Origin of the sequence: Legionella longbeachae, from assembly GCF_004283175.1 — a bacterium.
GTDB classification, from domain to species: Bacteria; Pseudomonadota; Gammaproteobacteria; order Legionellales; family Legionellaceae; genus Legionella; species Legionella longbeachae.
In genome coordinates, this window is the sequence record NZ_RXNW01000005.1 from 1 (window position 1) to 115,343 (window position 115,343).

Consider the following 115,343-nt stretch of genomic DNA (forward strand, 5'->3'; position numbering starts at 1 on the left):
TTTTCCTGGCGACTATAGCGGTTTGGAACCACCTGAATCCATCTCGAACTCAGAAGTGAAACGAACATGCGCCAATGATAGTGTGAGGCTTCCTCATGTGAAAGTAGGTCATCGCCAGGGTCTTTTTTAGTGGCAAATCGAGCATCTTAATGCTGGAAGTCACAATATTGCCTAGAGCATGAGCAAAAAAGTATATGCCGGCGTAGCTCAGTTGGTAGAGCAACTGACTTGTAATCAGTAGGTCCTGGGTTCGATTCCTAGTGCCGGCACCATCTTGTGAGGTTAACCGTTAACAATATGTTGACATTCTATTCATCTTAAAAGACAATAATGTTCTTTTTGGAGGGGTTCCCGAGCGGTCAAAGGGATCAGACTGTAAATCTGACGGCTCAGCCTTCGAAGGTTCGAATCCTTCCCCCTCCACCAATTTTGAGAAGGACAAATACAAGCGGGTGTAGTTCAATGGTAGAACTTCAGCCTTCCAAGCTGATAGCGTGGGTTCGATTCCCATCACCCGCTCCAAATTAATAGTAATATTTGCTTGTGCATATAGTCAGCAAGCGAGTATGTAAGGCCCACATAGCTCAGGCGGTAGAGCACTTCCTTGGTAAGGAAGAGGTCGTTGGTTCGAGTCCAGTTGTGGGCACCATAACGTAAAATAGCAAATGGGGAGACTTTCCAATGGCGAAGGAAAAATTTGAACGTAAAAAGCCACATGTGAATGTGGGAACGATCGGTCACGTAGACCACGGTAAGACCACATTAACAGCGGCGATTACCACGATTATGGCGAAGAAGTTTGGTGGTATAGCAAAAGCATACGATCAGATCGATGCTGCACCAGAAGAAAGAGAGCGAGGCATCACAATCTCAACAGCGCACGTTGAATACGAATCAGCGAACAGACACTATGCGCATGTTGATTGCCCCGGACATGCTGACTATGTGAAGAACATGATTACAGGTGCTGCACAAATGGACGGAGCGATACTTGTAGTATCTGCAGCAGATGGTCCTATGCCTCAAACTAGAGAACATATTCTATTGTCACGACAAGTAGGGGTGCCCTACATAGTAGTGTTTATGAATAAGGCGGACATGGTTGATGATCCAGAGCTCTTAGAGCTTGTAGAAATGGAAGTCCGTGATTTGTTGAGCAGTTATGATTTTCCTGGTGATGATATTCCAATTGTTGTTGGATCTGCATTGAAAGCATTAGAAGGTGATACCAGTGATATTGGGGTGCCAGCAATAGAGAAATTGGTAGAGACTATGGATTCTTATATTCCAGAGCCTGTAAGAAACATTGACAAATCGTTCTTATTACCGATTGAAGATGTATTTTCAATATCTGGCCGAGGAACAGTAGTAACAGGACGTATCGAAAGCGGAATTATCAAAGTTGGCGAAGAGATCGAAATTGTAGGAATTCGTGATACTGCAAAGACTACCTGTACTGGTGTTGAGATGTTCCGTAAGTTATTAGACGAAGGACGTGCAGGTGATAACGTTGGTATATTACTCCGTGGAACAAAACGAGACGAAGTTGAGCGTGGTCAGGTATTAGCCAAACCAGGTACAATTAAGCCTCACACTAAATTTGAAGCGGAAGTATACGTGTTATCTAAAGAAGAAGGTGGACGACATACCCCGTTTTTCAATGGATATAGACCACAGTTTTATTTTAGAACAACAGACGTAACAGGAACTTGTGATTTACCATCTGGAGTTGAAATGGTAATGCCTGGAGATAACGTACAGTTGGTTGTAAATTTACATGCACCCATTGCGATGGATGAAGGTTTACGTTTTGCAATTCGGGAAGGTGGCCGTACTGTTGGCGCCGGTGTTGTCGCTAAAATTATCGAGTAATAAGGTGAATTTTATGGCATGTGCTATGATGGTCCATGCCAAATAAATATAGGCCAGTAGCTCAATTGGCAGAGTGGCGGTCTCCAAAACCGCAGGTTGGGGGTTCGATTCCCTCCTGGCCTGCCAACAAACAAGTGAATATGAAAAGTTCGAACGAAGCTCAAAGTAATACTAAAGATATAGTCTCTTGGGTCGCAATAGTTTTTATAACTTTAGCCTCCTTTTTTTGCACTTATTATTACACTTTATCAGGCCCTATAATTTCCATAATATGGCTTGCATGGTTTTTATTAGCTATGTTTTTGGCATATCTAACCTCTGTAGGTAAAAAAGTGTATCACTTTGCTCAAGAATCAAAAGTTGAGCTATTAAAGGTCGTTTGGCCTACACGTCAAGAAACGGTACAAACAACAACAATCGTTATTGTTATGGTTACATTAACCGGATTTATACTCTGGGGAGTGGATTCAATAATGATGTGGGCTATCGCAAAAATAACGCATTTAGGGTGATTCGGTGGAAGAGCAAAAATCCAAACAATGGTATGTTGTACATGCCTATTCCGGCTATGAAAATTTTGTTATGCGTGAAATTATATCCCGCGCAAAGCACCATAATTTAGAAGATAAAATTGGTGAAGTTGTCGTACCCTCAGAAGAAGTTGTTGAGATGCGTTCAGGTCAAAAGCGCAAGAGTACACGAAAATTTTTCCCAGGCTATGTATTAGTGAACATGGTTATGGATGATCAAACTTGGCATATGATACGAGCGATACCAAGAGTTTTAGGATTCATTGGTGGAACAAGTCAAACTCCTACACCTATCACAGACAAAGAAGCTCGAGCAATTATGCAGCGAGTAGAGGATGGAGTAACTAAGCCAAGACCCAAAATTTTATTTGAGCCTGGAGAGGTTGTACGAGTAAAAGAAGGTCCATTTGTTGACTTCAATGGAGTTGTTGAAGAAGTTAATTATGAGAAAAGCAGATTGAGAGTGGCAGTTCTAATTTTTGGACGCTCAACTCCAGTAGAACTTGAATTTAGTCAAGTAGAGAAGACTTAGTTCGCTAAGGGGTTCTGATTAAATATAGATAATGCAACTAATTTAATCGTGAACTGTTTTATGTTAGGGGAGCTAGAGCTTAAGAAATCACTAAGACTAGCGCTTAACCCGTAAGGAGTAATCATGGCAAAAAAAGTAGAAGCTTATATTAAGTTACAAATTCCAGCTGGTAAAGCAAATCCAAGTCCACCTGTAGGACCTGCATTAGGTCAAAGGGGTGTTAACATTATGGAATTTTGTAAAGCCTTCAATGCAGCGACACAACAAATGGAGCAAGGGTTACCTACTCCTGTTGTAATCACTGTATATAGTGATCGCAGTTTTACTTTCGTTACAAAAACACCTCCTGCTTCAGTTCTCTTGAAAAAAGCAGCAGGTATTCAAAGCGGAAGTGGCACACCCAACACGAAAAAAGTGGCCACACTTAACGTCAAGCAACTCGAAGAAATTGCAAAACTTAAGGAACCTGATTTAACAGCAGCGAGTTTAGCAGCAGCAGTTAGATGTATTGCAGGTACAGCACGCAGTATGGGTATTGACGTTGAAGGTTTAGAATAGGGGGTTGCCATGGCAAAAGTATCTAAGAAACAAAAAAAGATTTTAGACGTAGTTAAGGCGGGTCATTTGTATAGTGCAAATGATGCAATAGGCATTTTAAAACAATTTGCATCAACTAAATTCCGTGAAAGCCTTGATATCAGTGTGAACTTGGGTGTTGATCCTCGGAAATCAGACCAAGTAGTCCGTTCATCAACTAATTTACCCAAAGGTACAGGAAAGGTTGTCCGTGTAGCAGTTTTTGCTCAAGGTGATAATGCAACTAAAGCAAAAGATGCCGGTGCAGATATAGTTGGGTTTGAAGATCTAGCTGAAAAAATTAAAGGTGGAGCCATGGATTTTGATGTTGTCATTGCAACTCCAGATGCAATGCGCATTGTTGGTCAACTTGGTCAAGTGTTAGGTCCAAGAGGTTTAATGCCAAATCCAAAAGTTGGAACCGTTACTACGAATGTTGAAGCTGCAGTGAAAGATGCAAAATCAGGACAAGTACGCTACAGAACTGATAAAAATGGTATTATTCATTGTACTGTTGGAAAAGTTGATTTCGCAGCTGAAGATATTATTGAGAACATCGTTGCCTTAATAAATGACTTGAAAAAGGCAAAGCCTTCTTCATCAAAAGGACAGTATTTAAAGAAAATTTCTTTGTCCACGACAATGGGACCTGGTTTGTCTATTGATATTTCATCAATACCTGTGTAATATATCCACCCATTTTAAGAATTCACGGCATAGATTTGGTTCCATGCCGTCGAAGACCGCAGGTGCAATCGCTTAATTTCCTGCGCAGACGGTGAACCGGCTCCAATTTACAGAGACGGCCACCATAACTGACAAATCCTCGTGATTTGTAACTATTAGGAGGTCAGTAACGTGACATTAAATTTAGCTGCAAAAAAAGCTGTTGTTGAAGAAGTGACTGCGGTCGCCTCAAAGGCTATTTCGGCAGTAGTTGCTGATTATCGAGGTTTAACTGTTAATCAAATGACGCATTTACGTAGTGAAGCACGTAAGTCAGGTGTTTATCTTCGTGTTGTAAGAAATACTTTAACAAGAAGAGCATTTAAAAACACTGAATTTGAGTGCTTAAACGACTTGCTGGTAGGGCCGTTATTTGTTGCTTTGTCATTAGAAGCTCCTAGTGATGCAGCAAGACTACTTAAAGAATTCTCAAAGACATTTGAAAAACTTGAAGTTAAAGCATTATCAGTTGGCGGTAAAGTTTATTCAGCAGATCAAATCGATGCTGTTGCAAGCTTACCTACTCGTGATGAAGCTATAGCCAAGTTAATGTATGTGATGAAAGCGCCAGTTGAAAAATTTGTCCGAACTCTTGCTGAGCCACATGCTAAATTAGTAAGAACCTTAGCAGCAGTAAAAGATAAGAAAGCAGGTTAAATCTCTTTAAATCAATAAATTAATTTTAAATCAGGAGCTAGTAATGGCTGTGTCAAAAAATGATATTTTAGAAACCATAGCAAACATGTCTGTTATGGAAGTTGTTGAACTAATCGAAGCAATGGAAGAGAAATTTAATGTTTCTGCTGCCGCTGCTGCTGTTGCTGTTGCTGCGCCTGCCGCTGCTGCTGCAGCTGTTGAAGAACAAACTGAATTTACAGTTGTTATGACCAGCTTTGGTGCAAACAAAGTAAATGTTATTAAAGCAGTTCGTGGAATTACTGGTCTTGGCTTAAAAGAAGCTAAAGATTTAGTAGAAGGCGCTCCTTCAACAATTAAAGAAGCTGTATCTAAAGATGAAGCTGCTAATATCAAGAAAGAACTTGAAGAAGCCGGTGCTTCAGTAGAAGTTAAATAATAAAGTTATATCAATGAGATAGGAACCCAGCCATGTTTTCATGGCTGGGTTTACGTGTTTGAAGTCATCAATAATTTACAGAGGAAACACCATGGCCGTTGCAGAAGCTAAACCTCAATATTCGCATGCTGAGAAAAAACGATTTCGCAAAAGCTTTGGTAAGCAGGCCGATAAAATGGCAATACCAAATCTGCTTGAAATTCAATTAAAATCTTATAGGGATTTCCTTCAGGCCGATAGCAAAGCAAATGAACACTTTAATACAGGATTACATGCTGCATTTTCTTCAGTGTTCCCAATTGATAGTTTTTCTGGCAATGCAAGACTTGAATATGTTGGCTATAAGCTTGGTGAACCAGCATTTGATGTGCGCGAATGCAAATTAAGAGGCTTAACTTATTCTGCACCATTAAGGGTTAAAATAAGACTTGTTATTCTTGATAAAGATGCAAGCGAAGATCCTAAGCCAATCAAAGATATTAGAGAACAAGATGTATTTATGGGTGAAATACCTTTAATGACCGATGTTGGGACGTTTGTCATAAATGGCACCGAAAGAGTAGTTGTCTCTCAATTACATCGTTCACCTGGTGTCATATTTGAACATGACAAGGGTAAAACCCATTCATCTGGAAAATTACTCTATTCTGCACGAATTATTCCATATAGAGGCTCATGGCTAGATTTTGAGTTCGATCCTAAAGATTGTGTTTATGTCCGAATTGACAGGAGACGTAAACTACCGGTTAGTATTTTGCTACGGGCATTAGGCTATGAAACAGAAGATATTCTGGGCGAGTTTTTTGAAATGACAAGCTGTCATCTTAAAAATGGCGAATATCATATAGATTTAATTCCCCAACGCCTACGAGGCGAAATAGCATCTTTTGATATTCTTGTGCCTGGAACAGGTGAGCTTATTGTTGAGCAAGGACGAAGAATCACTGCGCGTCATATTAAACAAATGGAAAAGGCGCAGATGAAAGATCTCATTGTGCCTCGAGATTATTTAATAGGCAAAACGTTAGCAAAAAATATTATTGATACCTTAACTGGCGAGTTGGTTGCACAAGCAAATGATGAAGTCACAGAAGATTTACTCGATGCAATGATCACAAGTGGTATTCATGAATTTGATATGATTTATACCAATGATTTAGATCATGGTTCTTATATTTCTGATACAGTAAAGATCGATCCAACTTCGAGTCAACTAGAAGCTCTTGTGGAAATATACCGCATGATGCGTCCTGGTGAGCCACCAACAAAGGAAGCTGCAGAGGCGTTATTTAAAAATCTGTTTTTTGTAGAAGAGCGATATGATCTATCAGCAGTAGGTAGGATGAAGTTTAATCGCCGTGTTGGTCGAAAGAATGATGATGGTCCGGGAACATTGACCAAAGAAGACATAATGGCAGTTATCAAGACATTAATTGACATTAGGAACGGTATTGGAATGGTCGATGATATCGATCATCTTGGCAACCGTAGAGTTCGTAGCGTTGGTGAAATGACTGAAAACCAATTTAGAGTTGGTCTTGTACGCGTTGAAAGAGCAGTTAAAGAGCGATTGAGTTTAGTTGAATCTGAAAATTTAATGCCTCAAGATTTAATTAATGCAAAACCGGTTTCTGCTGCGATTAAGGAATTTTTTGGTTCAAGTCAGTTATCTCAATTTATGGATCAAGTAAATCCACTATCAGGTGTAACGCATAAGCGCAGGGTATCAGCTTTGGGCCCAGGTGGATTGACTCGAGAGCGTGCTGGCTTTGAAGTCCGTGACGTACATACCACCCACTATGGACGAGTATGTCCAATTGAAACGCCAGAAGGCCCAAACATTGGTTTGATTAACTCATTATCTGTTTATGCGCGAACAAATGATTATGGTTTTATTGAAACTCCATGCCGAAAAGTAATTGAGGGCCGTGTTACAGATGAAATTGAATATTTATCAGCTATCGAAGAAGTAGACCAATATATCGCTCAATCAAGTGTAGCTCTTGACGAGGATGGAAATATTTTAGCTGATTTGGTTCCTTGTAGACATCAAAATGAGTTCTCACTGACTACTCCAGATAAGATTAACTACATGGACATTTCGCCCAAACAGATTGTATCTGTAGCGGCTTCTTTGATTCCCTTCCTGGAGCATGACGACGCAAACCGTGCTTTAATGGGATCAAACATGCAACGCCAGGCAGTTCCTACATTGCGGTCAGAAAAGCCATTGGTAGGTACTGGTATGGAGCGCATCGTTGCATCAGACTCAGGGGTTTCTGTAGTAGCAAAACGTGGAGGAGTAATCGATCTAGTTGATGCTTCACGTATTGTTGTACGTGTGAATGATGATGAAACAACGGCTGGTGAAACAGGCGTTGATATATATAATTTAACCAAATATTTTCGTTCAAACCAAGATACTTGTATCAATCAACGCCCTATTGTAAAAACAGGCGACATGATTCAAAGAGGCGATGTTTTAGCTGATGGTCCCTGTACCGATATGGGGGAACTTGCTTTAGGGCAAAATTTATTAGTTGCATTTATGCCATGGAATGGATACAACTTCGAAGACTCTATTCTTATTTCTGAGCGTATTGTTCAAGATGATCGTTTTACAACTATTCACATAGAAGAACTGACATGTATTGCTCGAGATACTAAATTGGGAGCAGAGGAAATAACTGCGGATATACCCAATGTAGGTGAATCAGCACTTTCTAGTTTGGATGAATCAGGTGTTGTATATATTGGTGCAGAAGTTAATGCTGGGGATATATTAGTAGGAAAGGTAACACCTAAAGGTGAAACTCAACTTACCCCGGAAGAAAAATTATTAAGGGCTATCTTTGGCGAAAAAGCATCTGATGTTAAAGATTCTTCATTACGAGTCCCATCAGGTATGAATGGTACTGTAATTGACGTACAAGTATTCACGCGTGATGGATTGGAAAAGGATGCACGTGCAAAGAGCATTGAAGAAGAGCATCTTGCTCGAGTACGTAAAGATCTTGTTGATGAGCGTCGTATTCGTGAGGAAGATATTTATCATCGTGTATCAAATATTATTCTTGACAAGGTTGCTACAGGTGGCCCAGGTAATTTGAGACCTGGTTCAAAAGTAACACAAGAATATTTACAAAGTATAACTAGAGACAAATGGTTCGATATTCGTTTAGAAAATGACACAACAAGTCAGCAATTAGAACAGCTTTCCAAGCAGCTGGAAATGCTGACTAAAGAGATGGAAAAGCGCTTTAATGATAGCAGAAAGAAAATTATTCAAGGCGATGATTTAGCTCCTGGCGTATTGAAAATCGTTAAGGTATATCTTGCTGTTAAACGAAGAATCCAACCTGGTGATAAAATGGCTGGACGCCATGGTAACAAAGGGGTTATCTCTATTGTTGTACCAGTAGAAGATATGCCTCATATGGAAGATGGTACAGCTGTAGATATCGTATTAAATCCATTAGGCGTACCTTCGCGTATGAATATTGGACAGGTATTAGAAACACATCTTGGTTTAGCTGCTAAAGGATTAGGAAATAAAATCTCTCAAATGTTGGATTTAAAGCAGAATGCTACTGAAATTCGAACTTTCTTGAATAAAATATATAATCACGATGGCATACAAAGAGTAAATCTCGATTGCCTAAATGATGAAGAGCTGTATCGCTTGGCAGATAATTTGCGTGCTGGCGTGCCAATGGCTACTCCTGTTTTTGATGGGGCCTCTGAAGCAGAAATAAAAAGCATGCTGCAACTGGCCGATCTATCACCTGATGGAAAAACTGTTTTATATGATGGTAGAACAGGTAATCGATTTGATAATCCGGTAACAGTCGGATACATGTATATGCTAAAACTAAACCATCTGGTTGATGATAAAATGCATGCTCGCTCTACTGGTTCCTACAGCCTGGTAACACAACAGCCACTTGGCGGTAAAGCCCAGTTTGGAGGACAACGCTTTGGAGAAATGGAAGTATGGGCACTTGAAGCATATGGCGCAGCTTATACATTACAGGAAATGTTGACTGTAAAATCAGATGACGTTGGAGGTAGAACAAAAATCTACAAAAATATAGTCGATGGAGACCATCGCATGGATCCGGGAATGCCTGAATCTTTCAACGTACTATTGAAAGAAATCCGTGCTTTGGGAATAGATATAGAACTCGAACACGATTAACTTTTCAACGATACATACTGATTAACAAATTTTTGGAGGCATAGACTTGAGTACTCTAAGCGACGACCCAATGAATGAACCAATGAGAAAAGCCCCTGTAATGAGTGACCTGTTAGGTATCCTCAAACAACAGGGACAAAGTGAAGAGTTTGATGCAATTAAAATTGCTTTAGCATCTCCTGAGCTAATTCGTTCATGGTCATATGGTGAGGTAAAAAAACCTGAAACTATTAATTATCGTACGTTTAAACCAGAACGAGATGGTTTATTCTGCGCTAAAACTTTCGGACCTGTAAAAGATTATGAATGTTTGTGCGGCAAATATAAACGATTGAAACATCGTGGTGTTATTTGCGAAAAATGTGGTGTTGAGCTGGCTTTAGCAAAAGTTCGACGTGAGCGTATGGGCCATATTGAACTTGCAAGCCCGGTAGCACATATCTGGTTTCTTAAATCATTACCATCCAGGATTGGTCTGCTTTTAGATATGACTCTCAGAGATATTGAGCGAGTTTTATATTTCGAAGCATTTGTTGTTGTTGATCCAGGAATGACCGAACTTGAACGAGGTCAACTATTAAATGATGAGGCATATCTGGATGCAATGGAACAATATGGTGATGAATTTGATGCACGAATGGGCGCGGAAGCAATTCGTGACTTACTTCGCCAAGTTGATTTAGAAGACGAAATAAGAAGCTTACGTGAAGAATTACCAACTACAAATTCTGAAACGAAAATTAAAAAGATCACTAAACGCTTAAAACTACTTGAAGCATTTTATGATTCAGGCAATAAACCTGAATGGATGATTATGGATGTCTTGCCTGTTCTTCCACCAGATTTAAGGCCATTAGTACCATTAGATGGTGGACGATTCGCTACGTCCGATCTTAATGACTTATACCGTCGTGTTATTAATAGAAACAACCGTTTGAAACGTTTGTTAGATCTTAATGCGCCTGACATTATCGTTCGTAATGAAAAGAGAATGTTGCAAGAATCAGTTGATGCACTTTTGGATAATGGTCGTCGTGGTCGTGCAATCACTGGCACTAATAAACGGCCTCTAAAATCATTAGCCGATATGATTAAAGGGAAACAAGGCCGTTTTCGTCAAAATCTTTTGGGTAAGCGTGTTGATTATTCCGGACGTTCAGTAATTGTTGTAGGACCTACTTTAAAACTCCACCAATGTGGACTGCCAAAAAAAATGGCGCTTGAACTCTTTAAGCCATTTATATTCAGTAAGCTTGAGTTCAGAGGTCTAGCTACAACGATTAAAGCCGCTAAGAAAATGGTTGAGCGCGAGGAATCTGTTGTTTGGGATATTTTAGATGACGTTATCCGAGAGCATCCTATTCTACTTAACAGAGCACCTACACTACACCGACTTGGTATACAGGCGTTTGAACCTGTTTTAATTGAAGGTAAAGCAATTCAACTTCATCCACTGGTATGTACAGCTTATAACGCTGACTTTGACGGTGACCAAATGGCAGTGCATGTGCCGTTAACACTTGAGGCACAGTTGGAAGCACGCTCACTAATGATGTCGACAAACAACATTCTGTCGCCAGCAAGTGGAGAACCAATTATTGTTCCTAGCCAAGACGTTGTTTTAGGTTTGTATTACTTAACTCGAGAAAAAGTTAATGCTTTAGGCGAAGGTAAAATTTTTGTGAGTGCACAAGAAGCGCAGAATTTTTATGAAGCAGGCCATCTTGATATTCATGCAAAAATCAAGATTCGTATGCCTAAAGAAAATGAAGCGGGACATCATCTTGTTGAGACTACAGTTGGCCGAGCTATTCTAGCTCAGATATTGCCAAAAGGGATGTCTTTTGTGCAAATAAACCGTACCATGACTAAAAAAGTAATTACTAAAGTTATTGATACGTGCTATAGGACGTTTGGTCTGAAAGAAACTGTAATTTTTGCAGATAAATTGATGTATACAGGCTTCAAGTACGCGACACGTTCCGGTGCATCTATTGGTATCGATGATATGGAAATACCTGACGATAAAGCGAGTATTATTGATCACGCTTATAATGAAGTTAGGGAAATAGAAGCACAATTCCGTTCTGGTTTAGTCACTAATGGAGAGCGCTACAATAAAGTTATTGATATTTGGTCCCGCACTAATGAGTTAGTTGCCAAATCAATGATGAGTAAGATTGCAACCGAACAAGTTGCTAATGTGAAAGGTGAGCTCATAAGGCAAGAGTCCTTTAACCCCATATTTATGATGGCTGATTCAGGGGCGAGGGGTTCTGCTGCACAGATTAGACAGCTGGCTGGTATGCGTGGATTGATGGCAGCTCCAGATGGTTCAATTATTGAGACTCCTATTACGGCTAATTTCCGTGAAGGATTGAACGTATTTCAATACTTCATTTCAACCCACGGTGCGCGTAAAGGTTTGGCTGATACGGCGTTGAAAACTGCTAACTCTGGATATTTGACGCGGCGTCTTGTTGATGTGGCTCAAGATGTGGTTATTACAGAGGATGATTGCGGTGTTGATACTGGCGTTCTAATGCAACCATTAATTGAAGGTGGTGATATTGTTGAACCACTTCATGAGCGGGTATTGGGACGAGTAGTTGCCGCTGATGTTTACATTCCTAACCACAGTGAACCCGTTGTCACTGCGGGAACCTTATTGGATGAGGCATGGGTTGAGAAGTTAGAAAAACAAGGTGTGGACCAAATTTTAGTTCGTTCACCAATTACATGCCAAACTCGATTTGGATTATGCGCCAAGTGTTATGGACGTGACTTAGCACGAGGACATCTTGTTAACACTGGTGAAGCTGTTGGAATTATCGCTGCCCAATCAATTGGTGAACCTGGAACTCAGTTAACCATGCGTACATTCCACATTGGCGGAGCGGCTTCGAGGGCTACCGCAGCGAATAATATTCAGATCAAGACTAAAGGGGTTATTAGATTACATAATATTAAGACAGTAACTCATGAAAATAAAAACTTGGTTGCAGTATCGCGTTCCGGTGAAGTAACCATTGTAGATGAATTTGGACGTGAACGTGAGCGATATAAAGTTCCTTATGGCGCGGTAATCACTGTCCAAGATAATTCAAATGTTGAAGCCGGTCAGATTATAGCTACATGGGATCCTCATACACACCCTGTTATTTCTGAAGTAGGAGGGTACTTAAAATTTGTTGACCTGTTTGATGGCATTACTATGAATCGACAAACAGATGAGTTAACAGGTTTAAGTAATATTGTCGTGATCGATGCGAAACAAAGAAGTTCTGCAGGACGAGATTTAAGGCCAATGGTTAAATTGGTAACTGAAACTGGGGAGGATATTTATCTTGCAGGAACCAATGTTCCAGCTCAATATTATCTTCCGGTAGATGCTATCGTAAATTTTGAAGATGGTGGTCATGTAGGTATTGGGGATGTTATCGCACGTATCCCTCAAGAACGGTCTAAAACACGTGATATCACCGGGGGTCTACCTCGAGTTGCGGATTTATTCGAAGCCCGTAAACCGAAGGATTCTGCAGTAATGGCTGAAGTTTCGGGAATGGTAAGTTTTGGAAAGGAAACAAAAGGTAAAAGAAGATTAATTATCAACGTTTCTGAAGACCAATGCCATGAAGAGCTCATTCCTAAATGGAGGCATATTTCTGTCTTCGAAGGTGAGCATGTCGAACGGGGAGAAATTATAGCAGAAGGAGCTCTTAATCCCCATGATATATTACGCTTGCTTGGAGTCGGTGCATTAGCTAATTACATCGTAAATGAAGTGCAAGATGTATATCGCTTGCAAGGTGTTAAGATTAATGACAAACATATCGAAGTAATTGTAAGGCAGATGTTACGTAAGCGTGTTATAACTTTTGCTGGGGATTCCAAATTCTTGGTGGGAGAGCAAATCGAAGAAAGTGTCTTGCTGCAAGAGAATGACAAACTTATTGCAGAAGGAAAACAAGTTGCCAGAGGGATACCTATTTTATTAGGAATCACAAAGGCATCTTTGGCTACTGAATCATTTATATCAGCTGCTTCATTCCAAGAAACAACAAGAGTTCTAACAGAAGCTGCTGTAAGTGGTAAAATAGATGATTTACGTGGTCTAAAGGAAAATGTGATGGTTGGACGTCTGATCCCTGCTGGAACAGGTTATGCCTATCATCAAGGTCGTAAAATAAAGAGAGCTAAGGCTGCAGCCGGTGAGTACCCAGTACATACTGTAACTGCAAGTGATGTTGAGCATGCGTTAAGTGAAGCATTAAACGCAGATAATCAAGAGCACTAGTTCGGATCGAAAACGGCAGATTAAAACTTGACAAATCTGCCGTACCTATATAGAATCCGGCCTCCTTATGTATTCGAAATAATCAAAAGAGACAGATCGGAGTTAAGTATAAATGGCTACTATTAATCAGTTAGTAAGAAAGCCTCGTGTGGACGTAAAGAAGAAAAGTAACGTGCCTGCACTGGAATCATGTCCACAACGACGTGGAGTATGTACGCGTGTTTACACTACTACACCTAAAAAACCTAACTCAGCTATGCGTAAGGTTGCTCGTGTGCGTTTAACCAATGGGTTTGAAGTAACATCCTATATTGGTGGTGAAGGCCATAACCTTCAAGAACACTCTGTAGTTCTTATTAGGGGTGGTCGTGTTAAAGATTTGCCTGGTGTGCGTTATCACACAGTTCGAGGTAGCTTAGATACATCAGGTGTTAACGATCGTAAGCAAGGTCGTTCAAAATATGGTACTAAGAAGCCAAAAGATAAAAAATAACTGATTGTAGGAAATAGAAATGCCTAGAAGAAGAGAAGTCCCCAAAAGAGAAATTTTGCCAGATCCAAAGCATCACAGTGAGTTGTTAGCAAAATTCATTAACGTGCTCATGGTTAGTGGAAAAAAATCTGTTGCTGAAAAAATAATCTATGGCGCTTTATCTGTTATGGAAGAGCGTGTTAAAAAGATGAAAAAGACAGATGATGAGAGCGGTGAATCTGGTAGTGCGAGTGGTTCTGCCACAGTTCTTCGTTACTTTGAAGATGCTTTAAACAATGTTCGACCAAGTGTTGAAGTTCGTTCACGCCGAGTAGGTGGTGCTACATATCAAGTGCCAGTTGAAGTTAGAAATGATCGAAGTATTGCGTTAGGCATGAGATGGATCGTTCAAGCTGCACGAACTCGTGGTGAAAAAGGTATGATGTTACGCCTGGCTGGGGAACTGCTGGATGCTTATGAAAGTAAAGGTTCTGCAGTAAAAAAACGTGAAGATACCCATAAAATGGCAAAAGCTAACCAGGCATTTGCTCATTTTAGATGGAACTAAAAGAGAGGTAGTCCGTGTCTACTCCATTAAAACTATATAGAAACATAGGCATTGCAGCGCACGTTGATGCAGGTAAAACAACCACAACTGAACGCGTACTGTATTATACTGGTATGTCTCATAAGATTGGTGAAGTTCATGACGGCGCTGCAACAATGGACTGGATGGTTCAGGAGCAGGAACGCGGTATTACTATTACCTCAGCAGCAACAACATGCTACTGGTCAGGTATGGATAAACAGTTCGAACGACATCGTATTAACATCATCGATACACCAGGACACGTTGACTTTATGATTGAAGTGGAGCGATCTTTACGTGTATTAGATGGTGCAGTCGTAGTGTTCGATTCGGTTGCTGGTGTAGAACCTCAATCAGAAACAGTATGGCGACAAGCGAACAAATATGGTGTTCCACGAATTGTTTTTGTTAATAAGATGGATAGAATGGGTGCAAACTTCCTTAGGGTAGTTAGCCAAATCAAACAAAGACTAGGTTCAAACCCTGTAGTTGTTCAGTTACCAATTGGAGCTGAAGAAGAATTTAAAGGGGTTATTGACCTCATCAAAATGAAGGCAATTCATTGGGATGAAGAAAATAAAGGTATGACTTTCGAGTATAAAGATATACCTGCTGATCTTAAAGATCAGTGTGAAGAATATAGAGCAATGCTTGTAGAGGCAGCTGCAGAAGCTACTGAAGAACTAATGGAAAAATATCTTGAAGGCCAAGAGCTTTCTGAAGAAGAAATTCAACAGGCGTTACGTCAATTAACCATTAGTAATGCGGTTGTTCCAGTTTTCTGTGGTTCTGCATTCAAAAACAAAGGTGTACAAGCTGTACTGGATGGTGTTATTGAATATTTACCATCACCAATTGATATACCAGATGTACAAGGCATTGATGAGCATGGTGATGAAGCTTCTCGTAAAACAAGTTATGATGCACCATTCTCAGCCTTAGCTTTTAAAATTGCTACCGATCCATTTGTTGGAACGTTAACCTATTTCAGAGCCTATTCTGGTGTCCTAAAAAGTGGGGATACAGTATTCAACTCTGTTAAAGGTAAAAAAGAGCGTATTGGTCGCTTATTACAAATGCATGCCAATTCGCGCGAAGAAATTAAAGAAGTTAAAGCAGGTGATATTGCTGCGGCAGTTGGGTTAAAGTCTGTGACTACTGGAGATACATTGTGTGACACTGAGCATGTCGTCATACTAGAACGAATGGACTTTCCAGACCCTGTTATTGCTGTAGCTGTTGAGCCCAAGACAAAAGCCGATCAAGAAAAAATGGGTATCGCGCTTGGAAAGTTAGCTCAAGAAGATCCTTCTTTCCGTGTTCATACTGATGAAGAGTCAGGGCAAACCATTATTGAAGGTATGGGTGAACTTCATTTAGAAATTATTGTAGACCGTATGAAGCGGGAATTTAATGTTGAAGCCAATGTTGGTAAACCTCAGGTTGCGTATCGTGAAACACTTAAGCAACCAATAGAGCAAGAAGGCAAATTCATTCGACAATCAGGGGGTCGTGGTCAATATGGTCATGTCTGGTTGAAGATTGAACCCCAAGAGCCGGGTAAAGGCTATGAATTCGTCAATGCAATTGTTGGTGGTGTTATTCCTAAAGAGTATATACCCGCAGTTGACAAGGGAATTCAAGAGCAAATGCAAAATGGTGTTATCGCTGGTTATCCAGTAGTGGACGTGAAGGTTACATTATTCGACGGTTCATTCCACGAAGTGGATTCTAGTGAAATGGCATTTAAAATTGCTGGTTCTCAATGCTTCAAGCAAGGTGCATTACGAGCTAAACCAGTATTACTTGAGCCGATAATGAGTGTCGAAGTTGTAACCCCAGAGGATTATATGGGGGATGTTATGGGCGACCTTAACAGAAGACGTGGTTTGGTTCAAGGAATGGAAGACTCACCAGCAGGAAAAATTGTTAGAGCAGAAGTTCCACTCGCAGAGATGTTTGGTTACTCGACCGATTTACGTTCTGCTACTCAAGGAAGAGCAACTTATACTATGGAATTTTCTAAGTATGCGGAAGCACCAACTAACATTGCTGAAGCAATTATTAAGAAACAATAAAAAGTTAACGAGGTTATTGAAATGGCGAAGGAAAAATTTGAACGTAAAAAGCCACATGTGAATGTGGGAACGATCGGTCACGTAGACCACGGTAAGACCACATTAACAGCGGCGATTACCACGATTATGGCGAAGAAGTTTGGTGGTATAGCAAAAGCATACGATCAGATCGATGCTGCACCAGAAGAAAGAGAGCGAGGCATCACAATCTCAACAGCGCACGTTGAATACGAATCAGCGAACAGACACTATGCGCATGTTGATTGCCCCGGACATGCTGACTATGTGAAGAACATGATTACAGGTGCTGCACAAATGGACGGAGCGATACTTGTAGTATCTGCAGCAGATGGTCCTATGCCTCAAACTAGAGAACATATTCTATTGTCACGACAAGTAGGGGTGCCCTACATAGTAGTGTTTATGAATAAGGCGGACATGGTTGATGATCCAGAGCTCTTAGAGCTTGTAGAAATGGAAGTCCGTGATTTGTTGAGCAGTTATGATTTTCCTGGTGATGATATTCCAATTGTTGTTGGATCTGCATTGAAAGCATTAGAAGGTGATACCAGTGATATTGGGGTGCCAGCAATAGAGAAATTGGTAGAGACTATGGATTCTTATATTCCAGAGCCTGTAAGAAACATTGACAAATCGTTCTTATTACCGATTGAAGATGTATTTTCAATATCTGGCCGAGGAACAGTAGTAACAGGACGTATCGAAAGCGGAATTATCAAAGTTGGCGAAGAGATCGAAATTGTAGGAATTCGTGATACTGCAAAGACTACCTGTACTGGTGTTGAGATGTTCCGTAAGTTATTAGACGAAGGACGTGCAGGTGATAACGTTGGTATATTACTCCGTGGAACAAAACGAGACGAAGTTGAGCGTGGTCAGGTATTAGCCAAACCAGGTACAATTAAGCCTCACACTAAATTTGAAGCGGAAGTATACGTGTTATCTAAAGAAGAAGGTGGACGACATACCCCGTTTTTCAATGGATATAGACCACAGTTTTATTTTAGAACAACAGACGTAACAGGAACTTGTGATTTACCATCTGGAGTTGAAATGGTAATGCCTGGAGATAACGTACAGTTGGTTGTAAATTTACATGCACCCATTGCGATGGATGAAGGTTTACGTTTTGCAATTCGGGAAGGTGGCCGTACTGTTGGCGCCGGTGTTGTCGCTAAAATTATCGAGTAATTACAATGAGTAGCAATCAAAACATTAAAATAAGATTAAAGTCCTTTGATCATCGGTTGATTGACTTATCAACTCGAGAAATAGTGGAGACTGCAAAGCGTACTGGTGCACAAATTCGTGGACCAATACCATTGCCAATTCGCAAGGAAAAATTTACTGTATTGACTTCACCGCATGTTAATAAAGATGCTCGAGATCAATATGAATTACGTACCCACAAACGCCTGGTCGTTATCGTACATCCAACTGAAAAAACAGTAGATGCATTGATGAAGTTAGATCTGGCTGCAGGGGTTGATGTTCAGATAAGCCTTGACGACTAATTTTAAGGTGAAGGATATTAAAGAGGTGTTACAATGATGATCGGTTTATTAGGCCGTAAAATCGGTATGACTCGAGTCTTCATGGCAGATGGAGTGTCAGTTCCTGTTTCTGTTGTTGAAGTACATCCTAATCGAGTTTCACAGGTTAAGACAATAACCACAGATGGGTATTCTGCTATTCAATTGACAGGCGGTGCAAAAAAGCCAGGAAAGGTTAATAAACCTTTAACAGGTCATTTTGCAAAAGCAGAAATTGAAGCTGGAGATATGCTCGTTGAGTTTCCAGTAGACTCTGAAGATAAATTTACTGCAGGCCAAGTGATTTCTATCACAGATGTTTTTACAGCAGGCCAATTCGTTGATGTGTCAGGTACTACAAAAGGCAAAGGCTTTGCAGGTACCGTTAAACGATACAATTTTAGAACACAAGATGCTACTCATGGTAACTCTAGATCACATCGTGTTCCTGGTTCTATTGGTCAAAACCAAACTCCTGGCCGTGTTTTTAAAGGCAAAAAAATGGCGGGACACATGGGGAATGTTCGTTGTACAGTTCAAAGTCTTGAACTCGTACGTGTAGATGCTGAAAGAAATTTACTTCTAATTAAAGGTGCTATACCTGGTGCACCTGGTACAAGAGTAGAAATTAAGCCTGCAGCTAAAAAGCAAGCACGAGGTGAGTGATGGAAATTACTACGATAGATACAAAATCAACATTAGCACTGAACCAAGATGTATTTGCATATGGTTACAATGAAGGCTTGATTCATCAAGCCGTTGTAGCGTATATGAATAATGCACGTAGTGGTAATAGCGCTCAAAAAACTCGCGCTGAAGTAAGAGGCGGTGGAAAAAAGCCATGGAATCAAAAAGGTACAGGTCGTGCACGTGCTGGTACGATTAGAAGTCCTATTTGGAGAACTGGTGGCGTAACCTTTGCATCTAAAAAGAGAGATTATTCACAAAAACTTAATAAAAAAATGTACAAACGTGCATTACGTAGTATAATCTCCGAACTTTGTCGCACAGGCAACCTGTTAGTCGTCAGTGACTTTCAATGTGAAAGTAAGAAGACTAAAGATTTCATCAACAAAATGAATCAGCTAAATGTAACAAATGCTCTGATTATAATGACCGAAGTTGGTGAAAATGAATATTTTGGATCAAGAAACTTAATTGATTATGATATTTGTGACGTTACAACTGTAGATCCGGTATCCTTATTAAGATTTGAAAAGGTTGTTGTTACAGAAGCTGCAATTAAAAAAATTGAGGAACAGTTACAATGAACGCTGAAAGATTGTTGATGGTTCTACGGGAGCCACATACTTCTGAAAAAGCTACTGTCATAGCGGATAAGCTTAAACAGTTTACTTTCAAAGTATTGAAAAATGCAACTAAGACTGAAATTAAAATGGCGGTAGAAAATATATTTAACGTAAAAGTTAAAAATGTATCTGTTGTTAATGTGAAGGGAAAAACAAAGCGTTTTAAACAAATGAACGGAAAGCGAAGTGATTGGAAAAAAGCTTTTGTAACTCTTCATGCAGATCAAGATATTGACTTTACAGCTACCGAATAAGGCAGATTAAGATGGCACTATTAAAATCTAAACCTACATCGCCAGGTAAGCGTGGCGAGTTACGAGTGGTTCATCACCACATTCACAAGGGTAAACCTCACGCAGCTTTAGTTGAAAAACTAAAGAAAACAGGCGGAAGAAATAACCAAGGTAGAATCACTGTAAGGCATATTGGTGGTGGACAGCGGAATCAGTACCGGATTATTGACTTTAAACGTAATAAAGATGGTGTTGAAGCACGTGTAGAGCGCATTGAATATGATCCCAACAGAACTGCCCTTATTGCTTTGATTGTTTATAAAGATGGTGAACGAAGATATATTATTGCACCAGCCAACTTGAATGTTGGAGATAGTGTTGTCAGTGGTGCTGATTCACCTATAAGCATTGGAAATTGTTTGCCATTGAAAAATATTCCTGTCGGTACTACCATTCACTGTGTTGAAATGAAACCAGGAAAAGGGGCACAAATATTACGAAGTGCTGGTGCCAGTGGTCAAATTGTTGCAAAAGAAGGTGTTTACGCAACATTAAGGCTGCGTTCAGGTGAAATGCGTAAAATCCATGTTTTATGCAAAGCAGTAATTGGGGAAGTTAGTAATAGCGAGCACAGCTTACGCTCATTAGGTAAAGCAGGAGCTAAACGTTGGAGAGGTATTCGTCCAACTGTACGTGGTGTTGCTATGAACCCTGTTGATCACCCACATGGTGGAGGTGAGGGACGTACTTCTGGTGGACGTCATCCTGTATCACCTTGGGGAGTACCAACTAAAGGTTATAAAACCCGAAGTAATAAGCGTACTGATGATTTTATTGTCAGAAGACGCAAGAAGAAATAATTATTGAGAGGATATCAAGTGGCTCGTTCTATAAGAAAAGGTCCTTTTGTTGACCATCATTTGATTAGCAAAGTTGAAGCTGCAATCGAATCTAAATCAAAAAAACCAATTAAAACTTGGTCAAGACGTTCAACAATTGTACCTGAAATGATTGACCTTACAATTGCAGTACATAACGGTAAAGATCATATCCCTGTTTATATTACAGATAATATGGTCGGTCATAAATTAGGTGAGTTTGCCATGACTCGAACATTTAAAGGTCATTCTGGTGACAGAAAGGCTAAAGGCAAATAAGAGGATATGATGGAAGTTACAGCTAAATTGAAAGGTGCTCCCTTATCCGCTCAAAAGGGCAGATTGGTAGCAGACATGATACGAAATATGAAAGTATCTGGTGCGCTTGATGTCCTCAAGTTTACACCAAAAAAAGGTGCTCAATTAATGCTTAAGTTGTTGGAATCAGCTATAGCCAATGCTGAAAATAATAACGGGGCAGATATTGATGATTTAAAAGTGGGTATGGTCTGCGTTGATGAAGCAATGACATTAAAACGCATTAGTCCCAGAGCTAAAGGACGTGCAAACAGAATTTGCAAACGTACCTGCCATATCACGATTAAAGTATCTGACGAGGAATAGCAATGGGACAAAAAGTTAACCCTATAGGCATTCGCCTAGGTATTATTAAAGATTGGAATTCCAAGTGGTTTGCTGGTAAAAAATACGCTGAGTTTTTAATTCAGGACATAAAGTTACGTACTGAGTTAAAAAAGAAACTTATGGCTGCTGCTGTAAGTAAGATTCTTATAGAGCGTCCAGCGAATAATGCTGTTGTAACAATACTCACTGCAAGACCCGGTATCATCATCGGTAAAAAAGGTGGTGGTATTGAAGCCCTACGTGCTGAGATATCCAGCAAATTAGGTGTTCCCGTTCATCTTAATATTGAAGAGATTAAAAAACCTGAGCTGGATGCTACGCTTGTTGCTGAAAGTATTGCACAACAATTAGAACAGCGAGTTATGTTTCGACGAGCTATGAAACGTGCAGTGACTGGAGCACTTAAAGCAGGTGCAAAAGGAATTAAAATTTGTGTTAGTGGACGACTCGGTGGAGCGGAAATTGCGCGCAGTGAGTGGTATCGTGAAGGTCGCGTACCGTTACATACCTTTAGAGCAGATATAGATTATGGTACAGCAGAGTCTAAAACTACCTACGGTATTATTGGCGTAAAAGTCTGGATCTACAAGGGTGAAGTTCTGCCACAGAAGAAAAGATCAACTGACAGTGCGCAGTAAGTGAGGATTAAGAATCATGTTACAACCGAAACGTACAAAATACCGAAAACAGATGAAAGGTCGTAATAGAGGTTTAGCATTACGAGGCAGTAACATCAGTTTTGGTGAATTTGGTTTAAAAGCGTTAGAACGTGGCCGATTGACTGCCAGACAAATTGAAGCAGCTCGTAGAGCAATGACCCGTCATATTAAACGCGGTGGGAAAATTTGGATTAGAGTGTTTCCAGATAAGCCTATTACTCAAAAGCCTTTAGAAGTGAGACAAGGTAAAGGTAAAGGTAGTGTCGAATATTGGGTTGCTCAAATACAACCTGGCAAAGTTTTATTTGAAATGGAAGGCGTATCCAGAGAGCTTGCGATGGAAGCTTTTGACCTGGCTAAAGCCAAACTTCCTTTCAAAGTGATATTCGAAGAAAGGAAGGTGATGTAATGAAAAAAATTAATGAATTACGCAATTTATCAATTGAAGAATTGCAAAATGAATTACTTTTATTACGTAAAGAACAATTAAATTTACGAATGAAAAAAGCAAGTGGCTCACTAGATAAAACTCATCTTATCACTATGGTGCGTAAATCAGTGGCAAGAGTAAAAACAATGTTGACTGAAAAGGCAGGTAAGTGACATGTCTAATAGTGAATCAAATGCCAGAACGTTAGTTGGAAAAGTTGTTAGTGACAAAATGGATAAAACTATAGTCGTGATGATTGAGCGCTCTGTTAAACATCCAAAGTATGGAAAAATAATTAAGCGTAGAGCTAAATTTCATGCCCATGACGAAGAACAAGTATGTCAAATTGGTAATATAGTTAAGATTCGTGAGTCAAGACCACTCTCTAAAACAAAAAGCTGGGTATTAGTTGAAGTAATTTCTTAATCAACAATGTTGATTTACTTTTAAAACCCTAAAAGGCCTGATATAATCAGCAACCTTTTTCTGGTCGTAATCAGAGCTGGAGAATAAAATGATCCAAATGCAGACAGTGCTCGAAGTTGCTGATAATAGCGGAGCACGTAAAGTTATGTGTATTAAAGTGCTTGGTGGCTCACACCGAAGATATGCTCGTGTAGGGGATATCATCAAAGTGAGCATTAAGGACGCGATACCAAGAAGTAAAGTGAAAAAAGGTGCGGTGATGAAAGCTGTAGTAGTTCGAACAGCACAAGGTGTTCGTAGAGATGATGGCTCTTTAATACGCTTTGATGGCAATGCAGCTGTACTTTTAAATAATCAAAACGAGCCAATTGGTACTCGTATTTTTGGCCCTGTTACTCGCGAGCTACGAGAGAGATTTATGAAAATAATATCTCTAGCTGCAGAAGTTTTGTGAGAAGGATTGAGATATGAAACGCATTCAAAAAGGCGATGAAGTAATTATAATCGCTGGTAAAAGCAAAGGTCATAAAGGTAAAGTGTTACGTGTGACTGAAAATGGTGTTGTAGTTGAAGGTGGAAATTTAATTAAGAAACATGTTAAAGCAAATCCACAGAAACCAGAACATAAAGGTGGTATTATCACTCTTGAATCACCTGTACACGTTTCAAATGTTGCTCATTACAATCCAAACACAAAGAAAGCAGATAAAGTAGGATTTAAATTTATTGAGAGTAACGGTACAAATAAGAAGGTCAGATATTTTAAATCTGACAATGAAATAATTGACCGTGTTTGATTAGGTGATAGAAATGACAAGACTTAATGAAATTTACAAAAAAGAAATTGTCCCTATGATGATGAAGCGGTTCAACTATTCCAGTGTGATGGAAGTACCTAAATTACTCAAAGTCACTTTAAATATGGGTGTTGGCGAAGCAGTAGGTGACAAAAAAGTAATGAATCATGCAGTTGAAGATATGACTTTAATTGCAGGGCAAAAGCCGGTTGTTACAAAAGCAAGAAAATCAATTGCTGGTTTTAAAATTAGAGAAGGTTGGCCAATAGGATGCAAGGTAACGCTCCGAAGGCAGCGTATGTATGAATTTTTAGACAGGTTGATTTCAATAACTTTACCTCGTGTAAGAGACTTCCGGGGTTTAAATCCTAAGTCTTTTGATGGAACTGGTAATTACAGTATGGGAATACAAGAACAAATCGTGTTTCCTGAAATTGATTACGATAAAACAGATGGTATTCGTGGTTTAGATATTTGTATAACTACAAGTGCAAAAACTAATGAAGAAGCTAAAGCTTTATTAGAGGCCTTTAACCTTCCATTGAAAGATAGAGATAAAAAATAAGGGTGAAATTGTGGCTAAAAAATCAATGCTTATGAGAGAGCTAAAACGTAGCAAACTCGTAGAAAAATACAAAAAACGCAGAAATGAATTAAAAACGTTAATCAAGTCATCAGACGATTTTCAAGTAATTATGGATAGCCAGGCTAAATTAGCTAAACTTCCTATAAATTCAAATCCTGTTCGTTATAAAACACGGTGCAAACAATGTGGTCGTCCACATGCTGTATATCGTAAATTTAGCCTTTGTAGGATTTGCTTAAGACAACAACTAATGGTTGGTAATATACCAGGCGGAAGAAAATCCAGCTGGTAATTTTTATTGGAGAACGATTGTGAGTATGCATGATCCAGTTGCTGATATGCTGACCAGAATTAGAAATGGTCAACAAGCAAAACATCAGCAAGTAACTTTAACATCTTCAAAATTGAAGGAAGAAATTGTTCGTGTTCTAAAAGAAGAAGGGTATGTCGAAGACTTCTTTGTTGAATCACTTGATAATAATCTTAAATTAATGACGATTAAACTGAAGTACTACCATGGTAGACCTGTTATCGAATTAATAAAAAGAATAAGCAGACCTGGTTTGAGAGTTTATAAATCTTATAAAGAACTAACTTCAATACCTGGTTTTGGTGTGGCCATATTGTCTACATCCCAAGGTATAATGACACATATATCTGCTAAGATGAAAGGCGTTGGTGGTGAAGTCATTTGTGAAGTGGCTTAATACTTGCGAGGAATAATATGTCTAGAGTAGCAAAAGCCCCAGTAGTTCAACCAGCCAATGTAGAAATAACATTAGGTGAAGGTGAAATTACTGTAAAAGGGCCTAAAGGAACATTAACCCAAAAGATAAATCGGTTAGTGAAAGTAAGTAAAAATAATGAGGCTAATCATATTGAATTTGCTCCTGCAGCTAATGACCCTAAAGCTTGGGCACAAGCAGGAACTGCGAGAGCGATTGTAAATAATATGGTTAAAGGCGTTACTGAAGGATTTGTAGTAACACTTGAATTGGTTGGTGTTGGGTATAGAGCACAATCAAAGGATAAATCAATCACTTTATCTTTGGGTTATTCTCATCCTATCGAATATCATTTGCCACAAGGTGTTTTAGTGGAAACTCCAAGTAATACAGTAATATTACTCAAAGGTGTTGATAAACAAATTTTGGGGCAAGTTGCTTCTGAAATACGCGCATTTCGTCCACCTGAGCCATATAAGGGTAAAGGTGTTAAACTTGCTGGTGAGTATATTGTTCGTAAAGAAGCGAAGAAGAAATAAGGTTTAAGCTATGAATAAACAAAACTCACGTATTCGACGTGGATTAAAAGCAAAGGCACTGATTCGCAAATCTGGTAGAGTAAGATTGGTAGTGCATAGAAGTGGACTACATATCTACTCTCAAATTGTTCGAGCTGATGAGCTTGGAGATAAAGTATTAGTTGCTTGTTCAACTAATGATAAAGAAATACGAGCCAGTCTATCCGGTAAATGTAAAGTAGAACAAGCGAACCTTGTTGGTAAGTTACTAGGCAAACGTGCAAGTGAGCATGGAATTACTGAGGTCGCGTTTGATCGAGCTGGTTATAAATATCATGGCCGAGTGAAAGCCCTTGCAGAAGGTGCACGCGAGGCTGGATTAGATTTTTAAGGAACAACTATGGCATTCGATGAATCATCACCTAAATCAGATGGCTACCAAGAGAAATTAGTATCAGTTAATCGTACTGCTAAAGTTGTCAAAGGCGGACGAGTTTTTGGCTTTGCTGTTCTTGTCGTTGTTGGCGATGGTAAAGGTAAAGTTGGATTTGGTAGAGGTAAAGCTCGTGAAGTTCCAATAGCTATTCAGAAAGCAATGGAACAAGCTAAGAAAAACATGGTATATATACCATTAAGTGGTTCAACTATTTATCATGAAATCACTTGGAACTATGGAGCCTCTAAAGTATTTATGAAGCCAGCCAGTGAAGGTACAGGAATTATTGCTGGTGGTGCAATGAGAGCAGTTCTTGAAGTTTTAGGTGTCCAAAATATATTAGCTAAAAATATAGGATCTACAAATCCAAGCAATATTGTACGCGCTACAATTGCTGCTCTAACTAATATTGGTACCCCTGATTATGTTGCGGCCAAGCGTGGTAAAACTGTTGAAGAAGTAATGGCGGGCTAATTATGGAAAACAAAATTAAAATTACTTTAGTAAAAAGCACTATAGGCAGAAAGCCTAAACATATTTCAATTGTAAAGCAATTAGGTTTGAGTAAAACTAATTCAAGTGTAACTCATAACGATACTCCAGCAATACGTGGTCTTATAAATCAAGTTGATTATCTGTTGTTGGTTGAGGAGAGTGTATAATGAATTTAAATTCACTATCACCTGAGCCAGGTTCACGTCGTCCTAAGAAGCGACTCGGTCGTGGCATAGGATCTGGGCTTGGAAAAACGAGTGGTAAAGGGCACAAAGGACAAAAGGCTAGAGCTGGTGGTTACCATAAAATTAACTTTGAAGGCGGTCAAATGCCTATTCAAAGACGTTTACCAAAAATGGGTTTTAAATCACGAGTGGGTAGAACAGTTGATCAAGTATGTTTAAGTGAACTTGAACAGTTATCTGTAGATGTAATTGACTTAAACGTTTTAAAAGATGCAGGTATCGTAAGTCGTTCTATCAAAGATGTAAAAGTTATCTTATCTGGTGAATTAACTACTGCCATAAAACTTAAAGGTCTGAGGGTCACTAAAGGAGCTCGTGCAACCATTGAAGGTTTAGGCGGCAGCGTAGAAGAGTGACTATGAAAAACCAAAAGCATAATACAGGCCAATCACGTGGTGGATTGGCTGAGCTAAAATCAAGATTGTTTTTTGTTGTTTTAGGCATTTTAGTTTATCGACTAGGTGCACATATACCTGTGCCAGGATTAGATCCAGCTCGATTAGCTAATTTCTTTAATGAACAACAAAACACCATTTTTGGCTTGTTCAATATGTTTTCTGGCGGAGCCTTATCACGGGTAACCGTTTTTGCCATAGGAATTATGCCATATATTTCCGCATCGATTATTCTTCAACTTTTTACTGTAGTCTCTCCAAAGCTCGAACAGTTAAAAAAAGAAGGTGAGTCTGGAAGAAGAAAAATAAACCAATATACTCGTTATTTAACGCTACTGTTGTCAATTTTTCAATCTTTAGGGATGGCTCGATGGCTGGCTGGTCAACAAATTGCCCTGCAAGCTGACTTTTCATTTTATTTTACTGCCGTAGTTACATTGGTTACAGGTACAATGTTTTTGATGTGGTTAGGTGAGCAAATTACTGAGAAAGGCGTTGGCAATGGTATTTCTTTGATCATTTTTTCAGGTATTGTCTCAAGTATGCCTACTGCTATTGCATCGGTTCTACAACAGGTTAAAGAAGGCCAAATGCAAGCGCTAACTCTTGTTATCATTGCAGTAGTTGTAGTTGTCGTGACTGGTTTTGTAGTGTTTATGGAACGTGCCCAGCGGCGAATCAGGGTCAATTATGCACAAAGGACACAAGGTAGGAAAGTTTATGCTGCACAAACAAGTCATTTACCTTTAAAAATTAATATGTCGGGTGTTATACCACCAATTTTTGCATCAAGCATTATACTCTTGCCTGCTACTTTAGCGCAGTTCTTTTCGCATACTAAGGGTATGGGTTGGTTAGCTGATGTTGGAATGGCTTTGTCTCCCGGACAACCATTATATTTAATCGTATATGCAGTAGCTATTATATTCTTCGCGTTTTTTTATGCAGCTTTGGTGTTTAACCCCAAAGATACTGCGGATAATTTAAAAAAATCTGGTGCATATATCCCTGGAATCAGACCAGGTGAGCAAACTACAAAATACATTGATGCTGTTATGACTCGTTTAACGTTTGTTGGCTCAATTTATCTGGTTTTAGTTTGTCTTTTACCTCAGATTTTAATGTATACATGGCATGTCCCTTTTTATTTCGGCGGAACGTCATTGCTGATTATCGTAGTTGTTATTATGGATTTTGTAGCTCAGGTACAAGCTCATTTAATGACACAGCAATATGATTCTTTAATGAAAAAGGCTAATTTTAAAGGTACAAAATTACCTGGTCTTTTATGATCTTTATCGGAGTTAGGAATGAAAGTAAGAGCATCTGTAAAGCGAATTTGTCGCAATTGTAAGGTTATTAAAAGAAGTGGCACGATACGAGTTATTTGTAAAGATGCCAGGCATAAGCAAAAACAAGGTTAATAACTTTGCTTGATTTAATTTTATAAAAATAGTATTCTTCTGTCCCTTTCGACAGAACAAATAACGTTCGGAGAAGTTAATGGCTCGTATTGCAGGAGTAAATATACCAGATCACAAACATCTTGTGATTGCTTTGACAGCAATTTATGGTATTGGTAAACCTACATCTATAAAACTATGTTCAGCAGTTGGCATTGATCCTTCCAAAAAGGTTTCAGAATTAACAGATGCTCAACTAGAGTCTTTAAGAACAGAAATTGCTAAAATAACTGTTGAAGGTGATTTACGTCGTGTTGTAACAATGAACATTAAGCGACTTATGGATTTAGGTTGTTACCGGGGTTTGAGACATAGAAGAGGACTGCCTGTACACGGCCAACGTACAAAAACTAATGCACGTACAAGAAAAGGTCGCAGAAAAGGCACCACCGTTTGATATTTCATGTAGGATAGTAAGATGGCAATAACAAAGTCAAAACAACAAAAAGTACGCAAAAAAGCAAAACGTGTTGTATCAGATGGTATAGTACATGTTCATGCATCTTTTAATAATACCATAGTGACTTTCACTGACAGACAAGGTAATGCACTTTGCTGGGCAACATCAGGTGGCTCAGGGTTTAGAGGTTCAAGAAAGAGCACCCCTTACGCTGCACAGGTTGCAACTGAGCGTGCTGCTGCTGTCGCTAAAGAATATGGTATGAAATCTGTAGCTGTATTTGTTCATGGTCCTGGCCCTGGTCGAGAGTCCACTATTCGTGAATTAATATCTCAGGATTTCAAAATTGTTGAAATAACCGATGTTACTGGTATCCCTCATAATGGGTGTAAGCCACCTAAGAAACGTCGTGTATAAGACTCAGGAGTAATTAATGGCTAGATATCTTGGTCCAAAATGTAAATTATCACGTCGCGAGGGCTGTGATTTATTACTGAAAAGTGGTGTGCGTGATCATAAATCAAAATGTAAATCAGAAAAGTTACCTGGACAACATGGTGATAAGAAACCTCGTCTAAATAACTATGGTTTACAGCTTAGAGAGAAACAAAAAATCAGAAGATTTTATGGCGTTCTTGAAAAGCAATTCCGTGGCTATTATAAAATGGCTGCACGTATGAAGGGTGCTACAGGTGAAAACCTGATGACTCTTCTTGAAAGACGTTTGGATAATGTTGTTTATCGTATGGGTTTTGCAAGTACTCGTGCTGAAGCGCGTCAATTAGTAACGCACAAAGCCATATTAGTTAATGATAAAATAGTTAACGTACCATCATATTTAATTAAGCCTGGTGATGTTATATCTGTGAGACAAAGAGCAAAAAATCAAGGTCGCATTCAAGCTGCTTTAGCTTTGTCTGAGCAAAGAGTACCATGTGATTGGCTTACTGTAGATACTTCTTCATTTAAAGGAACTTTTTCTACAGCACCAACGTTAACTGACTTATCTTCAGACTACAACGTAAACCTGGTTGTAGAACTTTACTCTAAGTAAGCTCGGAGAAATAGCTGAATGTATACTGAAATCAATGAAATGTTGACACCTAATGTTCTTAAGGTACAGGCTGAATCGCCTTTTAAAGCTAAAATAGTTTTAGAACCTTTGGAGCGCGGCTTTGGTCATACTCTCGGCAATGCTTTGAGACGTATATTATTGTCTTCTATGCCTGGTAGTGTAATTACAGAAGCTTCAATTGAGGGTGTTCTTCATGAGTACAGTACAATTGAAGGTGTACAAGAAGATGTTGTTGATATACTGCTGAATCTTAAATTGGTTGCAATTAAAATGACAGTAGGTGAAGAGGCTCTAATAACCCTTAATAAGCAAGGTCCTTGTCAAGTTACCGCTGGTGATATTCAATTATCTCATGGACTGGAAGTTGTTAATCCTGATCTTGTTATTGCTAATTTGAACGAAAAGGGCAAATTAAATATGACAATGAAGGTTGAAAGAGGAATTGGTTTTCACAGTACTGACTCATTTATTGGACATTTTGATGATGAAGTAGAGAGAAAATCTGTTGGCAAACTCAAAATTGATAATAGCTTCTCACCTGTCAGAAAAGTAGCATATTATGTTGATAGTGCTCGTGTTGAAAATCGTACCGATTTGGACAAGCTGACCATTGAATTAGAAACTAACGGGACAATTGATTCAGAAGAAGCAATCCGTATTTCAGCTAGCATTTTACAACGGCAGTTACATGCTTTTGTTGATATGAGATTTGAAGAGTCACGATCAGATCAAAAGGAACGTAATGATTTTGATCCTATTCTTTTGCGTTCTGTAGATGATTTGGAATTAACTGTTCGTTCTGCGAACTGTTTGAAAGCAGAAAATATTCATTATATAGGCGATCTGGTACAACGAACTGAAAATGAACTTTTAAAAACTCCTAATCTTGGTAAAAAGTCTTTAACTGAAATTAAGGATGTTTTGGCTTCCCGTTCATTATCGCTTGGTATGAAGCTTGAGAATTGGCCGCCAGCAAATCTTGGCGAATAAAGTTTAGGAGTTTTGTTATGCGTCACCGTAATTCAGGCCGTCGTTTTGGCCGTACAAGTAGCCACAGAAAGGCTATGTTTGCAAATATGTGTTGTTCTTTAATTGAGCATGAATTGATAAAGACTACTTTGCCTAAAGCAAAAGATCTTCGTCGATACATAGAACCATTAATCACTGTTTCTAAAGTTGATTCAGTTGCAACACGTAGACATGCATTTGATATATTAAGATCAAAATCTGCAGTAGGTAAGTTGTTTACTGATTTAGGACCACGTTTTGAGAAACGCCCAGGTGGTTATATACGAATTATAAAATGTGGTTTTAGAGATGGCGATAATGCACCTATGGCAATTGTTGAGTTATTAGACAGACCAGTTTCCAGTGCGGATGCTGAAGAATAATTAAATTGCTAACAAGAACTTAAAAAAACCCGCTTAAGGCGGGTTTTTTATTAAGGTATGTTAACTATTCATCCCCGCTGCCTAAGTATATGGACTCATCGGTTTTTGCAAGTAATGAACTAGTGAAAAGAGAAGTATTTGCATACGTATATCCGACCATTAATGAGCGAGTTATTTCATCCATTCAGGTTTTGATGATATTCGGACTCTGTATCCTTCTCATGTCGTCGGACATTTAATCCATAGTAGGCGAGAGGTATTTTCAGAATAGGTTTTAACCTATTCGCATCAGCTGTTATTTGCAATACCAGGGTAAGTCTTTTATACCTCCACGTTTGTTTATGTGCAGTAATAATCGTGTTTTTTTATAATCAGTTTGTTTTTTGCTGATTGTAAAAAAGGTAGATGCAGCGCTAAATGATGCTGCTTTCTCATGTATCAAGCTTTTCTTGAAGCACAAAGCTTTAAATGGTCAACGTCTTTATCACCATAAATCATAATAGCCCACATATGGTGTGTATTTTTGGCCATCGCGGCAGCTGCTTTATTATATCCATGCTCATTATGGACTCACTTCAGCTAGCAGTTAAAGTAAACTTTTTTTTGCTACATTCTTTACCATGGCTCGCTCACCCGACACCAGACAACTACGAATATATCGGACACCTCGTTTACTTAAGGAATCAGATATTGTTTCCCTCCGCTCGAATGTTCTTTTGGAACTAATCCTAAAAGGCAGAAAAGTGACGTAAATATCCTCGCATTCGATTAGCTAATGCTGTTCTATAATTTACTAAGTTTTCTCGATAACGATGCAGCATGTGCACTTTTTGTTGCTTGATGCTCTTGGTTGATATCGATGGCATATTATCTTGAAGCAGCGCAATAACAATGGCAAGTGCATCATTTTTATCATTCGTATTCCCTTGAACAATCGGTTTCACATGTTGCGGGCTAATATGTGTAACGTTTGTCCGTAGTACATACATTTACACGAACTATAATTTGCACTTCCACCCGCTTCCATCGCAATGTTACAAGATGACAGATTTGCTGGAAAATTAGGTAGCGCAGCTCGATTTCTTTTTTTCCAAGTACCTTCTCCCCATACTCATTATCACCGTGCAATTGAAAAACATGTTTTGTTAAATCTATCTCTAATAAAATAACATTCTTCAAAGACCCCCCTTTCTTTTTTAGTTTCTGTGACGAAACCATTTTGGCGCATCTAAAAGCCGTTTAAAAGGGAGGATGAGTCCATATCATTGTGCCGCGACTTGTTTTGCGTTGTTGCATATCCCTGGTTCTCTGTCAGCCCCCATAGGGGCTACTTACAAAACAGCCACACTTTTAGGTAAACCTGGTTTAATCATTTTATTGATAATCCGATATCGACTTAATCCTGCCTACCCTCCCATTAGATCATACAATTGGCACAGACATTTCAATAAGTATAATAGAATAAATAGCAGCAAATATTCTTTGAGTCCTAATCAATTTGCCTTGTTTTTTTCGGTGGTTTTCATGAGATATTAGTAGGAATTGCTGCCCTATGTATAAGGGCAGAAAATACTTAAAAAGAGTTGCTACTCCGATACGACTTAGAATGGAACATCATCATCTAATTGATCAAAAGCATCTTGTGGGACTTGTTGGGTAGGTTGTTTTTTTGTAAAGTTTTGGTTGCTTGGTGCAAATTGGCCTTGTGGGATATCATCAAAACTTGATGATGCTCCTCCTTTGCTATCTAACATTTGTATGTCGTTGGCAACAATCTCCGTAGTATATCTATCTTGTCCTTGTTGATCTTGCCATTTTCTGGTTCTTAAGCTTCCTTCGACATAAAGTTTTGATCCTTTGCGCACATATTCGCCAGCAATTTCCCCTAAACGATTAAAACAAACCACCCGATGCCATTCGGTTCTTTCTTGTTTTTCACCAGTAGCCTTATCCTTCCATGCTTCACTGGTAGCGATTGAGAGTGTAGTTACTGCATTGCCATTAGGTAAATATCGTACGTCAGGATCAACACCTACGTTACCAATGAGTATCACTTTGTTTATTCCACGTGCCATTCATTTTCTCCTGTATGCGAAAGTTAGGAGGAGAGTATACCTAATTTATATAGGGCTTGCACAGGAATTGAATTAGGCTTTTGCATACCTAACAGGCGTTGATATTAGACTAGGTCATATGATTAGGAGCTCATATGATATCTACATGGATAATTATTTCTCATTATGTCTATTGACTCTCACGCTACGTGATGGTTTAAAATCGGCTTTGAGGTGTTAACTGAATGAAATTTTATCAAATTAAAGAAATAAGTCAGATGACTGCGTTATCAATAAGATCATTGCAATATTATGATGATATTGGTTTATTAAAGCCCGCTAAGCGTTCAGCCAGTGGTTATCGTTTATATTCAGATCAGGATCTTATACGCTTACAACAGATCACTACCTTAAAATTTTTAGGCTTTTCCTTATCAACGACAAAGAAAATTATCGAAAATCCAAATTTTGATTTAATGACTTCTATGCCTATTCAAGCACGTGAGCTGAAAGAAAAGGCAGCACGCATTAATGAGGTTGCGTCCCTCCTAAACTATATTTCCAGCCAAATGGAAATGAATCAACCTGTAAATTGGAAAAGCACCGCCAAAATTATAGAAATATTGGAGTTAAATAATATGAATGATCTTGTTTTAAAAAAATATCAAGATGTAGAAGAAAAATCAGAGTTAGGAAAAAAATCAATATATGATGATTCTTACAATCCTAATCGATTATATCCTATTCCACGCTCTGGGAAACGACAAGAAATAGGAATAGAGCCTACCCAACTTCCTTTCTACGGATTTGATTGTTGGAATCATTACGAAGTTTCCTGGCTTAACGCCAAGGGAAAACCTATGGTTGCAATAGCTGAAATATACTATGACTGTAGTTCACCTAATTTAATTGAATCCAAGTCACTAAAACTTTATTTTAATTCTTTTAATAACACTCGCATTCAAAATGTCAGTGAGTTACAAAATATTGTCAAACGGGATTTACAAGAACGGATAGAGGCGGAAGTGGGGGTAAACATTTATCTTTTAGATAATGTAAATCAATTTGCGATACAACCTTCATTTATTGGTGAATGTATAGATGACCTTGATATAGAGTGTTCTGTCTATCATGTGGAGCCTTCATTTCTTTCAGTAGGCACTGAATCTGTTACAGAAACTTTATACTCCAATTTACTTAAGTCAAATTGTTTAGTAACAAACCAACCTGATTGGGGCAGTATACAAATTAGTTACAAAGGCAAAAAGATAAGCCGTGAAGGTCTATTACGATATCTTGTTTCATTTCGAAATCATAATGAGTTTCATGAACAATGTATTGAGCGCATTTTTGTAGATATTATGAACCGTTGCCAACCCGAATTATTGACAGTTTATGGACGATATACCAGGCGTGGCGGTTTGGATATTAATCCTTATCGTTCTACAGAAAAGAACTTGTTTCCAGGAACAAATGTACGTTTGGTGCGCCAGTAAAGTCATCTTTTAACCGCGATTTGAGTCCACAACTCTCAAATCCTAGATTATGCTTATGAAAAATCTGCAAAGTTAACCATCATTAAATTCATCTGGCTTTAAGGTATTCATATATGAAATAGTTAATATTTTATTAATATTTATTGGTTAAAATAAGGCCACACTGACTAAATATGTATTTTATGAAAATTTTATATATACCGTTTACTTTTGAAGATTCTCTATTTGATTTAGAAGCCAAAGCCAGTAAATGGCGAAAAGATTACGAGTCTAAAGGAAAAGAGGTCGTCGTGATCTATCATGACAGTAATGAAATTGTTCAAAGCGAAAAAGTTCAAACTGCCTTGAAAGAAGGCAATTGTCAGATTTATATTTTAAGCCATGGTATTAATACTCCCAAGTTATTAGTAGGGAATCAAACTAAAGAAGATGAAAACTATAAGGAGTTGACTATAGATGAGGTTGCTGAGAATTTTAAGAGTGATTTAATGATAGAAGGATTTAGTAACGCTAATATTGTAAAGTTATTTTTTTGTGATGAATATGCAAAGAAGAATAAACCACGTCAAATGGCTGAACAATTTCGTACCCAATTAGGTGAATCACACCAATCTATGGAAATAAAGTATTATACTGACGTGAGCATAGGTTTACCCGGTACTGCGACAGATGGTCTATTAAGCTCCAAAGGTGCCGTAAGAGCATTTCAGATGAAGAATGATTTATTTTGTTTTAACTTCTCGGGGTTAGTTGGACGGGCACGCGCTTTTCGTCAAGGCTTGGATGTCGTAGAAGATACGTCACCATATAGTTTTTTTTCAAGTGCCCCCACGCCAGTGAAATACCCTAAATTTTCTCATCCTGTTTTAAATCATTTAGCGCATGAATTAGTAAAAATGATTCAAAATGACAAATTCTTTTCAAAAAATCAATCAATGATTATAGATGAATTGCTAGCGAGTTTGCCGCTTGATATTTCAGATTATTTAGTAGACTCAATTACTATTAGCGGAAAAAACATGAAGTTTGAAATGCTGATCAATAGATCTCTTCTTGAAGCATTTTTAATAAAATCAGGCGTTATTATTGAAGATAAGCCCATCATTTCACCTTCAAAAGGGGCAAATTCGAAACAATCCTGGATTGATGAAAGCGATTATCTTGGGGCGATTGATACTTCATTTACAGCTTTTCATGGAGATAATTCTTTTGCGTTGACTGATTATGAAGAAATGCTTGACAGCGAGGAGCAGATAGAGCATAAATCAACGCTAATATGAGCTGATTATCGGATTGATAATGATTTATTTATACATTCCATTCAAGTTGAATGAAGAAAATAAGAAATTAATCAAACATGCAAATCAATGGTGCAAAACAGCATACGAAGGACATGATGTTTCATGTGCTATTTTAAGTGCTGATGACACATTCCCCATCTCTCAGGACTCTAAAAAGATAAAAATCTATATACTAGCCTATGAAGCCGATGGAAAGTCTGGGATGTTAGCATCTTTACCTAACTCTATATCATGCAAAACTATTAATTCAAAGGAATTAGTAGAACGCTTATTACAATCAAGATTACCTGAGGTTGGTTCTGTAGAAATCAAATTATGTATTAGGCAAAATGTAGATAATGATTGTTCATTGATTTCATCCGAATTAATCAGAAACTATTTGCTAAATGGAAATTATAAAAATCCAAATTTATCAATTCAAGTTCAATCTTCTGCAGATCCTTTCCCAGGAGAAACGAACAAACTGGCCTATCGCACACTAACCGGCACCATTCCTCTGTTTTTTAAGGTAGACAAGGAAGTGATACCTAATGCCGAGTACCCTGTGCTTGATGTGGATGCTGCTCCTGATCCCAAGGAAGAGAATGGTGTTAGGCAGGCAAATTTGCTGCGGGCGTAAGAATATCCTCCGCACTGCCGGCAATATAATGCTTTTTGTCAATACGTAAGTAGATAGCCCCTTCTTCCAGGACAAGTGCAGCTTCAATAATTCCTTGAGTATTTAATAATTGCGCTAGTATATCTTCCCTTTTTTCAGGCCAAGGATAATGAAGAATGAGCGTTGAAATATAGAGATTAGGTTTCATCGCGCAGGCAACAATTAACCATAAAAGACCTAAAACAGCATTGGTGATAAAAATGCCTTGGCTGCCATTCCATTGGAATAAAAGACCAGCAAAAGCTCCCCCTAGAAAAAGTCCGAGAAATTGGCTTGTAGAATAGATTCCCATGGCAGTACCTTTGCTTTGAGGATTTGCCTGTTTCGAGATCAGTGATGGTAAAGCTGCCTCAAGGATATTAAAGGCAATAAAATAAATCAGCATAATGAGACACAAAGCCAGCCAATTTTGGAGCGTATAAATAAACAATAATTGAGTTGCAGCAATGACAAAAACGGAGGAAAGAAACACACCCTTCATTTTCCCCTTTTTTTCAGCAAGCACAATACATGGGATCATGAGGATGAACGATAGCAACATAATCGGTAAATAAAAATGCCACTGCTGAGTTAAATGACCTTGTTCTACTTGTCTTTTTAAGATAAAAGGAATCACAAAAAAAGTAGATGTAAGAATAAAATGTTGGCAAAAAATACCAAAATTAAGGCGTTGCAATTGCGCATTGAAGATAACGTTCTTTAAGAGGGCAGGATTGGTTTCACTGTCAACATGAAAGCGCTCTTTTATTGGTTTGGGTATGACGCAGTGTAGCAGAATAATACCGAATACGGCTAATAATGTAGTAAGATAAAAAATTCCTGCCAAGCCAAAATGATGGGTAAGCGCTGGACTCACCACCATAGCCAGGCTAAATGAAGTACCTATGGACATACCAATAACTGCCATCGCTTTGGTGCGCTGTTCCTCGGGAGTTAAATCTGCAAGTAATGCAATAAGTACACTGCCAATGGCTCCAGTTCCTTGGAGCGCTCGCGCAACTATCATCCCATAAATAGAATGGGTTAATGCTCCGATAAAGCTACCGCAAGCAAACAAAACCAAGCCCACCGTGATTATTGGTTTTCTACCCAATTTATCAGAGAGCATACCAAAGGGTATTTGCAGCAATCCTTGCGCAAGACCATATATCCCAAAGGCAAAACCTACCAAAGCAGGTGTTGACCCCCGCAAATCTTCAGCATAAATACTAAATACAGGAATTAGAAAAAATAAACCTAACATACGAAAGGAAAAGATGGCTGCGATAGGAAATACAGTTTTAGACCAGGAAAGCTTCATTCATTAATATATATGTAATCTAATCATGTGCCGATAGTACAAAGTTAGCACTCTAGAAACAAGATATTTAAAAATTTAATGCGTTAAACATTGCTTTATCAAAGAATACGCACGAAAATGTAGCTTTTTTGAGTTATTCATTTATTGGTGTTATCTTAACCAGTTGTACAAATTTTTGTAAATTAAAAATTGAGGAATGCTATGAGTTTTGTTTTTGCAGATAAAGTAGGATTAATTACTGGCGGTGCTCGAGGCATCGGCAAGGCGACTGCATTAAAGTTAGCTCAAGCAGGGAGTGATATTGCTGTTGTCTATTATAATAGTTCTGATGAAGCTCAAGTTTTGGTTGAAGAAATACAAGCCATGGGTCGTAAAGCAATTGCCCTACAAGCTAATGTAGCGGATCATCAGTCTGTAAAGGAAATGTTTGCTCAGTTTAAAGAGCATTTTAACCAGCTTGATTTTTTAATTAGTAATGCTGCAAGTGGGGTTTTAAAATCAGCCCTTAAGATGTCTACCAAGCATTGGCGCTGGTGTTTGGAGACTAATGCCCTGGCTTTAAATCATCTGGCTGTTGAAGGACGTCCACTGATGCCTAAAGGAGGGCGTATTATTGCTTTATCAAGTCTGGGGGCTCATAGAGCAATCCCTAATTATGCCTTTATTGGAGCCTCTAAAGCTGCTCTTGAATCTTTAGTACGCTCATTAAGTCTTGAGTTAGCAGTTGATGGAATTACGGTTAATACTGTTTCTGCTGGGGTTGTGGATACAGACGCATTGAAACATTTTCCGAATAGGGAGCAATTACTCGATGAGTATCAGGCTCATTCCTTATCAGATAGACCGCTAACAACACAAGATGTGGCTAACGCTATTTATCTTTTGTGTTTACCAGAAGCGGCAATGATAAATGGACATACTTTATTTGTTGATGCAGGATATAGCCGAGTTGGTTAATCCAATCTTTTTTATGCTTTATGCCTTTAAGAAAAAATATGATATAATTTTGGGCTTTGTAAATTAGCTGATTTCTGAGGACAATATATGAATGTAGCAGATGTTTATCCTAAGGTTAGGGAAATAGTTGCTGAGGTGCTAGTAATTGATGAAGAGGAAATATCCCTTAATAGTCGGTTAATAGTAGATCTTGGCGCTGAATCTATTGATTTTCTTGATTTGGTTTTCCAACTGGAAAAAGAGTTTAAAATTAAAATCCCTCGTGGTCAATTGGAAAAAAATGCACGTGGTGATTTGGCAGAAAGTGAGTTTGAAAAGGGTGGTGTCATTACAGCTGAAGGCCTAAAGGCATTACAAAGCTATTTAAGTGAAGTGCCTGTAGAGCAATTCAAACCTAATATGAAAGTGAATGAAATACCTATGCTTTTTACAATAGAAACATTTTGTAAATTAGTTGTTTCTGCGATTAAAGAGCAACAAACTGCTGCAACTGAAGCTTAATCTCAGTTGTGTGTTTTATCTTGGTCAATAGGGTTTAATAGATACTAATGAGATTTTTATTCGTTGATCGTATAGTTGAGTCATGTCCTGGTCAGTTGATTCGAGGAATTAAACACATTACCCAAGATGATACATTTCTTACAGTTGATGAACAGGGACGTCCTTGTTTTATTCCTTCTTTAATTGGAGAAACACTAGGTCAATTGGCGGCATGGAACGTGATGCACTGTTTAGAGTTTTCTCATAGACCTGTTGCGGGCATCGTTGCCAAGGCTGCTCTGCACAGATCTGCATACCTGGGAGAAACTTTATTGCTTGAGTCATTCATTGAGCGTATCGAAGATTCAGTGATGCAATATAATAGTGTGGCGCGAATAGGAAATGAGATTGTTTTTACTCTTGAAGGGGCTTTAGGCCCTTTATTGCCTATGGATGATTTTATAGACCCCGAAGAGGTAAAATTGCAATTTTCTGAAATTGATAGACCAGGTGATTGGTCCATTATTAGTTCAAAAAGCACCCCATTATTGAATAGTGATCTCATGCTAAATGTGGAATTGCCGCTGGTATCAATGACTTTTGATAGAGTTTGTTCTTTTGAGCCAAAAATCAGTTTAATTGCTGAAAAACGAATTACACGTGCAGCCCTTTATTTCGGCGATCATTTTCCTAGAAAGCCAGTATTACCTTTAACGGTTTTATTGGAATGCAAATTAAACTTGGCACGCGAATTTATTGCACGTTCAGGATACGCGTTAAACTATAGGTTTTGTGAATTTCGCAAAATGAAAATGAATGAATTTGTTCATCCTGGTGATGTTCTTGAGTGCTATCTAAGTGTCAAAAAACAAACAGAGGAAGAATTGATTCTTACTTTTCGTAGTGAAGTTTTAGGTAAACGGGTTTGTGTAGTGGATATGGTGCTTATTCCTAGAGGTAACTAAAAGTGAAAAAAAGACGAGTAGCAATTACGGGTTTAGGGGCAATTTCACCTATAGGCCTTGATGTTCAATCCACATGGTCCAATTTGTTAGCAGGGCAGTCCGGAATTGCTGAAATCAAACAATTTGATGCGAGCGCTTTTCCAACTTATATAGCAGCCGAAGTCAAAAATTTTGTTCTTGATCCCAAATTGTCTACAAAACGTACCCGTTTTTCCATGTCATTTACGCAATATGCCCTTGAAGCCGCTCAACAGGCCTTCGATGATGCCGGTATTTTACCCACTGAACAGACAGCATCACGCTGGGGAGTGGTTACAGGTAGCGGCATGATGACAGCTGAGTTTGATTACCTGTCACGATTTCAACAAATGTGTGCTCCTGACGGCGAAGCTGATTGGATGCAATTACTTGCGAATACACAAGAGTTTTATAAATTATCGGATTTTGGTAAAACCACACCAAATTCAGGGTTGTCTTTATTAATCCAGCAATTTGGCATCAAAGGTTATGCTTCTTCTGTCCATACGGCATGTGCTTCAGGAGGACAGGCTTTAGGATTGGCGATGCAAGTCATTCGACGCGGTGAAGCTGATTTTATGCTGGCAGGGGGATTTGACTCAATGATTAATCCCTTAGGATTATCCAGTTTTTGTCTATTGGGTGCATTATCGACCTATAATAGTACCCCAGAGACCGCAAGTCGTCCTTTTGATGCGACACGTAATGGTTTTGTCCTGGGTGAAGGGGCTGCATTTTTAATTTTAGAGGAGTGGAGTAAAGCTAAAGCGCGAGGTGCAACCATCTATGCTGAATTAGCAGGTGAGGGAAATTCCTTAAGTTCGTATCGAATTACAGACTCACATCCTAATGGAGATGGCGCAATTCAATCAATCGAACGCGCGCTCCATGATGCAGGAGTAAAAGCTTCTGATGTGGATTATGTCAATGCACATGGTACATCCACTAAAATGAATGACTTAAGTGAAACCAATGCAATTAAAGCCGTATTTGGTGAGTATATTTCAAGTTTGCCGGTTAGCTCTACTAAAAGCCAAACAGGGCACCTAATCGCTGCGGCAGGCGCGCTTGAAGCTGTTTTAGCTGTTAAATCTATAGAAAAGGCTCAAATACCTAAAACAGCCAACTTAACCACGCCGGATCCTGAGTGTGATTTAGATTATGTAGTAGATGGACCACGAGAGCGTTCCTTAGGTGTGGTTTTATCTAATTCTTTTGGCTTTGGGGGCTCTAATAGTTGCTTGCTATTTAAGCATCCTGAGTTTGAAGGGGCACGCCAATGAGTCAGAATAATAGGGTATTTATTACCGGACGAAGTGCATTAACTGCATCAGGAGCTACTGCCGATGCAACTTGGGATTCGATTATTTCAGGTAAAAGTGGAATTGCAGAAATAACCCAATGGGATCTATCACAATGGCCTCATCATTTGGGCGGCGAGTTAAAAGAATTTAATCCTGCAAAAATGTTGCCGGATCGAAAATTAGCTAAGGTGATTTCACGCCAAGACGTGATGGGGATTAATGCTGCAGTCCAGGCAGTAGAGCATAGCCAGATAATCCCTTATCGTGATACGCTAGAAACTCCCAATGAATTTAATGAGCAAACTGCGGTTTTTGTAGGTTCTCCTGGGAATAAATATTTTCAACAATATGATTTTTTACCCTTGCTGGCAAAGGCTCAGGGTGATATGCAGCATTTTGCGGAACATTTATTTGCAACAGTACATCCTATGTGGTTATTACGTATATTGCCGAATAATGTTCTTGCTTATACAGGCATTACTTATGAATTTAAAGGTCCAAATCATAATGTAACTAATCATGCTGTTGGAGGGACACAGGCCTTATTGGAAGCATATCATGCAATACGTAGCGGACAAGCAGAGCGGGCTATAGTGATCTCTTATGATATGGCTGTAGAGCCCCAATCATTATTTTATTATGAGCAATTAGGCGTGTTAAGTCACCGCCATTTAAAACCATTCGATGAAGAACATGATGGCACCATCCTTGCGGATGGTGCTGCTGCTTTCGTTTTAGAAAGTGAAGCAAGTGTCCGTAAGCGTTCTGCGGTTTGTTATGGGGAAATTCTCGGTGGGTTATCAACGAGTGAAGCACAAGGATTGTTTTCTTTGGACACGAGTGGTCAACAACTTGCGGATTTAATTCAGCACACGCTGGAATCTGTTGCATTAAATCCGGAGGACGTAGGTTTTATTGTTGCTCATGGAAATGGGAATAGTAAATCAGATTATAGTGAATCCCAGGCAATACAAAAAGTTTTTGGTCAGCAACAGTCTGTAACTGGATTTAAATGGTCTACTGGACATACTATATGTGCTTCGGGATTGATTGATGCTGTTCTAGCTACTTATGCACTCGAGTCAAAATGCATCCCCGGAGTGGCTAATTTTCAACGTATTGCATCGAGTTGTGATGGTTTGTCTGTAAGCGCTGATCACCGAGCAGTACTCAGTCCTTATGTAGTGACCATTAATCGAGGATTTGCCAGTATGAATGCATGTTTGGTGATTAAAGCTTGTGACTGATTTAGAACAAAAAATTAACGAATTGCCTGTGAGCTTACTAGGGCGCTTTGTGTATCAATTTTTACCCTACAAGCGGCAAATAATTATGGCGAATATTGATCGCGTCTATGGTGAGCAATTAGATAGAGATCAAAAAAAACGGCTTGCCCTATCTTATTATTCACACTTGTTTAAATCCTTCAAAGAAGCAATCCAATTGCGTTTTATGTCAGAGGAAACTTTACGAAACCAAGTCGAAATTCGTGGCCATGAGAAAATGCTGGAAGTTGTAGCGCAAAAAAAAGGAGTTTTAGTTCTTACTGGCCACTTTGGTAATTGGGAGGTTGCTCCTATAGGCGGGGTTTTAAATTTTAAAGAATTCCAGGGACAGTTTCATTTTATCCGAAGAACTTTATCCATTAAATCTATTGAGCGAAGCTTATTCAAGCAATACTATCAAGTCGGTTTAAATGTGATTCCGAAAAAAAATTCTCTAGATAAAGTGTGCGCCGCGCTGGAAAAAAATCATGCCGTAATTTTTGTTCTTGATCAACATGCCTCATTAGCCAATAGAGATGGTATCGCAGTGGAGTTTTTTGGTACAAAAGCAGGAACTTACCGAAGTTTAGCAACATTATCCCGTTATACAGGGGTTCCTGTTGTTCCTGCTGCTGGTTATAGGTTACCTAATGGGAAGCATGTTTTAGAGTTTTATGACCCTATTCCTTGGAAAGATTATGACACAGTTTCAGATTCTCTTTATTATAATACACTTGCATATAATCAGGCTTTAGAGCGTATTATCTTAGCTCACCCAGAGCAATGGAACTGGATGCACAAGCGTTGGAAGCTCAAGCTTTAACGCACTAAAATGTCCTTAATTACTTACTTGTCGAGGTATGGAATGTAGGAACATGTTCTACTTTAAAGCAGTCATCTTCTTCTTTAGGTGTATTTCCAATTTTTGCTAAAAAACAGCCAGCCCATTGCCATGCATTTTGTGCATATTCTGATGCTTCAGTTGCATACTCAGATAAGACTTTAGTTGTGCTTGCTACAAAATCAGATGGTTGTGTGTTTTTAATGAGTTTTGGAATGGTTGTAACTCCCAATTCTGGCATCGTACAATTTAACTCATCAGAAATATGTTGAAGCTGATCTGAATCTTCGTTGATTTGTTTCAATAAAAAATTCACCTCATCATGAGACTTTTCTTTTATAACCAATTCTAATAAGCGCAATTGATTGATGACAAAAGGATGTTGATTGTCCTTTAGCCAGCGGTAAAGAGTTTGGTTTTCTTCTTTTTTACTGATGACATAATGATATAAATTATGAAGCTTGAGTCGTGTTTCAAGTTCATCTTTCGGTACTGTTTGTAATGTATAAAGATCCAAAGCTTTGATGATGTCTTCAAACTTTTCTTGGGTTAAGGGAAGAGTAATTTTGTTTAATAAAATTTGAAGTTCCATTTCTGGCTCATCAACAGGGATCAATTTTTTCATATATTTACGAGACGACTTTTTAGGAGGGGGTTCAAGAGCCCATGATTCTGGTGCTATATATTCAGGTAGATTAGGTTTGAAAAAACCGGTCCAACCATAAGCCCAACACCGCTTTATCCATGTGATTACGCTCGAAAAAAAACCTTGTTCTTTAGTAAAGCTTAATTCCAGCTTTGCTTCCCTGAATGCTTTTTGGGTAATTTGAATAATTTCCGGATTTTTTTCTGAATTGAGATTTTTTAGCGCCAAGGTACACAAATCAATTACTCTTTGGTAATTTTCCTTTCCGCCGCGTAGACCAAAATAGCGAATAATTCTTTTGGCATCGAATAAAAACAATTGGTAACTAATTTGTTCATCAAAGAACGATGGGTGATTTAAAAAAGTTGTAAAGATGGCTTCTTTAACGGTTGTTTCTAGCTCAGGACGGGTCAACATAAAGCCGAGATGATGTATTGCTTGCGAACGGCTTTTAAAATTATCGGAGTGTTCATAATACTCCATATAATCATTGATTAATTTTCTGATAGATTCAGAATTTCCTTGATAATGTATTAAAAAATACTCAAAACAATTAATGGATTTGTTATGTTTGATTAGGCCATTTATAAATGAACTTTCATCAAGGCCTTCAATTTGTTTCTGTTGATCTTTATAGGATTCAGGAATGACCGGTTTTAAGTTAATATTTTGGATCATTCTTTGCAGATTAAGCCGATTATTTTGATAAAATAATGCAATGGTTCCTTCTTGAGCGGTATTTCTTAAATATCGATTTGTCAGGAATGCGCTTTTGTTGCCCAACTCTTTGAAGGCAAGTTTATCATTTAAGAAAAAAAGTAATTCAATTGCAGAAGTTGAAAAAGTATGGTTTTTTTCTAATAATTTCTTTGTTAACTGATTAATATAAGTGGCAAGTGTCTTGTTATAATGGCCATTAAGGTAGAGACGAATCGCTAAAATCAAATGAGACTCTTTATTTGCATGTTCTAAGAATCTTTGCGGTATGTACTGAAATAACTCAAAATGTTCGATAATATTGACAATGATGGCTTCTTTTTGACATGGCTCTATTTTGCTTAATTCATCCATAATATTTGTCCCTGCCAGCTTCATTAAATGAGCTAATAAATAATGGGCATTAGGCATGGTCGCAAAATGATTCATCCAATACACAATCAGTTCGTGTTTCGCGTATCTACTAATTAGAGCTTCTGTTTGCTCTCGAGTCAGGTGATGAAAATGAGGAACAGAACAAAGAATGCTAACAGCAGCTTCAGGCTCTAGTTCGCCTATCATTGCGTTTGTAAGGACCTTTAAATCGATTTGATGAATTAGTGCGTTAAGGCGAGAGGGTGTATGATTATCGCGAATGGTTAATCGCTGTAATAAAGAAGTGCCTTTTAAAGAGTTCAAATACTCTTTGTTACACAACAAGCATATGATTAATAAAGATTTTACCTTTGAGTTTTTGACAATTTGAATGGAGTCCAGAATTTCTTGGAATGTCAAATTTCCTTCTTTGAGTGTTGCTAAAAATTGTGCTTGGGTTACGGTATTTTTATTGATTGCGGATAAATAATCGGGATTTCCCATAGCCGCTTTGAATAAATCAAAACTCTGTATTTTGCTTCCTGTCATAGCCTTCTCCTATAAGGCTCATATCGGTTTTCAAGTTGAAAGAAACGAATTAAGCCTTCATCCAGCATAACTCTTTGTAAAAAAAATTCAATACTTGTGTTAATTTTGTCTCGATACAGGATATATTTTTTGTCGTGTATTGCGTGGTTTTGTCGTAATTGGCAAATTGATACGAAACGGCTGTTATATCCTGGGCAACGATTTATTGAGACTAAACAGGAAAAGAGTAATCGCTTAAAATAATGTGCCTTCATAAACAAAAATAGCGGGACCTGTTAAGCAAATTGGCTTATTAAATTCAGGCCAATCAATAAGTAAATCACCACCAGGTAATGTTACTTTTATGTGTTTATCCATCTTGTAATATAAACATCCCACTGCTGCGGCCGCAACAGCGCCACTGCCACACGCTTGGGTTTCACCACTACCTCGTTCAAAAACCCGCAATTTAATGTGTTGCGAATTCACAATTTGCATAAATCCGACATTTACTTGTTCTGGAAAAGACGGATGTAGACTAATTTTTTTGCCTAAAGAGAGTACAGGGGCTCTATGTAGCTCTGGAACTAATAAAACAGCATGGGGATTACCAACACTTAGAGCATGTAGGTAAATACTTTCATTGTTTGATAACTCTAAAACGTATTGATCAGATTGTTCCTGGGTCAGGAGTGGAATGTCCCTTGGTGCTAATTTGGGAATGCCCATATCCACCCGCACACTTTGATCCTCATTAATATGTAAATTCATTTTTGTAGTTTTGGTAGCAACAGTTAAATGGCTTTTGTTTGTTAAACCATAGTACTTAACAAATAAGGCAAGACATCGTGCCCCATTTCCACATTGCCCAACTTCCTGGCCATCGGCATTAAAAATTCGATAATTAAAGTCAATTCCTTCTTGCTGACTGGATTCAACAAGCAAGCATTGATCAAAGCCAATACCGGTATTACGCTGGGCCATTATTGCTATTTGTTGAGGACTAAGGTTTATATTTTGATTAATACCATCAATCACTATGAAATCATTGCCTAAGCCATGCATTTTGGTAAATCTAAGGGTCATCTTTTTTCCTGTTGAAATTTACTTACTTGAGGCATTTTGGGCTGGCTCTGGCAAATAAAGTGGCCCTTTTTGCCCACAACCAGATATGATTAAGGTGATGCCAACTATCAATACAAAGTGTAGTCGTTTCATTACAGAGAGTCATTAATTACGTATAGAGATTATTTACCACTTATTAAAGTAAAAGTGCAAGTAATAAATGACATTGATTTGTTTGGTTTTGCTCATACTTGGTAAACTTTCTTACCACGTTGACTCTTTGGCACAGAGTATTTTAAAGAGTATAACTTGCACTGTGCCTATGCATTAGCGATAATTTCTCTTTTTATGTCAGGGGATTGGTTTTGAATGATTTTATAAATGAGTCTGAGGATCAAGCTCAAGCATGTGTTATCTGGATGCATGGATTAGGCGCTGATGCTTCCGATATGATGGGCTTAGTAGATCAATTAACAGTTACTGATATAGTGTTACGCCATATATTTATCAATGCTCCTCAGCGTCCGGTTACACTTAATGCTGGAATGGTTATGCCTGCATGGTATGATATTATTGGTATGAAATTAATTGATAGGGAAGATAAAGAAGGGATTGAGCAGTCTGAATTGTTAATTCGTAAGGTCATCGATGAACAATTAAACGCGGGTTTTTCTTACAATCAGATTTTTTTAGCGGGTTTTTCGCAAGGAGGAGCTATGGCGTTACATACAGCTCTTCATACTCCAGCGCCATTAGCTGGAGTAATTGCTTTGTCCGCCTATTTGCCTTTAGCCGAACATACCAGGCCAAAACTTGATAAAAGTACGCCTTTCTTTATAGGTTCTGGTCAATATGATCCTCTAGTCTTGCCGCAATGGACTGAATTAAGTAAGGACTGGCTATTGGATAAAGGATATAAAAATATTTCATATTATAAATATCCTATGGAACATTCAGTGTGTTTCGAAGAAATTAATGATCTTAGCTTTTGGTTAAAACAAGTCGCGGGAGAAGCATAATGCCCATAGTGAAGAAATCACGTACTGTTAACTATACTTGTGAGCAAATGTTTGCTTTGGTAAATGAAGTAGAGCGTTATGCTGAGTTTTTACCTTATTGTTCAGAAAGCCAGGTACATCATCGTGATGAAGATGAAGTCCAGGCAACTTTAGTGATTGGTGCTGCTGGTATGAGTAAGTCGTTTACTACACGTAACCGGCTCCAACTTAATAAAATGATAGAAATTCGTTTAGTTGATGGTCCTTTTAGTCATTTAGAAGGGTTTTGGCGTTTCGATGAAGTAGAAGACGGTTGTAAAGTTTCCTTTGACTTGGAGTTTGAATTCGCTGGGCGAATGTTTTCCATGCTTCTTGGACCGGTATTTGAGCAAGTAACTGATAAAATGGTAGATTCTTTCTGTGAACGAGCAAAAACAATTTATGATAAAAGTTGAGGTGGTTTATGTGCCTTTAACAAAGAGTGTTGTACATAGGGCACTTGATCTTAATCCAGGAGCAACAGTTTCTGATGCACTTCATGCATCAGGAATATACGAAATTTATCCCGAGGTGCGAACTTTTCCTGTGGGTATCTTTTCAAAACAGGTTTCTTTAGAGCATGTGCTTAAAGAAGGAGATAGGGTAGAAATATACAGGCCATTAGTTTTGGATCCCAAAGAAAGCCGACGGAAAAAAGCGAGTATTCTTACGGAAAAGCACAAATCGTAATTGTAGGATGCAACAGATTTGTGTTTCTGCGCATGATAAGGCAATGAACCGAAAAAATAGACACAGTTACAGGAACTTCGCCCTTTGTGCGTGCAAAATGCCTGCCCTAAGGGGAATATGAGGTCAAGTTTTGTTGTTTTTTAGACCTTCCGCTGTTGCGGAAGGTGCGAGAAATCTTGTATATAGGTTGATAACATATACGCCCTGTATATTTCAGTAGCATAAAGTGAGTTCGCTATCATTTATTCCTGATTGATGTCTGGGTGTGCAATCGCTGTACCCGCACCAGGATTGAGTTTGTCTCGCTCTATACGAGTCAGTCTATCATTATGGAAATACAAGCTCAGGGTTGACATAGTAATAGGTCCATGTCCCCTGCGCCAGGTATAGGCATAATCCCAGCGATCGTGATTAAATACCGGGCTTAATAAACTTGTTCCCAATAATATAGCTACCTCATTTTTGCTCATCCCGATTTTCAAACGATCGAGGGTTGCTTTGGGTAAGAGGTTTCCTTGTTGTACCACACGTCGAGAAAGGTCAAACGAGGTACATTGAGTTAAGGTTAAAGTAAATACAATTCCAAGTAGAAAAATTATTATTCTCATTTTTTTGCCTATCATGAAAAATTTCGCCATAATAACACGTCAGTTAATGAAACACACCTGCAATAGTGAAGACAACTTCATTGCATTGAGGAGCACTAATGGAAGAAAGTAAACAGCTAAAAAATGCTGGATTAAAAATTACTTTACCACGATTAAAAGTATTACAAATCTTAGAGCAATCTCCCAATCATCATTTAAGCGCAGAAGGAGTTTATAAAGCATTGTTAGAGACAGGAGAAGATGTTGGGCTTGCTACCGTTTATCGCGTATTAACGCAATTTGAAGCTGCAGGATTAGTAACTCGTCATAATTTTGAAGGGGGACATTCAGTTTTTGAATTGAGTCAGGGCGAACATCATGACCACTTGGTATGTATTAAATGTGGTTGCGTGGAAGAGTTTGTTGATGAAATTATTGAGCAAAGGCAGAAAACTATCGCGGATAAAGCTCATTTCCAGATGACAGATCATGCTTTAAATATTTATGGAATATGCCCTAAATGCCAACAAATATGAATTCAGCATAAAAATTAAGTTATTTCCCAATTATCAGGCTGATGCACATTTGAAATGCTCTCACTAAGTCCTATATCGTTACTGGCTTGTCCCTGTCATGTAATCCAGTACACTTCTTCACCTCAATTTAACCTGCGGCCTCTCTAAAACTTAGTGGATGAGGCTATACTTCTTTTTTTCCGATCAGGAAAAAAGTTTTCATAGTGCCAATCCCTTTCATTTCTATGGATCCTCTTGGTTCAATAACGAACTCATCCTCAAGCATGAAAGCCATTTTTTCAGAAATATGAATTTTATTAGGTAGGGACGTTTCTTCCAATCGGCTTGCTAAGTTGACTACATTACCCCAGATGTCATAAACAAATTTTTTATGACCAATGACACCTGCAATCACGGTTCCATAAGTTATGCCAATGCGGAATTCGAGTTGCATTTTATTTTCCTGATTAAAGGTCATCATTCTTTCCAGGATAGCAAGAGCGTAGTTTGCCATATTGATTGCATGCCTTGTAGTTTGCTCAGGAACACCTGATACAGCCATATAGTTATCACCTATCGTTTTTACCTTTTCAACATGATATTGTTCAGTGAGGTTATCAAATTCTGCAAAGAGGCGATTTAAGATAATTACAGTTTTTTTTGCACCTAATTGTTCTGTTAGCTGAGTAAAATTGATAATGTCTGCAAACATGACACTGGCCTGGGAAAACTCATCCGCTATATCCACCTCTCCCATTTTCAAACGGGATGCAATGGGTTCTGGCAAAATATTTAAGAGTAATAAATCATTTTCATCATTAGCCCTGGAAATAGATTTTAGTGCATGAATAATAAAGAAAACCATGAGAATGGTTGATAAAAATGTGAAGATAAGTGTTAAAATTATAATTCTTGACATTTTCATATCAATTTTTTCATTGGTGAGTAGCGTTCGATGCTCAACATGAGCAAAAAAAGCCCGGAGTGGCTTCATGATACCCATTTTGGCTTGTGCATATTCATCCCCAAAAACCAGTTTTTGGGCGAGTTTGGGATTAGGTTTGCCAACTATCGTATAATTTCCATCCTTATCTTGATATTTTCCTTCAATCATATTCATCGCTTTAATTTCTAACTTTACCAGCTCATCACTCCTATGTTCCACTTCAGTGAGAATAGCAAATTCTTTCAGGCTGAAATTATACTCTAGCATCATCGCAGTTATAGATTTCTTTTCGCCATAAGGCTGAGGGCGTTTGTTATCCATAACCAAATCCCAATAAATCTCATCATAATTTAATGGTCTAGGTGATTTTCCCTCTCTAATCGATATAATTTCATTATAATAATCACGGTACTTCTTTTCCCCCGTCATCACATAAAGTCTCACCATATCGGTTAGGTCATCGGAACTTTGACGAATGCTATCTGCGATTAGATAGGATTGGTAACGTTGATCGGTGTCAAGAGCTTCTTGTACTGCTATATGTCTTAATGCAAATAAACTAACTATTAGACCCAAAAGCGAGAGAGTCAGAAAAAAGAAGAAACATTTTAAAAGATAGGTATTTTTAAGGTTGAGCTTGGTTATTCGCATTTGTTATTAAAGTTTTATCAACTTACGTTGAAGAATAGCTTATTTATATTAATAGAGCTATTTCTAATAACTTATTTTAAATGCTATTCTAAAATAAGAAGGGTATTGATTAAAATAAAAAGTATATTCATTAAGGAATTTTTAGAACTCAGACTCGAGTTTTAACTTAACTCAGGGATTTATTCATGAAACTATTATTCTTAGGAGCTGGTAGTGGTTTAGGAACGGATTCTAAAAATTTTCAATCAAATATGCTTCTTCTCACTGATACAGGAAAAAAATTATTAATAGACTGTGGCACCGATATTCGATTTTCATTATCCCGAGCCCATTATATCTCTAATGACATTGATACAGTTTACATCAGTCATTTGCATGCCGATCACATTGGCGGTGTAGAGTGGCTTGCATTTCAACGTAAATTTGCGGTAGAGAGTGAGCCACCCCAGCTTATTATACATGAACATTTGGTTCATTTATTATGGAGTCATTCCCTCAGCGGGGGCTTAAAAACATTGGATGAAAAAGAAGCCACTTTGAATGATTATTTTAAGGTGACTACTGTGAGTGATGATCAGGTTTTTGAATGGGAAGGATTACATTTTAATTTAATTCAAACCGTTCATATTCATTCTAATAAGAAATTAATGCCAAGTTATGGTTTATACATAAAGTACCGTGACAAATATTTTTTTATCACTACGGACACACAATTTACACCGGATCGTTTTAAAAAATATTATCAAGAAGCAACATTGATTTTTCACGATTGTGAAACACTCAAAGTACCAAGTGGGGTACATGCTCATTTTAATCAACTGGATACACTTGATCCAGAAATTAAAGCGAAGCTTTGGTTGTACCACTATAATGATGGCAAATTGCCTGATGCTCAATCCCATGGTTTCCTTGGTTTTGTCCAATGTGGCCAGATAATCGAACTTAAGTAAATAAATTATTGCCCTTTTTTAATTATCCCCAAATGTTGTAATGATCCTGAAACCATAAACTCAAAACGAAACAGAGGGCAGAAGGTTTTAGGTTATTATTGAAGAGAACCTTAGGCTCCATTTCTCAAAATGCCACTTTGAAGAGGGGGCGTAATCTGTATTTTTTCTTTGCAAACAAGGGTTCTCCAAACAGTGATTTCAACTGCAGATCGCAGGTTATATCAAACTATAAAAATAGAAAATTGAAAATTTTTATTTCATTTTATTCTTAAATTTTGATCTATTTCATTGTTATAATGCTTCTCTTTTTTTATTTGCGGTACGGATATTTATGTGGATTGTATGGATTGCTCTCTCGCGACCTTACACGTTTATTGTTATGGCTCTCATGCTTCTTATTATTGGGCCTTTAGCAATTATGCGTACCCCCACTGATATTTTTCCTGATATCAATATTCCAGTTGTTAGTGTGGTATGGACTTACACCGGATTGCCTCCTGATGAAATGGGTAATCGTATTACTAGTGTATTCGAGCGTGCAGTCACTACTACTGTTAATGATATTGAACACATCGAATCAGAATCATTGATTGGTGTGAGCGTGGTCAAATTGTATTTTCAAAAAGGCGTGAATGTCGATATGGCTTTAAGCCAGGTTACTGCGATCGCTCAAACCATGTTGCGTAACTTGCCTCCGGGCACTTTGCCTCCTTTAATTTTAAGCTATAAGGCTTCGACTGTCCCTGTGTTACAACTGGTGCTTTCGAGTTCAACGATTCCTGAACAGAAGTTAAATGATATAGGAAATAACTTCATTCGTACTCAGCTTGCAACGGTTCAGGGTGCATCACTACCGTATCCTTATGGCGGTAAAATTCGCCAAATTATGGTCGATCTGGACACACAAGCCATGCAAACCTATGGCATTTCTGCTAAAGAAGTAAATGAGGCGATACTTGCCCAGAATCTCATTATTCCTGCAGGCACGCAAAAAATAGGTGAGTATGAATATATTGTTAAGCTCAATGGAAGTCCCCTTGCTGCAGTGGAATTAAATGATGTGCCGGTAAAAACGACACCTGGCCGTATTTTATATATTCGCGATGTCGGCCATGTACGTGACGGTTTCGCGCCGCAAACGAATATTGTGAGGGTAGATGGACATCGGGCGGTCATGATGTCTGTAGAAAAAACTGGAAATGCATCAACACTGGATATTGTCAGTCGTGTTAAGGGTCTGATCCCTAAAATAAAGGAGATGTTACCTGATGGGCTTCAATTGTCTTATTTTGCAGATCAATCCATTTTTGTCACTGCCGCTATCCGTGGAGTAATCACAGAAGGAGTAATCGCTGCGGCATTAACAGGGTTAATGATTTTGCTTTTTTTGGGGAGCGTGCGCAGTACTTTGATCATTACTTTATCAATTCCTCTATCGATTATCACCTCGATCACTATTCTTTCTGCGCTAGGTGAGACAATAAATATTATGACCTTGGGAGGGTTAGCCCTGGCTGTGGGAATTTTAGTGGATGATGCTACAGTAGCTATTGAAAACATAAACTGGAATTTAGAACAAGGTAAAGAAGTAGAGCAAGCTATTCTAGATGGAGCAAAACAAATTGCTATACCTGCACTAGTATCAACTTTGTGTATTTGTATTGTTTTTGTACCTATGTTTTTTCTTGGTGGGGTTGCACAGTATTTATTTGTGCCTTTAGCTGAGGCGGTAATATTTGCCATGCTGATGTCTTATGTATTATCACGTACTCTAGTTGCTACTTTAGCTAAATATTGGTTACGCAAGCATGAGCTCAGTGCCCAAGAAGAAAAAAAGAAAAGTCTTCTGGACCGCATCCATGGAAAGTTTGAAGAAAAGTTTACACTTTTACGTTCTCGGTATTTTGTTGCGCTTTCCTGGGTATTAAATAATGCTAAATTCTTTATTACCTCTTTTTTAGGGTTTGTTGGCGTTTCAATAGTATTGCTATGGCCATGGCTGGGTTCGAATTTTTTTCCTGATGTGGATGCGGGACAAATTAAGTTACATATTAGTGCGCCAACAGGGACGCGAGTAGAAGAAACCGCACGAACTGTAGATAATATCGATACCCTTATTCGTCAAGTTATTCCTCCTAAAGACTTGGGAAGTATTGTGGATAATATAGGTTTACCTACAAGTGGGATTAATTTATCGTACAGTAATTCGGCGACGAATGGACCAGAAGATGCTGATATTTTAATTTCCCTAAAAGAAGGGCATCGCCCAAGTTCCGAGTATGTGCGCCAACTCAGATCGATTTTACGAGAACATTTTCCATCAGTAACCTTTGCTTTTTTACCTGCAGACATTGTCAATCAAATTATTAATTTTGGTTTGCCTTCACCGATTAATATTCAGGTAATTGGTTTAAAGAAAAAGGAAAATGCTGAATATGCCAATAAGTTATTAAATCAACTAAAATTGATCCCGGGTCTCGTTGATGGACGGATAAGACAAAAAGATAATTATCCTGAGTTCTTTGTCGATGTAGATCGTAGTTTAGCTCGTGAACTAGGATTTACCCAATACGATGTTGCTTCTGATTTATTAGTGACCTTGTCTGGTAGTTTTCAAACCACACCTACATTTTGGCTGGATCCTCGAAATGGAGTTTCTTACCCTATTGTGACCCAGGCACCTCAATATGTAATGACTTCATTGAACGATTTACGAAATATTCCTATTGGAAGTTTAACAGTGCCGAGTCAATTGCAAATATTGGGTGCTTTTGCCACACTGAAACGCACATGGACATCAGTTGTTGAATCACATTACAACGTTCAGCCAGTAATTGATATTTTTGCAACAATACAAGATAGAGATCTAGGGTCAGTAGCAAGTGATATAGAGAAGGTTATTGAGCAAACCAAAAAGGATGTCCCTAAAGGATCGTCTGTGGTTATCCGTGGTCAAATTGATACTAAAGATCATGCATTCAGTGGACTTTATTGGGGATTGGCTTTCTCAATTTTACTCGTTTATTTATTAATTGTGATTAATTTTCAATCATGGACAGATCCTTTTATTATTATCACAGCATTACCCGCTGCAATTGCGGGGATTAGTTGGATGTTATTTTTGACTCATACTCCATTGAGTGTTCCTGCGTTGACAGGTGCAATTATGTGTATGGGGGTTGCAACGGCAAATAGTATTCTTATTATTAGCTTTGCCAGAGATCACTTGGCTACAGAAAATAATCCAATGCAAGCAGCCCTTGAAGCAGGAAAAACACGTTTAAGACCTGTGATGATGACTGCTTTAGCGATGATCATTGGGATGTTTCCCATGGCGTTGGGTTTGGGAGATGGAGGGGAGCAAAACGCTCCATTGGGACGAGCAGTTATTGGTGGTTTATCATTTGCGACCTTGGCTACGCTTTTTTTTGTCCCTTCTGTTTTTTATGTAATTCATGAGCGTAATCTGAAGAAAAAGCAAAGGAAAGAGCATGCTTAAAACAATTCACTCCCATTTACATAAGCATACGCATAAGCGACTCATTATCGCGCTGGCTGTGTTTTTATTGATTTTACTTGTTATCATTTTTATGCGTGTGTACGCATCCATTCGTTTGCGTAATGAGACCAGAGCCAATGCAGTGCCTGTAGTAAGAGTAATGACGGCAAAACAAGAAGCAGGCATGGATCGAATTGTTTTACCGGGTAATGTTCAGGCTTGGCATGAGTCTCCTATCTATGCTCGTACGAATGGGTATGTGAAACAATGGTATGTAGATATAGGCAGTCGTGTTAAAACAGGAGATCTGCTTGCTGTAATAGAAACTCCCGAGCTTGATGCACAGGAACGTCAGGCAAGAGCTGATTTGAAGGTGGCAATTGCTAATAATAAAATCGCACAAATTACTGCAAAACGGTGGCTTCATTTAGTAAAAACGGAGTCTGTATCGCAACAAGAAACCGATGAAAAAGTGAGCACCGCTGCCGCTCAAGCAGCTGCAGTATATGCAGCTCAGGCTAATCTTCAACGTTTGCAAGAGTTAGTTGGTTTTGAGCGCGTCATAGCACCTTTCGATGGGGTGATTACAGATCGTGCAACGGATATAGGTGATCTTATTGATGCCGGAAGTAGTACGACGACACAACCTTTATTTCGCATTGCCCAGACGAGTCCTCTACGGATTTATGTAAAAATTCCACAATATTACTCTGCACGTATTAAACCTGATATGGCAGTAAAATTGAATTTTGCGGAGCATCCAAAGCAAACATTTTCAGCTAAATTATATGAGACAGCTCATGCTATTGATCCTAAAACACGTACTTTATTAGCTCAATTTACAACTGAAAACAAAAATGGAGAGCTATTGCCTGGAGGTTATACTGAAGTATTGTTTCGTTTGGATGTTCCAGCTAATACAGTGATTCTACCAGTGAATACCTTACTTTTTCGAGCCCAGGGGTTACAAGTAGCCGCTTTAGACAAAGACAATAAAGTGGTGCTCAAGTCCATAACGGTTCGCCGTGATTTTGGCTCCAAGATTGAAATCGCAACAGGTGTTATGCCAGGTGATCGCATTATATTGAATCCTCCTGATGGGATTATCAATGGAGAAACGGTACGGGTTGTTTCATGAATAAATTGATTAGTCTGGGCGTATTTGTTTTTGCATTGGCGGGTTGTTCCTTAGCGCCAGATTATCAACGACCTGCGATGCCTATACCAGAGCATTTTAAAGAGCCGGGGCAATGGGTAGAAATTAAATCAACACCTAAAATAGTAGCTCCGGACGCATGGTGGGAAGCATTCCATGATCCAGTTTTAAATGATTTGCAAAAACAGCTCAATGTGGCCAACCAGGATTTAAAGCTGGCTTATGCGCGTTTTCAAGAAGCGATTTCTATCGTTCAAATTGCCCGCTCTAATTTTTATCCTAATGTCCAAGGCTTATTGAATGGAAATAGAGAGCAAACATCAAACACTATAGCAAACCCTGCTAAACAATCTCTCTTCAATAACGTTTTAGTCGGTGGGTATCTTACTTATGAGGTTGATGCATGGGGAAGTATTCGTAACGCAGTTAAAGCTAGCGAAAGCCTTGCCCAGGCTAGCGCATCCGATATGGCTTCAGTCCGTTTGAGTTTGCAGGCAGAGCTTACAAATAATTATTTTGCATTGCGGGGTAGTGATGAGGCACAACGCATCTTGGATAGGACAGTTATTGCATATCAGAAAGCACTTTATTTAACGAAACAACGATATCAAGGAGGCGCTGCCCCTATTGCGAATGTTGATGAGGCAGAAACACAATTGGAAAATGCGAAAACATTGGCTGCTGACATACGGTTACAACGAGCTCAATTAGAACATGCGATAGCGGTTTTAGTAGGGCAAATACCCAGTGAATTTTCGATAGCACCGGGTAAACTGCCAAAGAGGTTACTTGCAATTAGCCCTAATCTGCCTTCAACTCTTCTAGAGCGCAGACCTGATATTGTGGCAGCAGAGGCGCGGGTACAGGCTGCGAATGCTACTATTGGTGTAGCACGGGCTGCTTTTTTTCCTGTGATTAGCTTAACGGGTACAGGTGGTTTTCAAAGCCAGAGCTTTTCCAATCTTTTTTCAAAACCCAGTCTCTTCTGGTCCCTTGGCCCCTTTAGCTTATTCACATTATCCCAACCTGTAGTACAGCAAACCCTCTTTGATGGGGGGCGCTTACGTGGTTTGCTAAAACAAGCTACAGCCCAGTATTTTGAAACAGTGGCCCAGTATCGGCAAACAGTTCTCACGGCGTTCCAAGATGTAGAGGATAGTCTTATAGCAATTCATCAATTAGATAAAGAGATTCATACCCAGGAAGCTGCAACCCGTGCCGCTATAAGAGCCTGGAATCAAGGGATATATCGATATAAAGGTGGGTTGGTTACTTTTCTGCAAGTGGTTGTGGTGGAGAATATAGCACTACAATCAGAACTTTCATTAGTGAACATACGTACGCGTCGCCAAGTTGCTAGTGTGCAATTAATTAAAGCTTTAGGAGGTGGTTGGTCTTTGGATATGGGACAAAGATAAACCGCCCTTTCTTTCGCTCATATCCAAAAAAAGAAATTGAGAGGGGTGAAGACAAAACTTCACCCACACAGAAGAACTTATTCTTCTAGTCAAGATAAATTGTATAAGAGTATGTTTTAAAACCATCATATTGAGTACTAATATAACGCAATCCATTGCAGGAAGCGTGTACTACAGGATGATTTATTAATGGGCCATCTTTAATATCCAGGACACACCAGTTGTTTTGCTTATCACCAACTGTCACTAGAGCATAGCCATAGTGACATTCATGAGAATCAGAGATCTCAAAACTATGTAGACCTAATATTTGCAGTATCACACCTTGATCACTAAATCCATTGGTAATAACGACATCAGGGTGAGATGCGCTGTAGATACGAAAATAATCTTTATAACCGCACCAAGATTGTTCTGCGTGTATAGTGCTCATCATTAAGCTTGCTGCCAGTATCATCCATTTTTTCATTTCGGAACACCTTTTATTTATTGTTAAAATCGGGGCAAATTATAGGGATGTCTTGGGTATTAAACTATCATTAAACTATTCTGCTGCAAAGCCTTTTGATGCACTGGCAAACGTTGGTTTTGCGAACCAAATTATGATGAGTAAAAATACGAAAATCCAGGCTGCAAGCCTAAAAATATCGTTGGTAGCTAACATATAGGCCTGGTTAATGACAGTAGTATAGAGAACTCCAAAGCTTTGTTTTCCTGATATGCCTAGCGTATGCAGTTGTTCTGTAGTTTTTTGAACCAAAGGATTATAGACGGTTATTTGCTCAACAAGCTGACTTTGATGAAATGCTTCCCTATTGTTCCACAAAGTGAGACTGATTGATGTGCCAAAACTACTGCCCAGGATACGGAAGAAATTAGCAAGTCCCAAGGCACTGGCTAGTCGTTCAGGGGGGAGCTCAGCTAAAATTAAAGCGATTAATGGCGTAAAGAAAAATGCAAGCCCAATTCCCTGAAGGAACCGGGGTTCAATTAATTGGGTAAAACCTATACCTGTGTAAAAAGTAGACTGCCACATCGAAGTGAGTGTAAATACAATAAAACCAATACTAATAATGATACGCAAATCAAATTTACCCATGTAGTTACCAACAATAGGCGTTAAAAAAAAGGGTAAGACTCCTACTGGGGCAACGGCAAGACCCGCCCAGGTTGGAGTGTAGCCCATTTGTGTTTGTAGCCATAATGGGAAAATAACCACCGTGGCAAAATAAACAAGAAAGCCCAAAGTAAGGCTGATCGTTCCTATTGAAAAATTTCGCTGGGTAAATAAACGTAAATCGATAATAGGATTATTTTGCGTGAGAAGCCAAACAACTAAGAAGCTTAGTGTCACTGTGGAGATAATTGCTAAAGTAATAATAAAATTTGAATGAAACCAGTCGGAGTCGTATCCTTTATCGAGCAAAACTTGCAAACATCCAATACCAATAGTTAATAACAATAAGCCTATGAAATCAATGGGCAATTTGGCAGTGGGGCTTTCCCTGCCAGTGAGTGTAATCATAGTGAAGATAACAGAAAAGATTCCAACGGGCAGGTTAATATAAAAAATCCATGGCCAAGTATAATTGTCAGTGATGATTCCTCCCATAATGGGGCCAAATATTGGTCCAACAACTGCAGTCATAGCCCATATGCCGGTAGCCAGGCCTCTTTTTTCTGGAGGATAGTTAGCAAGTAAAATACTTTGTGATAATGGAATCATAGGACCTGAAACAGCACCTTGAACTACCCGAAAAAAAACCAGCATTTCTAAATTCATAGATAATCCACAAAGTACGGAAGCGATTGTAAACAATGCGGTGGAAAAAACAAAAAGACGAACTTCGCCAAATCGTTTTGCAAGCCACCCTGTAAGCGGTAGCATAATTGCTTGACTGACTGCAAATGAGGTGATAACCCACGTACCATTGTCAGGACTTACCCCTAGATCTCCTGCAATAGTCGGAATGGCTACGTTGGCAATAGAAATATCCAGGACATTCATAAAAATTGCTAAAGACAATGAAACGGTCATCAATACCAATCTACTGCCGGTAAGAGGTGGTAGATCAGTCATTATGTTTTACTCCTGGGTAAGGACATGTCTGGGGCGTTCGCTTGCAAAATGTCGTTAATGAGAGGTTCTACATCTGCTAACTGTTTTTTGTAAACGTTTGTTTCAAATTTAAATTCGGGCTCTGGTTTTTGAGGGAGCCTGCTTCCCTTTAAATTGTGAATATTAATGGTAACGCGCATAGACAATCCTAATTGCAGTGGGTTCTTTTTCAATTCATCAGGATCCAAATTTATGCGAACAGGAAGTCTTTGTACTATTTTAATCCAATTTCCGGTTGCATTTTGTGGTGGTAATAATGCAAAAGCTGAACCTGTTCCTGCATTTAATCCAACAACTTTGCCATGATATGTAATCCCAGGATATGCATCAGCATAAATAGTAACGGGCTGACCAATACGGATATCATTGAGATCAGATTCTTTATAATTTGCATCAATCCAGGTATCGTTTAGCGGAATAATTGCTAACATTACAGAATTCATTGATACTTGCTGACCTGGCTGAACACTACGTTTAGCAACATAACCGGTAATGGGGGCTTTAATAGTTGTTCTTTGTAAGTCCAGATAAGCCTTTTTTAAATTTGCTTTGGCAGTTTCTACAAGCGGATGAGTATAGAGTTGTGCATTTTCGACTAGGGCCAGAGCTGCATCTAGTTGATGCAATGAAAGATCATAGGTTGCTTCTGCAGCTTCCAAGGCAGTTTTATAGTGCTGCATTTCTTCACGGGATACGGCGCGATTACCTATTAATCCTTGTCGTCGTTTCAAATCAAGTTGGGCTTGAATTAAATTGGCTTTATCCAAAATTACTTTTTGTCGAGCCTGGGCTGCATTTTCAAAATATTGGCGAACTTGGCGGACGGATTGAGCCAAATCTGCTTTAGCTTTTTGTAAAGCAACTTTATAATCTGCAGAATCCAATTTAATTATCGTTTGCCCTTCAGTAACTAATTGAGTTTCATCGGTATTTATTTCAACGACTGTCCCTGCAACTTGCGGCATGAGTTGTACCATATTGCCGTTGATATATGCATCATCTGTGTAAAGTTCAAATTGCCCCCAAATCAACCAATACGTAAGCCATAGAAAAGCAATAAATAAAAAGACACCGCCGAGAATTAGCATGGCGACCTTGCGTTTGTGTAAGGTTTCTGGCGTTGTCCCTTCTTTTTTAGTTTCAGTTTCTTTATTTTCAGCCATGTTCTAGAGTTCTCCACCTAAAGCTGTTAATAAAGCGATAAAAGCTTGTTTCTGACGAGTTTGTAACTGTTGCAACGTCGCTTTTTGCTGTATTAATAATTGTTTTATTTCAATAAGTTGGGGATAATCAATAATTCCTTGAGTATATCGTGCTTGGAACAGTTTGTAATTGGATTCTGTAATGTTGAATGCCTGGTTTTGTGCTGCAATTTGTGTGTTAAGTGTTTTTAAGGTAGATAATTGATCACTAACCTGTTGTAAGGAATTTAAAATTGTTTGATTATATTGATTCACTGCAAGTTCGAATTGTGTGTAGCTTACGCCAAGGTTTGCTCGCCTGGCACCTAAATCAAAAATAGGTAAATCAATAGCGGCGCTTGCATTGTCATTTTCAAACCATATATTAAAGGCCTTATTAAAATAAACGCTTTGTACGCTTAATAAACCCCTCAAATTTATATTAGGAAAAAATGCAGTTTTAGCGACATTAATTTGATGGGCTGCTGATTCTGTAAGTGCACGTGCCGAAGCAATATCAGGTCGTTGCGCAAGAATATTTGCAGGAATTATTTTGGGGAGGACAAGTTGCTTTTTGTCATAGGTGAAAGCAGCAACATCAACTTGAGTGGTAAAAGGATTTTTTCCCATTAATACAGCAAGTTGATGGCGTGATTGCATTTCTGCTCGTTTGAAATCTTCAACAGAGAGTATGGCTGTTTGGTAATTTGCTAACGCCGTTTTTACTGGAATATTTGATGCAATGCCTTGTTTTGCACGGTCTAAAATGATGTCTGCAAGTTGTTTTAGCAACCGTACATTTTCTTGTGCTAAGCGTTGCTGGATAATACTATTTTGTATTTCAAAATAAGTTGTTGCAACTGCGGCACTCAATACCAGTCTGGTTTCAGCCAGATCCATTCGTGTGGCAAAAGACTCACTGATTTTGCTTGCCAGGTTTTCCCTGTTTTTTCCCCAGAAATCAAGTTCATAATTAAATTGGAAACCTATTTCTGCAATGTTTGCTTGATTGACCCTTGTTAGAAGAGGTCGTATATCCGGAGGTATGGTTCCACGAATGGGGAAGTATGCTTTTTCTAAATAGCCATCAAGATTAATTGCCGGCCAAAGAGTAGAATAGGCTATTTTTGCAAGCTGTTGGGAACGATCAACTCGTGCCTTGGCACTATGGATATTGGGAGCGTCATTTAGGGCTATAGAAATGAGCTGGTCTAATTGTGGATCATTAAAATGTTTAAAATAAGATCTTGATTTATTTTTAGGAATTCTATAAATATGCTTCACAGATAAATTATCCGTTTTAATGGGCTTTGTCTTGGTCTGAATTTCACCAAATAAAGAACAACCCGTTACGGTTAACGCGGTTAATAGGCTGATGATGAAGGTTATGCGCACATTTAAATCCCTTTTTGTATCAGGTTTCGTACTTTATCAACATTTTAAAAGAAAAACATTAAGGATCAACTGACTAATTGATAATGAATAGAATTTATGGGTTTCTAAGTTTATAAAATATGAACTAGAATAATTTAAGTAACACTAAATAAAAAGTAAAAGAGAGGAATATCATGGATATATTAAAAAAAATAGTGATGATGGGTATTGTTTTGACAACACTTGGGTTCTTAAGCGCTTGTGGAACTGTAAATGGATTTGGTAAAGATGTATCTCATGTGGGTAAAGATATACAAAGAGCAGCGCAATAAATTTTTTATGAATTAGGGAACGGTTGATGTATAACCGTTCCGTAGCTCAAATTTGATTCTCAAGAGCCACGATACCTGGCATTGCTTGAATTCTACGATTTTTTGCTCCTAATTCTTTGGGAAAGTAGGGCTGCCATCGCCATGTGGGGAGGTCATAGTTTTGAGCCTGAAAAAGTTCATTTAAATAATCAATTAATGCATTTTTATCTGATAAGTCAGGAGTGATTTGAATGGTAAATTGATTTAATTGATGTTGTGTGATGGTGTAATCATCAAATTCAAATGGAAAAGAGGCCATTTTCTGGCGAAAGAGATCTGCAAAAACAGGGAAAACTTTATTTCCTTGGGTTGCATAACAGATATCACCTTCCCGACCTTCTATCCCTGCTAAGCGGGTAAATATGCCATTTGAATTTTCTTCAATCAACACATCATCTAGACGATAACGAATTATCGGCTGTGTCGTTCGCAATAAGTCGGTAATAATAGGTACAAATCGTCTATCATCTAACCATTCCTTTTCAATTATTAAATACTCTTCATTCATCAATAAATGATTATTCTCTTTATGACTAATTGCCAAAAAACCTTCCGTGCATTGATACACTTGGGATATTTGGCAATTAAAAGCGTTACTTATAATGAGTTCATCGCGAGGTTCTAGAACTTCAGCTACTGCGAATATTTTTTCAGGATTAATGGATAAACAATGCTTTTTTCTAGCTAAGGCCAGTAACACAGAGGATGGGGCAGATAAAATAGTGGGTTGTAGCTTGTTGAGGGTGGCAATGTGATTTTCAAAGTTTTCAGATAAATCAAAGAAATGGAATTGGATTTTTTTATTTTTATTTAAATTTGTGTACAGCTTATTATTTGCTCTGAGAAAGAACGCAATACGCTCCTTTCTCTTCAATCCTTTAGGTAATGTCTTGGCCATTAAGATGCCAGCCCAGGCGTCGCGTTCCCTGGCGCTGACAAGAAATAATCCGCGATTTCCTGAAGTTCCAGAAGAAAGCCCAACGGCAATATCATTAATTAAAGCAGAGAAATCACGCGTACGTTCCGCATTTAATGCTAAAGCTAAAGCCTGATCTTTTTTTATTTTTTGAGTATTTATCTCATCAAAATGTTCCATCATTATTTTTTTATTAATAATCGGCCATTGGGCAAAGGGTTTATCCAGATAAGGTTGATAAAAAGGTGATTTATATAAAGTTGTTTTTATTAAATTTTTAAACTTTTTTTCCTGATAGGCAGATAATTGTTCGCGTGATTTAAAACATTTTTGAAGATATTGAGTTTTAAAATAATAATAAAGAAGCCTAAAAATCATTATTGTTTTTCCAAAATGCGAGTACGTATCTGTTGGCAATGAGAAGGAATAATATCTATTGTCTTATTGTTATTAAAAAGGTGATGTAAATTTCTTATAGTTTGTTGGTATGCTTCTTTATTGTCATGAATTAAGTAAGTGACGTTACTGGGAAACACAAATTCTTTAAATGCTTCTTGGTGCCAGCAACTATCTGCAACTAAGAAGACCTCTTGCGTATTTTGTTCTGGAGGGTGAAATTGAGCACTTTTAAAATACAAACCAATTTGTCCTTTCGCATGCCCTGGTAGAGGAATAGCAATCAGGTTCTTGTCATCAAAAAGATCAAACCCTCTTGTAAAAGGAGCTAAATTGGATTCAAGTTGTATTTCATTTTTTAAAATCACCAGACGTTCATAAAAATCTTTGGGGAGCAATCCAGGTAAAAATCCTTGGAGTAAGGCTTTAATGCCTTTTTTATTGGATATATTGTTTATAGCATCTAAGTGACAGAAAAATTGGGCATTAGGAAAATCGTTTAAGCCACCTATATGGTCTGCATGAAAATGTGAGATCACAATCGCTTTAATCTCAGAGGCTTGAATATTTTTTTCTTCTAATTGTTGTTTCAGTGATTTTTTTAATGTCACGGGAGTTAAGCGTCTATAAAGTGAAAATGGAAATTTTTGGGTGAGCTCATAAAATCGGTTGCTGTAACCAGTATCGAATAAAATATAACCTTGTTTTGGATGTTTTATTAAAGCGCAAATTGCTGGATATTCGCATTGCTTCAAGCGACCATTCTTTAGGGTCATGCGTTCACAATGCTTGCAAAAGCCTGCTTCAAATAATTGATATTCAATCATGATGTTTGATACCACTGGGCAAAACGTTCAATGCCTTGTGCAATATTTATTTTGGGTTGATAGCCTAAATCTTTTTGAGCGGCATCAATATTCAAAGTTTGCCCCAAAGATAAAACCGCCGCGCTGTATTGGGTTAGGCGAGGCTCTTTGGTAATAAAGGGTAGGCTAAAAGCTTTTTCCATGCAGGTAGCGTAAATTTTTGCAACGGAATAAGGGATAAATTTAGGTGTAAATGGTTTTTGTAACGCATGGAAAAGCTGTGTCAGAATGTTTAAAAGTGTTTGGGGTTCATTATTGGTTATATTGTACTTTTTACCACAAAACTGTTGGTCTGCGCGAGCGGCTAGGAGCAAGCTTTCTACAACATTTTCAACGTAAGTAATGTCGATCACATTTTTTCCATCACCAATAATAGGCAAGAAGCCTTTCTTTTCATTCTTTAACAGACGAGGAAAAATTGCTCGATCATAAGGACCAAAAATAGCGCGCGGACGCAAAGTAATCACATTCAGATTTTTCTCTTGGTAGGCTTTGTCCACTACCGCTTCGGCGAGTAATTTAGTTTTTACATAATAATTTGCAGGTTTTGGCGGTAATGCCATATCTTCTTTGATGTTATATTGTTCCGTGAAATTAAAATAGATACTGGGGGAGGAAACGTATACTAATCGCGCATTTTCTGGAGTTGCTTCTATGATATGTTGTGTTCCTGCAACATTGGCTTCATAAAAATCCTTATAACATCCCCAGGGACTGGAAAGTGCAGCACAATGAAAAATGGTTTGAGCCTTTTGTGCTGTTTCTTTTAATTTGGTTTTATTTGCTAAATCTACGGTAATAAATTGGGCTCCTAGCTGGGTAATGATGTTGCCAAGTTGTTCATTACGTCCCAAGGCTATCACTTCGTGTCCGTCTTCCACTAAGCGTTTTGTTAAATTTATCCCAAGACAACCCGTTGCTCCCGTAACGACACATCTCATCTTAATACTCCAAAATCACGCCACCAGCTGCTAAGCCAGCACCTGTACCCAATAACAGTACTAATTGTCCACGGTGTAATTGATTTGTGTCAATGAGAGTAGATAATGCAGTGGGGATTGAGGCTGCAATCTGATTTCCATGATATGGGTAAATGGATACAAATTTTTCAGCAGGAATATTCAGCCTTTTTTGGATGTGATGCATGGCAAGTAAGCTTGCCTGATGCGGAATAAACCAATCAATATCCTGCATTTTTAAATTAGCTTTATGTAACAGGTTATCCATGAGGCTATCTAATAACCTGGAGGCTAATTTGAACACTCTTTTGCCTTCCATGTGGAATAAACCTTGTTCCCTATTTGTTAAAGGGTTTTTAGCCGGTAAGCGTGTTCCCCCTGCCTCTAATTGACAGAACGTAGAACCAATACTATGGGTTTCATGATGTGATGATAAAATTCGACTACAGCCATCACTTTTTTCAAGGATACATGCAGCAGCGCCATCACCAAAAATGGTACAGGTTTCCATGTCTTGCCAATTTAGACCTGCTGAAGCAATATCACTGGAAACAATAAGAATACGGTTAAATCGATTACCTGCGATTAAATAAGAAGCAATATCCAAGGCACTTACGAAACTTAAACAGGTACTGTTTACATCAAAACAAGCAATTCCCGATTCTTCCAATCCTAATTGTTTTTGGATTAATACTGAGGTACAGGGAATTGCTTGTTCACCCACACCACAGGCACTGATGATAGCATCAATATCGGCTAATTTAATGTTTGCTTGCTGTACCGCAGAGAGGGAGGCTTTTGCGCCCATGTAGGAAGTTGTTTCATCGGGTGAAACAAAATGACGTGAAATGAGCCCGGATTTTTTTTGTACGCTTCCGTTTGGTAAATTAAGTTTTGCATCTAATTCTGTAGAAAAAACTTTGTTTCTAGGTAAATAACGCCCCATTCCAGTAATTTTTACAGCAGGCATGTTGGATCCTTATTTGTTAACATTAAAGCTACTTTTAAATAGGTGGCTGCCACCTTTAATTTGCAGAGATAAAACATTAAGTATATTTTAAGTCATTAATTATACTGCATGGCTATTAATTGCTCAATTATTGTTTTATTAATTTTGATGAGAGAGAGAAACAAAACAAGATTTGAAACTGTCAACTCATTTCAATTCATGTTAAATTAGTCATTGATTTTACATGATTGACAAGGGATTGTAATTAGTGTTCGCTTCTATACGTCGTACAAGAATGTTATGTGGAGTACTCCTCAGTGCTTTTCTCCACACTTCTTGTATGGTTGGCCCAAACTTCCATTCTCCTGCGCCACCCAAGGTCAAACACTATACTGAAAAACCATTACCTGAAAAAACGGTAAAAACTGCTGGTTCAGGAGGCCAACAGCAATCATTTATTACCAATAAAGATATCCCACTTTTGTGGTGGGAGCTTTATCATTCCCCTGAAATCAATCAGTTGATACATACAGGATTAGCTAACAGCCCTACTTTGGTCGCAGCTTCCGCTGCGTTACGTCAGGCTCAGGAAAATTTAAAAGAGCAAATAGGTAATTCAATGTGGCCTGCTATAGATGTTACTGATGCGATACAACGACAGCGCTATTCAGGGGTACAAATCGGCATCCCCTCGGAGAGCGTTACTTTTAGCCTTTATTATACTTCTTTTAATTTATCCTATACTTTGGATGTTTTTGGTGGTGCGCGACGACAAATCGAAGCATTGCGAGCACAAGTTGATTACCAACAATTTGAAGTCATTGCCGCTTATCTCACATTAACGTCTAACATAGTGACCACTGCCGTAGCGGTTGCATCCTATCAAGCACAAATTGAAGCAACTCTTGAATTGATTCAGGCAGAACAAGGCATCCTTAACCTATTAAACAAACAATATCGTTTAGGGGGTGTTTCAAAAGAAAATGTATTAACACAACAAACTTTATTGGAGCAATCGAAAGCAACTTTACCTCCATTACAAAAGAGCTTATCTCAAGCGAAGCATGCATTATCTACTCTCGTAGGTGCATTTCCAGATGGACCTTTACCCACTATCCGTCTGGATCGCTTAAAGCTGCCTACAGAATTACCTGTAAGTTTGCCTTCAAATCTCGTTCGTCAACGTCCTGATGTACGAGCCTCTGAGGCTTTGTTGCATGCAGCTTGCGCGCAAATAGGTGTTGCTACAGCGAATCTCTTTCCACAGTTTACAATTAGTGCCAATGAGGGATGGCTTAATACTTCTTGGTCAAATCTGTATACTGCAAGAAATAATGTGTGGTCAGCAACAGGGACAGTGTTGCAACCTTTATTTCATGGAGGGGCATTACTTGCCCAACGACGGGCAGCAATAGCTGCTTATCAACAAACCGCAGCACAATATCAGCAGATTGTGTTACAAGCATTCCAAAATGTGGCCGATGTCTTAAGAGGATTAGAAGTAGATGCGCGCACCTTGCAAGCCCAAATAAGAGCTGAAGATGCAGCGCGGGCGTCTTTAAACCTTACTCTCAAACAATACCGTTTAGGTGCAGTGAGTTACATCAATTTATTAAACGCACAACAGCAATACCAACAGACGCGTATTAGTCGTATTCAAGCTCAGGCCACACGTTATAACGATACGGCGGCATTGTTCCAGGCTTTGGGCGGTGGCTGGTGGCATAAACCTTGGTGTGTCAAAGAGTGTCTATGATGAAAGAAATTTTCTTAAAAAAACAAATGATCATTATGCTAATTGCTGTAGGTATTCTTTTTGGCCTTATTTTTGGTTGGAAAGGCTTTAGCAGCTATATGCTGAAAAAATATCTTTCCCAGATGCAAGCACCTGCTGTTACTGTTTCGACAATGAAAGTTGAGGCTTCCTTATGGCAGCCAACTCTAAAAGCAGTAGGTAGCCTACGCGCTGTTCTTGGGGTTAATGTGACGACGGAGCTTGCTGGTATGGTGCAAAAAATCTATTTTAAACCGGGTTCTGCTGTGCAAAAAGGTTCTATTTTGGTGCAATTAAATGCAGGAACCGAACTGGGGCTGTTGCATTCACTGCAGGCACAAGTTGAATTAGCAAAAATTACTTACAAACGAGATAAGGCTCAATATGCAGTGCGTGCCGTAAGTAAGCAAACATTGGATACTGATGAATGGAATTTGCGTAATTTGCAGGCTCAAGTTGAAGAACAAGCGGCAACCGTAGAAAAGAAAACCATACGCGCACCTTTTTCAGGACAATTGGGCGTTAGAAACGTTAACCCCGGGCAATATCTTAATGTAGGTGATACTGTCGTTAGTTTGCAGGCTTTAGATATTATTTATGCAGATTTCTATTTACCGCAACAAGCATTGGCTCGTCTCGAATTAGGACAGAAGGTCAAGATGGTTACCGATACTTTTACAAATCAAGTTTTTCAAGGAACGATTACTACGATTGAACCAAATGTGGACAGTGCGACTCGTAATGTAGAAGTTGAGGCCACTTTTCCTAATCCGGATTTTAAATTGAAACCGGGCATGTTTACACGGGTTGAAGTGGAAGTGGGAAACAAGCAGAGCTATCTTACGATACCCCAGTCAGCAATTACGTTTAATCCGTATGGTGACATTGTTTATTTGGTTAAGGACAGTGGTAAAAAGGATACTAAAAATCAACCAATTCTTGTAGCACAACAAGTTTTTGTTACAGTTGGTGATACTCGTGGTGATCAAATTGCTGTATTAAAAGGGTTACATCAAGGGGATGTTATAGTGACCAGTGGTCAATTGAAGCTAAAAAATGGCAGTCAGGTCGTAATCAATAATCAACTACAACCCAGTAATGAAGCATCACCGAAGGTTGTTGAGAAATAATCTAAGGATTTGTAACAATGCGGTATACGGATATTTTTATAAAAAGACCAGTACTGGCTACAGTGATTAGCTTGATGCTTTTGGCTATGGGGTTACGTTCGATTAACTCTTTGCCAATCATGCAATATCCATTTACTGAAAATGCTATTGTAACAGTGACTACGACTTATACTGGTGCAGATCCTGATGTAATTGCCGGATTTATTACAACACCTTTGGAAAATTCAATTGCTCAAGCGAATGGTATTGATTATATGACATCAATCAGCTCGCCCAGCACAAGTACAATTACTGTAAATCTTCGCCTTAATTATGATCCGTTAAAAGCATTGTCGGATATTACGACTAAAGTTAATGCCGTACTAAATCAGTTACCTAAAAACTCACAGCAACCAGTAATCACTGTCTCAGTAGGCCAAACAATTGACTCAATGTATATTGGATTTTATAGCGATGAATTACCCATCAATAAGATTACCGATTATATAATTCGCGTGGTACAGCCTAAACTTCAAGCAGTAAATGGGGTACAAAATGCGCAAATTCTTGGAAACCAAACCTTTGCTTTGCGAGCTTGGCTGGATCCAGTTAAGCTGGCGGGTTATGGGATTTCAGCAGCAGAAATTGGTGCAGCCTTAGCGAATAACGATTTTATTTCCGCGGTAGGACGTACTGATGGTCAGATGTTTATCCAAAACTTAACTGCCAGTACTAACTTAACCGATGTGAATCAATTTAAGAAAATGGTTATCAAAGCCCAAAATGGGGCTATAATCCATTTGGAGGATGTGGCTACTGTTTCTTTGGGAGCACAAAACTATAATTCTTCTGTGAGTTTTGATGGGCGAACAGCAGTTTATGTCGGTATTTTGGTTGCACCTTCAGCCAATCTTTTAACAGTAATCGATGACATAAAAAAAATATTTCCTACGATTCAGGAACAATTGCCTCAAGGTTTAAACGGAAAAATTGTTTATGATGCGAGTTTATTTGTTCATTCATCAATTCATGAAGTTATAGTTTCCCTTTTAGAAGCGTTTCTTATTGTAACGGCAGTTATTTTTCTATTTTTAGGCTCTATGCGTTCGGTTCTTATTCCAATTGTTGCTATTCCTTTGTCTCTTATTGGCGCATTCTGGATTATGCTTATTTTGGGATACTCCATTAATCTTCTTACCTTATTGGCTTTGGTACTGGCAATTGGTTTAGTAGTTGATGATGCCATTATCGTTGTTGAAAACGTGCAGCGGCATATAGAAGAGGGACAAACTCGATTAAAAGCAGCATTGTTAGGTGCACGTGAGTTAGCCAATCCAATTATTGCGATTACTATTGTTTTAATTGCAGTCTATTTACCTATTGGTTTTATGGGCGGATTAACCGGCGCTTTATTTACGGAATTTGCTTTTTCTCTTGCGGGCGCGGTTACCGTTTCAGCAGTTATTGCTCTTACTTTATCACCGATGATGTGTTCTAAATTGCTCAAGATTGGAAATGGAGGTGCCAAAGAAAGTTTTATGGCTTATATTGATCGCTTATTTGCAAGATTGGAGCGGTTTTATGAGCGAATTTTAGCTTCTACCTTAAAGCATTTGTCTGTTGTTGTTGTCTTTGCGATAATTATTCTTGCCAGTAATTATTTTCTTTTTATCACTTCCGCTTCTGAATTAGCCCCACAAGAAGATCTTGGGGTGATCATTGCTCAAGTCACTGCCCCTGCAAATTCATCATTAGACCAAACCAAGATGTACGCCGATGAAGTAGGCAAAATTTTCAAAAAATATCCTGAAACCGATCATATTTTTCAAGTTGATGGATCCCAGGGATTAAATACTTCTATTATTGGTATGGTTCTAAAGCCCTGGGATCAGCGTCAACGAACAACAAATCAACTGCAACCGTTGATTCAAAAAGAACTAAAACAAATTGCTGGTGCTAAAGTAGCTGCTTTCCAACTGCCGTCATTACCCGGGGGAGGGAGTGGGCTTCCAATTCAATTTGTTATTACAACGACTGAACCTTTTGACAATCTGAACTTGGTGTTACAAAGTATTTTAGATAAAGCGCATAGCTCGGGTATTTTTGCCTATATTGATCCCGATCTCAAGATTGACCAAATTCAAACCAAGGTTAATTTAGATCGCGATAAAATTGCAGAGTTTGGTTTAACCATGCAAGATATTGGCAATTTATTTGGATCTGCTTTAAGCGAAGGGTATATTAATTATTTTAATTATGCAGGTCGCTCTTATCAGGTGATTCCACAGGTAAAGAGAGAAAGTCGCTTAAATACAGATGAACTACTGAATTATTATATAAAGACTTCTTCAGGGGCATCTGTTCCTCTATCTACTGTTGCTGAGCTACAACGGCAAATTGTCCCTGAATCGTTAAACCATTTTCAACAACTTAATTCAGCAACAATTTCAGCAGTGGCATTTCCCGGAGTGACTATGGGGCATGCGCTAGAGACTTTAGCCAATATTGCCAACCAAACTTTGCCTCAAGGTTATTACATCGATTATGGTGCCCAATCACGACAATTTATTCAAGAAGGGGCCAACCTCATTTTTACCTTTTTCTTTGCTTTAATTATTATCTTTTTGGCATTATCAGCCTTATTTGAAAGTTTTCGTGATCCCCTGATTGTTTTGATTAGCGTGCCTATGTCTATTTGTGGGGCAATGATCTTTGTGAGTCTAGGTATCGGACACGCTACGCTTAATATTTACAGTGAAGTAGGTCTTGTTACTTTAATCGGGTTGATAAGTAAGCATGGTATTTTAATCGTCCAATTTGCCAATGACTTACAAGCTGAAGGGCAAAAAAAATTAGCGGCAATTAAGGCAGCAGCTGCCATACGGCTACGCCCTATTTTAATGACTACTGCTGCAATGGTATTAGGTGTAATCCCATTAATTTTTGCAACGGGAGCAGGAGCGGAAAGTCGTTTTAATATTGGCTTGGTTATTGCAATGGGAATTTCGATTGGAACTTTATTTACGCTTTTTGTTGTTCCCGCCATGTATTTATTGTTAGCAGCAGATCATGCGAAAAGAGCAACCCCTGAAGATGAAGAATTTATATAGTTCAATTAAGCACATATCCCAACAATGAGATTGTAATTAAATGCTTCAAATCAATATAAACTATGGATTTGCCTCAAGCTATCTCGCTACATAGTTAATAGAACGTTTAAGCTGTAGGAGCTGTAATGAGGGTTGGTGCTTCATATTTTTTTGTGACGTCCTTCGTAGGTGCAGAAACAAACAAACCAAAGCGCTTTGTCAATTCACTTATTTCGGGAGGGTGATGCACTGCATTATTGACACCATCCAAAAGTTTTTTGCGAGTTGGAGTATATAAATGCAATGCCTCTAACAAAGATAGGAAACATATTTTTAAGAAATTAAAACTAAAAGTATTGGTTTGTCTGTGATTAAGGATAATACGTTCAAAATTAGGGTTTTTAACTTTATTTTTAATCAGATCCAAACGTTCCTTTACCTCTAAATGGGGGGTTTCTGCAATATCTTCAAGCTCCTTGATGCATTTGCTTTTCTGGTTTAAAGTTGTTTCACTTTCAAATAATGAATTATTTTTTTGTATCTGTACCGTAGAATAACTAAAGTAATTTTTGAATTGGGCTAAAGCGACTCGGACTGAATCAAGATGATAGTATTCGGCGTAATGTCTTTTTTCAAAAAGACTAATTTTTTCTTTTAACCGTTTTTGTATGTTTAAATTAATATCATTTGCTGTTTTTGATTCAGCGATGATTTCATTTCTGAAATTAAGCAAGTATTTTTCTAACTTAGCTTGATACTCTTTGTCTGTGTACTGCAGTCCAATGTGTCGATTGCAATAAAGTGTATAATGCTTATCAAAGGATTCTGTAGTATATTGTTCAACAAACGTAGTATTTTCTTTTTCCTGAACTCCAACTAAATCAGTAAGATAGGTTAATTTTTCTTCCGCAGTAGCAAGTCTCATTTCATGGGTTGCTTTTAAACCTAAATAGTAATGATGGCTTGCTTTGATTAATGCTTCGACTTGAGTGGGAGGATTAAGATGAGTTTTTAATCCGGAATTACAGAGTTCATCAAGTGCAAGATCTTCAGGATAATTGCTAGGTTCAATATTAATTTTTTTATCTTGTATTAGTTTTACAATTTTAGGGCGTGCTTTTTGGTAGGCTATCCGTAAATTCTCTTTATTTCTCTTTGTTTCTTCTTCTGATGGCAAAATACTTTCAGGATCATGATATAAAAGATAACATTGGTATAAATCTTCAATATCTTTATATTCATTTTCTATATTTTTAAGATACTTTTTCGCACTTTTAATTTGATTGTTCGTCAATACCGTTCTTTTACTCAAGGGTTCTTGATCACAAACTAAGGATAGATGGGTTTTGGAGTCTAAGCCAAACGGGTGTAGTAATCCCTTAAAAAATTCATTGGTTATTTGTCTTAAAGGTTCTGATAGTTTCCCCGGTTCTAATCCCAATCTATTTTCCCAAAGATCCGCTTCAAGAAGCATAGGAGTAAATACCGCAGATTGCATTTGGTTTATGTTGTTAAGAACCGCGTCGTGAGATGTCGTTGTGAATTCATTGAGTTTTTGAGTTAGCTCTTGGTACAGATAAATCATGTTTGGTGTTTGCAAGAACAATTTGAAATAAGAGTCAGAGCTTTTTATCAAGTTTTCAATGAATAAAGTCGCTTTTTTAGCGCGAATATGTAAGTCGTCGAGTTCTTCTGTAGTTAGATAATTCGTATTGTTTAAGGCCCTTATGTGTTTAGGTCCTATATAAAAGGCATTAAGGACATACCAAAGTGCATTATATTGTACCGTAGGTGAGCCATAACGAACCTGCTCTGGACCAACTTGGTATGCATCGGATTGCTCCTGGATAGTTGCATATAGATTTTGGGCTTTATCCTGCAATTCGCGAGCAATGAATCCCAGGTGAGGATCAGCAACTAAGCGCTGGGTTAGTTTAATGATTTCGTTAACGTGCCCATACGCTTGTAATAAATAATATACATAAAGACTTTTAGCACTGTTATTATTTAATTTCTCTAATTCAAGAACAATGCCTTCCAGATGGTACATACTGTTAAATATATCTTTTAAAGCACATACCTGTTTGCTTTGCGCTAATCTTCGGTTGTCATTCTCCATTTCGGGGAAAGGAACCCCTGCGTTTTGAGGTCTTAATTCGGCCCTCATTGCTTTATTAAATAGTTTTGTAATTTCAAATAAGGATGATCTAAACTCATGGATGGCTTTTGAGTAATTAGTATGTGAAATGACATAATGAGCTCTTTTATTTGCTTTGGGATCTAGATCATTGTGCTCATTTTCAAGAATAAATTTTTCTTGGGCCAAATCATAATAGGTTTGAGCCCTTGTTTGCCATTTTCTATGAGTTCTGCTAAAAAAAACTTGAAAATGGCGGTCTAAGTCCCTGAATGTATGTATCGAGGGCTTATCTTTGTTGCTTAACTTTCTATTTGATAATGAATCAACGATATATTTATCAAATTCCAGCGCAGCTTCTTTATTTTCTACAGGGACAGCACCAAGAAGATAGGATTGGAAAATACTATACAAATTACGGCACTGCTCCTTTACTTGAGGATCAAGATTCTCAAGGAGTAGTTTTTTTCCGCTAAGTTGAGGTCTTATAAGTTCTAGAAATTGGGCATATGCATTTCGAACAACTAAAAATTTATTATATTTATTTCGATACCACTGCCACATATCAAGAGCCTGATCAGCACTCAATTGCTCAGGATTTTGAAGTATTTTATTACTTTCTTCTTTTTTAAAATGAAGCTTTGCATCTTGTTCGCGTTTAATTTGTAAGTTTTTTGATTCCTCTTCAGAAAGAAAACTCTTTTTCGAAAAGTCGTAATAAAATTCACTTTTATCTTTCCATTTGGTAAAGAACTCTTTATCCTTTTTCTCTTTCGATTTTTCAAAAAACACCAGAATCTCTTTATCCAGTTTTAAAAATAAAGAAGTAGCTGGGGCGTCTAAAATATCCAAGGGTTTATTAGCGAATAAATCAACTAAATATTGTTCAAAGTTTTGCGCGGAATCTTTAAGATCAGATGATACCAAAAACTTGAAATAGGGTTTAAAAGTTTGATAAAAATTTTGACATTGCTTTTTGGTCTCTTCATCAAGATTAGTGAGAAGCAGACTGTTGCCATAAAGTTCTGGTTTAACATCTATTTGTTTTTTTATAAGTTGTGAAAAGCGAATATAAGCAGATTGAGCTTGTTGAAGTTCACTTTTGTTAGACCAGTCATAATTTATTTGATTAAAAAACTCCTGGATATTTTTATCAAGATTAAGAAAAAGTTTTGTAGTTGGGGCATCTGTATTTGTTTTTTTTGTAAAAAATTCGCTCAAGTGTTGCTCTAGGCTTTTGGCTGCATCTTGATATTGATATGTGGTAAACGCGCACAGATAAGGCTGAAAGACGTTGTATAAGCGCTGACATTCATTTTGTAATGTGCTTTCAAGCTTATTCAACGCTAAATTGTTTTCTAGTTCAGGCTGGGCTGCTATTTGTCTTTTTACTATTTGGGCAAAACGAATATAGGCATTTTGTACACGTTGAAATTCGGCTTTCGTAAGCTTGAATTTTTTATGGATGTCTTTTTCAATTTGTAATGGTCCGGACTCATCAAGAGAATAGACATTTTCTTTTTCACTATAAGGAAATAAAAATAATTTGGTGTTTTTGTGGACTGATTCGATGAGATCTTTATTTAAATTAATATGAAAGAGTTGGCTGTTTTCCGCTTTTATAATTAAATCTTCCACAGCCTTTTGTTTTTCTAAAACAAAGCGTATATGATCTGCGGGATATTGTCCCCTGAGCAAACGCCATGGTTTCTTTAGATAAGAGTTCCAATCTTCTTTTTCTGCGTTGAGTTTTTCAATAATTAATGTATTGAAATCAATGTCCAGCTTAGACATGTAAGGACTAATCAATTTATAATTTTTTATCAGCTCTTTTTTAACCTCTGGGGGAAACTGATATATCCGAACGTTTGTATAACGAGGATCATTTAATATTTCGAAAAATTGGGAACAGGCTTCCCGTGCTTTCTGGATTTTGTACAATGCCTTATTTGCCTTATCAATTCGCTTGTAGGACATTTCCAATCTTGATTCGATAAAGCGTGGATCCTCAATCTCAAGTAGTTCTGCTCCCTTAGTTTTAAAGTCGACTGCTTTTTTAGGCAGATAAAGAATTGCCTCATAGAGTACTTTCACTTTTTCCATCAGGGGAACTGACAATGTTCCCGGTTTTAACATGGCATTATCTTCAATTTTGTCGACTAAACCAAATAAAGTGGGTATTAAACTATATTTTAAATAGGCTAATTTATCACGGACTAAATCCTGGGATGAATCACTTAGCTCTCCTATTTGTTCCAGTGAGCTCATGGATAAGGTAATAATATTGCGTATGATATGGATGTAGTTTAAGAACTTAAGTGAAACAAAAACGCTGCCACCCTTTAAACTCTCTAAATCATTTAATAAGTGAAGTGCGGCATTTTGTAACTCGTCTAGCTTTTCTTTATTAAGTTTAGGTTCCGATTCTTTAATTTGAGATGAAAATTGTTGAATATGCTGGGTTAGCTTATCAATATAACTAGGTAAGACCGCACTGAATTGGGTTAGAAAATTATAGTCCACATCCCCATCAAGAGGGCGCAATTGATCAACCGTAATCCCAGCCACTTTTCCTGCATTGTAAGCTAATGGCTTAGGTTGTAATGCGTCTACTATAGCCTGTTGTTCCTCTACATGATTTTCTGTAAAACCCTGGATTTGACTGAATAGTGGCAATATAACGGCTAATTCTTCACTAAACATGTCTGTTAAATCGACATCTAAATGAGTCAGCAAATAGCTTGCTTCGTAAGCTGAATCAACAGTCTTATTCCAAAGTGATTTCAAATCAGTATAAGGTTTATTTCTAACATCAGCATTTTCTAAATCTATAAAGGTGCGTCGCCCATGGTAAAGCGCATTAATTAGTTTCTTAATCTGAGAAATATTATCAGGATCGAGGGAGTAATCAGTAAAGGGGGCCCATTGAATATGGCCTTTTCTTGCAACAGCTGAAAGTATATTTGGTTTAAGTGCGGTTAATACAAATGGGTGGGTATGTTTCTTTTTTGCCGTTAGATTGATAATTTCGGGCATTAATGACTCTAAATTTTCAAAAGAAAGATTAGAGTTCGGGTTCACTTTAAGTTCTTCTTTTTTTATGAGGCCGGTAACTGTTTTTCCATTAGGATCAATCACCGTATATTCAAATCCCTCATTCAACATACGAACATAAAAGAAACCTTTTTGAGGCGTCACCATGTCAGACATTAACGCCAGCTTATATTTAAAAGGGGACGGGGAAGCAGGTTCTTCCAAGACCGCATCTTCGATTGTTTCGCCATTGGGGGCTATGACCGAATAGGTAATTTTTCCTTGATTTTCCCTAACATAGAGTTTACCGGGTTCTAATTTTGTTTCATCGGTCATGAAACAAAGTTCATAACGTGGAAAAAAAGGAATTAAGCGTGGGCTAACGTGTTTGCTGTAGAGGATTTCAAATAATTTTGTATCAATGCGTTCTAATAATTTTGATATCTGGTTTCGTTTAAATGACTCTAATAATTTTATATATTCTTCAATCATTACAGATACCCAAAAGATTTGATCTCAAGCATTTTACAAAACAATACTTAAGTCAGTATTAAGAATACTTCAGTTTGGTAATATTTTCATCTAAAACTATCGATAAATCAATGAATCAACATAAAAAAGTCAGTAGAATTAGTTTGCAGAGGGTGCATGGGGATAGGTTATTTTTTTAGAAAATAGAATACGATGCATTCGCAGATTGGCGCGTTCAGGCCAATAACCTTAAGAATGAACTTTAATCGAGAGTTCTAAAATAAAATCCGCAACAACTTCTTGCAAGGTTGGGTAATCGGTGAACGCTTTTATATGAATCGGTTTGGTAACCCTTTCGCCTGAATTTTTTGATTCTTGTATCATCGTTTCAACTAATGCGCCTTCAGAACAGACAAAGTAGACATCTGATTCTGGTCGGCGTAAAAACTGCGCCTGAAAGGATTTGAAAGCAAGGGAGATCTGGCATTGTTTTTGGGTTGCATGATAAAAGCCATGTAATCCTCCTGCGAGATCAGCTCCTACCGAAAGGGCGCCAAAATACATCGAATTTAAATGATTGCGACTCCGCCTCTTCAGAGGCAAACGAATGACTATTTCCGTATTGTTAAGTTTTATGATGCGAGGTTTTAAATAACCAATCATTGGTACTTTAAAATGACCGAACTTCCAGAGAAAAAACTTAAAACGGGTCAAGAGGTTCATGGATTATCCTTTTTTACCATATCAACGCTTTGAATAATAAAACGATCAAAAGGTTTTGTTACTACCATGGAAAAGGCAACCATTTCATTTAGTTCAGGAACCAGCACAACTGAATCAACCCGCCAATAGTGGACTCCATTAGAAACTCCTTCACTTTCAACAAAGGGGTCCGTTGCAAATTTAGGGTTAAGGGTAAGATGTTGTGCCCTTACAATTTTTACGTATCCCCCTAAGAATACGAATATAGCATTCCAGGCGTTATCTGAATAATTTTTACGAAATGCCACATGGTCTTTGAATTTATAATTGTAATCTATGGACAGAGTATTCAGGATAATTTGTTTTACCCATTGGCACACTTCAGCATCAGTTTGCGCATAGAGGTTCAACGAGGAAGTAGCAAGTACAAGGTATAGGAGTGTTTTTTGTAAAAGAGATTTCATTTTAAAATCCTTTTTTAGTTCAAAATTAATGATTTATGTATTCATTGTAGCATAATTAGGAGTTTGAAATGCGTACAAAATAAACTTAAACCCCTGATAAAAACAGTCTAAAAAAATACGAGCTATTTGTGCAGATACTTAATTAGGTTAAATGCTCCACATTTTTATCGTATTATCTTATAATTTAGCCTCTTTAAGTAAAAAAACAATAGGCTATTTTTAAGTCATTGATTGAAATATATGCATGTTATCTCTATACGGGGCGCAAGAACCCACAATTTAAAAAATCTCGATTTGGATTTACCACGAGATAAAATGATCGTCATTACAGGGTTATCTGGTTCGGGTAAGTCTTCTTTAGCTTTTGATACCTTATATGCGGAGGGACAACGCCGTTACGTAGAATCTTTATCCGCATATGCCCGACAATTTTTGGCTATGATGGAAAAGCCTGATGTTGATTCTATTGAGGGTTTATCCCCCGCCATTTCTATTGAGCAAAAAGCAACTTCTCATAATCCTCGCTCAACAGTTGGGACTATTACTGAAATTTATGATTATTTAAGGTTACTTTATGCCCGAGTTGGAGAGCCACGTTGCCCGACCCATCATGTGAGTTTACATGCACAAACCATTAGTCAAATGGTTGATCAGGTTTTAGCTTTGCCTCTTGATAGCAAGGTGATGATTTTGGCACCGGTAGTTCGAGAACGAAAGGGGGAACAGGTTCAGCTCTTACAACAATTACAAGCCCAAGGTTATGTGCGAGCTCGTATTGATGGTGAGCTTTATGAATTGGATTCCCCACCTAAATTAGGTTTACGCACAAAGCATACTATTGAAGTAGTGGTGGATCGTTTTAAAGTGAGGCCAGAAATTGCCCAACGACTCAGTGAGTCATTTGAAAATGCCCTAAATTTAGCCGAGGGCCTCGCGCTCGTGGCATCCATGGATAATCAATTCAATGAACTGGTATTCTCTTCAAAATTTGCATGCCCTGAATGTGGCTATAGCCTCAGTGAATTAGAACCCAGACTTTTTTCGTTTAATAATCCGGTAGGTGCGTGTCCTGGTTGTGATGGGCTCGGTGTGGATCAATTTTTTGATCCAGAGCGGGTGGTTCATGATCAAACGGCAAGTTTAGCTGAGGGGGCTATTCGTGGTTGGGATAAAAAAACTACCTATTATTATTCAATGCTGGAGTCACTTGCGGCGCATTATGGGTTTGATACAAATACTGCATTTTGCGATTTGTCTGAAGATATCCGCCAAGTTATTTTGTATGGAAGTGGACAGGAACTGATCGAGTTTCAATATCATAGGCCTGGGGGCGGACATATGGTAAAGCGTCATTCATTCGAAGGTATTATTCCTAATATGCAACGACGTTATCGTGATTCTGATTCAGGAATGATTCGTGAAGAACTTGCCAAATATTTATCGTCCAGACCTTGTTTGAGCTGCCAGGGCGCAAGATTACGTGTTGAGGCACGCCATGTCTTTATTGATAATAAAAATTTACCTGAAATTACAGCCTATTCGATCGAGAACGCGTATGATTTTTTTAAAAATTTGCGTATGACGGGATACAAGGGTGAGATTGCCGCAAAAATCAATAAGGAAATTGTTGAGCGATTAGGTTTTCTTGTTAATGTGGGCTTGGATTATCTTTCGTTAGCGCGCAGCGCTGAAACCTTATCAGGTGGTGAAGCACAACGTATTCGTTTAGCCAGCCAAATTGGTTCTGGCCTTGTTGGTGTGATGTATATTCTGGATGAGCCATCCATTGGCTTGCATCAACGTGACAATGATCGATTATTAAAAACCTTAATGCACCTAAGAAATCTAGGGAATACGGTTATTGTTGTCGAACATGACGAGGATGCTATTCGTAATGCTGATTTTGTTTTAGATATAGGTCCGGGTGCAGGTGTACATGGAGGTGAAATTGTTGCTAGTGGCACACCTCAGGAGGTGATGCAAAATCCAGCGTCATTAACGGGTCAATATCTATCAGGAAAGCAGTCGATTTCCATTCCTGCAACTCGATTAGCAGTAAATCCAGAAAAAATGATCCACCTAAAAGGGGTGGTTTGTAATAATTTACTGGGTATTGATGTGAGTATTCCTTTAGGTTTAGTTACCTGTATTACGGGAGTTTCTGGCTCAGGTAAATCGAGTTTGATTAATGATACTTTATATCCGAGTGCAGCAAACTTGTTAAATAGAGCTAGTTTATATACCCCAGGATCAGCGAAAGAAATTTTAGGATTAAATTTGTGCGATAAAGTGATCGATATTGACCAGAGTCCAATTGGGAGGACGCCTCGTTCTAATCCTGCTACATATACAGGTATCTTTACCCATATTCGCGAATTATTTGCGGCTACCCCTGAGTCTAGAGCCCGTGGCTATCAGCCAGGACGTTTTAGTTTTAACGTACGCGGTGGCCGCTGCGAGGCATGTCAGGGAGATGGGCTTATTAAGGTTGAAATGCACTTTCTTCCGGATATCTATGTCTCCTGCGATGTATGCAAAGGCAAGCGCTATAATAGAGAAACTTTGGACATTCAATATAAAGGAAAAAATATTCATGAAGTTTTAGAAATGACAGTTGAGGATGCGAGCCATTTCTTTTCGGCGATTCCTGTGTTGGCCAGGAAATGTCAAACGTTGATGGATGTCGGTTTGTCTTACATCAAACTGGGGCAAAGTGCAACGACTCTTTCAGGAGGAGAGGCACAACGAATCAAGCTATCGCGTGAATTATCCAAACGGGATACTGGAAGTACTTTATACATACTTGATGAACCAACGACAGGTTTACATTTCCACGATACCAAGCAGTTATTGGCTGTTCTATTTCGTTTGCGCGAGCAGGGAAATACCGTAATTATTATTGAACATAATTTGGACGTGATTAAGACCGCAGATTGGATTATTGATCTGGGACCTGAAGGGGGCAGTAAAGGCGGACGTATTGTAGCTACAGGAACGCCTGAGCACGTAGCTGAATGTGAGCATTCCTACACGGGAAAATTTTTGAAACCTATTTTGCAAGCATCATAAAACTCTATTTAGAATTCTACGGAAGTGACTTTACGTTGAACGCAGGTTAATTAAAACAAGTTACGCTTTAACCGCATCGAGTTCCTTAAAACGATGATACAGGTAAAAACTTAGAGGCAAAAGTATGGCCCAGGTAATTCCTACAGAGAAATAAAAGGGGTAAGTTTGTTCGATAACCACTATCTTACATGTGGCACCAATTTTATAAGCAAATGGCATCAAAAAAAGAGTAAGCAAAAACCAAATGAAATAATACCGCGTCAATTTTTCATTAAGAATTATCAAATTTAAGCCAAAGCTTAACCAAATACATATCATCCATGGAGGGGTGAAATAAGGAGAAAAAGGGTTGGCTTTAAAATAGATAAAGTGTTGGTGCAACCAAATTGTATCGGTAATAGATCCAATTAGACCAATAAAAAGGGCAAAATAAAGCGCTTTTAAATAAGGCAGGCGATTAATAAATTGCCAACTAATTTGCACTGCAATAATCAAAAACCCAATAATTGGCCCAAGGTATATTTCGTTTTGTGCTGCAAAATAAAAGCAGGCTATCCAACATAAATAGTAGGATAAAAAATGGATGCACCACCCTAATTTACTTTTATTCATTGATTTATCTCATTTTATAATCCGTTGATAGTCAACTCTATTTTACAGGAATTAATTCATTTATTTCTTTACTAATAATAGATAAAAGTGTAGAAACCTTACCTTAGTTATCCTGTTTTTTTTATAATTTTAGGTCTATAACTTAATTGTAGGAAATTTTGCATAGGACATAGAAATGAGTACTTTCTTTATTGTTTTAATAGTTATAGTAGTACTTATCTTGATATGGGCTATTAGTATCTACAATACCCTAATTCAATTTATTGAAGCAATTAATAATGATAAAAAACAAATCGATATTCAATTGGATCGTCGATTTAAAGTTTTTGAGTCTTTAATTGAAGCGGTAAAAAAATATATGGATTACGAACAAACGACTTTAAAAGATGTAGTAGCGCTACGTAATCAAGCTCAAGCAGCAAAAGCCTCAGGGGACGAACAGGGACGTATTGCTGCAGAAAATCAAATCTCTCAAATTGCATCCGGCCTTAATGTGGTATTTGAGCGATATCCTGATTTAAAAGCAAGCCAAAATGTAATGCAATTACAAGAGGAAATAGTCAATACCGAAAACAAATTAGCCTATTCGAAACAAGCATACAACGACGCTATAGAGCGTTATAATGCGAAGAAAAAATCATTTTTTGAATCAATAATAGTATCTATATTTCCTTCTTCCCTGGATAAGGATTTTGTTTATTGGGGACTTTCTGAGGAGCAGATTAAAGTTAAAGAAGATTATACCGTGAAATTTTGAGTTTAAAAATGAGTCTTGAAGATTATGATAGTGAAGCTGTAGATTGGCGTGACCAAATTCGGCGAAATAAGCGCAAGACATTATTGGTGATGATGTTTTACGTTGGAATTTATTTTGTTGTTGGTTGCGTCGCTGATGTTGCTATATTACAAGCGCTTTATTTTCCTCATATTACTCTTGAACAAAGTGTTCTCATATTGCTCCAGCTGCAAGTTATTCCTTATGGCACCATTCTTATGGTTGGCTTTGCCGTAGTTTCATTAATTATCACCTATGCATTTTATGATCGGATTATGTTATTGGGTACCGATTATCGCGAAATTACTCCGGAATCAGCGAATAATTTACAAGAAAAGCAACTCTATAATGTCGTAGAAGAAATGGTGATTGCTGCTGGATTAGAATACATGCCTAGTGTGTACATTATTGAAGCTGACTATATGAACGCTTTTGCAAGCGGTTATAGTGAAAAATCGGCAATGGTAGCAATTACTCGAGGCTTAATGGAAAAGTTAGATAGAGCAGAGGTCCAGGCCGTGATGGCTCATGAACTAAGCCATATTCGCCATCTTGATATTAGATTAACATTAACAGTTGCTGTCTTGAGTAATATTCTCTTAATGGCTGTTGATGTTTTATTTTATTCTGTCCTTTTTAGAGGCGATGATGAGCGGCGCGAAGATAATCGATTGTTTATGGTTATTATGATTCTACGCTATCTCGTGCCTTTAATTACCGTCTTATTGACCTTGTTTTTAAGTCGAACACGAGAATATATGGCGGATGCGGGATGTGTGGAGTTAATGCGTAATAATGAGCCTTTGGCTCGTGCTTTACTTAAGATAAGCGTTGATCATAAACAATATGCAACACGTTATGCAGAAGAGTACCGACATACAGCTCATGAGCAAGTTAGACATGCCTCTTATCTTTTTGACCCCTCAGATATTGATCCTGTGAAGTCACTTAACACGGCATTCACAACACACCCTACTGTCGATCAGCGTTTACGAGCATTAGGATTTAAACGTAAGCAAGAGAAATAACTTCGTAAGTTCTGGCTAAACTCATCTCCAAGAGCCAAGCGAGGGATTTTCGCGAATGGACTCCTACCATCCTTTACTGGAGCAAATTATTTCATATGCCTTTACTATTTTTTGAGTTTTTTCATTAGCAATTTTTATCATTTCTTGAGGTAATCCCTGGGCAATTAATTTATCTGGATGATTTCTGCTTAATAAACGTCTATAGGCACGTTTTACTTCTTGTTTGCTTGCATTAGGCGATATTTCTAGAAGAGCATACGCATAATCCAAATTGGTTTTAGTGGATTGATAATTATATCTGCTGTATGAAGAATAGGACTCAGAGGATGAATATTCTCGTGATTGTGGCTCATCTTCCCTGGGTTGTTCGTACGAATAACTAGTACCAAAATCTTCATAAAAACGGTATTGTCTGTGCAGTGGTGCAAAATCCAGTTTGGAAAAAATAATATCTAAAATCTGGATTTTTTTTGTACTAAAACCGTCAGTTAAAGCTGCTCGATATTGAATATCGAGAAATAATCTCAGTAAATCCCTATTATCTTTACAGGATTTTTTTAATTTTTCGAGGATCTCATTAAGATTAAAACCGGGTTGTTTGCCTTCATTAAATAAATGCTTCGCCAAGTTTTTTTGTTCCCTACTTAAACGCATTTCATCCATGAATTGACGTGCAATGTCTAGTTCTGCCTCCGTGACGCGGCCATCCGCCTTAGCCAAATGTCCCATAATGGAAAAGGTCGCCTCAAAAAAAGTCTTTTGGACGTTTTTGCGTTTTTCACTGTAATAATACCAATGAGGGTTGGAATAATATTGGGATAAACCTCTGTCAAAAAAATTACCTATTAATAGACCAAAGAGTGTCCCCGTGGGGCCGGCAATTAAGTAGCCAAAACATGCGCCAATAATTTTCCCCCACCAGGTAGTTATGATAAAGAAGTCCCGAAAAGTCATCTGCGAGGATCCTTTAAATTATGTCGTTTTATCGCCTTATACCATATTTTAAGTATATACTGTCGTTTTTGGGGTTTGGTTTTATATGCGATTTTTTTACTCTTTTTTAATGTATCTGCTTATCCCTTTTATTTTAGTACGATTATGGTGGAAAGGGAAAAGCTTACCCGCTTATCGAAAACGTATAGCAGAACGTTTTTTCTTAAGTACCTATGAGTATAAACCGGTTGATGTTTGGGTGCACGCTGTTTCTTTAGGAGAAGTTATTGCTGCCATTCCTTTGATTGATGCCATGCTTGATAAAAATTGGTCATTATTAGTGACTACGATGACTCCAACAGGTTCAGAAAGAGTACAAACTCATTTTGGTAATAAGGTAATGCATCAATACCTACCCTACGACCTTCCTGGTGTGATGAAACGTTTTTACCAACGAATTAAACCTCGGGTTGGTGTGATTATGGAGACAGAGTTATGGCCTAATTTAATCTATCAGGCACAAACAGCTCAAATTCCTTTATTGCTTGCTAACGCACGCATATCCAATGATTCTTTACAAGGTTATAAGAAAATTAAATGTCTCATTAAACCTGTTTTAAATAAATTCTCTGCTATTTTGACCCAAGGAGAAGAGGATGCACGACGTTATATTACTTTGGGGGCTAGAGAGGATATAGTACATGTATTAGGAAATATGAAGTTTGATTTACAAACGAATAGCATCGAAAGCCAACGTTTTAGTGATTTAAAAAAACACTGGGGATCGGCTCGTATTACAGTGATCGCAGCAAGTACCCATGAAAATGAAGAAGCACAGATTTTGCCCCAATTGAAGCGTCTACAGGAAGCAATTCCGGATGTAATTTTATTAATCGCTCCGCGCCACCCCGAACGATTTCAAGCTGTTTATCAATTATGTATTCAGTCGGGATTTAAAACCGGGTTCCGATCTGATTTGCAGACACTGGATCCGAAAAATGAGATTGTTGTACTCGATAGCTTAGGTGAGCTTTTAGGATTTTATCAAATTAGTGATTATGCATTTGTTGGTGGAAGCCTTGTTCCTGTCGGCGGGCATAATGTCTTAGAGCCTATTGCGATGAATGTTCCGGTGTTAAGTGGCGATCAAACCCATAATTTTAAAGATATTTGTGATGAGTTAAAGGCGGCTCAAGGTATTTTGTTAATGAGAAGTGCAAAAGAAGTCATTGATGGAATTATTAAGCTAAATGCAGATCCCATGCTCCGACAGCAAATGATCCAAAATGCTACTGCTGTTTTAGATAAGAATAAAGGTTCGGTTGAGCGACATTTGCGGCAAATTGAAGCTATAATATAGCTAAAACCAATCCTTGGTTTTCGAAAGAACATGAACTAACGCGTAAGCGGAAAGTCTGGAATAAATTGCCAAACAGTAAAGGTTTGTTTCTTGAAAAAGAGGTATGTTCCCTGGCTCTGTAAAGTCTAAGAGTGTTTTATTCTAGGACCCTTGATTGAGACCGGGTAAATGTGACAAGGACTCCCGGATTATGACTGCCTCTAATCCGGGTGCTACACATACCATGCATGCCTAATTTGTTAATGAAAAAACAGAATAGATCTCCCTCTCATGTGAAAGAAAGTATACTTTAAGAGCCTTGGTTTTGTTTTTCTTTAATTTCTGACAAAGTTTTGCAATCAATACATAAAGTTGCAGTAGGTCTTGCTTCCAGGCGTTTGAGACCAATTTCAATACCGCATGCTTCACAATAACCAAAGTCTTCATTTCTTAATCGTTCTAATGCATCTTCAATTTTCTTGATGAGTTTGCGTTCGCGGTCACGTGTACGTAATTCGATGCTAAACTCTTCTTCTTGGCTTGCTCTGTCTGACGGATCGGGAAAATTAGCGGCTTCGTCTTTCATATGTGTTACAGTACGATCAACTTCTTCCATTAATGATTGGCGCCAGGCTAACAATATTTTTTCAATATGTGCTAGCTGCTTCTCATTCATATATTCTTCCCCCGCAGTTTCCTGATAGGGGGTAATTCCCATGCTACCTATTGCGTCGCTTTTCACGTTGTATTGTCTCTCATTGTTTTTATCAATTAATTGTTCGGCCATTTTAGTCTCCCTCCCCAGCGCTTAACCTGGGACTACAGAAAGGAAAGGGTTTAGATATACCAAAAAACTATTGTATCATCAATAATATTATCGCCAACCCCCACTTACTCTGTCATGGCCCTGGATGTCTTGCCAACATCTTATAGATTTATACCTTAATCTATTAAGTATAGCTTGTACTTTAGACTTTTGATCAAATCCATGTTCAAGCAAGAGCATACCTTGAGGTAAAAGATATTCATAACCGTGCTCAATGATACATTGTAGATCAGCTAAGCCTTCTTGACTACTCACTAGTGCATTTCGTGGCTCAAAACGTAGATCACCTTGTTGCAAGTGTGGATCGTCTTTTGCAATATAGGGGGGATTCGTTACAATGGCATGGTATTGACGTTGCGGAATTCCACTAAACCAGTCCGATAGAAAAAAGTTTATATTTTCTATTTTGTTGTTCTGTGCGTTTTCTTTTGCAACTTTCAGCGCATCTTCGCTGATGTCGCACGCAACAATTCGCCAGCTTGGTCTTTCTTTGGCTAGGGCCAAGGCTATAGCTCCGCTGCCAGTACCCAGCTCAAGAATATGAGTATCAGGCTGATCAGGGATAAATTCTAAGGCTAATGCCACAAGTAGTTCTGTTTCATGACGTGGAATTAAAGTATGTTCATTGACCTTTAAATCAAGAGACCAAAATTCACGTTGGCCCATGAGATAAGCAATGGGGATTCCTTTAGCCCTTTGAGCCATTAAATGTTCAAATGCAGCTAATTGTTTAGGTGTAAGCAACGTTTCAGGATGAGCAAATAGGTAGGCTCTGGTTTTATCTAAAACATGACCTAATAAAATTTCAGCCTCCCGTTGGGGATTTTGTTTTAGAGCTGTAGAAATACTAATCATTTCGTCCTAGTTCTGCGAGTAACTCAGCATGATATTCACGTTTTAAAGGTTCAACCACTAAAGACAGCTTGCCTTCCATTACGTCATTTAATTGATAAATTGTTAGATTAATTCGATGATCCGTTAAACGACTTTGGGGATAGTTATAGGTACGAATTCTCTCAGAACGATCACCTGTGCCAACCAGCGATTTACGAGTTTGTGCTTGCTCTTTCCTCTGTTTACTTTGTTCTGCATCCAACAAGCGCGTTTTAAGTAAAGACATCGCTTTAGAACGATTTTTATGTTGAGATCGCTCATCTTGGCACTCAACAACGACTCCAGTGGGGATATGGGTAATGCGAATAGCAGAGTCTGTTTTATTGACATGCTGTCCACCAGCTCCTGATGAGCGGTAGGTGTCTATACGTAGATCATCCGGGTTAATTTGAATATCATCAATTTCATCGACTTCGGGTAAGATTGCAACAGTACAGGCTGAGGTATGAACACGCCCTTGCGATTCAGTTTCAGGAACACGTTGTACACGATGAGCCCCAGATTCAAACTTGAGTTGAGAATAAACAGCGTTACCACTAATTCGCGTGATAATTTCTTTGTATCCTCCATGTTCGCCATGACTTGCACTGATTAATTCCTGTTGCCAGCCTTGTTCTTCTGCATAACGAATGTACATACGGTAAAGATCACCGGCGAAAATCGCTGCTTCATCTCCTCCAGTCCCAGCCCTGATTTCGAGGTAAATATTGCGTTCATCATCTGGATCTTTGGGAATCAGGTGCCATTGTAGCTGCTCATCGAGCTCTTCTACTTGTCTTTTTGCGCTCGCTAACTCCTCGTCCGCCATTGCGGCTAATTCTTTGTCTTCTCCGGCAAGTAACTCCTCTAAGGAAGAGACATTATCTTTTGCTTCGATGTATGTTTCATAACAAGTAGCTATGGGCTCTAGTTGTGCGTATTCTTTTGACAAAGTTTTAAATTGATTTTGATCAGCAATAACTGATGCTTCAGATAATAAGCGTCCCACTTCCTGATAACGCTCAAGCATTTGCTGCAGTTTTAGTTCAAGAGATTTCTTCATAAGATGATTGACGTGTTGTAGTAGTAAAAAGATATTGTGCTAAGGTAAATAAATCTTCTCGGCCATCTTTGGCTATTTGTCTTAAACCGGCTGTGGGATTATGAGTCAGTTTATTCACCAACCGTTCGCTAAACTCATTTAAAACAAGCTGCTGACATTGGCCTGCAGAAAGTTTTTTCAAAGCACGTTGTAATTCTTTTTGTGCCAGATCATACATTTGGTTACGATAATCACAAATGACTTTTTTGGCTTTAAGAGAACGGTGTTTGCGAATGTAATTATTTAGTTCATCATCAACTAATTGCTCTGCATGTAATGCAGCAAGGCGCCTTTCTTCGATGCCTTTTTCTATCATTGTCTGCAAATCGTCAATATTGTAGAGGTGCACTTGTTCGATTTCTTTGACATTGGCGTCAATATCTCGAGGTACTGCTAAATCTAAAAAAAACATTGGGGCATGGTTTCTTTGATTTAATGCTTGTTTTACCAAATCCTTATTAATAAATGGAATGGGGCAAGTTGTTGCAGAGACAATAACATCAGCTTGAGATAGATGTTGAGCTATATCGCTGATAGGGATCGTTTTTCCATTAAAGGTTTTAGCAAGCTTTGCTGCATTTTCTTGGGTTCTGCTTGCTACCATGAAATGATGCACGCCTTGTTGGTGTAAATATTTTGCTACTAAAGAAGCAGTTTCACCCGAACCAATTAAAAAGACATTGAGTGACTTATAGTCGGTAAAGAGTTGGCCAATCAGTTGAACCGCGGCATAAGCAACTGAAACAGGATTGGTACCTATACCACTTCGTGTGCGTACACGCTTTGATGCACTAAAAATATATTCAAAAATTGAGCGCAATTCTGTTTTTATGGTACCAAGATTACATGCATGTTGATAAGCTTGTTTCATTTGGCCAAGAATTTGTGGCTCTCCAATCATCATCGAGTCCAAACCACTAGCGACCCGTAAAGTATGTTTTATCCCTTCATGGCCTTTATATAAATATAAAAAAGGAGACAACAATTCATACGATAGTTGATGTTCTTGTGCAAGCCAGTGTGCAAGAACCTGAGGATCATGTGTATCACAATAAATTTCAGTACGATTACATGTAGATAAAATAGCGGCTTCGTTAACTCCCGGGAGATTAAATAGGCTGTTGAGCAAAGAATCTTGGGCAGCCGGAGTCATGGCGACTTTTTCACGCACGTTTATTGGAGCAGTTTTATGATTTAGCCCGCAAGCAACAAACACCATAAGATTATGAATTAGTGAATTTGAAATTATTGAGTCAATCGGTGAATTGTAAACGATTAGTGGTTAAATTTGTAGAGTACCCTGGGTATATTTCTTGTAATTGTTGCTGCAGAGCTTATTTGCTCACCATTAACTCTTTTTCTAACCTCTATCTGAGATGGTGTATTGATTCGTTGATTCAGCGCTCAATATCTTAAATGCGTATTCGTGTTCCACGCTCGGTTCTTATCACACCTCATTTTCCGAAGCTTTAGGAAAAGCAATTAAAATGAGTCAAAAATATCTTCTTGTAAAATTAAAGTGCATTGTTATTTTGCCGCTAACAATAGTAGAGGGTTTTTGTTCAAATGCCCAAGTTGACGAGGGGAATGAATCATGGACATAATCTTACAAGGCGAGCATAGTGGCGAAGAAGCGACACAAAGCCTGGCGCGTGTATTAGAATTATTTAAGGAGCGTTATCATATCGCGGGATTTCGTGAAATTCATTTAACTGTAACATTGCTTGATGAGCAAGGGGATGACGTTGAATTAATTGATAGTGAGTCAAATCAGGCGTATCGAATTTTTGAAGTTTATCGTCAGGGATATGGACTTAGTTCGAGTAAAGGAAAAAAAGTTCCAGTATTGCAGCTAGTTGTAGATAACACACGAACACGATAAAGGAGTGACCTATGCTTTTGGCAATTATCGCCATAATACTTACGTTATTACTCGTAGTAGGGATACATGAGGGGGGGCATGCAATATTAGCTCGTTTTTTTCAAGTAAAGATTAAAAAAATTTCCATAGGATTTGGTAAGCCATTATTGCGCTGGCGAGGCAAAAGCGGTTGTGAATGGATATGGGCCTTTTTTCCTTTGGGAGGGTATGTCCAATTAGAGAATACTCGAATTAGTCCTGTAAAGCCGGCAGAATATCCGGGATGTTTTGATAAAAAGCCAGTTTGGCAACGTATCCTGATTTTGTTAGCGGGAGCAGTGGCCAATCTCATCACTGCTTGGTTTGCTTTTGTCTTCGTATACTCTGTAGGTCTTAGTTATCACATCCCTGAAATCAAAGAAGTACAAGTCAACAGCACTGCAGCTCAAGCAGGAATGCTTCCCGGAGATATGTTCGTATCCATTGGTGATCATGCTACCCCAACTTGGAGTGATGTGGGCATGCAATTAGTCATTCTTTGGGGGAAAAAAGGTATTCCTGTAGTGCTTAATCGCAGCGATGGCAACAAGGCCAATGCAGTACTTGATTTAAGCCATGTACAATTTCGTGGAGCAAGATTATCTTTATTAGCACAATTAGGTATTCAACCCAATTTATCTGCAGCAAAAAGCAAATTACGTGCCTCATCTTTTATTGATGCAATATATCAAGCAAATGACACAATGATGCATATGACTTATTTTTTCCTGGTGACATTAAAACAGTTATTTTCAGGGATAATCCCTTTTTCCGCACTGCTAGGTCCTATAGGCATTTTTGCTGCTTCAGTGGCTTCACTGACCCAGGGGATAGTGGTTTTTACGTTTTTTATTGCGACTTTAAGTCTTGCTGTTGCGGTGATTAATTTATTTCCTATTCCGGGATTAGATGGGGGTTCTATAGTTTATGCCCTAGTCGAAAAAATCCGCGGTAAACCCGTATCAGTGGCAATGGAACTATTATTGCATAGGCTGGTATTTATTATATTCTGTGTGGTATTAGTCCATTTATTAATGAATGATTTGCAAAGACTTTAGGTCAATTTAGACATTGGAATCATCAGTGTTTCTCTATGGTGCGTGCGCAACACCAAACATCCACCTGTTTCACTCCAGATTTCTTTAAAGTGTACGCCAGTTCATTTGCCGTATTACCGGTGGTTAGTAGATCATCGATAATGGCAACATGTTGATAAGGTAGTTGGTGTGTAACAAAGGCTGAACGTAAATTTATTTTCCTTTGTTTTTCATCTAATCCTGCTTGCGGTTTGGTGTTGAGCGTTTTTTGACAACTGAATAAATCGCACGGGAGTTTAAATTTTTTAGCTAAAGAACGAGCCAAGATGGCTGCTTGGTTAAATCCACGCCGTTTAATTCGTTGTGGATGCATGGGGACAGGGATCAAACATTGAGGCATTTCCACTTGGCTTGATAGTGATTTAAAAATTAAATAGCTTAGAAACGAAGTAAGATAAAGACCATTATGATATTTGAATTGGTGTAAAAGGGTACGCAAGGGTTCTTCAAAAGTGTACTTAATGAATGCGCGGTCAAAAGAGGGTGGATTTTTAATACAATGCCCACAGACGAGAAATTGGGTATCTGGTAAGGGATAAGCACAATGGTGACAACCAGGACCTAACAAAGGCATGAGTTCAATGCAATGTGAACATACCGCCATTTTATCGTTGTGGTATTGTTTACATAAGATACATATTGAGTATATACGTAAACTTTGTGTTAAACTCCATATTTTTTGACGCACGAGAAGTTGGATTCCTTTAATCTTTCCTGGTTTTATAATGGCTGTTATCTATGAAATTAGCAAGGCATTTAATCGACATGCCACCGAATATGAAGTTGCTGCTAAAGTACAGCAAGAAATAGGGGGCCGTCTATTAGAACGCTTGCATTATTTAAACATGAAACCGCAACGTATTTTGGACTTGGGTTGTGGTCCTGGTTTCTTTTCCCAAGAATTGGCACGAATGTATCCCAAAGCACAAGTTGTAGGTTTGGATCTCGCCCAGATCATGTTAGTTCAGGCACGGAAAAAACAAAGTTGGCGCCGTCGATGGTCTTTAGTTGCAGCAGACATGCAACGTATGCCTTTTGCAGACGGATCGTTTGATTTGGTTTTTGCCAATCAGGTGATTCATTGGGGACGGCATTTAACGTCGGTTTTTCGCGAATTAAATCGAGTAATCAAGACAAATGGATGTTTGATGTTTACTACATTAGGGCCTGATACGTTTCAGGAGTTAAAAGCCGCCTGGATTGGTGTGAACCATTACGCACATGTTAATGAATTTGCTGACATGCATGATGTAGGTGATTGTTTAATGTCTGAACATTTCTTGGATCCAGTTATCGATATGGAGTTGCTGGCAGTGCATTATGAAAGTTTGCCTAAATTGTTACATGCTTTAAAGGCCCAAGGAGTCAAAAATATTAATCCCAAAAGGAACCAGGGATTAACTGGAAAAACAGCTTGGCAACAATTTAAACAAAACTATGCCACAATGCAGACTAACAACGGGAAATACCCTCTGACTTATGAAGTCGTTTATGGACATGCCTGGAAAGGGGAGCAAAGGAAAACAGAGTTCGGAATAGAAACAATGGTGCCAGTATCACAAATAGTGAAGCTTAAAAGTTAGTCTCATGCTGCAGTTGGTCTGCTTTTGGTTTTATTAAATTACCTAGAGCATCATCCATTGAGTTCGAAACAAGGCGCAAATAAGTGGGTGAGGTAGGATACAAAAATACATGACTGAGCCTAATGAGCTTGCAACGAGGGCTATTTATCCTCTACTGTTAAATGGATTAAAACAGTAGAGGCAATCTTACTTATTCAATTTAGGCATAAGAATATTTTCAATTTCAGGATGTTTTTCATACCGTTCAGGGGGATTTTTTAGTTTCTGTTCTAAGTGTGCCTTAGAATCTTTTTGGGTTCTTAAACTTATAATTTTAGCTAATAAAGGGTAAATTGTATTTTCATCCTTTTGAATATGCTCAGAAAGCCATTCTGGTGATCGAGCATCGTCTGCTCCTGCCCTGTCAACAAGTTGATCCCAACAATTAAATGGATGTGTTGTTGTTGAATTTTCATGACCTAAAAGTTTAAAAATATTCTCACAAATATCTTTAATTTCCATATTATCAAGAAAACTCGGATCTTCTTGCTGTTTCAATATAATTAAACACCATTGGAGGGCATGAGTAAATTCACCATGAGGTTTACCCCTGAGGCTGCTGTCTTTGAGCATAAATCCTGAAGCGGTTAAAAACATAAAATCTTCTTTGCTCAATCCTTTATCTCCTACTGTTTGGATCATCCCGCTTCTAAATCCTGCACTGATTAGTAGTTCTTGAATCAGTGTTCGTAATTGCTTCGTTGCCCGTTTTTCTCCTGGTTTTAAGTTGCTGTTTTTTAACTTTGTTGCGAGTAGATCATTTAAAGACTTAAGTTGATGTTCGACAGCTTCAACATCCATTAAAAAATTTTCTATTTTTACACAGTTACTTATAAACGATGTATTATTTAATAAGTCGCCTTTAAGTGATTTTTTCAACTCATCTTCAAGTAGGCCGAGTTTGTTTTGCTGTAGCGTGGGGTCTTTTTTAAAAAACATACAAATCTCCTTGGCACATTGATTGTACAATCATCGCAAGCATTGAGTATATTGTATAGTTTATTGTTGAACAAAGGATGATGTATACACAAGGGCTTTCAGGACGTATACATATATCTGTGTACATGACAAAAATATGTCAATGACGCGATGGCGAACAACCATTCTTTAAAATAAATCAATGCGCAAATCAAGACCCAGAAGATTATTTTACTCAGGAGGCTAAAATCGATTACTACGTTCTTGTAATTCTTTGGTTAATTTAATCAATAAGAGCGCTTTTTGACCAAATATTTGTAATGCATCAAGAGCAATTTCATAGTGTCTGCTGATTTCCATCTCTAATTTATCTTTGGTATATAACGTAGCAAAAGTCGTTTTTTTATTCGCCAAATCAGAGGAACGTCCTTTACCCAAAAACTCAGCAGGAGCATGGTAGTCTAAATAATCATCTTGCATTTGGAAGACGAGACCAATGTGGTTCGCATAGGTTCGCAAAGCTGATTGATAAGCTTCGGGTGTTGATTGTATCCTCAAAACCATTTCGATGCATGCAAGGATAAGTCGTCCCGTTTTAAGATGGTGGATTTCTTTGAGTCGCTCGTCATCAATAGAAGATTTTGCTAATTCAGATAAATCCAGGCTCTGCCCGCTTACCATCCCGCTAATACCAGTTGCTTGAACAAGCTCGCGAGTAATGGATATGATGCGATCAGGTTGCACCAAGTGGGGAAGATAAGTTAAAAGCACATCAATAGCTAATGCTTGCATGCCATCCCCAGCCAAAATCGCAGTAGCCTCATCAAATGCTTTATGACAACTTGGTCTTCCTCGGCGTAAGTCATCATTATCCATTGCTGGGAGGTCATCATGAATTAAAGAGTAGCAATGTGTTAATTCTACTGCAGCAGCAATAGCATCCAGAATATTTAGATCCACATCAAGCAGGCTTCCAGTAAGATAGACTAAAATAGGCCTGATTCTTTTTCCACCAGGGAAAAGGGAGTAGTCTATTGCGGAGCGTATGATCACTGCAGGAACAGATGAATCAGCAATGACCTGCTTTAGATAAGATTCATGTCGATTTATATATTTGCTAATCACTTAATTGTTCGTCCGAGCTTGGTTCACCGGTAGTTAATAGTTCTATTTTTTGTTCGGCTTTTAACAACGCATTTTGGCAATGCCGTGCCAGGCTTATTCCTTTTTCAAATTGTTTGAGGGAATCTTCTAAAGTGAGCTCTCCCTTTTCTAATTGCCTGACAATTTCTTCCAGTTCCGTAATTGACTGTTCAAAATGGAAGCCTTTGCTCATAGAATTTATCCTGAGTGTACAAAATGTAATGATTATACTGGGTTACTCTAAGGATTCAACCTAAAAATTCAGTTGTGTTTAAAGCAAAAAGGGTTTGAAACTCAAGACACAGATCATAACGTCTCTATAGCCTAAATCGTGTATAGTAAGTACTACCTAAAATAATGGAATCAAGATGAAAGCAAAAACCCAATTTGTATGCAATCAATGTGCAGCGCTTTTTAAACAATGGGCTGGGCAATGTACCCACTGTGGCGCATGGAACTCGATTGCAGAAGAGGGCGTTATCGCAGCGGGCCGAAATACGCGTAGTGGCTCCTGGATTAATCAGCGTTCAGTTATCACTGCTGTCGAAGATGTGGTTATGGATAAGGAAGTACGTATGGATTGCGGTTTATCTGAGTTAAACCGCGTACTCGGTGGTGGTTTGGTTTATGGTTCAGTGGTTCTTATCGGTGGTGATCCTGGCATAGGTAAATCTACTTTATTATTACAAACACTTGCCAATCTTTCTCTTCAGGAAACTGTACTATATGTAACGGGCGAAGAATCTTTGCAGCAGGTTGCTATGCGAGCCAAACGTTTAGGACTACCCTTGGCGGGACTAAGACTTTTGGCAGAGACACAAGTTGAAGCAATTATTGCCCAAGCGCAAAAGGAAAAGCCTAAAATCATTGTGATTGATTCGGTGCAGACTATTTTTACCGAAACTATAAGTTCTGCCCCAGGCGGGGTTAGTCAAGTCAGAGAATCGGCAGCGCAGTTAGTGCGTTTTGCTAAAATGACACAAACAGCGGTGTTTTTAGTAGGTCATGTAACCAAAGAAGGTGCTTTGGCAGGACCACGAGTTTTAGAACATATGGTTGATAGTGTTTTATATTTTGAAGGGCAAAATGACAGTCGTTTCCGAGTCATTCGCACTATTAAAAACCGGTTCGGTGCAGTGAATGAACTGGGTGTGTTTGCGATGACGGATAAAGGGTTGAAGGAGGTCGCTAATCCCTCTGCAATTTTTTTATCGCGTCAACCAGAACCTACTTCAGGGAGCGCGGTGATGGTTACATGGGAGGGATCACGACCCATGCTCGTTGAAGTGCAAGCATTGGTTGATGAAGCACACGGGCAGCAATCCAAACGTGTTACTGTTGGTCTTGAATCCAATCGTTTGGCTATATTACTTGCTGTTTTACACCGGCATGGAGGAATTGCCACTTACGATCAAGACATATTTATCAATGTAGTAGGTGGAGTAAAAGTTACAGAAACAGGCTCAGATTTGGCTTTATTAGCTGCAGTGGTTTCCAGTTTGCGTAATCGGGTATTTGATCGCGAAACCATTATTTTTGGTGAAGTGGGGTTAGCGGGGGAAATCAGACCGGTACAAAGTGGGCAGGAGCGCCTAAAAGAAGCAGCAAAACATGGTTTTAAACGCGCAATAATTCCTTTTGCCAATGCGCCTAAGCAGAATAACTCCTCCATGACTATAGAACCTGTTAAATACCTGCATGAAGTTTTAGAAAAAATGTAGGTTCTGATTAAAAATCTGCTTCCTTGGCCAAAAACGTCTCCCTCCGCGTAAGCAGGGGCTCTGTTGAGGTTATTCTGCAAGGCGAGGTTTCTAGCAAGACTATTCTTTTTATAGACCTTCCGCTTTTGCGGAAGGTGACGCATGTGTAGGAGCTCGTCAGCCTTTTGCGAAAGGTAGCGTGTGTATGTGCGTCACCCTCTGCGCAAGCAGGGGGTCTGTTGAGGGTATTCTGCAAGGTGAGGTTTGTAGCGAGAATATTGTTTTTATAGACCTTCCGCTTTTGCGGAAGGTGACGCATGTGTAGGAGCTCGTCAGCCTTTTGCGAAAGGTAGCGTGTGTATAGGCGTGCGTCACCCTCTGCGCAAGCAGGGGGTCTGTTGAGGGTATTCTGCAAGGTGAGGTTTGTAGCAAGAATATTGTTTTTATAGACCTTCTGCTTTTGTGGAAGGTGACGTAGGTATAAGAGTGTAGTCACCCTCTGCGCAAGCAGGGGGTCTGTTGAGTTTATTCCGCAAGGTAAGGTTTGTAGCAAGACTATTGTTTTTATAGACCTTCCGCTTTTGTGGAAGGTGACTGTATTAAAATTAACCATTAAAATTTCATATAAAATAGCACAAGTAGAATATACTAAAAGAAAAGTATGCGCATTCTGGGGACGGATATATGGACATAACTCCTTTTTTTAAATTAATGGTAGATAAAAGTGCTTCAGACCTTTTTTTTAGTGTAGGAGCCCCTCCTAATATTAAAATTGAGGGAGTTATTTTTCCCATTGGCCATGTTCCGCTTAAATCACAACAAATGGCTGAAATTGCTTTGTCATTGATGAATGATGATCAGCGTAAAGAATTTGATGCCACAATGGAACTGAATATGGGGCTTTCCATTCCTGAAGTAGGGCGTTTTAGGATTAATCTATTTCGCCAACGCGGTGATATCTCTATGGTTGTGCGTTATATTAAGAATAAAATTCCTTCCATAGAACAATTAAACTTACCACCTATTTTAAAGTCTATAGTCATGGAGCTACGTGGTTTAGTTTTAGTTGTCGGTGCGACTGGTTCGGGGAAATCAACTACTCTCGCGGCAATGATTGATTATCGTAATCAGAATCAAAGTGGACATATTTTAACAATCGAGGATCCTATAGAGTTTCTCCACCAGCATAAAAAATCGATAGTAGATCAGCGTGAAGTAGGCATAGATACGATGAGTTACGATAATGCCTTAGTCAATGCAATGCGAGAGGCTCCGGATGTAATTTTAATCGGTGAAATTCGCGAGCGCAATGCCATGAAACATGCAATTGCCTACGCAGAAACAGGTCATTTATGCATTTCCACTTTGCATGCGAATAATGCAAATCAAGCTATGGATCGGATCATTAATTTTTTTACCGAAGATGCAAGAAAGCAAGTACTTTTGGACTTATCACTGAATTTAAGAGCTATTATTTCCATGCGTCTAATTCCTGGGGTAAGCCAGCAACGAATGGTTGCTGTAGAAATCTTATTAAATACACCTTATGTTGCTGATTTAATTGAAAAAGGAAAAATTGATGAGATTAAGGAAGTTATGGAGCGTAGCACTGAACAGGGAATGCAGACTTTTGATCAGGCTTTATTGAAACTTTATAAAAATGGTTTGATTTCACAGGAAAATGCTATCAAATATGCTGATTCCAAAAATAATGTGGGCTTACAAATTCGTTTGACGAGTGGTAAAAATTTTGACTTACCCGAGGGTGATTTAACCATAGAATCGGATGAGCATTGATCTATATTAAACTGCATGTTAAAATTTAGTACAATTTTTACTTCTATTCTAGTGTTTCATGACTGGCAATTTTCGTGTTGAAGATATCACTCCAGGACCCGTTTCAAATTCATCAGGACATGAAGCTTACCTAAAGGCAATATATAAGCCAACTGGGAATAAGATTATTTATAAAAAAAACAAGCATGGATGTGCTGATTTTTCACGTTTAGAAGTCACATTTAGCCAATTAGCACGTTTATTTTTATTACCCAATTTAACACCTAACTCTCATTTGGTCATTGATGAGGGTAAAAACGTCCTGGGTTTGGCTATCGAACATTTGTCACATGTAATCGCCAAAAAAGAAGGATTGGAACATTCTTTTTACACTTTAACCAATTCGCAACAGCTTGGTTGTGGATACACAAAAGTAAAAGTCGATGATTCAAAGGATATACCGATTAATTTTTTGAATAATCTACCACAAGGTTTTTATGCACATTTGGTTGAAGATGAAGCAAAGGGTATTTTAACCATTGATTATGAGTCTTTAGCGAGTATTCTTTCAACCTCATATACTCTTGAAGAGGATGATTTACATAAAGGAAACTTTGGTTTTTACCTGGTTGAAAAAGACAGCAAACCCCATGCGGTATTTTTTAAAATCGATCATGATCTCATGTTCGTGGACAGTATCATGGGTTTTCAGACTCGCAGGCCTTTTCATTTAACTCATGGAGCTCATGCGTTTGATATTACTGTTGATGATTTGCTATCCCTTGCCTGTTTAAAAAATTCGTGTAATTCCTATTGGCCTACTAAATTTGGTTATATTGCCAATCCCTTTGATAACAAGGAATACCGGAATTATGCAGACATTGATGCTTTTGCCAGCCTAAGCAACAATGATGCCTTTATCAAGGCGAAATGGAAGTCTTTTTATAAGCATATTTTAATTCCAACGCAGTTAATTGAGCAGACTTTAAAAGAATCACGCAATATAAAAAAGGCCGCTGATCGAGCCCAGGTCGCCTTGGTGACTCAAACCTTGACGGCAAGGCTTGCTCGTTTGCGCGCGGTATTGTTCTCCATTAAAGAATTCCGTGATTATGTGTCTCAATTGAGTGAACAAGAAACAAAGGCATTGCTTAAAGAAATTATTCCACCACATAGCTCTAATGAAGCCCTCTTACGTCAGCTTCAAGAATCAATGGTGCGCTATGAGCAACTGTGTCATGAACAATTTGGTTTTGAAAACGGGGATACACCATTACACACTGCTATTAAAATGGGTGAATATCGCTACGAAGAAACAATCAGTATGTTTGGCCAGTTTATTAATGTAAAAAATAAAGAAGGTAAAACACCTTTGGATGTTGCTTTAGAGCGTGTTCATACATTTCGCAATGATCAAAATGTGGGTAAAAATGCCTATTTTATAATGAAGCACTTATTAAACAATGGTGCCCGCAAAACTAATCTTTATAAACTTTCTGATATTGATTCTGCAGTTAAAGCTTATCGTTATTCCAATCCTTATCTGCAAGAGATTAAGGCAAATATGCCTTATGGAGAATTGAAACGGATTTTAAGAAATATCGGTGAAGACCATCGTTTTTGTTTAAAATTTCAAAAAAATTTGGCAGTTCAGTGCATTAAACGGTTTATAGAAGTCAATAAGCAACATCCGAATTTTGAGAACCGGCTGTTGCAATTAAGAGATGACATCAATGGTTACTCCTCGGACGAGGAATCAGCAGGTGTCAAATACATCCGCCAATTGCGCAGCAAGCTATGGATTATTCGCCAGTTACGTGGCTTATATGGCTGGACTTCAACCCAATGGGAAATTAATTCAACCATTAATCAGGCATTGGAACAGCACAAAGCCAAAGAGCCCAGCTGTTTCTCATTTTTCTCAAGCCCCCAGCCCAAAGATCCTGTTTATAAAAATTTGGGGCTGGATAACTGTTCCTGTTTGGTAATAGGGTAATTAGGCTACTTTAGTGTATAGTCAATATTCAAGGAACTAAGAGCGGGTAAAAGTTGAGTTTAAGGCTTTATCTTTTTCTGAAATTCTCAATTTACGGGGGGTATGGGATGGTCTTCGTTTCATAATAATTAGTCGATTTATGCTACAATTATAGTCACATGAAGGCTAAAATAGGCACAATAGAAGTACGATTTGCTTTTTTAATTGTATGTAAGGCGAATCATAATTTCATACACGTAAGGGATCGTTAAGTAAATTTGAAGTATTATGAAAGATAGAAATGATAAATGCATCAGTTGGGTCATTAGCTCTGGGTTAATGAATTGAGAAGATCTGTAAAAAACACATAGATTGATAAGTTTGGAGATAGCAATGGCTAATGAAGCAATAACTAGTGGCAAAATAACCGTAAATGACCCCCTCAAATCAGATATTGCTAAGCTTTTTGATTCCAGAGAAGGGGTTGAAACACTACAAGATATTCACTTGAAGGGAGACGTGAATACGGACGTTGCATTTGCCAAGTTTAATGAAATCTTAAGCAAACCAGAATTAAGTAAGCAAGATGTACTTAATGCCCTAAATAAAATGAACGAACTGGATATGCTGTGGCATACGAGCAGATCGGGATGGTCATCTGCCGCAAAACCCAAAAAAGAAGTTATAGAATCAATGGCAAGCCATTTATTTGCTACAGTTCAATACAACAAAATTTTAGCATCGGCACCAGAGGGGAGTCAACTAAAAGCTCAGCTTGAGGCTTCTGATAACAAAGAAAATGTTATAGCAAAATTAATGGAAATAGATACAGCCGAGGAAGTGACAGAGTTGTTTAATGCAGTGGTGAGTAACACTAAAAATTGGGAAGATACTCAAACTGCAATGAAGGCCTTAGGCTTAAGAGGAAACATTCATGATACCGATGCACTTTTTGCTGAGGTTCAATATGAGCGTATTTTAGGATTGGCAGAGGAAAATAGTATACTACACAAACTACTGATAGACAGCAAGCCTACTGTTATACTCAAATTAAAGGGGGGGGATTATCAGGTAGAAGTCGAGGCGATCACTGAGCTGTTTGATGCTGTGAATAATCTTGAAATAGATAGAGCAGCGCTTCAAGATCAGATGGAAGATCTGGGTCTAGCGGTTGATGGTACTCAAGTTAAAGAACTATTTGCGGAGAACCAATACAAACGTATTCTTGAGAAGGTTAAAGACAGTAACCCAAAACTACATGCGCAGTTAAGTCGTAGGCGCGTAGAATTTATCAATGCTCTAGTCAATCCTCCCGATGGGGGTGAAGATATAGATTCAGTAGAAAAGATAGATAAGTTACTAGATAAAGTCAGTAACCCAGGTACAGAGAAGCCAAGTGTTATCGATGCGATGAAGAAGCTGGGCTTAGAGCATGGTAATCTAGTAGATAGTAACGAATTATTTGGTGAAAATCAATATATTCGTATTTGTACGCAGGTTGAAAAAAGTAATCCTAAACTTTACGAGCAATTAAGCGAGAAACCTAATGATGAGGTCCAGAAAGCGCTGGGTCAGGTAGCGGATTTAGCTAAAGTAAATGAATTATTAGACAATGTTCGGGACAAAAACAAAGATAAATTAGGCATTCAACAGGCAATGAAGGAACTGGGTTTAAAGCATAATGAAAATACTAAGGTTAAAGAACTGTTTGCCGTCAATCAATATGCACGTATTCTTGAAGAAACTCTTGCTAATAGCCCAATCCTTCATAAGCACTTAAAGGATAAAGATAAAGGTAAAGAAGTTATTGTTGCACTGTCTAATGCAAATATAGAGGATTTAGCTGGGGTAAATAAATTAGTAGAGGCAGTTAAGAATCCAGCTATAGATAAACCAGGTATTAAAACGGCGATGAAGGAGCTGGGTTTAGGCGAGGATGACGAAATAGCGAATGAGCTTTTTGCTGAGGCTCAGTATAATCGTATTTTGAAATTGGCGAACGAAAAAAGATTAGATCCGCTTGTTAAAACAGAGTTAGAAAAACAGCTTGGTGATAGAAGAGATGCTATTATCAATGAATTAAAGAAGATGGACTCAGTTGAGAATATCACTACCTTGTTTAAAAAGTTGAATGATCCTAACGTCGCCAAGGACGATATTATAGAAACGATGAATACGCTAGGTTTAGACGGGAATAGTGACGATAGTAAAAAATTATTTGCTGAGAACCAATATAAAATTATTCTTGATAAAGTCCAAAAGAGCAATCCAATACTTTATGCGGAATTAAAAGCAAAACCTGAGAATGTGATTAAAGCACTGGTTATTGCAAATAAAGAGGATTCCGCTGGGGTAAAACTCCTGGTCGATGCGGCTACGAAAACAGATTCAGATAGATTAACGATTAGAAGTGCTATTGGAGCTCTGGGTTTAGATCCTGATAAAGACCAGAAAATATTTGCCGAGAATCAATACTACCGCATTCTTGCTGCTGCCAAAGATACCAATCCCAAACTTTATGCACAATTAAAGGCGAAACCGAATGATGTAATTCAGGCTTTGGTTAATAAAAATGTAGCAGATTTAGCCGGGGTAAATCTACTAATAGAAGCGGTTACGAATAAGGAGTCAAAGAGAGAGCTTATTAAAAACGCTATGGAGGATCTGGGCTTAGATCATGGCAACGATGATAAGGTTAATGAGCTTTTTGGAGAAAACCAATACAATAAGTTAGCTGAGCAAATCAAGACTCATGAGCGTACAAATCCTAAACTCTATGCGTATTACAATGAGCCTGGTAAAAAAGCAGAACTTATTACAAAATTAGGGCAACGTATCCAGCCTATACCTAAACATAATTTGGACCAGATCATTGAGCTTCTTTTAAGCGAGCCTGGGAAACGTATTGAACAACAGAAAGAATTTAGCAAATCCATTGAGAAACACATCGAAAAATTAAAGACAATTGATGAGCTTGATGAGGTTATTCATTTATATAATCCTGCCTTCCAGGTAAAAGCACGAAAAGATCCTCAGGGAATGCAAAACAAATATAAGGAATTATCAAGGCAATGTACTGTGATGATTAATCAATTGGAATTGCAATTGAAGGAACTGGATGCATTTAAGGAAAATCTGAGGAGCCCATCTCTAAAAGGCAAAACAGATACTGCTCAGCAGGCCGATATCCTAATGAATGAAAAAACAGAAAAACGGCTTAAAGAGCAACTGGGTTTTTATCGGCGTGTACAAGAAAAAATTGATAACCACATTTTAATTGCAATTGAACATGCTACTCAAGGTTCGAAAAAGTATATTTATGATCCAGATTCAGTAGCAAGCTATAATCTTCCTCGTGAACAAGCAAAAGATTTATCGACTATTAAAGATAAAACCGCGCCGCAAAATACATATTTACTCACGCAACGAAGTTCAGGGACGCTGGACTTTTTGTTAGAGGACAAACCTAAAGCAGGCGAAGTTCGTTGTTTTGATGTGGTTTTTAGTCACCACAGACGGGATACCGGTGTAGATGTGAAAACAGAAGCACGCTTCACCTACGATGCCAATCCCCCGGCAACCAGTGGCTCTTCAATGCTCAAAGGGGATGAAATTAGCAAAACAGCCCCGAGTAAATTTGAAGTCCTGCAATTTCCTAGGCAGCCAAAGCCCCCGGCAGAACAACTTTCACCCAGAGAGCTTGCTAAAGCTCAAGTAGAGTTTTCTATGACCATGGCGATACAAGCTCTTTCAACGCTTGATGGTCCTCCCACAAAAGACAAGCCTCTTGTAATACGTGGTTTTAGTGGAAAAGAAGATGAGGTAGCATTCTTGTGGACAGCATTAGCTATTCTTGGTGAAAAGAATCCTAAAATGAAGTTTTCTCCTGATGCAATTTTGGTGAGAGGAAATTCCGAATTTAATCCAAACGAGCAAAGAAAACGTAGACTTGGAGTTTTTGAACAATTTACCGATGAATCTTATAAAAAACAAGTATTTGATGCATTTACTTCAGTTGTCAATAATCAGTCACAAGACTTAACTAAAATGACTGAAAAAAGGTTTGATAATAAAGCAATAGATAAAGTAGAAGCAGGCACTGATGAGGCTACTAAAGAGTATAAAGAGAAGTTGCTGAACGGTAAGAAGCCTGCAGTTAAAGAGCAGATTGAAAATGCAGAACAAAGAGTCAAAGAGGAGGAGGAGCAAAGACTAGGGCTATGACCAAAATGACTTTAGGGACATAAATGAAAAAACGGGGCATGAGGCGCCCAGTCAAAAGCAAGTTAGCGTATCATTAGAAGTTACATGATTAATGTAGTATTAAATACAATAATAAGAGGGGAATACAATTGAATACAAACCAATTAGCAATTGGTGTATTTGACTCCGGGATGGGGGGGCTAACGGTTTTACGTGCCTTACGAGAGGGGTTGCCACAAGAATCATTCGTTTATCTGGGAGACACAGCACGTCTTCCTTATGGTACTAAGAGCCCAGATACGGTAAAACAATATGCAATGCAAATGGCAAAGCTATTGGTTGAGCGTCGTATTAAGGCTTTGGTTATAGCTTGTAACACAGCAACTACAGCGGCATTGCCTTATTTGCAATCCATGTTACCGGACATGCCAGTACTGGGTGTTGTTGCTCCCGGCGCTGCAGCCGCAGTTGCTGCGACTAAAAATAATCAGGTTATTGTTTTGGCTACGGAAACAACGATTGCTTCGAATGCATACCAACAATTAATTGCTCAACAATTGCCGCGAGCAGTTATTAATACTCGAGCCTGCAGTGTTTTAGTCGCTTTAGCAGAAGAGGGAATGGTTAATAATCAAGTAGCACGTGAAGCGTTAAAATATTATTTGGATGGTTTTACGCATGAAGATACTGTGTTGTTGGGATGTACGCACTTTCCTGTGTTCAAGTCATTGTTAATTTCTATATTGCCTGAAGGAGTAAGCATAGTTGATTCAGCACATGCAACAGCAATTGCACTCTATCGTTTGTTAGAAAAGCAGGACTTGCTCAATGATGTACCGTCGCTGTATCGAAGAGTCACTTATTTAGTCACAGATTCGATCAAACGCTTTCAGACTGTTGGAGAGATATTTTTAGGCGAACCATTAGCATTTGAGGATATTGAGTTGGTAGATGTCAGGGGATAATGCTACCGTGCTCGGGATTAGCCTGTCTCTTAAAGAGATGCAGTAAGAAGAATTTTCTAGCAAGGTTTGTTGCTTTTAGACCTTCCGTTTTCACGGAAGGTGACGTATGTACCGCAAACCTTTGCAAAAGCAGGAGCTAAAAACGGGAGCGATTGTAGGACAAGATGTTGTTATGGAAAAATATTCATACGTATATATTGTAACGAATCAAAAAAACGGAACGTTATACATTGGGGTAACCACAGATTTAGTCAAAAGAATTTGGGAACATAAAAATAAATTCGTTGAGAGTTTTACAAAAAAATATAACTGCACGCGCCTTGTCTATTATGAACAACACATAGATGTCCTAGAGGCAATTAAACGAGAAAAAAGATTAAAGAAATACTTGCGATCATGGAAAATTGAGTTAATTGAATCTGTTAATCCTTTATGGCGGGATTTATATGAAGATATTTGTTAATTATATACTACCGCGTCACCAAAATTGATGTTTTTATAGACTTTCCGCTTTTGCAGAAAAAGTGGCGAATGTACAGGAGCTCGTCAGCCTCTGCGAAAGCAGGGGGTCTATTGAATATATATTGCTATATGAAGCTACTACCAAGGTTATTGCTACTATAGACCTTCCGCTTTTGCGGAAGGTGACGTATGCATAGGAGCTCCTCTCCCTTTTGCGAAAGGTGACGTATGTATAGGAGCTCGTCACCCTCTGCGAAAGCAGGGGGTCTATTGAATATATATTGCTATATGAAGCTACTACCACGGTTATTGCTATTTTAGACCTTCCGCTTTTGCGGAAGGTGATGCATGTATAGAACTCATCAGCCTTTTGCGAAAGGTAGCGCATGTATAGGAGTTCGTCACCCTCTGCGAAAGCAGGGGGTCTATTGAATATATATTGCTATATGAAGCTACTACCAAGGTTATTGCTATTTTAGACCTTCCGCTTTTGCGGAAGGTGACGTATGTATCAGAAGCTCGTCACCTTTTTGCAGAGGGTGACGCATGTGTAGGAGCTCCTACGCCTTTGCGGAAGGTGATGCATGTATAGAACTCATCAGCCTTTTGCGAAAGGTAGCGCATGTATAGGAGTTCGTCACCCTCTGCGAAAGCAGGGGGTCTATTGAATATATTTTGCAAGGTGATGCTACTACCAAGGTTATTGCTATTTTAGACCTTCCGCTTTTGCGGAAGGTGACGTATGTATCAGGAGCTCGTTAGCCTTTTGCGGAAGGTGACGCATGTGTAGGAGCTCCTACGCCTTTGCGGAAGGTGATGCATGTATAGGAACCCGCCACCCTCTGCGAAAGCAGGGGGTCTATTGAATATATATTTTGCTATATGAAGCTACTACCAAGGTTATTGCTACTATAGACCTTCCGCTTTTGCGAAAGGTGACGTATGTATAGGAGCTCGTCACCCTCTGCGAAAGCAGGGGGTCTATTGAATATATATTGCTATATGAAGCTACTACAAGATTATTGCTGCTATAGACCTTCCGCTTTTGCGGAAGGTGACGTATGTATCAGGGACTCGTCAGCCTTTTGCAGAGGGTGATATAGCGAGGAGTAGTTCAATTGGTGGTTCTTTACATTAGCGAACAACAGTTGTGTTCTATTTTCTGCAAATTCTTTTCATCATTATCATCATCAAGGCTCACCTCCAAAAACTCCAAATCTTGATACATAACCAGTGATGTTTGTAATAAGCAGTTTGCTGTTTCCCATAAGCGCTCTTTGTCTTGAACTGATGCTAGGTTATTTAATAAAACGAGGCATTCCGCATGTTGCTCACTTCTAGGTGTTTGTGCAATTAAGGAGTCGGTTGGAGGATTTTTTGGTTTGGGGGCAATGGGTATTTGTACTATATAATCAATCAGCTCCGATATGGAGTTATTGTTAAGTATATTCAAAAATTTTATTATGTGATTATGTAACAATAAATTAGAGTCAGATAGGATTTCTTTAAGAAGTAAAATGATGTTTTTATTTCTGGATGTGATTGATATTTTACCTAATTCAACACGAATTTGTTGTTGAAGCGACTTAAGATTCTCAAGATTTTTTTTCCAATCAGATAATTGTGAATTCAAGCTTATTGTTCCATATTGAGCTCTGTCTGAATTAAGATGATTTGAAAAAAGTTTAATCAAGTCTTCAGTAGTGTGGGCTTTTGAAACTTCATTAATCAAGTACGGTACGATACCCCTGTTATTGACTAAGTGGTGTTTTTCTAATCCTGTTTTATAAAGCGATATAATGGAATCCTTCATGTCGCACTCATGTTGAGATTTATTCTTCTTTGGGGGGGCGATTCATGAGGTTTTGCACTACTTCTTTAGCACTAATTTTTCCAAGTAAAAGTGCATTAATTTGTTCACAGATAGGCATTTCTACTTGATGTTGCTTTGCTATGAAACAGACTTGTGATGCATTGCTCTTTCCTTCTACTACCTGCCCAATCTGTAGTTCCGCTTCAGCTATGCTTGTATTGCGACCAAGAAGTAAACCAAAACGGCGATTACGGGATTGATCATCGGTACAAGTCAATACTAAATCCCCTACGCCTGCCAGGCCAAGGAACGTATCTGGTTGCGCACCCAAAGCAAGTCCTAGACGTTCCATCTCTGCCAAGCCTCGGGTGATTAAGGCAGCTTTAGCATTTGCACCATATCCCAAGCCATCACTTATGCCACAACCAATTGCCAATACATTTTTAATTGCCCCGCAAATTTGGACACCTATAAGGTCATTGCTTAAGTAAACTCGTAAGTTACGATGATGAAGTAAATTCTGGATATTTTTTTGATATTCTGGGTTGTTAGAGGCTAAAGTTACTGCAGTAGGTAATAAACATGCTACTTCTTTAGCAAAAGAGGGTCCAGAAATAATGGCTTGAGGAAAAGAAGGGCCAAAAGTCTTGGAAACTAATTCACTTAAAAGCTGATGGCTTTGTGGATCAATTCCTTTAGTGAGCCATGCTAATCCTTGAAGTGTTTTGGGGATTTTCGCGATAATTTCAGCAAATGCATGGGATGGCACAGCAATAATCACGTATTCTGCTTCCTTGAGGCAGTAAGCAAAATCATGAGTAGGAACAAGGGATTGAGGAAAATTAATGTCGGGCAAGTAACGGTGATTTGCTCTTTTCTCTGCCATAAGAGCGACGTGCTGAGGATCTTGCCCCCACAATAGAACCCTATGCCCTATATGAGCAAGATGGATTGCAATGGCAGTACCCCAAGATCCTGCACCTAATATGGCAATTGTTTTCTGATTCATTTTTAAAGTTCTTAAACAAGTTGCAGTTATGCCTGACAAGCAAAACCAGGAATATCTTAAATTAATTTATTCATCGTAATAGATTCCCGCTTGCGCGGGAATGGCGATTTTGTAACTTTATAAGGCGTACCTATCTACTCCATACACTATCTTATTTTTAGTGCGTGGCTTCTTCTTTAGCTTGAGCTGATTTTTGTTTTTCAGCAATTTGCTGCATGTACAAAGCATCAAAATTAATAGGCGCCAGTACCAGTTGTGGGAAACTGCCACGAATAACCTGGGACGTTATTGCTTCGCGCGCGTAGGGGAATAGGATATTGGGGCAGAAGCTATTTAATAAATGATCCAATTGATTTTCTGGGGCGCCCTGGATAGTGAAAATACCTGCTTGTTTCACTTCAACTAAAAAGGCTGTGCTTTTTTGATTGGTCACTGTGGCGGTTACTGTTAATACAACTTCAAAAACATTTTCCTCTAGTTTTGTCGTGGAGGTGTTCAGGTCGAGATTTAGCTCAGGTTCCCATTGTTGTTGAAAAACCGCAGGAGTATTCGGGGTTTCAAAAGATAAATCTTTAACATAGATTCTTTGAATCATAAATTGGGTTTCATTGTTTTGTGGAATCTGGTTCGCTTGTTCGCTCATATTATTGCTATCCTCTTAGTAATTGATCGAGTTTTCCCTGGGCATCCAAGGCATATAATTCATCGCAGCCCCCAATATGTTGACCATCGATGAAAATTTGTGGCACGGTATGTCTACCACTTTTGGTAATCATTTCTTCACGTAATTCAGGGTTTAAATCAACACGAATATCAGTAAACGAAGTGTTTTTTTGTTTGAATAACTCTCTTGCTCTGGTGCAGTAAGGGCAGTAGCCGGTACTGTACATGATTATTTCAGCCATGGTCTTATTTTCCTTTCACTAAGGGTAGGTTTGCTTCTTGCCAGGCAGTGATTCCCCCGCTAAGTACTAGAGCCTGGAAACCTTGAGCTTGTATTTTTTTCGCGATATTTTGTGTATCCAGGACTCGAGTCCCTACTAAAATAATAGGTTTGTTTTTGAATTTATTCATTTTTTGTTGCTCAAAATCATCACTTTTAGCATTAATAGAATCAATAATATGACCTTGTTTGAATGCTTCTTTGTCACGAAAATCAATCACTACAGCATTTTCATTATTAATTAAATCTACAGCCGCTTGAGGTGTCAGCTCTTTTGCTTTTTTCTTTTGGGTGATTAATTCATTAATGAAGGTTAACAGCAAAATCACAATTAGGGCTAACCATAGTTGCCAGTGATTTATAATAAATTGACCTAAATGTTCCATGTTCCGCTCTTGATGTTTAATTAATGAAGCGAATTATCCCCAGAATAGAGAATGAACGCAAGTAAAGGATGAGGATCATGCACGATCTTACAGATCTTATCGATTTCTTTTCAGGAGAACATAGATTGCTCCACTGCCGCCATCTTTAGGTAGCGCGCTGTGAAACGCAATGACTTCATTTATCTGGGGTAACCAGCGATTAAGGAGATTTTTTATTACAGGAGGAGCACCTTGAATTCCTCCTTTGCCGTGAATGATTAATAAGCATCTTTTGCCGAGTTCCGCTTGTGTTTGAATGAACTGGCAAAGCATTTCCCTGGCTTTTTCACTCTTTAGCCCATGTAGGTCTAATCGGGACTCCCATGGGACTTGTCCCTTTTTTAATGCTTTGAATCGTTGTTGGGAAAGACTGGGTTGAGAATATGAAAGAATGCTTTCAGATAGAACTGTTTCAATAATCATATCCGATAAATAATATTCTTTTTTTTCTTCTTTGTAAGTGTTTTTTTTAGTTTGTGTCGGAGCTTGTGTCTTGGTGGCGACACGTTTCGTTTTTTCATGAAGTGGTTTTACTGAGCGCATGCATTCGCGAAAAAGCGCCTTGTCTTCATCCGACACAAAATTATCAGTCATTTTTTGCTAGAATTTAAAGGTTATATTTAAGTATATCTTGAAATTCAGGTATGTAGAAATCCTGGGTACCTTTAAAAATTTCCTGATATGGGGGTTGCTTTGCCAGGCTACATTTGTTACTTAACATAGGGTACAATTTGTACTTTTTCTGGATGAGAATCAACCCCTATGAGCAGTTATATACTTAAAGAAACGGAAGAATTAGTAACTATTTTAGATTTTTTACGGTTTAGTGTGTCCTGTGCGATGAGCTCTAACTTGTTTTATGGCCATGGTACGGATAATGCATGGGATGATATGCATTCTTTGATTCTTAGGAGTCTTTTATTGCCTTATGAGATTGAAGCTCACTGGTTAAATGCTCGATTGACTACAAGTGAAAAAAAACATTTATGTCAGCAATTGGAAAAACGTATTAATCAGCGTGTCCCAGTGCCTTATTTGATAAAAGAAGCCTATTTCTGTGAGTTACCTTTTTATGTGGATGAACGGGTTTTAATTCCGCGTTCGCCCATAGCTGAACTGATTAAAAATGAATTTTCTCCATGGATCGATGCGGATAAGGTTCATCGTATTTTGGATCTATGTACCGGCAGTGGATGCATCGCGATCGCTTGCTGTTATGCTTTTCCTGAGGCTCTAGTTGATGCTACGGATATTTCCAGTGAAGCACTCGCTGTTGCTGCAATAAATCGTGAACAATTAGGTGTTGAAGATCAGCTTACATTAATTGAGTCAGATTGTTTCACCAAAGTACCGCAAGTACACTATGATTTAATTGTCTGTAATCCTCCTTATGTGGGTAAAGAGGAGATGCAAACTTTACCGGATGAATTTCGTCATGAACCTGTTTTAGCATTAGAAACCGGGAATAATGGTTTGACTATTGTGGAAAGCATTTTGCAAAATGCTCATGCCTATTTAAGTGAACATGGTCTTTTGATTGTAGAGGTAGGAAATAGTGATGAGGCTTTATGTGAGGCATACCCACATGTTCCTTTCACCTGGTTGGAAATGAGCCAGGGCGGACATGGTGTGTTTTTATTAACGAAACAACAACTCGATGAGTATTTTAATGTCAGGTAATACTTTTGGAACTTTATTTACAGTCACTACATTTGGCGAAAGCCATGGCCCAGCTATTGGTTGTGTGGTAGATGGTTGCCCCCCGGGATTAGCATTGCATGCCGAGGATATTCAACCCTTTCTTGATAAACGTAAACCAGGGCAATCAAAATACACTACCCAAAGAAGGGAAGATGATAAAGTGCAAATCCTCTCTGGTGTATTTGAAGGAAAAACAACAGGTGCGCCTGTTGCTTTGTTGA

At 38.4% G+C, this 115,343-nt stretch carries 112 protein-coding genes, 5 tRNA genes, 1 rRNA gene and 1 pseudogene (1 of these 119 running past the window's edge); 84 read left to right on the forward strand and 35 right to left on the reverse strand.

The genetic code is table 11. The features are described 5' to 3' along the window. The first annotated feature begins 4 nt into the window (after nt 1-4). The 47 genes from rrf to rplQ all read left to right on the forward strand — a co-directional run bounded on the left by rrf (nt 5) and on the right by rplQ (nt 31,605). A 5S ribosomal RNA gene (gene rrf, locus EKG34_RS05935) occupies nt 5-120 on the forward strand. Between the two features lie 76 nt (nt 121-196). After that, a tRNA-Thr gene (locus EKG34_RS05940) sits at nt 197-272 on the forward strand. 69 nt (nt 273-341) lie between these two features. Further along, nucleotides 342-426 (forward strand) — tRNA-Tyr (locus tag EKG34_RS05945). Nucleotides 427-448: 22 nt separating this feature from the next. Next, nucleotides 449-522 (forward strand) — tRNA-Gly (locus EKG34_RS05950). 51 nt (nt 523-573) lie between these two features. After that, nucleotides 574-649 (forward strand) — tRNA-Thr (locus EKG34_RS05955). A 32-nt stretch (nt 650-681) separates the two neighbouring features. Further along, entirely contained in the window at nt 682-1,872 is a 1,191-nt protein-coding gene (gene tuf, locus EKG34_RS05960) for an elongation factor Tu (RefSeq protein ID WP_004450463.1), read from the forward strand. A gap of 50 nt (nt 1,873-1,922) precedes the next feature. After that, a tRNA-Trp gene (locus EKG34_RS05965) sits at nt 1,923-1,998 on the forward strand. Nucleotides 1,999-2,012: 14 nt separating this feature from the next. Beyond that, nucleotides 2,013-2,384, forward strand: a complete 372-nt coding sequence (gene secE, locus EKG34_RS05970; protein ID WP_004450492.1) for a preprotein translocase subunit SecE — start codon at nt 2,013-2,015, stop codon at nt 2,382-2,384. A gap of 4 nt (nt 2,385-2,388) precedes the next feature. Continuing rightward, on the forward strand, nt 2,389-2,934 hold the full coding sequence (gene nusG, locus EKG34_RS05975) for a transcription termination/antitermination protein NusG (RefSeq protein ID WP_004450489.1): 546 nt from the start codon (nt 2,389-2,391) through the stop codon (nt 2,932-2,934). Between the two features lie 123 nt (nt 2,935-3,057). After that, nucleotides 3,058-3,492, forward strand: a complete 435-nt coding sequence (rplK, locus tag EKG34_RS05980; protein WP_004450488.1) for a 50S ribosomal protein L11 — start codon at nt 3,058-3,060, stop codon at nt 3,490-3,492. Between the two features lie 9 nt (nt 3,493-3,501). Beyond that, complete coding sequence (gene rplA / locus EKG34_RS05985; protein ID WP_004450487.1) at nt 3,502-4,197, forward strand: 50S ribosomal protein L1; 696 nt, start codon at nt 3,502-3,504, stop codon at nt 4,195-4,197. A gap of 171 nt (nt 4,198-4,368) precedes the next feature. Further along, nucleotides 4,369-4,893 carry a 50S ribosomal protein L10 gene (gene rplJ, locus EKG34_RS05990; RefSeq protein ID WP_004450485.1) on the forward strand — a complete coding sequence of 175 codons (525 nt, stop codon included), beginning with the start codon at nt 4,369-4,371 and terminating at the stop codon, nt 4,891-4,893. Between the two features lie 43 nt (nt 4,894-4,936). Next, entirely contained in the window at nt 4,937-5,311 is a 375-nt protein-coding gene (gene rplL / locus EKG34_RS05995; RefSeq protein ID WP_004450483.1) for a 50S ribosomal protein L7/L12, read from the forward strand. A 91-nt stretch (nt 5,312-5,402) separates the two neighbouring features. Further along, nucleotides 5,403-9,509 carry a DNA-directed RNA polymerase subunit beta gene (rpoB, locus tag EKG34_RS06000; protein WP_004450481.1) on the forward strand — a complete coding sequence of 1,369 codons (4,107 nt, stop codon included), beginning with the start codon at nt 5,403-5,405 and terminating at the stop codon, nt 9,507-9,509. A 100-nt stretch (nt 9,510-9,609) separates the two neighbouring features. Continuing rightward, nucleotides 9,610-13,806 carry a DNA-directed RNA polymerase subunit beta' gene (gene rpoC, locus EKG34_RS06005; RefSeq protein ID WP_012978804.1) on the forward strand — a complete coding sequence of 1,399 codons (4,197 nt, stop codon included), beginning with the start codon at nt 9,610-9,612 and terminating at the stop codon, nt 13,804-13,806. A gap of 112 nt (nt 13,807-13,918) precedes the next feature. After that, nucleotides 13,919-14,299, forward strand: a complete 381-nt coding sequence (gene rpsL / locus EKG34_RS06010; RefSeq protein WP_004450478.1) for a 30S ribosomal protein S12 — start codon at nt 13,919-13,921, stop codon at nt 14,297-14,299. 19 nt (nt 14,300-14,318) lie between these two features. Then, nucleotides 14,319-14,846 (forward strand): 30S ribosomal protein S7, encoded by a 528-nt coding sequence (gene rpsG, locus EKG34_RS06015; RefSeq protein ID WP_004450467.1) that lies wholly within the window; start codon nt 14,319-14,321, stop codon nt 14,844-14,846. A gap of 14 nt (nt 14,847-14,860) precedes the next feature. Next, the gene (fusA, locus tag EKG34_RS06020) at nt 14,861-16,945 is read left to right on the forward strand and encodes an elongation factor G (protein ID WP_004450465.1); all 2,085 of its coding nucleotides are present in this window, start codon (nt 14,861-14,863) and stop codon (nt 16,943-16,945) included. Between the two features lie 21 nt (nt 16,946-16,966). Continuing rightward, nucleotides 16,967-18,157 (forward strand): elongation factor Tu, encoded by a 1,191-nt coding sequence (tuf, locus tag EKG34_RS06025; protein ID WP_004450463.1) that lies wholly within the window; start codon nt 16,967-16,969, stop codon nt 18,155-18,157. 5 nt (nt 18,158-18,162) lie between these two features. Continuing rightward, nucleotides 18,163-18,480 (forward strand): 30S ribosomal protein S10, encoded by a 318-nt coding sequence (rpsJ, locus tag EKG34_RS06030; protein ID WP_003633094.1) that lies wholly within the window; start codon nt 18,163-18,165, stop codon nt 18,478-18,480. A 33-nt stretch (nt 18,481-18,513) separates the two neighbouring features. Continuing rightward, the gene (gene rplC / locus EKG34_RS06035; RefSeq protein ID WP_003633092.1) at nt 18,514-19,164 is read left to right on the forward strand and encodes a 50S ribosomal protein L3; all 651 of its coding nucleotides are present in this window, start codon (nt 18,514-18,516) and stop codon (nt 19,162-19,164) included. Continuing rightward, a complete protein-coding gene (gene rplD / locus EKG34_RS06040) occupies nt 19,164-19,769 on the forward strand; it encodes a 50S ribosomal protein L4 (RefSeq protein WP_003633091.1) in 606 nt (201 codons plus the stop codon). Before rplC ends, rplD begins: the two co-directional genes overlap by 1 nt. Beyond that, the gene (rplW, locus tag EKG34_RS06045; RefSeq protein ID WP_003633090.1) at nt 19,766-20,062 is read left to right on the forward strand and encodes a 50S ribosomal protein L23; all 297 of its coding nucleotides are present in this window, start codon (nt 19,766-19,768) and stop codon (nt 20,060-20,062) included. The genes rplD and rplW overlap by 4 nt, the downstream gene beginning before the upstream one ends. A gap of 11 nt (nt 20,063-20,073) precedes the next feature. Next, nucleotides 20,074-20,901 carry a 50S ribosomal protein L2 gene (gene rplB / locus EKG34_RS06050; RefSeq protein ID WP_003633089.1) on the forward strand — a complete coding sequence of 276 codons (828 nt, stop codon included), beginning with the start codon at nt 20,074-20,076 and terminating at the stop codon, nt 20,899-20,901. Nucleotides 20,902-20,919: 18 nt separating this feature from the next. Further along, nucleotides 20,920-21,198 carry a 30S ribosomal protein S19 gene (gene rpsS / locus EKG34_RS06055; protein ID WP_003633088.1) on the forward strand — a complete coding sequence of 93 codons (279 nt, stop codon included), beginning with the start codon at nt 20,920-20,922 and terminating at the stop codon, nt 21,196-21,198. A 9-nt stretch (nt 21,199-21,207) separates the two neighbouring features. Beyond that, nucleotides 21,208-21,543 (forward strand): 50S ribosomal protein L22, encoded by a 336-nt coding sequence (rplV, locus tag EKG34_RS06060; RefSeq protein ID WP_003633087.1) that lies wholly within the window; start codon nt 21,208-21,210, stop codon nt 21,541-21,543. Nucleotides 21,544-21,545: 2 nt separating this feature from the next. Then, complete coding sequence (gene rpsC, locus EKG34_RS06065; protein WP_003633086.1) at nt 21,546-22,202, forward strand: 30S ribosomal protein S3; 657 nt, start codon at nt 21,546-21,548, stop codon at nt 22,200-22,202. Between the two features lie 16 nt (nt 22,203-22,218). Continuing rightward, nucleotides 22,219-22,632: a 50S ribosomal protein L16 gene (rplP, locus tag EKG34_RS06070; RefSeq protein WP_003633085.1), complete on the forward strand. Its 414-nt coding sequence runs from the start codon at nt 22,219-22,221 to the stop codon at nt 22,630-22,632. Beyond that, on the forward strand, nt 22,632-22,826 hold the full coding sequence (gene rpmC, locus EKG34_RS06075) for a 50S ribosomal protein L29 (protein ID WP_003633082.1): 195 nt from the start codon (nt 22,632-22,634) through the stop codon (nt 22,824-22,826). The genes rplP and rpmC overlap by 1 nt, the downstream gene beginning before the upstream one ends. Before the next feature lies 1 nt (nt 22,827). Next, entirely contained in the window at nt 22,828-23,079 is a 252-nt protein-coding gene (gene rpsQ / locus EKG34_RS06080) for a 30S ribosomal protein S17 (RefSeq protein WP_003633080.1), read from the forward strand. 88 nt (nt 23,080-23,167) lie between these two features. Then, on the forward strand, nt 23,168-23,533 hold the full coding sequence (rplN, locus tag EKG34_RS06085; RefSeq protein WP_003633077.1) for a 50S ribosomal protein L14: 366 nt from the start codon (nt 23,168-23,170) through the stop codon (nt 23,531-23,533). A 13-nt stretch (nt 23,534-23,546) separates the two neighbouring features. Then, on the forward strand, nt 23,547-23,876 hold the full coding sequence (rplX, locus tag EKG34_RS06090) for a 50S ribosomal protein L24 (protein ID WP_003633075.1): 330 nt from the start codon (nt 23,547-23,549) through the stop codon (nt 23,874-23,876). 13 nt (nt 23,877-23,889) lie between these two features. Further along, entirely contained in the window at nt 23,890-24,441 is a 552-nt protein-coding gene (gene rplE, locus EKG34_RS06095) for a 50S ribosomal protein L5 (protein WP_003633073.1), read from the forward strand. 10 nt (nt 24,442-24,451) lie between these two features. Then, the gene (gene rpsN, locus EKG34_RS06100) at nt 24,452-24,754 is read left to right on the forward strand and encodes a 30S ribosomal protein S14 (RefSeq protein WP_003633070.1); all 303 of its coding nucleotides are present in this window, start codon (nt 24,452-24,454) and stop codon (nt 24,752-24,754) included. A gap of 25 nt (nt 24,755-24,779) precedes the next feature. Further along, on the forward strand, nt 24,780-25,169 hold the full coding sequence (gene rpsH, locus EKG34_RS06105; RefSeq protein ID WP_003633068.1) for a 30S ribosomal protein S8: 390 nt from the start codon (nt 24,780-24,782) through the stop codon (nt 25,167-25,169). Nucleotides 25,170-25,186: 17 nt separating this feature from the next. Next, a complete protein-coding gene (gene rplF, locus EKG34_RS06110) occupies nt 25,187-25,726 on the forward strand; it encodes a 50S ribosomal protein L6 (RefSeq protein WP_003633066.1) in 540 nt (179 codons plus the stop codon). Between the two features lie 10 nt (nt 25,727-25,736). Further along, the gene (gene rplR, locus EKG34_RS06115) at nt 25,737-26,096 is read left to right on the forward strand and encodes a 50S ribosomal protein L18 (RefSeq protein ID WP_003633064.1); all 360 of its coding nucleotides are present in this window, start codon (nt 25,737-25,739) and stop codon (nt 26,094-26,096) included. A gap of 9 nt (nt 26,097-26,105) precedes the next feature. After that, nucleotides 26,106-26,615 (forward strand): 30S ribosomal protein S5, encoded by a 510-nt coding sequence (gene rpsE / locus EKG34_RS06120; protein ID WP_003633062.1) that lies wholly within the window; start codon nt 26,106-26,108, stop codon nt 26,613-26,615. A 2-nt stretch (nt 26,616-26,617) separates the two neighbouring features. Beyond that, the gene (gene rpmD / locus EKG34_RS06125) at nt 26,618-26,803 is read left to right on the forward strand and encodes a 50S ribosomal protein L30 (RefSeq protein WP_003633060.1); all 186 of its coding nucleotides are present in this window, start codon (nt 26,618-26,620) and stop codon (nt 26,801-26,803) included. Further along, nucleotides 26,803-27,237, forward strand: coding sequence for a 50S ribosomal protein L15 (gene rplO, locus EKG34_RS06130; protein ID WP_003633058.1), 435 nt, complete (start codon nt 26,803-26,805; stop codon nt 27,235-27,237). The genes rpmD and rplO overlap by 1 nt, the downstream gene beginning before the upstream one ends. Before the next feature lie 2 nt (nt 27,238-27,239). Beyond that, nucleotides 27,240-28,568 carry a preprotein translocase subunit SecY gene (secY, locus tag EKG34_RS06135; RefSeq protein WP_035904568.1) on the forward strand — a complete coding sequence of 443 codons (1,329 nt, stop codon included), beginning with the start codon at nt 27,240-27,242 and terminating at the stop codon, nt 28,566-28,568. A gap of 18 nt (nt 28,569-28,586) precedes the next feature. Next, a complete protein-coding gene (gene rpmJ, locus EKG34_RS06140) occupies nt 28,587-28,700 on the forward strand; it encodes a 50S ribosomal protein L36 (RefSeq protein ID WP_012978806.1) in 114 nt (37 codons plus the stop codon). A 79-nt stretch (nt 28,701-28,779) separates the two neighbouring features. Continuing rightward, entirely contained in the window at nt 28,780-29,136 is a 357-nt protein-coding gene (gene rpsM / locus EKG34_RS06145) for a 30S ribosomal protein S13 (RefSeq protein WP_003633056.1), read from the forward strand. A 21-nt stretch (nt 29,137-29,157) separates the two neighbouring features. After that, on the forward strand, nt 29,158-29,556 hold the full coding sequence (gene rpsK / locus EKG34_RS06150; RefSeq protein WP_003633055.1) for a 30S ribosomal protein S11: 399 nt from the start codon (nt 29,158-29,160) through the stop codon (nt 29,554-29,556). A gap of 16 nt (nt 29,557-29,572) precedes the next feature. Further along, on the forward strand, nt 29,573-30,193 hold the full coding sequence (rpsD, locus tag EKG34_RS06155; protein WP_003633050.1) for a 30S ribosomal protein S4: 621 nt from the start codon (nt 29,573-29,575) through the stop codon (nt 30,191-30,193). A gap of 18 nt (nt 30,194-30,211) precedes the next feature. Then, the gene (locus EKG34_RS06160; protein ID WP_003633048.1) at nt 30,212-31,204 is read left to right on the forward strand and encodes a DNA-directed RNA polymerase subunit alpha; all 993 of its coding nucleotides are present in this window, start codon (nt 30,212-30,214) and stop codon (nt 31,202-31,204) included. A 17-nt stretch (nt 31,205-31,221) separates the two neighbouring features. Next, nucleotides 31,222-31,605 (forward strand): 50S ribosomal protein L17, encoded by a 384-nt coding sequence (gene rplQ / locus EKG34_RS06165; protein ID WP_003633046.1) that lies wholly within the window; start codon nt 31,222-31,224, stop codon nt 31,603-31,605. Between the two features lie 728 nt (nt 31,606-32,333). On the opposite strand, the gene EKG34_RS06170 is transcribed toward rplQ, so the two are convergent. Continuing rightward, a complete protein-coding gene (locus tag EKG34_RS06170; protein ID WP_003633040.1) occupies nt 32,334-32,594 on the reverse strand; it encodes an IS110 family transposase in 261 nt (86 codons plus the stop codon). 612 nt (nt 32,595-33,206) lie between these two features. After that, nucleotides 33,207-33,680, reverse strand: a complete 474-nt coding sequence (gene ssb, locus EKG34_RS06175; RefSeq protein ID WP_003633038.1) for a single-stranded DNA-binding protein — start codon at nt 33,678-33,680, stop codon at nt 33,207-33,209. Nucleotides 33,681-33,937: 257 nt separating this feature from the next. On the opposite strand from ssb, the pseudogene EKG34_RS18555 reads away from it, so the two are divergent. The 4 genes and pseudogenes from EKG34_RS18555 to EKG34_RS06190 all read left to right on the forward strand — a co-directional run. After that, nucleotides 33,938-34,057: pseudogene (locus EKG34_RS18555) on the forward strand (MerR family DNA-binding transcriptional regulator); the annotation flags it as partial. Nucleotides 34,058-34,297: 240 nt separating this feature from the next. After that, on the forward strand, nt 34,298-35,155 hold the full coding sequence (gene queF / locus EKG34_RS06180; RefSeq protein WP_035904797.1) for an NADPH-dependent 7-cyano-7-deazaguanine reductase QueF: 858 nt from the start codon (nt 34,298-34,300) through the stop codon (nt 35,153-35,155). Nucleotides 35,156-35,337: 182 nt separating this feature from the next. Beyond that, on the forward strand, nt 35,338-36,435 hold the full coding sequence (locus EKG34_RS06185; protein WP_223800098.1) for a type 1 glutamine amidotransferase family protein: 1,098 nt from the start codon (nt 35,338-35,340) through the stop codon (nt 36,433-36,435). Nucleotides 36,436-36,454: 19 nt separating this feature from the next. Next, nucleotides 36,455-37,075: a hypothetical protein gene (locus EKG34_RS06190; RefSeq protein ID WP_003633035.1), complete on the forward strand. Its 621-nt coding sequence runs from the start codon at nt 36,455-36,457 to the stop codon at nt 37,073-37,075. Here the strand turns inward: EKG34_RS06190 and EKG34_RS06195 are convergent. Continuing rightward, nucleotides 37,047-38,414, reverse strand: a complete 1,368-nt coding sequence (locus EKG34_RS06195) for an MFS transporter (protein ID WP_012978808.1) — start codon at nt 38,412-38,414, stop codon at nt 37,047-37,049. The genes EKG34_RS06190 and EKG34_RS06195 overlap by 29 nt on opposite strands. Nucleotides 38,415-38,615: 201 nt before the next feature. On the opposite strand from EKG34_RS06195, the gene fabL reads away from it, so the two are divergent. The 6 genes from fabL to EKG34_RS06225 all read left to right on the forward strand — a co-directional run bounded on the left by fabL (nt 38,616) and on the right by EKG34_RS06225 (nt 44,226). After that, nucleotides 38,616-39,371: an enoyl-[acyl-carrier-protein] reductase FabL gene (gene fabL, locus EKG34_RS06200; RefSeq protein WP_003633033.1), complete on the forward strand. Its 756-nt coding sequence runs from the start codon at nt 38,616-38,618 to the stop codon at nt 39,369-39,371. 87 nt (nt 39,372-39,458) lie between these two features. Next, nucleotides 39,459-39,872, forward strand: a complete 414-nt coding sequence (locus tag EKG34_RS06205) for an acyl carrier protein (RefSeq protein ID WP_003633031.1) — start codon at nt 39,459-39,461, stop codon at nt 39,870-39,872. Between the two features lie 47 nt (nt 39,873-39,919). Next, nucleotides 39,920-40,816: an ApeI family dehydratase gene (locus tag EKG34_RS06210; RefSeq protein WP_003633030.1), complete on the forward strand. Its 897-nt coding sequence runs from the start codon at nt 39,920-39,922 to the stop codon at nt 40,814-40,816. A 2-nt stretch (nt 40,817-40,818) separates the two neighbouring features. After that, nucleotides 40,819-42,117: a beta-ketoacyl-[acyl-carrier-protein] synthase family protein gene (locus tag EKG34_RS06215; RefSeq protein ID WP_012978809.1), complete on the forward strand. Its 1,299-nt coding sequence runs from the start codon at nt 40,819-40,821 to the stop codon at nt 42,115-42,117. Next, complete coding sequence (locus EKG34_RS06220; protein ID WP_003633028.1) at nt 42,114-43,385, forward strand: beta-ketoacyl-[acyl-carrier-protein] synthase family protein; 1,272 nt, start codon at nt 42,114-42,116, stop codon at nt 43,383-43,385. The genes EKG34_RS06215 and EKG34_RS06220 overlap by 4 nt, the downstream gene beginning before the upstream one ends. Then, nucleotides 43,378-44,226, forward strand: a complete 849-nt coding sequence (locus EKG34_RS06225; protein WP_003633027.1) for a lysophospholipid acyltransferase family protein — start codon at nt 43,378-43,380, stop codon at nt 44,224-44,226. The genes EKG34_RS06220 and EKG34_RS06225 overlap by 8 nt, the downstream gene beginning before the upstream one ends. Before the next feature lie 19 nt (nt 44,227-44,245). Here EKG34_RS06225 and EKG34_RS06230 read toward each other — a convergent pair whose 3' ends face one another. The 3 genes from EKG34_RS06230 to lptM form a co-directional block, all read right to left on the reverse strand. Continuing rightward, entirely contained in the window at nt 44,246-46,510 is a 2,265-nt protein-coding gene (locus EKG34_RS06230) for a hypothetical protein (RefSeq protein WP_003633026.1), read from the reverse strand. 234 nt (nt 46,511-46,744) lie between these two features. After that, nucleotides 46,745-47,575 (reverse strand): diaminopimelate epimerase, encoded by an 831-nt coding sequence (gene dapF, locus EKG34_RS06235; RefSeq protein WP_003633024.1) that lies wholly within the window; start codon nt 47,573-47,575, stop codon nt 46,745-46,747. A gap of 18 nt (nt 47,576-47,593) precedes the next feature. Beyond that, entirely contained in the window at nt 47,594-47,707 is a 114-nt protein-coding gene (gene lptM / locus EKG34_RS06240) for an LPS translocon maturation chaperone LptM (protein ID WP_003633022.1), read from the reverse strand. A gap of 212 nt (nt 47,708-47,919) precedes the next feature. On the opposite strand from lptM, the gene EKG34_RS06245 reads away from it, so the two are divergent. The 3 genes from EKG34_RS06245 to EKG34_RS06255 are packed head-to-tail and all read left to right on the forward strand — an operon-like array spanning nt 47,920 to nt 49,281. Further along, nucleotides 47,920-48,573, forward strand: coding sequence for an alpha/beta hydrolase (locus EKG34_RS06245; RefSeq protein WP_003633020.1), 654 nt, complete (start codon nt 47,920-47,922; stop codon nt 48,571-48,573). Then, nucleotides 48,573-49,007, forward strand: coding sequence for a type II toxin-antitoxin system RatA family toxin (locus tag EKG34_RS06250; protein ID WP_003633018.1), 435 nt, complete (start codon nt 48,573-48,575; stop codon nt 49,005-49,007). The genes EKG34_RS06245 and EKG34_RS06250 overlap by 1 nt, the downstream gene beginning before the upstream one ends. Further along, nucleotides 48,994-49,281: an RnfH family protein gene (locus tag EKG34_RS06255; protein WP_003633016.1), complete on the forward strand. Its 288-nt coding sequence runs from the start codon at nt 48,994-48,996 to the stop codon at nt 49,279-49,281. The genes EKG34_RS06250 and EKG34_RS06255 overlap by 14 nt, the downstream gene beginning before the upstream one ends. 242 nt (nt 49,282-49,523) lie before the next feature. Here the strand turns inward: EKG34_RS06255 and EKG34_RS06260 are convergent, their stop codons facing one another. Then, nucleotides 49,524-49,889, reverse strand: coding sequence for an outer membrane protein assembly factor BamE (locus EKG34_RS06260; protein ID WP_396426625.1), 366 nt, complete (start codon nt 49,887-49,889; stop codon nt 49,524-49,526). A 98-nt stretch (nt 49,890-49,987) separates the two neighbouring features. On the opposite strand from EKG34_RS06260, the gene fur reads away from it, so the two are divergent. After that, a complete protein-coding gene (gene fur, locus EKG34_RS06265; RefSeq protein WP_003633014.1) occupies nt 49,988-50,404 on the forward strand; it encodes a ferric iron uptake transcriptional regulator in 417 nt (138 codons plus the stop codon). 163 nt (nt 50,405-50,567) lie between these two features. On the opposite strand, the gene EKG34_RS06270 is transcribed toward fur, so the two are convergent. Continuing rightward, nucleotides 50,568-51,905, reverse strand: coding sequence for an adenylate/guanylate cyclase domain-containing protein (locus tag EKG34_RS06270; RefSeq protein WP_237702689.1), 1,338 nt, complete (start codon nt 51,903-51,905; stop codon nt 50,568-50,570). A 260-nt stretch (nt 51,906-52,165) separates the two neighbouring features. Here EKG34_RS06270 and EKG34_RS06275 point away from each other — a divergent pair, with 260 nt between their 5' ends. From EKG34_RS06275 to EKG34_RS06290, 4 genes are all read left to right on the forward strand, one after another. After that, a complete protein-coding gene (locus tag EKG34_RS06275) occupies nt 52,166-52,930 on the forward strand; it encodes an MBL fold metallo-hydrolase (RefSeq protein WP_003633012.1) in 765 nt (254 codons plus the stop codon). Nucleotides 52,931-53,261: 331 nt separating this feature from the next. Further along, nucleotides 53,262-56,429, forward strand: coding sequence for an efflux RND transporter permease subunit (locus EKG34_RS06280; RefSeq protein ID WP_012978812.1), 3,168 nt, complete (start codon nt 53,262-53,264; stop codon nt 56,427-56,429). Then, nucleotides 56,422-57,567: an efflux RND transporter periplasmic adaptor subunit gene (locus EKG34_RS06285; protein ID WP_003633010.1), complete on the forward strand. Its 1,146-nt coding sequence runs from the start codon at nt 56,422-56,424 to the stop codon at nt 57,565-57,567. The genes EKG34_RS06280 and EKG34_RS06285 overlap by 8 nt, the downstream gene beginning before the upstream one ends. Then, a complete protein-coding gene (locus EKG34_RS06290; RefSeq protein WP_003633009.1) occupies nt 57,564-59,003 on the forward strand; it encodes an efflux transporter outer membrane subunit in 1,440 nt (479 codons plus the stop codon). Before EKG34_RS06285 ends, EKG34_RS06290 begins: the two co-directional genes overlap by 4 nt. Nucleotides 59,004-59,088: 85 nt before the next feature. Here EKG34_RS06290 and EKG34_RS06295 read toward each other — a convergent pair whose 3' ends face one another. The 4 genes from EKG34_RS06295 to EKG34_RS06310 all read right to left on the reverse strand — a co-directional run bounded on the left by EKG34_RS06295 (nt 59,089) and on the right by EKG34_RS06310 (nt 63,698). Continuing rightward, entirely contained in the window at nt 59,089-59,472 is a 384-nt protein-coding gene (locus EKG34_RS06295) for a hypothetical protein (protein WP_003633006.1), read from the reverse strand. Nucleotides 59,473-59,547: 75 nt separating this feature from the next. After that, nucleotides 59,548-61,083, reverse strand: a complete 1,536-nt coding sequence (locus tag EKG34_RS06300) for a DHA2 family efflux MFS transporter permease subunit (RefSeq protein ID WP_003633004.1) — start codon at nt 61,081-61,083, stop codon at nt 59,548-59,550. Then, nucleotides 61,083-62,285: an HlyD/EmrA/EmrK family protein gene (locus tag EKG34_RS06305; RefSeq protein WP_003633003.1), complete on the reverse strand. Its 1,203-nt coding sequence runs from the start codon at nt 62,283-62,285 to the stop codon at nt 61,083-61,085. The genes EKG34_RS06300 and EKG34_RS06305 overlap by 1 nt, the downstream gene beginning before the upstream one ends. Before the next feature lie 3 nt (nt 62,286-62,288). Continuing rightward, on the reverse strand, nt 62,289-63,698 hold the full coding sequence (locus tag EKG34_RS06310) for an efflux transporter outer membrane subunit (protein ID WP_003633001.1): 1,410 nt from the start codon (nt 63,696-63,698) through the stop codon (nt 62,289-62,291). A gap of 173 nt (nt 63,699-63,871) precedes the next feature. On the opposite strand from EKG34_RS06310, the gene EKG34_RS06315 reads away from it, so the two are divergent. Further along, entirely contained in the window at nt 63,872-64,009 is a 138-nt protein-coding gene (locus EKG34_RS06315; RefSeq protein ID WP_003632999.1) for an entericidin A/B family lipoprotein, read from the forward strand. A gap of 46 nt (nt 64,010-64,055) precedes the next feature. Here the strand turns inward: EKG34_RS06315 and EKG34_RS06320 are convergent, their stop codons facing one another. Genes EKG34_RS06320 through EKG34_RS06335 form a run of 4 tightly spaced genes read right to left on the reverse strand, consistent with a single transcriptional unit; the run spans nt 64,056 to nt 68,155 of the window. After that, on the reverse strand, nt 64,056-65,342 hold the full coding sequence (locus EKG34_RS06320) for a F390 synthetase-related protein (RefSeq protein ID WP_003632998.1): 1,287 nt from the start codon (nt 65,340-65,342) through the stop codon (nt 64,056-64,058). Beyond that, on the reverse strand, nt 65,342-66,187 hold the full coding sequence (locus EKG34_RS06325) for an MBL fold metallo-hydrolase (protein WP_003632997.1): 846 nt from the start codon (nt 66,185-66,187) through the stop codon (nt 65,342-65,344). The genes EKG34_RS06320 and EKG34_RS06325 overlap by 1 nt, the downstream gene beginning before the upstream one ends. After that, complete coding sequence (locus EKG34_RS06330) at nt 66,184-67,167, reverse strand: NAD-dependent epimerase/dehydratase family protein (RefSeq protein WP_003632996.1); 984 nt, start codon at nt 67,165-67,167, stop codon at nt 66,184-66,186. Before EKG34_RS06330 ends, EKG34_RS06325 begins: the two co-directional genes overlap by 4 nt. Before the next feature lies 1 nt (nt 67,168). Then, nucleotides 67,169-68,155 carry a beta-ketoacyl-ACP synthase III gene (locus tag EKG34_RS06335; RefSeq protein ID WP_003632995.1) on the reverse strand — a complete coding sequence of 329 codons (987 nt, stop codon included), beginning with the start codon at nt 68,153-68,155 and terminating at the stop codon, nt 67,169-67,171. 247 nt (nt 68,156-68,402) lie between these two features. Between EKG34_RS06335 and EKG34_RS06340 the strand changes: the two genes are divergently transcribed. Genes EKG34_RS06340 through EKG34_RS06350 form a run of 3 tightly spaced genes read left to right on the forward strand, consistent with a single transcriptional unit; the run spans nt 68,403 to nt 74,127 of the window. Continuing rightward, nucleotides 68,403-69,890: an efflux transporter outer membrane subunit gene (locus EKG34_RS06340; protein WP_012978814.1), complete on the forward strand. Its 1,488-nt coding sequence runs from the start codon at nt 68,403-68,405 to the stop codon at nt 69,888-69,890. Continuing rightward, nucleotides 69,890-71,038, forward strand: a complete 1,149-nt coding sequence (locus EKG34_RS06345) for an efflux RND transporter periplasmic adaptor subunit (protein ID WP_003632993.1) — start codon at nt 69,890-69,892, stop codon at nt 71,036-71,038. The genes EKG34_RS06340 and EKG34_RS06345 overlap by 1 nt, the downstream gene beginning before the upstream one ends. Before the next feature lie 17 nt (nt 71,039-71,055). Further along, complete coding sequence (locus EKG34_RS06350; RefSeq protein ID WP_012978816.1) at nt 71,056-74,127, forward strand: efflux RND transporter permease subunit; 3,072 nt, start codon at nt 71,056-71,058, stop codon at nt 74,125-74,127. A 106-nt stretch (nt 74,128-74,233) separates the two neighbouring features. Here the strand turns inward: EKG34_RS06350 and EKG34_RS06355 are convergent, their stop codons facing one another. The 3 genes from EKG34_RS06355 to EKG34_RS06365 form a co-directional block, all read right to left on the reverse strand. Continuing rightward, entirely contained in the window at nt 74,234-79,768 is a 5,535-nt protein-coding gene (locus EKG34_RS06355) for a hypothetical protein (protein WP_003632989.1), read from the reverse strand. A gap of 228 nt (nt 79,769-79,996) precedes the next feature. Beyond that, nucleotides 79,997-80,470, reverse strand: a complete 474-nt coding sequence (locus EKG34_RS06360) for a PaaI family thioesterase (RefSeq protein ID WP_012978817.1) — start codon at nt 80,468-80,470, stop codon at nt 79,997-79,999. Beyond that, nucleotides 80,467-80,913 carry a hypothetical protein gene (locus EKG34_RS06365; protein WP_003632987.1) on the reverse strand — a complete coding sequence of 149 codons (447 nt, stop codon included), beginning with the start codon at nt 80,911-80,913 and terminating at the stop codon, nt 80,467-80,469. Before EKG34_RS06365 ends, EKG34_RS06360 begins: the two co-directional genes overlap by 4 nt. A 240-nt stretch (nt 80,914-81,153) precedes the next feature. On the opposite strand from EKG34_RS06365, the gene uvrA reads away from it, so the two are divergent. Further along, a complete protein-coding gene (gene uvrA, locus EKG34_RS06370) occupies nt 81,154-83,982 on the forward strand; it encodes an excinuclease ABC subunit UvrA (RefSeq protein WP_003632986.1) in 2,829 nt (942 codons plus the stop codon). A gap of 60 nt (nt 83,983-84,042) precedes the next feature. On the opposite strand, the gene EKG34_RS06375 is transcribed toward uvrA, so the two are convergent. Beyond that, nucleotides 84,043-84,594 (reverse strand): DUF2878 domain-containing protein, encoded by a 552-nt coding sequence (locus EKG34_RS06375; RefSeq protein ID WP_003632985.1) that lies wholly within the window; start codon nt 84,592-84,594, stop codon nt 84,043-84,045. Between the two features lie 175 nt (nt 84,595-84,769). On the opposite strand from EKG34_RS06375, the gene EKG34_RS06380 reads away from it, so the two are divergent. Continuing rightward, nucleotides 84,770-85,351, forward strand: coding sequence for a LemA family protein (locus EKG34_RS06380; RefSeq protein WP_003632984.1), 582 nt, complete (start codon nt 84,770-84,772; stop codon nt 85,349-85,351). Between the two features lie 8 nt (nt 85,352-85,359). Continuing rightward, the gene (gene htpX, locus EKG34_RS06385) at nt 85,360-86,397 is read left to right on the forward strand and encodes a zinc metalloprotease HtpX (protein WP_003632983.1); all 1,038 of its coding nucleotides are present in this window, start codon (nt 85,360-85,362) and stop codon (nt 86,395-86,397) included. A gap of 63 nt (nt 86,398-86,460) precedes the next feature. On the opposite strand, the gene djlA is transcribed toward htpX, so the two are convergent. Further along, on the reverse strand, nt 86,461-87,351 hold the full coding sequence (gene djlA / locus EKG34_RS06390; protein WP_003632980.1) for a co-chaperone DjlA: 891 nt from the start codon (nt 87,349-87,351) through the stop codon (nt 86,461-86,463). An 85-nt stretch (nt 87,352-87,436) separates the two neighbouring features. On the opposite strand from djlA, the gene waaA reads away from it, so the two are divergent. Next, complete coding sequence (waaA, locus tag EKG34_RS06395) at nt 87,437-88,690, forward strand: lipid IV(A) 3-deoxy-D-manno-octulosonic acid transferase (protein ID WP_003632979.1); 1,254 nt, start codon at nt 87,437-87,439, stop codon at nt 88,688-88,690. Nucleotides 88,691-88,979: 289 nt separating this feature from the next. Here the strand turns inward: waaA and dksA are convergent, their stop codons facing one another. The 4 genes from dksA to hemA form a co-directional block, all read right to left on the reverse strand. Further along, a complete protein-coding gene (dksA, locus tag EKG34_RS06400) occupies nt 88,980-89,456 on the reverse strand; it encodes an RNA polymerase-binding protein DksA (protein ID WP_012978818.1) in 477 nt (158 codons plus the stop codon). An 87-nt stretch (nt 89,457-89,543) separates the two neighbouring features. Continuing rightward, nucleotides 89,544-90,350 (reverse strand): peptide chain release factor N(5)-glutamine methyltransferase, encoded by an 807-nt coding sequence (gene prmC, locus EKG34_RS06405; protein ID WP_080619834.1) that lies wholly within the window; start codon nt 90,348-90,350, stop codon nt 89,544-89,546. Next, nucleotides 90,343-91,431, reverse strand: coding sequence for a peptide chain release factor 1 (gene prfA, locus EKG34_RS06410; protein WP_080619833.1), 1,089 nt, complete (start codon nt 91,429-91,431; stop codon nt 90,343-90,345). The genes prmC and prfA overlap by 8 nt, the downstream gene beginning before the upstream one ends. After that, nucleotides 91,415-92,689 (reverse strand): glutamyl-tRNA reductase, encoded by a 1,275-nt coding sequence (hemA, locus tag EKG34_RS06415; protein ID WP_080619832.1) that lies wholly within the window; start codon nt 92,687-92,689, stop codon nt 91,415-91,417. Before hemA ends, prfA begins: the two co-directional genes overlap by 17 nt. A gap of 375 nt (nt 92,690-93,064) precedes the next feature. On the opposite strand from hemA, the gene EKG34_RS06420 reads away from it, so the two are divergent. Both EKG34_RS06420 and EKG34_RS06425 read left to right on the forward strand, forming a co-directional pair. After that, on the forward strand, nt 93,065-93,352 hold the full coding sequence (locus tag EKG34_RS06420; protein ID WP_003632971.1) for a hypothetical protein: 288 nt from the start codon (nt 93,065-93,067) through the stop codon (nt 93,350-93,352). A gap of 11 nt (nt 93,353-93,363) precedes the next feature. Next, entirely contained in the window at nt 93,364-94,428 is a 1,065-nt protein-coding gene (locus tag EKG34_RS06425; RefSeq protein ID WP_003632970.1) for a M50 family metallopeptidase, read from the forward strand. Nucleotides 94,429-94,450: 22 nt separating this feature from the next. Here the strand turns inward: EKG34_RS06425 and EKG34_RS06430 are convergent, their stop codons facing one another. After that, the gene (locus tag EKG34_RS06430; RefSeq protein ID WP_012978820.1) at nt 94,451-95,155 is read right to left on the reverse strand and encodes a ComF family protein; all 705 of its coding nucleotides are present in this window, start codon (nt 95,153-95,155) and stop codon (nt 94,451-94,453) included. A gap of 37 nt (nt 95,156-95,192) precedes the next feature. Between EKG34_RS06430 and bioC the strand changes: the two genes are divergently transcribed. Continuing rightward, complete coding sequence (gene bioC, locus EKG34_RS06435; protein WP_003632968.1) at nt 95,193-96,050, forward strand: malonyl-ACP O-methyltransferase BioC; 858 nt, start codon at nt 95,193-95,195, stop codon at nt 96,048-96,050. A 186-nt stretch (nt 96,051-96,236) separates the two neighbouring features. On the opposite strand, the gene EKG34_RS06440 is transcribed toward bioC, so the two are convergent. From EKG34_RS06440 to EKG34_RS06450, 3 genes are all read right to left on the reverse strand, one after another. Further along, nucleotides 96,237-97,028: a LirA/MavJ family T4SS effector gene (locus tag EKG34_RS06440; RefSeq protein WP_003632966.1), complete on the reverse strand. Its 792-nt coding sequence runs from the start codon at nt 97,026-97,028 to the stop codon at nt 96,237-96,239. Nucleotides 97,029-97,250: 222 nt separating this feature from the next. Then, entirely contained in the window at nt 97,251-98,132 is an 882-nt protein-coding gene (locus EKG34_RS06445) for a polyprenyl synthetase family protein (protein ID WP_003632965.1), read from the reverse strand. Continuing rightward, nucleotides 98,125-98,343, reverse strand: a complete 219-nt coding sequence (locus EKG34_RS06450) for an exodeoxyribonuclease VII small subunit (protein WP_003632964.1) — start codon at nt 98,341-98,343, stop codon at nt 98,125-98,127. The genes EKG34_RS06445 and EKG34_RS06450 overlap by 8 nt, the downstream gene beginning before the upstream one ends. 175 nt (nt 98,344-98,518) lie before the next feature. Here EKG34_RS06450 and radA point away from each other — a divergent pair, with 175 nt between their 5' ends. From radA to EKG34_RS06480, 6 genes are all read left to right on the forward strand, one after another. Continuing rightward, nucleotides 98,519-99,871 carry a DNA repair protein RadA gene (gene radA / locus EKG34_RS06455; RefSeq protein ID WP_003632963.1) on the forward strand — a complete coding sequence of 451 codons (1,353 nt, stop codon included), beginning with the start codon at nt 98,519-98,521 and terminating at the stop codon, nt 99,869-99,871. A 663-nt stretch (nt 99,872-100,534) separates the two neighbouring features. Beyond that, on the forward strand, nt 100,535-101,647 hold the full coding sequence (locus EKG34_RS06460) for a PilT/PilU family type 4a pilus ATPase (RefSeq protein ID WP_003632959.1): 1,113 nt from the start codon (nt 100,535-100,537) through the stop codon (nt 101,645-101,647). Nucleotides 101,648-101,705: 58 nt separating this feature from the next. Continuing rightward, nucleotides 101,706-103,622 carry a Dot/Icm T4SS effector AnkK/LegA5 gene (gene ankK, locus EKG34_RS06465; protein WP_080619831.1) on the forward strand — a complete coding sequence of 639 codons (1,917 nt, stop codon included), beginning with the start codon at nt 101,706-101,708 and terminating at the stop codon, nt 103,620-103,622. Between the two features lie 372 nt (nt 103,623-103,994). Next, a complete protein-coding gene (locus tag EKG34_RS06470) occupies nt 103,995-107,825 on the forward strand; it encodes a hypothetical protein (protein ID WP_003632956.1) in 3,831 nt (1,276 codons plus the stop codon). 128 nt (nt 107,826-107,953) lie between these two features. Next, nucleotides 107,954-108,769, forward strand: coding sequence for a glutamate racemase (gene murI, locus EKG34_RS06475; protein WP_003632955.1), 816 nt, complete (start codon nt 107,954-107,956; stop codon nt 108,767-108,769). A gap of 172 nt (nt 108,770-108,941) precedes the next feature. Beyond that, entirely contained in the window at nt 108,942-109,232 is a 291-nt protein-coding gene (locus tag EKG34_RS06480) for a GIY-YIG nuclease family protein (protein ID WP_012978824.1), read from the forward strand. Between the two features lie 1,128 nt (nt 109,233-110,360). Here EKG34_RS06480 and EKG34_RS06485 read toward each other — a convergent pair. From EKG34_RS06485 to EKG34_RS06510, 6 genes are all read right to left on the reverse strand, one after another. Next, a complete protein-coding gene (locus EKG34_RS06485) occupies nt 110,361-111,044 on the reverse strand; it encodes a hypothetical protein (RefSeq protein WP_003632953.1) in 684 nt (227 codons plus the stop codon). Nucleotides 111,045-111,063: 19 nt separating this feature from the next. After that, a complete protein-coding gene (locus EKG34_RS06490; protein WP_012978825.1) occupies nt 111,064-112,053 on the reverse strand; it encodes an NAD(P)H-dependent glycerol-3-phosphate dehydrogenase in 990 nt (329 codons plus the stop codon). A 157-nt stretch (nt 112,054-112,210) separates the two neighbouring features. Further along, nucleotides 112,211-112,696, reverse strand: a complete 486-nt coding sequence (gene secB, locus EKG34_RS06495) for a protein-export chaperone SecB (protein ID WP_003632951.1) — start codon at nt 112,694-112,696, stop codon at nt 112,211-112,213. Nucleotides 112,697-112,703: 7 nt separating this feature from the next. Further along, nucleotides 112,704-112,958, reverse strand: a complete 255-nt coding sequence (grxC, locus tag EKG34_RS06500; RefSeq protein WP_003632949.1) for a glutaredoxin 3 — start codon at nt 112,956-112,958, stop codon at nt 112,704-112,706. Between the two features lie 4 nt (nt 112,959-112,962). After that, nucleotides 112,963-113,382 (reverse strand): rhodanese-like domain-containing protein, encoded by a 420-nt coding sequence (locus EKG34_RS06505; protein ID WP_003632948.1) that lies wholly within the window; start codon nt 113,380-113,382, stop codon nt 112,963-112,965. Between the two features lie 96 nt (nt 113,383-113,478). Further along, a complete protein-coding gene (locus tag EKG34_RS06510; protein WP_003632947.1) occupies nt 113,479-114,015 on the reverse strand; it encodes a Smr/MutS family protein in 537 nt (178 codons plus the stop codon). Nucleotides 114,016-114,183: 168 nt separating this feature from the next. On the opposite strand from EKG34_RS06510, the gene prmB reads away from it, so the two are divergent. Continuing rightward, nucleotides 114,184-115,101, forward strand: coding sequence for a 50S ribosomal protein L3 N(5)-glutamine methyltransferase (prmB, locus tag EKG34_RS06515; RefSeq protein ID WP_003632945.1), 918 nt, complete (start codon nt 114,184-114,186; stop codon nt 115,099-115,101). Further along, nucleotides 115,091-115,343, forward strand: the beginning of a protein-coding gene (gene aroC / locus EKG34_RS06520) for a chorismate synthase (protein WP_012978826.1). Its footprint extends 806 nt past the window's final position; only the first 253 of its 1,059 coding nucleotides appear in the window; its start codon is at nt 115,091-115,093; the stop codon falls past the right edge of the window. The genes prmB and aroC overlap by 11 nt, the downstream gene beginning before the upstream one ends.

Coding starts and splice junctions, on each gene's coding strand:
- dapF (WP_003633024.1), bottom strand. CDS start 47,575: ATGACCCTTAGATTTACCAAAATGCATGGCTTAGGCAATGATTTCATA.
- waaA (WP_003632979.1), top strand. CDS start 87,437: ATGCGATTTTTTTACTCTTTTTTAATGTATCTGCTTATCCCTTTTATT.
- EKG34_RS06290 (WP_003633009.1), top strand. CDS start 57,564: ATGAATAAATTGATTAGTCTGGGCGTATTTGTTTTTGCATTGGCGGGT.
- rplC (WP_003633092.1), top strand. CDS start 18,514: ATGATGATCGGTTTATTAGGCCGTAAAATCGGTATGACTCGAGTCTTC.
- rpsD (WP_003633050.1), top strand. CDS start 29,573: ATGGCTAGATATCTTGGTCCAAAATGTAAATTATCACGTCGCGAGGGC.
- EKG34_RS06460 (WP_003632959.1), top strand. CDS start 100,535: ATGGACATAACTCCTTTTTTTAAATTAATGGTAGATAAAAGTGCTTCA.
- EKG34_RS06345 (WP_003632993.1), top strand. CDS start 69,890: ATGAAAGAAATTTTCTTAAAAAAACAAATGATCATTATGCTAATTGCT.
- secE (WP_004450492.1), top strand. CDS start 2,013: ATGAAAAGTTCGAACGAAGCTCAAAGTAATACTAAAGATATAGTCTCT.
- EKG34_RS06280 (WP_012978812.1), top strand. CDS start 53,262: ATGTGGATTGTATGGATTGCTCTCTCGCGACCTTACACGTTTATTGTT.
- uvrA (WP_003632986.1), top strand. CDS start 81,154: ATGCATGTTATCTCTATACGGGGCGCAAGAACCCACAATTTAAAAAAT.
- rplB (WP_003633089.1), top strand. CDS start 20,074: ATGGCACTATTAAAATCTAAACCTACATCGCCAGGTAAGCGTGGCGAG.
- EKG34_RS06350 (WP_012978816.1), top strand. CDS start 71,056: ATGCGGTATACGGATATTTTTATAAAAAGACCAGTACTGGCTACAGTG.
- rpoB (WP_004450481.1), top strand. CDS start 5,403: ATGGCCGTTGCAGAAGCTAAACCTCAATATTCGCATGCTGAGAAAAAA.
- EKG34_RS06355 (WP_003632989.1), bottom strand. CDS start 79,768: ATGATTGAAGAATATATAAAATTATTAGAGTCATTTAAACGAAACCAG.
- rplF (WP_003633066.1), top strand. CDS start 25,187: ATGTCTAGAGTAGCAAAAGCCCCAGTAGTTCAACCAGCCAATGTAGAA.
- EKG34_RS06325 (WP_003632997.1), bottom strand. CDS start 66,187: ATGATTGAATATCAATTATTTGAAGCAGGCTTTTGCAAGCATTGTGAA.
- queF (WP_035904797.1), top strand. CDS start 34,298: ATGAATGATCTTGTTTTAAAAAAATATCAAGATGTAGAAGAAAAATCA.
- EKG34_RS06160 (WP_003633048.1), top strand. CDS start 30,212: ATGTATACTGAAATCAATGAAATGTTGACACCTAATGTTCTTAAGGTA.
- rpsJ (WP_003633094.1), top strand. CDS start 18,163: ATGAGTAGCAATCAAAACATTAAAATAAGATTAAAGTCCTTTGATCAT.
- rpsL (WP_004450478.1), top strand. CDS start 13,919: ATGGCTACTATTAATCAGTTAGTAAGAAAGCCTCGTGTGGACGTAAAG.
- EKG34_RS06305 (WP_003633003.1), bottom strand. CDS start 62,285: ATGGCTGAAAATAAAGAAACTGAAACTAAAAAAGAAGGGACAACGCCA.
- EKG34_RS06255 (WP_003633016.1), top strand. CDS start 48,994: ATGATAAAAGTTGAGGTGGTTTATGTGCCTTTAACAAAGAGTGTTGTA.
- EKG34_RS06250 (WP_003633018.1), top strand. CDS start 48,573: ATGCCCATAGTGAAGAAATCACGTACTGTTAACTATACTTGTGAGCAA.
- rplK (WP_004450488.1), top strand. CDS start 3,058: ATGGCAAAAAAAGTAGAAGCTTATATTAAGTTACAAATTCCAGCTGGT.
- secB (WP_003632951.1), bottom strand. CDS start 112,696: ATGAGCGAACAAGCGAACCAGATTCCACAAAACAATGAAACCCAATTT.
- EKG34_RS06300 (WP_003633004.1), bottom strand. CDS start 61,083: ATGACTGATCTACCACCTCTTACCGGCAGTAGATTGGTATTGATGACC.
- rplR (WP_003633064.1), top strand. CDS start 25,737: ATGAATAAACAAAACTCACGTATTCGACGTGGATTAAAAGCAAAGGCA.
- EKG34_RS06375 (WP_003632985.1), bottom strand. CDS start 84,594: ATGAATAAAAGTAAATTAGGGTGGTGCATCCATTTTTTATCCTACTAT.
- EKG34_RS06315 (WP_003632999.1), top strand. CDS start 63,872: ATGGATATATTAAAAAAAATAGTGATGATGGGTATTGTTTTGACAACA.
- EKG34_RS06170 (WP_003633040.1), bottom strand. CDS start 32,594: ATGTATGTACTACGGACAAACGTTACACATATTAGCCCGCAACATGTG.
- EKG34_RS06260 (WP_396426625.1), bottom strand. CDS start 49,889: ATGAGAATAATAATTTTTCTACTTGGAATTGTATTTACTTTAACCTTA.
- EKG34_RS06485 (WP_003632953.1), bottom strand. CDS start 111,044: ATGAAGGATTCCATTATATCGCTTTATAAAACAGGATTAGAAAAACAC.
- tuf (WP_004450463.1), top strand. CDS start 682: ATGGCGAAGGAAAAATTTGAACGTAAAAAGCCACATGTGAATGTGGGA.
- EKG34_RS06450 (WP_003632964.1), bottom strand. CDS start 98,343: ATGAGCAAAGGCTTCCATTTTGAACAGTCAATTACGGAACTGGAAGAA.
- secY (WP_035904568.1), top strand. CDS start 27,240: ATGAAAAACCAAAAGCATAATACAGGCCAATCACGTGGTGGATTGGCT.
- EKG34_RS06185 (WP_223800098.1), top strand. CDS start 35,338: ATGAAAATTTTATATATACCGTTTACTTTTGAAGATTCTCTATTTGAT.
- EKG34_RS06470 (WP_003632956.1), top strand. CDS start 103,995: ATGGCTAATGAAGCAATAACTAGTGGCAAAATAACCGTAAATGACCCC.
- grxC (WP_003632949.1), bottom strand. CDS start 112,958: ATGGCTGAAATAATCATGTACAGTACCGGCTACTGCCCTTACTGCACC.
- EKG34_RS06190 (WP_003633035.1), top strand. CDS start 36,455: ATGATTTATTTATACATTCCATTCAAGTTGAATGAAGAAAATAAGAAA.
- EKG34_RS06490 (WP_012978825.1), bottom strand. CDS start 112,053: ATGAATCAGAAAACAATTGCCATATTAGGTGCAGGATCTTGGGGTACT.
- rplV (WP_003633087.1), top strand. CDS start 21,208: ATGGAAGTTACAGCTAAATTGAAAGGTGCTCCCTTATCCGCTCAAAAG.
- rplP (WP_003633085.1), top strand. CDS start 22,219: ATGTTACAACCGAAACGTACAAAATACCGAAAACAGATGAAAGGTCGT.
- EKG34_RS06360 (WP_012978817.1), bottom strand. CDS start 80,470: ATGAACCTCTTGACCCGTTTTAAGTTTTTTCTCTGGAAGTTCGGTCAT.
- rpsE (WP_003633062.1), top strand. CDS start 26,106: ATGGCATTCGATGAATCATCACCTAAATCAGATGGCTACCAAGAGAAA.
- rplQ (WP_003633046.1), top strand. CDS start 31,222: ATGCGTCACCGTAATTCAGGCCGTCGTTTTGGCCGTACAAGTAGCCAC.
- dksA (WP_012978818.1), bottom strand. CDS start 89,456: ATGGCCGAACAATTAATTGATAAAAACAATGAGAGACAATACAACGTG.
- rplD (WP_003633091.1), top strand. CDS start 19,164: ATGGAAATTACTACGATAGATACAAAATCAACATTAGCACTGAACCAA.
- EKG34_RS06440 (WP_003632966.1), bottom strand. CDS start 97,028: ATGTTTTTTAAAAAAGACCCCACGCTACAGCAAAACAAACTCGGCCTA.
- EKG34_RS06335 (WP_003632995.1), bottom strand. CDS start 68,155: ATGCCTGCTGTAAAAATTACTGGAATGGGGCGTTATTTACCTAGAAAC.
- EKG34_RS06205 (WP_003633031.1), top strand. CDS start 39,459: ATGAATGTAGCAGATGTTTATCCTAAGGTTAGGGAAATAGTTGCTGAG.
- EKG34_RS06295 (WP_003633006.1), bottom strand. CDS start 59,472: ATGAAAAAATGGATGATACTGGCAGCAAGCTTAATGATGAGCACTATA.
- fur (WP_003633014.1), top strand. CDS start 49,988: ATGGAAGAAAGTAAACAGCTAAAAAATGCTGGATTAAAAATTACTTTA.
- EKG34_RS06510 (WP_003632947.1), bottom strand. CDS start 114,015: ATGACTGATAATTTTGTGTCGGATGAAGACAAGGCGCTTTTTCGCGAA.
- rpmD (WP_003633060.1), top strand. CDS start 26,618: ATGGAAAACAAAATTAAAATTACTTTAGTAAAAAGCACTATAGGCAGA.
- rpoC (WP_012978804.1), top strand. CDS start 9,610: ATGAGTGACCTGTTAGGTATCCTCAAACAACAGGGACAAAGTGAAGAG.
- EKG34_RS06220 (WP_003633028.1), top strand. CDS start 42,114: ATGAGTCAGAATAATAGGGTATTTATTACCGGACGAAGTGCATTAACT.
- EKG34_RS06330 (WP_003632996.1), bottom strand. CDS start 67,167: ATGAGATGTGTCGTTACGGGAGCAACGGGTTGTCTTGGGATAAATTTA.
- prmC (WP_080619834.1), bottom strand. CDS start 90,350: ATGATTAGTATTTCTACAGCTCTAAAACAAAATCCCCAACGGGAGGCT.
- rplE (WP_003633073.1), top strand. CDS start 23,890: ATGACAAGACTTAATGAAATTTACAAAAAAGAAATTGTCCCTATGATG.
- ssb (WP_003633038.1), bottom strand. CDS start 33,680: ATGGCACGTGGAATAAACAAAGTGATACTCATTGGTAACGTAGGTGTT.
- rplO (WP_003633058.1), top strand. CDS start 26,803: ATGAATTTAAATTCACTATCACCTGAGCCAGGTTCACGTCGTCCTAAG.
- rplN (WP_003633077.1), top strand. CDS start 23,168: ATGATCCAAATGCAGACAGTGCTCGAAGTTGCTGATAATAGCGGAGCA.
- EKG34_RS06285 (WP_003633010.1), top strand. CDS start 56,422: ATGCTTAAAACAATTCACTCCCATTTACATAAGCATACGCATAAGCGA.
- EKG34_RS06365 (WP_003632987.1), bottom strand. CDS start 80,913: ATGAAATCTCTTTTACAAAAAACACTCCTATACCTTGTACTTGCTACT.
- rpsC (WP_003633086.1), top strand. CDS start 21,546: ATGGGACAAAAAGTTAACCCTATAGGCATTCGCCTAGGTATTATTAAA.
- EKG34_RS06505 (WP_003632948.1), bottom strand. CDS start 113,382: ATGGAACATTTAGGTCAATTTATTATAAATCACTGGCAACTATGGTTA.
- rpsG (WP_004450467.1), top strand. CDS start 14,319: ATGCCTAGAAGAAGAGAAGTCCCCAAAAGAGAAATTTTGCCAGATCCA.
- rpsK (WP_003633055.1), top strand. CDS start 29,158: ATGGCAATAACAAAGTCAAAACAACAAAAAGTACGCAAAAAAGCAAAA.
- rplA (WP_004450487.1), top strand. CDS start 3,502: ATGGCAAAAGTATCTAAGAAACAAAAAAAGATTTTAGACGTAGTTAAG.
- hemA (WP_080619832.1), bottom strand. CDS start 92,689: ATGGTGTTTGTTGCTTGCGGGCTAAATCATAAAACTGCTCCAATAAAC.
- radA (WP_003632963.1), top strand. CDS start 98,519: ATGAAAGCAAAAACCCAATTTGTATGCAATCAATGTGCAGCGCTTTTT.
- djlA (WP_003632980.1), bottom strand. CDS start 87,351: ATGACTTTTCGGGACTTCTTTATCATAACTACCTGGTGGGGGAAAATT.
- htpX (WP_003632983.1), top strand. CDS start 85,360: ATGAGTCTTGAAGATTATGATAGTGAAGCTGTAGATTGGCGTGACCAA.
- rpsH (WP_003633068.1), top strand. CDS start 24,780: ATGCATGATCCAGTTGCTGATATGCTGACCAGAATTAGAAATGGTCAA.
- ankK (WP_080619831.1), top strand. CDS start 101,706: ATGACTGGCAATTTTCGTGTTGAAGATATCACTCCAGGACCCGTTTCA.
- EKG34_RS06230 (WP_003633026.1), bottom strand. CDS start 46,510: ATGACAGGAAGCAAAATACAGAGTTTTGATTTATTCAAAGCGGCTATG.
- EKG34_RS06195 (WP_012978808.1), bottom strand. CDS start 38,414: ATGAAGCTTTCCTGGTCTAAAACTGTATTTCCTATCGCAGCCATCTTT.
- fabL (WP_003633033.1), top strand. CDS start 38,616: ATGAGTTTTGTTTTTGCAGATAAAGTAGGATTAATTACTGGCGGTGCT.
- bioC (WP_003632968.1), top strand. CDS start 95,193: ATGGCTGTTATCTATGAAATTAGCAAGGCATTTAATCGACATGCCACC.
- rplW (WP_003633090.1), top strand. CDS start 19,766: ATGAACGCTGAAAGATTGTTGATGGTTCTACGGGAGCCACATACTTCT.
- EKG34_RS06380 (WP_003632984.1), top strand. CDS start 84,770: ATGAGTACTTTCTTTATTGTTTTAATAGTTATAGTAGTACTTATCTTG.
- EKG34_RS06320 (WP_003632998.1), bottom strand. CDS start 65,342: ATGATTTTTAGGCTTCTTTATTATTATTTTAAAACTCAATATCTTCAA.
- rpmJ (WP_012978806.1), top strand. CDS start 28,587: ATGAAAGTAAGAGCATCTGTAAAGCGAATTTGTCGCAATTGTAAGGTT.
- rpsM (WP_003633056.1), top strand. CDS start 28,780: ATGGCTCGTATTGCAGGAGTAAATATACCAGATCACAAACATCTTGTG.
- prfA (WP_080619833.1), bottom strand. CDS start 91,431: ATGAAGAAATCTCTTGAACTAAAACTGCAGCAAATGCTTGAGCGTTAT.
- EKG34_RS06420 (WP_003632971.1), top strand. CDS start 93,065: ATGGACATAATCTTACAAGGCGAGCATAGTGGCGAAGAAGCGACACAA.
- EKG34_RS06425 (WP_003632970.1), top strand. CDS start 93,364: ATGCTTTTGGCAATTATCGCCATAATACTTACGTTATTACTCGTAGTA.
- rplX (WP_003633075.1), top strand. CDS start 23,547: ATGAAACGCATTCAAAAAGGCGATGAAGTAATTATAATCGCTGGTAAA.
- rplL (WP_004450483.1), top strand. CDS start 4,937: ATGGCTGTGTCAAAAAATGATATTTTAGAAACCATAGCAAACATGTCT.
- tuf (WP_004450463.1), top strand. CDS start 16,967: ATGGCGAAGGAAAAATTTGAACGTAAAAAGCCACATGTGAATGTGGGA.
- EKG34_RS06210 (WP_003633030.1), top strand. CDS start 39,920: ATGAGATTTTTATTCGTTGATCGTATAGTTGAGTCATGTCCTGGTCAG.
- EKG34_RS06275 (WP_003633012.1), top strand. CDS start 52,166: ATGAAACTATTATTCTTAGGAGCTGGTAGTGGTTTAGGAACGGATTCT.
- lptM (WP_003633022.1), bottom strand. CDS start 47,707: ATGAAACGACTACACTTTGTATTGATAGTTGGCATCACCTTAATCATA.
- EKG34_RS06480 (WP_012978824.1), top strand. CDS start 108,942: ATGGAAAAATATTCATACGTATATATTGTAACGAATCAAAAAAACGGA.
- prmB (WP_003632945.1), top strand. CDS start 114,184: ATGAGCAGTTATATACTTAAAGAAACGGAAGAATTAGTAACTATTTTA.
- rpsQ (WP_003633080.1), top strand. CDS start 22,828: ATGTCTAATAGTGAATCAAATGCCAGAACGTTAGTTGGAAAAGTTGTT.
- rpmC (WP_003633082.1), top strand. CDS start 22,632: ATGAAAAAAATTAATGAATTACGCAATTTATCAATTGAAGAATTGCAA.